The sequence below is a fragment of the Brevundimonas sp. AVps23W genome (genome assembly GCF_058681395.1).
In genome coordinates this window covers 57,672-171,287 of record NZ_CM178738.1, presented here as the reverse complement: position 1 = coordinate 171,287, position 113,616 = coordinate 57,672, and the positions used below count along the sequence as shown (strand labels likewise).

The 113,616-nt window shown below is 66.0% G+C and carries 101 protein-coding genes, 3 tRNA genes, 1 other RNA gene, 1 pseudogene and 1 riboswitch (1 of these 107 cut by a window edge); of the genes and pseudogenes, 72 read left to right on the top strand and 34 right to left on the bottom strand.

What is annotated here, in order from left to right; genetic code table 11:
• The 11 genes from ACW177_RS00810 to ACW177_RS00760 all read left to right on the top strand — a co-directional run.
• A protein-coding gene (locus tag ACW177_RS00810) for a methyl-accepting chemotaxis protein (RefSeq protein WP_492026781.1) crosses the window boundary here: on the top strand, positions 1–1,697 show its 3' portion. 271 nt of this gene lie to the left of the window's left edge; 1,697 of the gene's 1,968 nt are visible here — the last part of the coding sequence; its start codon lies off the left edge, out of view; the stop codon is at positions 1,695–1,697.
• A gap of 223 nt (positions 1,698–1,920) precedes the next feature.
• Positions 1,921–3,912 carry a methyl-accepting chemotaxis protein gene (locus ACW177_RS00805; protein ID WP_492026780.1) on the top strand — a complete coding sequence of 664 codons (1,992 nt, stop codon included), beginning with the start codon at positions 1,921–1,923 and terminating at the stop codon, positions 3,910–3,912.
• 83 nt (positions 3,913–3,995) lie between these two features.
• On the top strand, positions 3,996–4,499 hold the full coding sequence (locus ACW177_RS00800) for a DUF1993 domain-containing protein (RefSeq protein WP_492026779.1): 504 nt from the start codon (positions 3,996–3,998) through the stop codon (positions 4,497–4,499).
• Between the two features lie 100 nt (positions 4,500–4,599).
• Positions 4,600–4,881 (top strand): BrnT family toxin, encoded by a 282-nt coding sequence (locus ACW177_RS00795; protein ID WP_492026778.1) that lies wholly within the window; start codon positions 4,600–4,602, stop codon positions 4,879–4,881.
• The gene (locus ACW177_RS00790; RefSeq protein WP_492026777.1) at positions 4,832–5,110 is read left to right on the top strand and encodes a BrnA antitoxin family protein; all 279 of its coding nucleotides are present in this window, start codon (positions 4,832–4,834) and stop codon (positions 5,108–5,110) included. The genes ACW177_RS00795 and ACW177_RS00790 overlap by 50 nt, the downstream gene beginning before the upstream one ends.
• Before the next feature lie 134 nt (positions 5,111–5,244).
• Positions 5,245–5,844 (top strand): ribosome maturation factor RimP, encoded by a 600-nt coding sequence (gene rimP, locus ACW177_RS00785; RefSeq protein ID WP_492026776.1) that lies wholly within the window; start codon positions 5,245–5,247, stop codon positions 5,842–5,844.
• Positions 5,844–7,610, top strand: coding sequence for a transcription termination factor NusA (gene nusA, locus ACW177_RS00780; RefSeq protein WP_492026775.1), 1,767 nt, complete (start codon positions 5,844–5,846; stop codon positions 7,608–7,610). Before rimP ends, nusA begins: the two co-directional genes overlap by 1 nt.
• An 18-nt stretch (positions 7,611–7,628) precedes the next feature.
• Positions 7,629–8,288, top strand: coding sequence for an RNA-binding protein (locus tag ACW177_RS00775; protein ID WP_492026774.1), 660 nt, complete (start codon positions 7,629–7,631; stop codon positions 8,286–8,288).
• A 108-nt stretch (positions 8,289–8,396) separates the two neighbouring features.
• Entirely contained in the window at positions 8,397–11,477 is a 3,081-nt protein-coding gene (infB, locus tag ACW177_RS00770) for a translation initiation factor IF-2 (RefSeq protein ID WP_492026773.1), read from the top strand.
• 121 nt (positions 11,478–11,598) lie between these two features.
• Positions 11,599–12,408 carry a helix-turn-helix domain-containing protein gene (locus ACW177_RS00765; protein ID WP_492026772.1) on the top strand — a complete coding sequence of 270 codons (810 nt, stop codon included), beginning with the start codon at positions 11,599–11,601 and terminating at the stop codon, positions 12,406–12,408.
• A gap of 74 nt (positions 12,409–12,482) precedes the next feature.
• Complete coding sequence (locus tag ACW177_RS00760; protein ID WP_492026771.1) at positions 12,483–13,574, top strand: serine hydrolase domain-containing protein; 1,092 nt, start codon at positions 12,483–12,485, stop codon at positions 13,572–13,574.
• 56 nt (positions 13,575–13,630) lie between these two features.
• Here the strand turns inward: ACW177_RS00760 and ACW177_RS00755 are convergent, their stop codons facing one another.
• The 5 genes from ACW177_RS00755 to ACW177_RS00735 all read right to left on the bottom strand — a co-directional run bounded on the left by ACW177_RS00755 (position 13,631) and on the right by ACW177_RS00735 (position 16,963).
• Positions 13,631–14,152: a hypothetical protein gene (locus ACW177_RS00755; protein WP_492026770.1), complete on the bottom strand. Its 522-nt coding sequence runs from the start codon at positions 14,150–14,152 to the stop codon at positions 13,631–13,633.
• 205 nt (positions 14,153–14,357) lie between these two features.
• Positions 14,358–14,927, bottom strand: a complete 570-nt coding sequence (locus ACW177_RS00750) for a CC0125/CC1285 family lipoprotein (protein ID WP_492026769.1) — start codon at positions 14,925–14,927, stop codon at positions 14,358–14,360.
• A 98-nt stretch (positions 14,928–15,025) separates the two neighbouring features.
• On the bottom strand, positions 15,026–15,676 hold the full coding sequence (locus ACW177_RS00745) for a LysE family translocator (protein ID WP_492026768.1): 651 nt from the start codon (positions 15,674–15,676) through the stop codon (positions 15,026–15,028).
• A 238-nt stretch (positions 15,677–15,914) separates the two neighbouring features.
• Positions 15,915–16,493 (bottom strand): hypothetical protein, encoded by a 579-nt coding sequence (locus tag ACW177_RS00740; RefSeq protein WP_492026767.1) that lies wholly within the window; start codon positions 16,491–16,493, stop codon positions 15,915–15,917.
• A gap of 74 nt (positions 16,494–16,567) precedes the next feature.
• Positions 16,568–16,963 (bottom strand): hypothetical protein, encoded by a 396-nt coding sequence (locus tag ACW177_RS00735; RefSeq protein ID WP_492026766.1) that lies wholly within the window; start codon positions 16,961–16,963, stop codon positions 16,568–16,570.
• 149 nt (positions 16,964–17,112) lie between these two features.
• On the opposite strand from ACW177_RS00735, the gene ACW177_RS00730 reads away from it, so the two are divergent.
• Entirely contained in the window at positions 17,113–19,251 is a 2,139-nt protein-coding gene (locus tag ACW177_RS00730; RefSeq protein WP_492026765.1) for a hybrid sensor histidine kinase/response regulator, read from the top strand.
• Between the two features lie 6 nt (positions 19,252–19,257).
• On the opposite strand, the gene ACW177_RS00725 is transcribed toward ACW177_RS00730, so the two are convergent.
• Positions 19,258–21,645 (bottom strand): TonB-dependent receptor plug domain-containing protein, encoded by a 2,388-nt coding sequence (locus ACW177_RS00725; RefSeq protein WP_492026764.1) that lies wholly within the window; start codon positions 21,643–21,645, stop codon positions 19,258–19,260.
• A gap of 158 nt (positions 21,646–21,803) precedes the next feature.
• On the opposite strand from ACW177_RS00725, the gene ACW177_RS00720 reads away from it, so the two are divergent.
• Entirely contained in the window at positions 21,804–21,938 is a 135-nt protein-coding gene (locus tag ACW177_RS00720; protein ID WP_492026763.1) for a hypothetical protein, read from the top strand.
• Positions 21,939–22,358: 420 nt separating this feature from the next.
• On the top strand, positions 22,359–23,408 hold the full coding sequence (locus ACW177_RS00715; RefSeq protein ID WP_492026762.1) for a ribonucleotide-diphosphate reductase subunit beta: 1,050 nt from the start codon (positions 22,359–22,361) through the stop codon (positions 23,406–23,408).
• 10 nt (positions 23,409–23,418) lie between these two features.
• Here the strand turns inward: ACW177_RS00715 and ACW177_RS00710 are convergent, their stop codons facing one another.
• Entirely contained in the window at positions 23,419–23,898 is a 480-nt protein-coding gene (locus tag ACW177_RS00710; protein WP_492026761.1) for a hypothetical protein, read from the bottom strand.
• 144 nt (positions 23,899–24,042) lie between these two features.
• Between ACW177_RS00710 and ACW177_RS00705 the strand changes: the two genes are divergently transcribed.
• A complete protein-coding gene (locus ACW177_RS00705) occupies positions 24,043–24,306 on the top strand; it encodes a hypothetical protein (RefSeq protein ID WP_492026760.1) in 264 nt (87 codons plus the stop codon).
• A gap of 3 nt (positions 24,307–24,309) precedes the next feature.
• On the opposite strand, the gene ACW177_RS00700 is transcribed toward ACW177_RS00705, so the two are convergent.
• The gene (locus ACW177_RS00700) at positions 24,310–25,782 is read right to left on the bottom strand and encodes a sensor histidine kinase (protein ID WP_492026759.1); all 1,473 of its coding nucleotides are present in this window, start codon (positions 25,780–25,782) and stop codon (positions 24,310–24,312) included.
• Positions 25,779–26,528 carry a TVP38/TMEM64 family protein gene (locus tag ACW177_RS00695; RefSeq protein WP_492026758.1) on the bottom strand — a complete coding sequence of 250 codons (750 nt, stop codon included), beginning with the start codon at positions 26,526–26,528 and terminating at the stop codon, positions 25,779–25,781. The genes ACW177_RS00700 and ACW177_RS00695 overlap by 4 nt, the downstream gene beginning before the upstream one ends.
• Positions 26,529–26,654: 126 nt before the next feature.
• Here ACW177_RS00695 and rpmH point away from each other — a divergent pair, with 126 nt between their 5' ends.
• Genes rpmH through yihA form a run of 4 tightly spaced genes read left to right on the top strand, consistent with a single transcriptional unit; the run spans position 26,655 to position 29,669 of the window.
• On the top strand, positions 26,655–26,789 hold the full coding sequence (rpmH, locus tag ACW177_RS00690) for a 50S ribosomal protein L34 (protein WP_003164000.1): 135 nt from the start codon (positions 26,655–26,657) through the stop codon (positions 26,787–26,789).
• Positions 26,790–26,818: 29 nt separating this feature from the next.
• Positions 26,819–27,223 carry a ribonuclease P protein component gene (gene rnpA / locus ACW177_RS00685; RefSeq protein ID WP_492026757.1) on the top strand — a complete coding sequence of 135 codons (405 nt, stop codon included), beginning with the start codon at positions 26,819–26,821 and terminating at the stop codon, positions 27,221–27,223.
• A complete protein-coding gene (gene yidC / locus ACW177_RS00680) occupies positions 27,220–29,019 on the top strand; it encodes a membrane protein insertase YidC (RefSeq protein WP_492026756.1) in 1,800 nt (599 codons plus the stop codon). Before rnpA ends, yidC begins: the two co-directional genes overlap by 4 nt.
• Positions 29,016–29,669 carry a ribosome biogenesis GTP-binding protein YihA/YsxC gene (yihA, locus tag ACW177_RS00675; RefSeq protein ID WP_271165477.1) on the top strand — a complete coding sequence of 218 codons (654 nt, stop codon included), beginning with the start codon at positions 29,016–29,018 and terminating at the stop codon, positions 29,667–29,669. The genes yidC and yihA overlap by 4 nt, the downstream gene beginning before the upstream one ends.
• 81 nt (positions 29,670–29,750) lie before the next feature.
• Here the strand turns inward: yihA and ACW177_RS00670 are convergent, their stop codons facing one another.
• Entirely contained in the window at positions 29,751–32,600 is a 2,850-nt protein-coding gene (locus ACW177_RS00670; protein WP_492026755.1) for a M16 family metallopeptidase, read from the bottom strand.
• Positions 32,601–32,794: 194 nt separating this feature from the next.
• Between ACW177_RS00670 and ACW177_RS00665 the strand changes: the two genes are divergently transcribed.
• Entirely contained in the window at positions 32,795–34,033 is a 1,239-nt protein-coding gene (locus ACW177_RS00665; RefSeq protein ID WP_271165479.1) for an argininosuccinate synthase, read from the top strand.
• Positions 34,034–34,057: 24 nt separating this feature from the next.
• A complete protein-coding gene (locus ACW177_RS00660; protein WP_492026754.1) occupies positions 34,058–34,639 on the top strand; it encodes a GDP-mannose pyrophosphatase in 582 nt (193 codons plus the stop codon).
• A gap of 3 nt (positions 34,640–34,642) precedes the next feature.
• Here the strand turns inward: ACW177_RS00660 and ACW177_RS00655 are convergent, their stop codons facing one another.
• From ACW177_RS00655 to ACW177_RS00645, 3 genes are all read right to left on the bottom strand, one after another.
• Complete coding sequence (locus ACW177_RS00655) at positions 34,643–35,206, bottom strand: TMEM165/GDT1 family protein (RefSeq protein ID WP_492026753.1); 564 nt, start codon at positions 35,204–35,206, stop codon at positions 34,643–34,645.
• Positions 35,207–35,236: 30 nt separating this feature from the next.
• A riboswitch (yybP-ykoY riboswitch) is annotated at positions 35,237–35,419 on the bottom strand.
• Positions 35,420–35,474: 55 nt separating this feature from the next.
• Positions 35,475–36,806, bottom strand: a complete 1,332-nt coding sequence (locus ACW177_RS00650; protein WP_492026752.1) for an acetyl-CoA hydrolase/transferase family protein — start codon at positions 36,804–36,806, stop codon at positions 35,475–35,477.
• Positions 36,807–36,892: 86 nt separating this feature from the next.
• Positions 36,893–37,630, bottom strand: coding sequence for a phosphatase PAP2 family protein (locus ACW177_RS00645; RefSeq protein WP_492026751.1), 738 nt, complete (start codon positions 37,628–37,630; stop codon positions 36,893–36,895).
• Between the two features lie 333 nt (positions 37,631–37,963).
• On the opposite strand from ACW177_RS00645, the gene ACW177_RS00640 reads away from it, so the two are divergent.
• Both ACW177_RS00640 and ACW177_RS00635 read left to right on the top strand, forming a co-directional pair.
• Positions 37,964–39,853 (top strand): ribonucleoside-diphosphate reductase subunit alpha, encoded by a 1,890-nt coding sequence (locus ACW177_RS00640; RefSeq protein ID WP_492026750.1) that lies wholly within the window; start codon positions 37,964–37,966, stop codon positions 39,851–39,853.
• A 172-nt stretch (positions 39,854–40,025) separates the two neighbouring features.
• Positions 40,026–40,889, top strand: a complete 864-nt coding sequence (locus tag ACW177_RS00635; RefSeq protein ID WP_492026749.1) for a lipid A-modifier LpxR family protein — start codon at positions 40,026–40,028, stop codon at positions 40,887–40,889.
• A gap of 25 nt (positions 40,890–40,914) precedes the next feature.
• Here the strand turns inward: ACW177_RS00635 and ACW177_RS00630 are convergent, their stop codons facing one another.
• Positions 40,915–42,672, bottom strand: coding sequence for a gamma-glutamyltransferase family protein (locus tag ACW177_RS00630; RefSeq protein ID WP_492026748.1), 1,758 nt, complete (start codon positions 42,670–42,672; stop codon positions 40,915–40,917).
• A gap of 148 nt (positions 42,673–42,820) precedes the next feature.
• Here ACW177_RS00630 and ACW177_RS00625 point away from each other — a divergent pair.
• Positions 42,821–42,897, top strand: a tRNA-Arg gene (locus ACW177_RS00625).
• Positions 42,898–42,916: 19 nt separating this feature from the next.
• Here the strand turns inward: ACW177_RS00625 and ACW177_RS00620 are convergent.
• Positions 42,917–44,032 carry a tyrosine-type recombinase/integrase gene (locus ACW177_RS00620; RefSeq protein ID WP_492026747.1) on the bottom strand — a complete coding sequence of 372 codons (1,116 nt, stop codon included), beginning with the start codon at positions 44,030–44,032 and terminating at the stop codon, positions 42,917–42,919.
• Between the two features lie 760 nt (positions 44,033–44,792).
• On the opposite strand from ACW177_RS00620, the gene rfbC reads away from it, so the two are divergent.
• The 15 genes from rfbC (at position 44,793) to ACW177_RS00545 (ending at position 64,063) form a co-directional block, all read left to right on the top strand.
• Positions 44,793–45,383 carry a dTDP-4-dehydrorhamnose 3,5-epimerase gene (rfbC, locus tag ACW177_RS00615; RefSeq protein WP_492026746.1) on the top strand — a complete coding sequence of 197 codons (591 nt, stop codon included), beginning with the start codon at positions 44,793–44,795 and terminating at the stop codon, positions 45,381–45,383.
• Positions 45,384–45,409: 26 nt separating this feature from the next.
• A complete protein-coding gene (rfbB, locus tag ACW177_RS00610; RefSeq protein WP_492026745.1) occupies positions 45,410–46,465 on the top strand; it encodes a dTDP-glucose 4,6-dehydratase in 1,056 nt (351 codons plus the stop codon).
• Positions 46,458–47,360 carry a dTDP-4-dehydrorhamnose reductase gene (gene rfbD, locus ACW177_RS00605; protein WP_492026744.1) on the top strand — a complete coding sequence of 301 codons (903 nt, stop codon included), beginning with the start codon at positions 46,458–46,460 and terminating at the stop codon, positions 47,358–47,360. Before rfbB ends, rfbD begins: the two co-directional genes overlap by 8 nt.
• Entirely contained in the window at positions 47,357–48,232 is an 876-nt protein-coding gene (gene rfbA / locus ACW177_RS00600; RefSeq protein ID WP_492026743.1) for a glucose-1-phosphate thymidylyltransferase RfbA, read from the top strand. Before rfbD ends, rfbA begins: the two co-directional genes overlap by 4 nt.
• A 3-nt stretch (positions 48,233–48,235) precedes the next feature.
• Positions 48,236–49,369 (top strand): DUF1972 domain-containing protein, encoded by a 1,134-nt coding sequence (locus tag ACW177_RS00595; RefSeq protein WP_492026742.1) that lies wholly within the window; start codon positions 48,236–48,238, stop codon positions 49,367–49,369.
• Positions 49,366–50,499: a glycosyltransferase family 4 protein gene (locus tag ACW177_RS00590; RefSeq protein ID WP_492026741.1), complete on the top strand. Its 1,134-nt coding sequence runs from the start codon at positions 49,366–49,368 to the stop codon at positions 50,497–50,499. The genes ACW177_RS00595 and ACW177_RS00590 overlap by 4 nt, the downstream gene beginning before the upstream one ends.
• A 1-nt stretch (position 50,500) precedes the next feature.
• Positions 50,501–51,742 carry a glycosyltransferase gene (locus ACW177_RS00585; RefSeq protein ID WP_492026740.1) on the top strand — a complete coding sequence of 414 codons (1,242 nt, stop codon included), beginning with the start codon at positions 50,501–50,503 and terminating at the stop codon, positions 51,740–51,742.
• 106 nt (positions 51,743–51,848) lie between these two features.
• Positions 51,849–53,153, top strand: a complete 1,305-nt coding sequence (locus tag ACW177_RS00580; protein ID WP_492026739.1) for a polysaccharide pyruvyl transferase family protein — start codon at positions 51,849–51,851, stop codon at positions 53,151–53,153.
• Positions 53,150–54,541, top strand: a complete 1,392-nt coding sequence (locus tag ACW177_RS00575; protein ID WP_492026738.1) for a hypothetical protein — start codon at positions 53,150–53,152, stop codon at positions 54,539–54,541. Before ACW177_RS00580 ends, ACW177_RS00575 begins: the two co-directional genes overlap by 4 nt.
• Before the next feature lie 110 nt (positions 54,542–54,651).
• Positions 54,652–55,023 (top strand): hypothetical protein, encoded by a 372-nt coding sequence (locus ACW177_RS00570; protein WP_492026737.1) that lies wholly within the window; start codon positions 54,652–54,654, stop codon positions 55,021–55,023.
• Positions 55,020–57,296, top strand: coding sequence for a hypothetical protein (locus ACW177_RS00565; protein WP_492026736.1), 2,277 nt, complete (start codon positions 55,020–55,022; stop codon positions 57,294–57,296). The genes ACW177_RS00570 and ACW177_RS00565 overlap by 4 nt, the downstream gene beginning before the upstream one ends.
• A gap of 77 nt (positions 57,297–57,373) precedes the next feature.
• Positions 57,374–58,366 carry a nitroreductase family protein gene (locus tag ACW177_RS00560; protein ID WP_492026735.1) on the top strand — a complete coding sequence of 331 codons (993 nt, stop codon included), beginning with the start codon at positions 57,374–57,376 and terminating at the stop codon, positions 58,364–58,366.
• A gap of 30 nt (positions 58,367–58,396) precedes the next feature.
• Positions 58,397–59,875, top strand: coding sequence for a lipopolysaccharide biosynthesis protein (locus ACW177_RS00555; RefSeq protein ID WP_492026734.1), 1,479 nt, complete (start codon positions 58,397–58,399; stop codon positions 59,873–59,875).
• Positions 59,876–60,266: 391 nt separating this feature from the next.
• Positions 60,267–61,766, top strand: a complete 1,500-nt coding sequence (locus ACW177_RS00550) for a phosphomannomutase/phosphoglucomutase (protein WP_492026733.1) — start codon at positions 60,267–60,269, stop codon at positions 61,764–61,766.
• Between the two features lie 80 nt (positions 61,767–61,846).
• Positions 61,847–64,063, top strand: coding sequence for an AGE family epimerase/isomerase (locus ACW177_RS00545; protein WP_492026732.1), 2,217 nt, complete (start codon positions 61,847–61,849; stop codon positions 64,061–64,063).
• Positions 64,064–64,088: 25 nt separating this feature from the next.
• Here the strand turns inward: ACW177_RS00545 and ACW177_RS00540 are convergent, their stop codons facing one another.
• A complete protein-coding gene (locus ACW177_RS00540; RefSeq protein WP_492026731.1) occupies positions 64,089–65,411 on the bottom strand; it encodes a UDP-glucose dehydrogenase family protein in 1,323 nt (440 codons plus the stop codon).
• A gap of 225 nt (positions 65,412–65,636) precedes the next feature.
• Here ACW177_RS00540 and galE point away from each other — a divergent pair, with 225 nt between their 5' ends.
• The 11 genes and pseudogenes from galE (at position 65,637) to ACW177_RS00485 (ending at position 77,909) form a co-directional block, all read left to right on the top strand.
• Complete coding sequence (galE, locus tag ACW177_RS00535) at positions 65,637–66,626, top strand: UDP-glucose 4-epimerase GalE (protein WP_492026730.1); 990 nt, start codon at positions 65,637–65,639, stop codon at positions 66,624–66,626.
• Positions 66,627–67,114: 488 nt separating this feature from the next.
• Positions 67,115–68,230 (top strand): hypothetical protein, encoded by a 1,116-nt coding sequence (locus tag ACW177_RS00530; RefSeq protein ID WP_492026729.1) that lies wholly within the window; start codon positions 67,115–67,117, stop codon positions 68,228–68,230.
• A complete protein-coding gene (locus ACW177_RS00525) occupies positions 68,227–69,204 on the top strand; it encodes a methyltransferase domain-containing protein (protein ID WP_492026728.1) in 978 nt (325 codons plus the stop codon). Before ACW177_RS00530 ends, ACW177_RS00525 begins: the two co-directional genes overlap by 4 nt.
• On the top strand, positions 69,201–69,722 hold the full coding sequence (locus ACW177_RS00520) for a class I SAM-dependent methyltransferase (RefSeq protein WP_492026727.1): 522 nt from the start codon (positions 69,201–69,203) through the stop codon (positions 69,720–69,722). The genes ACW177_RS00525 and ACW177_RS00520 overlap by 4 nt, the downstream gene beginning before the upstream one ends.
• Positions 69,723–69,786: 64 nt before the next feature.
• Positions 69,787–72,228: an HAD family hydrolase gene (locus tag ACW177_RS00515; RefSeq protein WP_492026726.1), complete on the top strand. Its 2,442-nt coding sequence runs from the start codon at positions 69,787–69,789 to the stop codon at positions 72,226–72,228.
• A 51-nt stretch (positions 72,229–72,279) separates the two neighbouring features.
• Positions 72,280–72,384 (top strand): annotated as a pseudogene (locus ACW177_RS00510) (UDP-glucose 4-epimerase GalE); the annotation flags it as partial.
• 549 nt (positions 72,385–72,933) lie between these two features.
• Complete coding sequence (locus tag ACW177_RS00505) at positions 72,934–74,610, top strand: methyl-accepting chemotaxis protein (RefSeq protein WP_492026725.1); 1,677 nt, start codon at positions 72,934–72,936, stop codon at positions 74,608–74,610.
• Entirely contained in the window at positions 74,610–75,119 is a 510-nt protein-coding gene (locus tag ACW177_RS00500; RefSeq protein WP_492026724.1) for a chemotaxis protein CheW, read from the top strand. The genes ACW177_RS00505 and ACW177_RS00500 overlap by 1 nt, the downstream gene beginning before the upstream one ends.
• 135 nt (positions 75,120–75,254) lie before the next feature.
• Positions 75,255–75,851, top strand: a complete 597-nt coding sequence (gene folE / locus ACW177_RS00495; protein ID WP_492026723.1) for a GTP cyclohydrolase I FolE — start codon at positions 75,255–75,257, stop codon at positions 75,849–75,851.
• Positions 75,852–75,902: 51 nt separating this feature from the next.
• Positions 75,903–77,060 carry an acyltransferase family protein gene (locus ACW177_RS00490; RefSeq protein ID WP_492026722.1) on the top strand — a complete coding sequence of 386 codons (1,158 nt, stop codon included), beginning with the start codon at positions 75,903–75,905 and terminating at the stop codon, positions 77,058–77,060.
• A gap of 153 nt (positions 77,061–77,213) precedes the next feature.
• The gene (locus ACW177_RS00485; protein WP_492026721.1) at positions 77,214–77,909 is read left to right on the top strand and encodes a sugar transferase; all 696 of its coding nucleotides are present in this window, start codon (positions 77,214–77,216) and stop codon (positions 77,907–77,909) included.
• A 47-nt stretch (positions 77,910–77,956) separates the two neighbouring features.
• Here ACW177_RS00485 and ACW177_RS00480 read toward each other — a convergent pair whose 3' ends face one another.
• The 4 genes from ACW177_RS00480 to ACW177_RS00465 form a co-directional block, all read right to left on the bottom strand.
• Entirely contained in the window at positions 77,957–79,813 is a 1,857-nt protein-coding gene (locus tag ACW177_RS00480; RefSeq protein WP_492026720.1) for a DNA polymerase III subunit gamma/tau, read from the bottom strand.
• A gap of 87 nt (positions 79,814–79,900) precedes the next feature.
• Entirely contained in the window at positions 79,901–80,278 is a 378-nt protein-coding gene (locus ACW177_RS00475; protein ID WP_492026719.1) for a hypothetical protein, read from the bottom strand.
• Positions 80,279–80,424: 146 nt separating this feature from the next.
• An RNA gene (ffs, locus tag ACW177_RS00470) (signal recognition particle sRNA small type) lies at positions 80,425–80,520 on the bottom strand.
• Positions 80,521–80,550: 30 nt separating this feature from the next.
• Positions 80,551–80,907: a hypothetical protein gene (locus tag ACW177_RS00465; protein ID WP_492026718.1), complete on the bottom strand. Its 357-nt coding sequence runs from the start codon at positions 80,905–80,907 to the stop codon at positions 80,551–80,553.
• Between the two features lie 37 nt (positions 80,908–80,944).
• On the opposite strand from ACW177_RS00465, the gene nudC reads away from it, so the two are divergent.
• The gene (gene nudC, locus ACW177_RS00460) at positions 80,945–81,871 is read left to right on the top strand and encodes an NAD(+) diphosphatase (RefSeq protein WP_492026717.1); all 927 of its coding nucleotides are present in this window, start codon (positions 80,945–80,947) and stop codon (positions 81,869–81,871) included.
• Between the two features lie 137 nt (positions 81,872–82,008).
• Here nudC and ACW177_RS00455 read toward each other — a convergent pair whose 3' ends face one another.
• Positions 82,009–82,746, bottom strand: a complete 738-nt coding sequence (locus ACW177_RS00455; protein ID WP_492026716.1) for a 3-deoxy-manno-octulosonate cytidylyltransferase — start codon at positions 82,744–82,746, stop codon at positions 82,009–82,011.
• 150 nt (positions 82,747–82,896) lie between these two features.
• Here ACW177_RS00455 and ACW177_RS00450 point away from each other — a divergent pair, with 150 nt between their 5' ends.
• Positions 82,897–83,616 carry a c-type cytochrome gene (locus ACW177_RS00450; RefSeq protein WP_492026715.1) on the top strand — a complete coding sequence of 240 codons (720 nt, stop codon included), beginning with the start codon at positions 82,897–82,899 and terminating at the stop codon, positions 83,614–83,616.
• A 188-nt stretch (positions 83,617–83,804) separates the two neighbouring features.
• Here the strand turns inward: ACW177_RS00450 and ACW177_RS00445 are convergent, their stop codons facing one another.
• Entirely contained in the window at positions 83,805–84,419 is a 615-nt protein-coding gene (locus tag ACW177_RS00445; RefSeq protein ID WP_492026714.1) for a malonic semialdehyde reductase, read from the bottom strand.
• Positions 84,420–84,600: 181 nt separating this feature from the next.
• Between ACW177_RS00445 and ACW177_RS00440 the strand changes: the two genes are divergently transcribed.
• The 9 genes from ACW177_RS00440 to ACW177_RS00400 all read left to right on the top strand — a co-directional run bounded on the left by ACW177_RS00440 (position 84,601) and on the right by ACW177_RS00400 (position 90,515).
• Positions 84,601–84,930 (top strand): YbaB/EbfC family nucleoid-associated protein, encoded by a 330-nt coding sequence (locus ACW177_RS00440; protein ID WP_492026713.1) that lies wholly within the window; start codon positions 84,601–84,603, stop codon positions 84,928–84,930.
• Positions 84,930–85,547, top strand: coding sequence for a recombination mediator RecR (recR, locus tag ACW177_RS00435; RefSeq protein WP_299172704.1), 618 nt, complete (start codon positions 84,930–84,932; stop codon positions 85,545–85,547). Before ACW177_RS00440 ends, recR begins: the two co-directional genes overlap by 1 nt.
• Positions 85,548–85,616: 69 nt before the next feature.
• On the top strand, positions 85,617–85,853 hold the full coding sequence (locus tag ACW177_RS00430) for a hypothetical protein (protein ID WP_271165106.1): 237 nt from the start codon (positions 85,617–85,619) through the stop codon (positions 85,851–85,853).
• Positions 85,850–86,899, top strand: a complete 1,050-nt coding sequence (locus tag ACW177_RS00425; RefSeq protein ID WP_492026712.1) for an SPFH domain-containing protein — start codon at positions 85,850–85,852, stop codon at positions 86,897–86,899. Before ACW177_RS00430 ends, ACW177_RS00425 begins: the two co-directional genes overlap by 4 nt.
• A gap of 67 nt (positions 86,900–86,966) precedes the next feature.
• Positions 86,967–88,181, top strand: coding sequence for a DNA recombination protein RmuC (locus tag ACW177_RS00420; RefSeq protein WP_492026711.1), 1,215 nt, complete (start codon positions 86,967–86,969; stop codon positions 88,179–88,181).
• An 81-nt stretch (positions 88,182–88,262) separates the two neighbouring features.
• Positions 88,263–88,733 carry a hypothetical protein gene (locus ACW177_RS00415; RefSeq protein WP_492026710.1) on the top strand — a complete coding sequence of 157 codons (471 nt, stop codon included), beginning with the start codon at positions 88,263–88,265 and terminating at the stop codon, positions 88,731–88,733.
• 10 nt (positions 88,734–88,743) lie between these two features.
• Positions 88,744–88,935, top strand: coding sequence for a helix-turn-helix transcriptional regulator (locus ACW177_RS00410; RefSeq protein WP_271165110.1), 192 nt, complete (start codon positions 88,744–88,746; stop codon positions 88,933–88,935).
• 25 nt (positions 88,936–88,960) lie between these two features.
• Positions 88,961–89,521 (top strand): hypothetical protein, encoded by a 561-nt coding sequence (locus tag ACW177_RS00405; protein WP_492026709.1) that lies wholly within the window; start codon positions 88,961–88,963, stop codon positions 89,519–89,521.
• A 25-nt stretch (positions 89,522–89,546) separates the two neighbouring features.
• Positions 89,547–90,515: a TraB/GumN family protein gene (locus tag ACW177_RS00400; RefSeq protein WP_492026708.1), complete on the top strand. Its 969-nt coding sequence runs from the start codon at positions 89,547–89,549 to the stop codon at positions 90,513–90,515.
• Between the two features lie 18 nt (positions 90,516–90,533).
• On the opposite strand, the gene ACW177_RS00395 is transcribed toward ACW177_RS00400, so the two are convergent.
• The gene (locus ACW177_RS00395; RefSeq protein ID WP_492026707.1) at positions 90,534–90,662 is read right to left on the bottom strand and encodes a hypothetical protein; all 129 of its coding nucleotides are present in this window, start codon (positions 90,660–90,662) and stop codon (positions 90,534–90,536) included.
• A 75-nt stretch (positions 90,663–90,737) separates the two neighbouring features.
• Here ACW177_RS00395 and ACW177_RS00390 point away from each other — a divergent pair.
• Positions 90,738–90,812, top strand: a tRNA-Gly gene (locus tag ACW177_RS00390).
• A gap of 223 nt (positions 90,813–91,035) precedes the next feature.
• Here ACW177_RS00390 and ACW177_RS00385 read toward each other — a convergent pair.
• On the bottom strand, positions 91,036–91,320 hold the full coding sequence (locus ACW177_RS00385) for a DUF2218 domain-containing protein (RefSeq protein ID WP_492026706.1): 285 nt from the start codon (positions 91,318–91,320) through the stop codon (positions 91,036–91,038).
• 170 nt (positions 91,321–91,490) lie between these two features.
• On the opposite strand from ACW177_RS00385, the gene ACW177_RS00380 reads away from it, so the two are divergent.
• Positions 91,491–93,740, top strand: coding sequence for a TonB-dependent siderophore receptor (locus ACW177_RS00380; RefSeq protein WP_492026705.1), 2,250 nt, complete (start codon positions 91,491–91,493; stop codon positions 93,738–93,740).
• A gap of 6 nt (positions 93,741–93,746) precedes the next feature.
• Here the strand turns inward: ACW177_RS00380 and ACW177_RS00375 are convergent, their stop codons facing one another.
• Positions 93,747–94,727 (bottom strand): helix-turn-helix transcriptional regulator, encoded by a 981-nt coding sequence (locus ACW177_RS00375; RefSeq protein ID WP_492026704.1) that lies wholly within the window; start codon positions 94,725–94,727, stop codon positions 93,747–93,749.
• 187 nt (positions 94,728–94,914) lie between these two features.
• Here ACW177_RS00375 and fepB point away from each other — a divergent pair, with 187 nt between their 5' ends.
• The 6 genes from fepB (at position 94,915) to ACW177_RS00345 (ending at position 101,591) form a co-directional block, all read left to right on the top strand.
• On the top strand, positions 94,915–95,901 hold the full coding sequence (gene fepB, locus ACW177_RS00370; RefSeq protein WP_492026703.1) for a Fe2+-enterobactin ABC transporter substrate-binding protein: 987 nt from the start codon (positions 94,915–94,917) through the stop codon (positions 95,899–95,901).
• An 89-nt stretch (positions 95,902–95,990) separates the two neighbouring features.
• Positions 95,991–96,962 (top strand): FecCD family ABC transporter permease, encoded by a 972-nt coding sequence (locus ACW177_RS00365; protein ID WP_492026702.1) that lies wholly within the window; start codon positions 95,991–95,993, stop codon positions 96,960–96,962.
• Positions 96,955–98,019, top strand: coding sequence for a FecCD family ABC transporter permease (locus ACW177_RS00360; protein WP_492026701.1), 1,065 nt, complete (start codon positions 96,955–96,957; stop codon positions 98,017–98,019). Before ACW177_RS00365 ends, ACW177_RS00360 begins: the two co-directional genes overlap by 8 nt.
• A 67-nt stretch (positions 98,020–98,086) precedes the next feature.
• Positions 98,087–98,881 carry an ABC transporter ATP-binding protein gene (locus ACW177_RS00355; RefSeq protein WP_492026700.1) on the top strand — a complete coding sequence of 265 codons (795 nt, stop codon included), beginning with the start codon at positions 98,087–98,089 and terminating at the stop codon, positions 98,879–98,881.
• Positions 98,878–100,188: an NtaA/DmoA family FMN-dependent monooxygenase gene (locus ACW177_RS00350; protein WP_492026699.1), complete on the top strand. Its 1,311-nt coding sequence runs from the start codon at positions 98,878–98,880 to the stop codon at positions 100,186–100,188. Before ACW177_RS00355 ends, ACW177_RS00350 begins: the two co-directional genes overlap by 4 nt.
• A gap of 191 nt (positions 100,189–100,379) precedes the next feature.
• Positions 100,380–101,591, top strand: coding sequence for a cation:proton antiporter (locus ACW177_RS00345; RefSeq protein ID WP_492026698.1), 1,212 nt, complete (start codon positions 100,380–100,382; stop codon positions 101,589–101,591).
• A gap of 2 nt (positions 101,592–101,593) precedes the next feature.
• Here the strand turns inward: ACW177_RS00345 and ACW177_RS00340 are convergent, their stop codons facing one another.
• Positions 101,594–102,151, bottom strand: a complete 558-nt coding sequence (locus ACW177_RS00340) for an ActR/PrrA/RegA family redox response regulator transcription factor (protein ID WP_492026697.1) — start codon at positions 102,149–102,151, stop codon at positions 101,594–101,596.
• Positions 102,152–102,260: 109 nt separating this feature from the next.
• Positions 102,261–103,736 carry an ActS/PrrB/RegB family redox-sensitive histidine kinase gene (locus ACW177_RS00335; RefSeq protein WP_492026696.1) on the bottom strand — a complete coding sequence of 492 codons (1,476 nt, stop codon included), beginning with the start codon at positions 103,734–103,736 and terminating at the stop codon, positions 102,261–102,263.
• A gap of 44 nt (positions 103,737–103,780) precedes the next feature.
• Between ACW177_RS00335 and ACW177_RS00330 the strand changes: the two genes are divergently transcribed.
• Entirely contained in the window at positions 103,781–104,398 is a 618-nt protein-coding gene (locus tag ACW177_RS00330; protein WP_492026695.1) for an SCO family protein, read from the top strand.
• Here the strand turns inward: ACW177_RS00330 and ACW177_RS00325 are convergent.
• Complete coding sequence (locus ACW177_RS00325) at positions 104,395–106,035, bottom strand: peptide chain release factor 3 (protein WP_492026694.1); 1,641 nt, start codon at positions 106,033–106,035, stop codon at positions 104,395–104,397. The two genes, ACW177_RS00330 and ACW177_RS00325, sit on opposite strands and share 4 nt — an antisense overlap.
• A 31-nt stretch (positions 106,036–106,066) precedes the next feature.
• Entirely contained in the window at positions 106,067–107,641 is a 1,575-nt protein-coding gene (locus tag ACW177_RS00320; RefSeq protein WP_492026693.1) for a tetratricopeptide repeat protein, read from the bottom strand.
• Between the two features lie 269 nt (positions 107,642–107,910).
• On the opposite strand from ACW177_RS00320, the gene ACW177_RS00315 reads away from it, so the two are divergent.
• Positions 107,911–108,066 (top strand): hypothetical protein, encoded by a 156-nt coding sequence (locus tag ACW177_RS00315; RefSeq protein ID WP_492026692.1) that lies wholly within the window; start codon positions 107,911–107,913, stop codon positions 108,064–108,066.
• Positions 108,067–108,087: 21 nt separating this feature from the next.
• On the opposite strand, the gene ACW177_RS00310 is transcribed toward ACW177_RS00315, so the two are convergent.
• Both ACW177_RS00310 and ACW177_RS00305 read right to left on the bottom strand, forming a co-directional pair.
• The gene (locus ACW177_RS00310; RefSeq protein ID WP_492026691.1) at positions 108,088–108,462 is read right to left on the bottom strand and encodes a hypothetical protein; all 375 of its coding nucleotides are present in this window, start codon (positions 108,460–108,462) and stop codon (positions 108,088–108,090) included.
• Positions 108,463–108,586: 124 nt separating this feature from the next.
• Positions 108,587–109,237 carry a DUF1345 domain-containing protein gene (locus ACW177_RS00305; RefSeq protein ID WP_492026690.1) on the bottom strand — a complete coding sequence of 217 codons (651 nt, stop codon included), beginning with the start codon at positions 109,235–109,237 and terminating at the stop codon, positions 108,587–108,589.
• A gap of 155 nt (positions 109,238–109,392) precedes the next feature.
• Between ACW177_RS00305 and ACW177_RS00300 the strand changes: the two genes are divergently transcribed.
• Positions 109,393–111,531: a malate synthase G gene (locus ACW177_RS00300; protein ID WP_492026689.1), complete on the top strand. Its 2,139-nt coding sequence runs from the start codon at positions 109,393–109,395 to the stop codon at positions 111,529–111,531.
• A 150-nt stretch (positions 111,532–111,681) separates the two neighbouring features.
• Here ACW177_RS00300 and ACW177_RS00295 read toward each other — a convergent pair whose 3' ends face one another.
• The 3 genes from ACW177_RS00295 to ACW177_RS00285 all read right to left on the bottom strand — a co-directional run bounded on the left by ACW177_RS00295 (position 111,682) and on the right by ACW177_RS00285 (position 113,592).
• The gene (locus ACW177_RS00295; RefSeq protein ID WP_492026688.1) at positions 111,682–112,752 is read right to left on the bottom strand and encodes a mechanosensitive ion channel family protein; all 1,071 of its coding nucleotides are present in this window, start codon (positions 112,750–112,752) and stop codon (positions 111,682–111,684) included.
• 80 nt (positions 112,753–112,832) lie between these two features.
• A tRNA-Ala gene (locus ACW177_RS00290) sits at positions 112,833–112,908 on the bottom strand.
• Between the two features lie 225 nt (positions 112,909–113,133).
• Entirely contained in the window at positions 113,134–113,592 is a 459-nt protein-coding gene (locus tag ACW177_RS00285; protein WP_492026687.1) for a TIGR02300 family protein, read from the bottom strand.
• Positions 113,593–113,616 lie beyond the last annotated feature (24 nt).

The window sequence follows — 113,616 nt, the reverse complement described above, 5'->3', positions numbered from 1 at the left end:
CGAAAGAAAAGATCCAGACGATCGAGACCTTGCTCGGCGAGGCGGAATCCATCGCCCCGCACTGGAAAGACGAGATCGAGGGCTTCCGCGGCCCCTTGAACGAAATCCGCGCCCAGGCCGCGCGGTCCATCGAGTTTGGCCTCGTCAATGACAAGGCTGCGGAACGGGCTCTCCTGGTTCAGATCGACGCCAAGATGAAGGATCTGGTCCCGAAATTGACCGCCTTCACCAACGCCAAGGTCAAGCTGACCGCTGAGGAGTCGGTCCAGCTGTCGCAAGACGTCAATGCGGCGGCGCTGAAGACCTTGATCGCCACCGCCCTGGCGACCGTCGCCGCCCTGGCGGCCGGTCTGGTCGTGGCCCGGTCCATCGTCGGGGGCCTGACCGGCATCGGTGATCGCATGGGGCGGCTGTCCGCCGGCGACACATCGATCGACGTGCCCCATGCCCAGCGCAAGGACGAGCTGGGCAAGATGGGGGTCGCCCTGATCGCCTTCCGCGACGCCGCCATCGAGAAGGTCCAGCTGGAAGCCGAGGGCGCCGCCCTGCGCAACCAGTCGGACGAGGAGCGGGCTCGCAACCAGCGCGCGGCCGACGCCCTGGCCCGCGAACAGGCGACCGTGGTCACGGCTCTGGGCGAAGGTCTGGAGCACCTGACGCGCGGCGACCTGACCTACAGCATCACTCATGACTTCCCCGGCGACTACGCCAAGCTGAAGAGCGACTTCAACAGCGCCATCGTCCAGCTGCGGCAGGCCATGGGCGTGGTCCTGGGCAATGTGGCCGGTATTCGCTCCGGCGCCGGCGAGATTTCCCAGGCGGCCGACGACCTGTCGCGCCGCACCGAACAACAGGCGGCCTCTCTGGAGGAAACCGCCGCCGCCCTGGACGAGATCACCGCCACGGTCAACAAGACCGCCTCGGGCGCCCGCCAGGCCTCGGACGTGGTCCAGTCGGCCAAGGGCGACGCGGAGACGTCCGGCGTCATCGTCCGCGATGCGGTCGAGGCCATGCACGCCATCGAGGGATCCTCGGCCAAGATCAACCAGATCATCGGGGTGATCGACGAAATCGCCTTCCAGACCAATCTGCTGGCGCTGAACGCCGGCGTCGAGGCGGCCCGTGCGGGCGAGGCCGGCCGCGGCTTTGCGGTGGTGGCTTCCGAAGTCCGGGCCCTGGCCCAGCGTTCGGCGGAAGCCGCGAAAGAGATCAAGACCCTGATCTCGGCCTCCACCACCCAGGTCGGTTCGGGCGTGAAACTGGTCGGCCAGACCGGCGAGGCCCTGCAAAGGATCGTGGACCGGGTGGCGGAGATCGACGGCCTGGTGTCTGAGATCGCCGCCTCGGCCCAGGAACAGGCCATCGGCCTGGCCGAGGTCAATACGGCTGTGAACCAGATGGATCAGGTCACCCAGCAGAACGCGGCCATGGTCGAGCAGTCGACCGCCGCCAGCCATTCGCTGGCTCAGGAGGCCGAGGCGCTTCAGACCTCGGTGGCCCAGTTCAAGGTCGGAGACGCCGCCCGAGCCTCAGCGCCCGTCGCTGCGCCCCGTTCGACGCGCAAGGCCGCCCCGTCGGCCCCCGCGCGCTCGACCCATATGGCCGCCGCCCTGAAAACCGTGGGCCGTGGAGGCGCGGCCCCCGCGCTTCAGGCCGAATCCCAGGCTGCTTCGGCGGACGGGTGGGAAGAGTTTTGACTGGAATGCGCCGTTAAAGAACGCTGGTATGTAATTTGCCGTAACGCGTGGTTTACGCTTCGTCGCGACTTGGAAACCATTAATGGCCCCAGCTTCAGGCGTCGCCTGTTCGCGCAGTGAAATCCCCATCCCCTCTCGAGTGTGATGTCCGGGGTGGGGCGTGTGTTCGCATCGCGCAGACGGGTCGTAACGCCTGAGGCTCCTGAAAACCTGGGGCCGCCGAATGAAGATCACAGTCAAAACCCGTCTGCTGGCCGGCCTTGCCGCGATGGGCGTGGCGCTCGGCCTTATTGCAGCGGTCAGCTGGCTGTCCGCCGCCGCCGCCGGGGGGCGTATCCAGACCATCATCGTCGACCGTGTCGCGCCCATGCAGGCGCTGAAGGTGGTCAGCGACATGTACGCCGTGAACATCGTCGATACGGTGCACAAGGCGCGCTCGGGCGCCTTCACCCAGCAACAGGCCATCGACAGCGTTCATCAGGCCAAGGGGCTGATTCACACCAACTGGGCCGACTTCAACTCCCGTGGCGCCGTGTCGCCGGAGGAGCAGGCTCTGATCGACACCGCCAACGCCCATCTGCCCGGCGCCGAGGCCGCGACAGCTCAGCTCGAGGCCATACTGGCCTCCGGCGACAGGGTCGCCCTGGCGCATTTCGCCGACCACACGCTTTACCCGGCCATCGATCCCCTGACCGCCGCCATCGGCGCACTGGTCGATCTGGAGGCCAGGGTCGCGCGCGAGGAGGCGGTCGTGGCCCAGCACGCCTTCCGCCTGTCGCTGATCGCCATGGGCGTCATCAGTCTGCTGGCCATCATCACCCTGGTCTCGGCGACCCGTTTCGTTCTGACAGGCGTGACGGCGCCTTTGGACGCGATGACGCGCACGATGCGCCGCCTGGCCGCCGGCGAGCAGCAGATCGATATTCCCGGCGTGGGCCGACGCGACGAACTGGGCGAGATGGCCGCCGCCCTGGTCGTCTTCCGTGACGCGGCCGAGGCCAAGCGCAAGGCCGACGCCGATCTGATCGACGCGCGGACCGCAGCGGAGCGGGAACGTCAGCAGGCCGGCGAAGTGGTCGAGCGGGAGCAGCAGGCGCTGGTGGTTCGGTCCTTCGGCGTGGGTCTGGCCCGGCTGGCGGACGGGGAGCTGACCTATCGCATCAGCTGTGACCTGCCGCCCGAATACGCCCAGCTGCGCGACGACTTCAACCGGGCCATGGACCAGTTGCAGCAGGCCATCGGCGTGGTCCTGGGCAATGTGGCCGGCCTCCGCTCGGGCGCGGGGGAAATCACCCAGGCCTCGGACGATCTGGCGCGACGCACCGAACAACAGGCGGCGTCCCTGGAAGAGACGGCGGCGGCGCTGGACGAGATTACGATCAACGTCAACAAGACCGCCTCGGGCGCGCGTCAGGCCTCGGACGTGGTCCAGGCGGCCAAGGGCGACGCCCAGACCTCGGGCGTCATCGTCCGCGATGCGGTCGAGGCCATGCAGGCGATCGAGGGCTCGTCCAGCGAGATCAGTCAGATCATCGGCGTCATCGACGAGATCGCCTTCCAGACCAATCTTCTGGCCTTGAACGCGGGGGTTGAAGCGGCCCGCGCGGGCGAGGCCGGTCGCGGCTTCGCCGTGGTGGCGTCGGAAGTGCGGGCCCTGGCGCAACGTTCGGCCGATGCGGCCAAGGAGATCAAGACGCTGATCTCGACCTCGACGTCCCAGGTCGGATCCGGCGTGAAACTGGTCGGTCAGACCGGCGAGGCGCTGCAACGGATCGTGGACCGGGTCGCCGAGATCGACGGCCTGGTCGCCGACATCGCCGCCTCGGCCCAGGACCAGGCCATCGGCCTGGCACAGGTCAATACCGCCGTCAGCCAGATGGACCAGGTCACCCAGCAGAATGCGGCCATGGTCGAACAATCGACCGCCGCCAGCCACGCCCTGGCCCAGGACGCCCAGTCGCTTCAGGCCTCGGTCGCCCAGTTCAAGGTCGGCGACACGGTCCCCGTTCAGGCTCCCTCCCAGTCTTCAACAGAGTCTTCCGCCGGAGCCCCCCGCGTCGCGTCCAGGTCGGCGGCTACGGCGCCCGCGCGCTCGACCCATATGGCCGCCACCCTGAAGACCATAGGTCGCGGCGGCGTCGCGCCTGTGTCCCAGGCTGCGCCTCAGACGGCCGTTCAGTCGGGGCCGGCGGCCGACGGATGGGAAGAATTCTAGATTCGACGGGGGTGGGGGTGGCGCGGCGGCCATCAACCGCCCAGCTATGGCCTCCTCACCAAAGCCCTGGCCGGAACCCTGGAATGACCCTTTCGATCTACGACGTCGCCGCCCCCGTCCTCGTGCGCGGCCTGACCAACCTGTCCGGCTTTCTGGACAAGGCGTCGGCGGAAGGCTTTGACGAGGCCGTCCTGATCCAGGCCCGGCTCCATGAGGACATGCGACCTCTACCCGCCCAGGTTCAGCTGGCGTCGGACACGGCCAAGGGCGCCGTGGCGCGGCTGGCCGGCGTCGATAATCCGGCCATGGCCGACGACGAGACGAGTTTCGCGGAATTGAAGGACCGGATCGCCCGCACCATCGCCTTCATCGAGAGCGTGGACCCCGCCGCCTTCGCCGGAGCCGAGACCCGGCCGGTGACGCTGAAGACGCCCAGCCGCGAGATGAATTTCGACGGCCTGGGCTATCTGACCAGCTTCGTCCTGCCCAATTTCCATTTCCACGTGACGACCGCCTACGCCATCCTGCGCAAAGAAGGCGTGCCGCTGAGCAAGATGGATTATCTGGGGCGGTTGGCCTTGATCTGAGGGCTTCGCAGTCAAAATTGACGCCCTGATTTTTTGTGCTACATTAAATCAATCAAGGCGGCAGCCGCTCGATCATACGGGATAGGATAAGTCGGCTGTCGTGAAGATCAGCTACGACGAGGCCAAGCGGTTCCAGACCCTTGAGGCGCGAGGGCTGGACTTCCGCGACGCCGGTCGGATGTTCGCGGGAGACTGTCTCACCGTCGAGGACGACCGCCGCGACTATGGCGAGCGACGGTTGCAGACGATGGGCCTGCTCGACGGCGTTGTCGTGATGGTCGTGTGGACGCCCCGAGATACGGGGCGGCGCATCATCTCCATGAGGAAGTGCAATGGCCCGGAAAGAGACTTCTACCTCGCCGAACTGGGACGATCCCGATGAGGCGCCGCCCTGGTCGCCCGAGGTGTTTGCGCGGGCGGAAATCAGCACGGGCGATAAGGTCGTGCGCGCCGCGACGGGCACGCTGACGCGGGGGCGTCCGAAGTCGGAGGTGACCAAGGCCCACGTGTCTCTGAGGCTGGATCGCGACGTGCTGGATCGGTGGCGCGCCTCCGGTCCCGGCTGGCAGGCGCGGATCAATGAGGTGCTGCGAAAGGCCGTTGACGCATGAGGCCCTGCGAAAAGGGCTGACAAGCGAATGTGAAACGCCTATATGGCCCTCCACATCGTTAGACCGGCGTCCAACGGCGTCGTTCCAAGCGGCGGCCCGGACGGACCGCCGCTTTTGTTTTGGATAATCGCCGCTTGCGCGCAAGAACCGCCCAGGACCGCCAACTGCTGGAGCTGATCGACCCCATCGCGGAGTCGCTCGGCCTCGAGATCGTGCGCGTCCGCCTGATGACCGGCTCCAAGCGCCAGCGTCTGCAGATCATGGCCGAGCGCCCGTCCGACCACGACATCTCGGTCGAACAATGCGCCAAGCTGAGCCGCGCTGTGTCGGAGGTGTTCGACGCCGCCGACCCCATCGCCGGCGAATATATGCTGGAAGTCTCGTCGCCCGGCATCGACCGGCCCCTGACCCGTCCGCTCGACTTCGACCTGTTCGAGGGCGAGGAGGCGCGGCTGGAGACGGACCGGATGATTGAGGGGCGCAAGCGGTTCAAGGGCGTGCTGGCCGGCTATGAGGACGGCAATGTCCTGATCGACCTGGACGGCGAGGACGAAACCGCCCTGATCCCCTTCGACTGGTTGAGCGATGCGAAACTGGTCCTGACCGACGCCCTGATGAAACGGGGCGCCGCCATTCGCGCCGCGCGCGGCGAACCTGAAGACGACGGCCTGCCCGAAGGTGAGGCCGCCGATTTGACAACCGACACCACGACCCCTTCTGAGGACAACGCCTGATGGCCGTCACCGGTATTTCCGCCAACCGCCTCGAACTGCTGCAGATCGCCGAGGCCGTGGCCCGCGAGAAGAACATCGAGCGCGAAGTCGTCATCGAGGCGATCGAAGAAGCCATCCAGAAGGGCGCCAAGTCGCGTTACGGCGCCCACCACGACATCCGCGCCAAGATCGACCACAAGACCGGCGAACTGGCCCTGACCCGTCACGTCACCATCGTCGAGGACGACTGGCAGCCGGAAGACGAGCTGGAAGAGTTCAACGACAGCGCCATGGTGCGCCTGAAGGACGCCCTGAAGCGCGATCCCGAGGCCGAGGTCGGCAAGGAATATGTCGAGACCCTGCCGCCGTTCGAGTTCGGCCGCGTCCAGACCCAGATGGCCCGCCAGGTTGTGACCGGCAAGGTCCGCGAGGCCGAGCGCGCCAACCAGTACGAAGAGTTCAAGGATCGCGTCGGCGAGATCGTCAACGGCACGGTCAAGCGCGTCGAATACGGCAACACCATCGTCGATCTGGGCCGGGGCGAGGGCGTCATGCGCCGCGACCAGTCCATCCCGCGCGAAGTGTTCAACATCGGCGACCGGATCCGCACCTACATCTACGACGTCCGGCCCGAGGCCAAGGGCCCGCAGGTCATGCTGTCGCGCGCCCACCCCGGCTTCATGGCCAAGCTGTTCGCCCAGGAAGTGCCGGAAGTCTATGACGGCGTGATCGAGATCCGCGCCGCGGCCCGTGACTCGGGCTCGCGCGCCAAGATGGCCGTCCTGTCGAACGACAGCTCGATCGATCCCGTCGGCGCCTGCGTCGGGATGCGCGGCTCGCGCGTTCAGGCGGTCGTCGCCGAACTGCAAGGCGAGAAGATCGACATCATCCAGTGGAACCCGGATGAGCCGACCTTCATCGTCAACGCCCTGGCCCCGGCCGAAGTCTCCAAGGTCGTGCTCGACGAAGAAGCCGGCCGCGTGGAAGTGGTCGTGCCCGACGAACAGCTGTCGCTGGCCATCGGCCGTCGCGGCCAGAACGTGCGCCTGGCCAGCCAGCTGACCGGCTGGCAGATCGACATCATCACCGAGTCCCAGGACTCTGAGCGTCGCCAGCGCGAGTTCAGCGAGCGCACCGGCCTGTTCCAGGAAGCCCTGGACGTGGACGAGGTCATCGCCCAGCTGCTGGTCACCGAAGGCTTCGCCACGATCGAAGACCTGGCCTATGTCGATCCCTACGAAGTCTCGGAAATCGAAGGCTTCGACGAGGAGACCGCCGAGGAGCTGCAAGCCCGCGCCCGCGACTTCCTGGACCGCAAGGCGGCCGAGCTGGACGCCAAGCGCGTCGAACTGGGCGTCGAGGACGGCGTGTTGCAGGTGCCGGGCGTGACCCTGGCCATGGCCGTCGCCCTGGGCGAAGGCGGGGTCAAGACCGTCGAGGACCTGGCCGACCTGGCCACCGACGAAATCCGCGGCGGCTATGAAGTGAAGAACGGCGAACGGGTGAAGGTCCCCGGCGTGCTGGAAAGCTTCAACCTGGCCCAGGAAGACGCCGAAATGCTGATCCTCCAGGCCCGTGTGGCCGCCGGCTGGATCGACGCCTCGGAACTGCCGCAGCCTGCGCCGGAAGAGGCCGAGGAAGAGTTCGCCGACGGCGAATACGACCCGGATCAGGTGTTCGGCGACGCGACCGCTGAAACCGAAGCCGACGCCGACGGTTCCGAAGACGCAACTTCCGACGATACGGGGGTCCTCGCCGAGGACGCCTCCGAACCGTCGAACGCGTGATGGGAGACCTGGCCACATATGAGCTTGCGCGACGCAACGATTGATCGGGAACGCCGGGACCTCGTCTCTCACGAGGTCATGGACGAATCTCGCCTGATCCGTTTCGTCGCCGGGCCCGATGGCCAGGTGGTTCCCGACCTGGGCAGGAAACTGCCCGGACGCGGCCTGTGGGTCGAAGCCAGCCGCGCCTCGGTCGAGACGGCGGTCAAGAAGAACGGCTTCACCCGGTCGGCCAAAACCAAGCTGACCGCCCCGGCCGACTTAGCCGATGTCGTCGAACGGCTGCTGTTCCGGCGCTGTCTCGACCAGCTGGGTCTTGCCCGGCGCGAAGGCGTGCTTATCTCTGGCTTCGAAAAGTCCGCCGCCAATCTGCGGGCCGGCAAGGTCGCCTGGGTGATCGAGGCCGCCGACGGCTCGGCCGACGGGCGTGGCAAAATCCTCGCCCTGGCCCGTCATCAGACTGCGAAAGTCTGCGGCGCGTTCACTGTGGACGATTTGAGTTTGGCCCTTGGGCTGGAAAATGCGATACACGCCGTCCTGCTTGCGGGCGGACGGGCCGATCGGTGGACCATGGAGGTCGAACGATTGGCTGGATTTCGGCCGCTTCGCCCCCCTCACTGGGAGATTTCCGGTGTCGAAGGCGGATCGGCGGGAGCAACCCCTTCAGGGGCGAGCTAAGGATTTTAGCGGCCGAGGGCCTGTCTCCAAGGGCGGAGACGGGCTCACGGTCGTTCATGTGCATTAGATGAGGATGGCGGGCCTTTCCGCCCCGAGTAAAGCGACCGGATGAGCGACGAAAACGACAAGACCAACCAGGGTTCGGGCCAGGGCAACCAGGGCGGCACGCCGTCCCAGACGGGGCCGCGCGCTCCGCTGAGCCTGAAGCCGCGCGTTGTGGGATCGGTCCCGACCGGGACCGTCAAACAGAGCTTCAGCCACGGGCGGTCCAAGACGGTGGTGGTCGAGACCAAGCGCCGACCGGGCGCCGGCGGGCCGCAACGCCCGCAGGGCTTCGACGTCGCGCGCCCGCAACAGGCCGCCTCGCAGAACCGGCCCCAGGGCCAGCGCTCGTCGCAACCGGCCGGCGGCGCCCTGTCGGCCGAAGAGCAGGAAGCGCGTCGCCGCGCCATCGCCATGGCCACCCAGGCCAACGCCGCCAAGGCTGCGGCCGACGCCGCCGCCAAGGCCGCCGCTGAAGCCGCTGCGCGCGAACAGGCCGCCGCCACCGAACGCGCCGCCCAGGCTGCGCGTGACGAGGCCGCCGCCGCCAAGGCCGCAGCCGAGGCTGCACGCGCCGAGGCCGCCAAGCTGACCGCCGCCGCGCCCGTCGCTCCGGCCAAGCCTGCGCCCAAGCCGGCCGCGCCCGTCGCCGCTGCGCCGACGCCGGCTCCGGCTCCGGTCGCCCCGACTGCTACGACGACGCCGGCCCCGACGCCTGCGGCCCCCGCAGCTCCGACCCGTCCGGCGGCTCCGGCCCGTCCGGTCGTCAACTTCGGCCAGCGCGTGCCCAAGCCCGGCAATCCCCAGCGCGCGGCGCCCGAGCGTCCCGCCTTCGGCGGTCGTTCGGCCCGTGAACAGGCGATGGGCGGCGGCGAGCGGTCCTATACGGATCGTCCGCAGACCGACCGTCCGCAAGGCGACCGCCCCCAGGGTGATCGTCCCCAGGGCGCCCGTCCCGGCGCCGGCGGCGCAGGCCGCCCGCAAGGCGCCAAGCCGGCCGAGCCCGTCCGCTATTCGGCCCTGAACCCGCGTCCGGCTCCCGGCACCGCCCGTCCCGGCGGTCCGCGCACCGGCCCCGGCGGTCGTGCGACCCCCAATGCGCCCCCGGCCCAGGCCGAGGTCGCCCGTCCCAGCCGCGCCCCCGGCGCCGGCTTCGGCCGTCCGGTCGGCCGTGACGACGATCGCGAGAAGCGTTTCTCCGACGCCGGCAAGGCGGTCAGCCGCACGCGCGGCGAGCCCAAGCGCCGCGAAGGCCGGATGACCATCCAGTCCGTGGTCGGCGACGGCGACGCCGCCGAGCGGATGCGCTCGCTGGCCTCGGTCCGCCGCGCCCGCGAACGCGAGAAGGAAAAGCGCAAGGGCGGCTCGACCGACGCGCCCAACCGTCCGCGCGAAGTGGTCATCCCCGACGTCATCACCGTGCAGGAGCTGTCCAACCGGATGGCCGTGCGCGGCGTCGACATCATCAAGTTCCTGATGAAGCAGGGCCTGATGATGAAGATCAACGACGTGATCGATTCCGACACCGCCGAACTGGTGGCCGAGGAGTTCGGCATGGCGGTCAAGCGCGTCTCTGAATCCGACATCGAAACCGGCTTCCTGGGCGAGGCCGACGACGCCGAGGCCTCCGAAGTCCGCGCCCCCGTCGTGGCCATCATGGGCCACGTCGACCACGGCAAGACCTCGCTGCTGGACGCCCTGCGCACCACCGACGTCGCCGGCGGCGAAGCCGGCGGCATCACCCAGCATATCGGCGCCTATCAGGTGCGGCTGGAAGACGACCAGAAGGTCACCTTCCTGGACACCCCGGGCCACGCCGCCTTCTCGGCCATGCGGGCGCGCGGCGCCAATGTGACCGACATCGTGGTGCTGGTCGTGGCCGCCGACGACGGCGTCATGCCCCAGACCATCGAGGCCATCCAGCACGCCAAGGCGGCCAATGCGCCCCTGATCGTCGCGGTCAACAAGATGGACAAGCCGGGGGCCACTTCGCAGAAGGTCGTCAACGAGCTGCTGCAATACGAAGTCATCGCCGAAAGCCTGGGCGGCGAGACCCAGATCATCGAGGTCTCGGCCAAGGAGCGGATGAACCTCGACGGCCTGCTGGAAGCCATCCTGGTCCAGGCCGAGGTCATGGACCTGCGCGCCAACGCCGATCGCTCGGCCGAGGGCGTGGTCATCGAGGCCAAGCTGGACAAGGGGCGCGGCCCGGTCGGCACCGTCCTGGTCAAACGCGGCACGCTGAAGCGCGGCGACATCGTCGTGGCCGGCGGATCGTGGGGCAAGGTTCGCGCCCTGCTGAACGAACGCAACGAGCAGCTGACCGAAGCCGGTCCGTCCGTCCCGGTCGAGATCCTGGGTCTGGACGAGGCCCCGTCTCCGGGCGACGTCTTCGCCGTGGTGGAATCCGAAGCCCGCGCCCGCGAGCTGACCGAATACCGTCAGCGGGTGAAGCGCGAAAAGGCCCAGGTCTCGGGCGGCTCGGTCTCGCTGGTCGACATGATGGCCAAGCTGGGCTCCAAGAAGGCCTCGGAACTGCCGGTCGTCATCAAGGCGGACGTCCAGGGCTCCGCCGAAGCCATCATGGGTTCGCTGGACAAGATGAGCACCGACGAGGTGCGCGCCCGCACGGTCTATTCCGGCGCCGGCGGCATCACCGAGAGCGACGTCAACCTGGCCAAGTCGGCCGGGGCGCCGATCCTCGGCTTCAACGTCCGTGCGTCGAAACAGGCGCGCGATCTGGCCGACCGCGAGGGCGTCGAGATCCGCTACTATTCGATCATCTACGACCTGCTGGATGATATTAAGGGCGTGCTGTCCGGCATGCTGGCGCCGCTGCAACGGGAAACCTTCCTGGGCAACGCCGCCGTCCTGCAGGTGTTCGACATCTCCAAGATCGGCAAGATCGCCGGTTGCCGGGTGTCGGAAGGCGTGGTCCGCAAGGGCGCCCGCGTCCGTATCGTCCGCGACGACGTGGTCGTGCTCGAACTGGGCACGCTCAACACGCTCAAACGCTTCAAGGACGAGGTCAACGAAGTCACGGCCGGCCAGGAATGCGGCATGCAGTTCCAGGGCTTCCAGGACATCAAGGAAGGCGACTACATCGAGTGCTTCACGGTCGAAGAGATCAAGCGCACCCTGGACTAGGTCCGAGTTTCGCCAGCACCGACAGAGACAGGCCCGGAACCCAGGTTCCGGGCCTTTTTCTTTGCGCGAGTCCTGCGCATGATGCCAAGCGTGGCGGGAGACGCCGCGCGGAGATCGGTTCATGGCCAGACCACATCTGTCGTCCGGCGACTTCTTCGGCGCGGCGTCGCGAACGGTCGAGGCCGGGGGTTTCCGCGTCGGCCTGTGGATCGCCGACCGTCCGCCCGAGAGCGTCGTGTTTCACGCCCATGACGACGCCCATTTCATTCTGGCGCTCGACGACGGCTATTGCAGCCTGGCGCACGACCCCCTGACGCCCAAGGGCGCCGCCTTCGGCCCCGGCGCCCTGGTGTGGAATCCACCGGGCGTCGAACACCGCGACTGTTTTACCGACGCCGGCGGCCGCTTCCTGTCCATCAGTTTCGATCCGCCGAAGAGCGCCGGGCGCGGCGACCCTGTGCGGTTGCGCGGCGCCCTGGCTGAAGGCGCGGCGCGACGTCTGATCGGGGTGGCCGGCCGGTTCGCGGCGGGCGACGCCGTGGCGATGGAAGGGCTGACCTTGGATCTGGCGGCGGCGGTGCTGACCCCCGGCGACCTGAACGAGGACCCGGCGCCCGAGTGGCTGCTGCGGGCCCATGAGGTTCTGCACGACCTGGCCGATCAGCCGGGGCTGGAGGTGGCGACCGTGGCGCGCATCGTCGGCGTCCACGCCGTCTCGCTGGCGCGCCGCTATCGTCGCCATTTCGGCCGTTCGCCGGCGGCCGCCATTCGCCAGGCGCGGGCCGATCGCGCCGCCGGGCGTCTGGCCAAGGGCGTGGACCTGGCCGAGCTGGCCGCACTCGGCGGCTATGCCGATCAAAGCCATCTGACCCGCGAGTTCGGGCATATCTACGGCCTGACGCCCGGCCGCTATCGCGCCCTGTTCGCCTGAGCCGGTTTCACCTGTTCAAGACCCGGCGCGCGCGGTCTGCGACACGTCGGGTCTCGCCTCTCTCAAGGATTGTCATGCGTTCTCTGCTTGTCGCGGCCCTCGGGCTCGCTCTTGTCTCGTCCCCCGTCGCGGCCGAACCGGCCTGGCCCGTCGCCGCGCCTGAAAGCCAGGGGGTCTCGGCCGAGGGGCTGGCGGCCATGGACGCCGCCGTCCGCGCCGGGACCTTCCAGAAGATCACCAGCGTCCTGATCGCCCGCCACGGCAGGCTGGTCCATGAGGTCTATTTCGATGAAGCGGGCCGCGAGAGCCGGCGCAACACCCGCTCCGTGACCAAGACCGTCACCGCCATGCTGGTCGGCGCTGCCGTCGCGCGCGGCGACATCGCCAGCGTCGATGCCCCGATCCTGCCCTTCGTCGCCGACCACGGGCCGTTCGACAATCCGGACCCGCGCAAGGCCGCGATCACGGTCGAGGATCTGCTGACCATGAGTTCACTGCTGGAATGCGACGACGACAATTCCTTCTCGCGCGGCAACGAGGAGCGGATGTATCTGATCGAGGACTGGGTCAAGTTCGCCATGGACCTGCCGATCCGGGGCTTTCCGGCCTGGATCCCCAAACCGGCGGACCAGCCCTATGGCCGGGCCTTCAGCTACTGCACCGCAGGCGTGACCACCCTGGGCGCGGTGGTCCAGGCGGCGACGGGCGAACCGCTTCAGGCCTTTGCGCGCGACGCCCTGTTCGGCCCGTTGGGGATCGAGGGCGAGCAGTGGCAGACCTCGCCGACGGGTCTGGCCCAGGGCGGCGGCGGCCTGGGCCTGCGCAGCCGCGACCTGCTGACCCTGGGCCAGTTATTGCTGAACCAGGGCCGCTGGGACGGGCGCCAAGTCCTGCCGGAGGCCTTTGCGAAGGCCATGACCGCCCCGCATTCCACGGTCGATCCCGAACGGGGCGACTACGGCTATCTGGTCTGGCTGCCGACCTATCAGGTCAACGGCGTGGCCCATCCCGCCTGGGCGATGGCGGGGACCGGCGGCAATAAGGTGGTGATCGTTCCGGACCTGGACACGGTCGTGGTGGTGACGACCGAGAACTACAATGTCCGCAATCCGCACGGTCTGGCCGACGCCCTGATCGCCGGCCACGCCCTGGCGGCCATGAAATAGAATGAGTAGAGAGCGGCGGTAGTGCGTAACATTGAGGCCGAGAATTGCAAAATGATCTAGATGGAGCGTTTTGTGTGCTGTGCTTTAGTTGTTTTCTTTTCTTGCTTCAATGCGCGGCGCCTTGCTGCCCGGTTCTGACCTAACACTTCGTTGGGTGGGTTCCGGGTAGTCTCTGGCTTTGGTGCCGAATACGGCTGCGGCGGTGGCGTACTTTGCGTTGCGACAAGCTTCCGCATCTCATCAATTAGTTGCTCCTGCTGAGCGTTCGAAGCTCGCAGTTCACTGAGAACCGCCTCCTGATCTGCATCATCGTCTCGACCGGTGGCGTACTGAAGCCACAACGCCAACAGCGCAACGAGGAGAGGGATACCTCCGACAGCCTGTAGAGTGGCGACAAGTTTGCCGAGCGCAGGATTTATTGCGACGGCCTCTGAAATAACCTCGTCTGGCCGTGTCCGCCCTTCCTTGGCTGAGGCAAGAACAGATTGAAATTTTTGAATAGACGCAGCGTCTAGTCGTCGGAACGATGAAATTGTGTCGCCAACAAAATCGTACACACCGTCCTGCACGTTCGCCATGCCACCACATCGAGGACATGACTCGCGGTTGCCGGACAGGGTTACATTGCGCGAGTCCCTGATTGAAAACCCCCGCGAAACGAAACGCAGGCCGCAAGACGGACAGTGGACCGGGACTGACATACTTCTCGAATATCACCGTTCCCCATTTCGGGGAAAGTGTTCTTCAACTACAATGATACGCTATCCATTGCGCCTGCGCGGCTTAAGGTGCCGGGCGGATGACGCGCGAAGACAGGTTCTGGACCACTTCGCGGGCGTCGAAGGCGTTGGCGTCGTCGGCGGGTTTGGGACCACGACCCATGATGATTTCGGCGTTGGCTTCGTAGCGGTCGATCTGGCGGGTGTCGAAGTCGTCGCCGCCCCAGTTGTTCCACGGGCTCCAGAAACCGCCGCGGTAATAGCGCCACGACGGACCCCAGTAGGGGCCGTAGAAGCTGTTGTAGAAGGGGTCCGGCGTCGTGACGTAGCGGGTGTCGCGGTCGGTGGCGCGGTTGACGGTGGCGAACCAGTCATAGCCGTTCTCGACCGTCAGTTCGGCCGAACGCAGCAGCAGGGACATCTCGACCTGTTCGCGCGAGGTTACCGAATTGCCGGCGAAGCTGACGCGGTAGCGGTTGGACTCGACCCGCTGTTCGGCATAGCCGCCGCGCTGGCCGTTGAGGCCGGCGGGCTGATAGGGGGTGGCGGTGGCGCAGGCGGCCAGGGCCAGGGCCGCGACCGTCGTCAGGGCCAGGGCCCTGAGCGCCGACCTGTTTCTGGGAAGGGCTTTCATGAAATCAACTCCTTGATCGCCCATTCGGGCGCGCTGGCGGCTGAACGGCGCATGAACGACCACGTTCCCCTTCAATCTAGGACGAAGCCTGCCTGCGTCTAGAGCCTTAATACAATCAGTACGGCCGCCGTCAGCAACAGGATGCCGACGAACAGGCCGAAGCCGCGCCGGAACCGGGGCTGCTGCATGCGCTGCGACAGGGCGGCGCCGGACAGGGCGTAGGCGCTCATCGACATCATATCCATGCCGATGACGGCCAGGGCGAACAGGGCCAGTTGCGGCGCCACGGGCCGTTGGATGTCCAGAAAGGGCGGCAGGACGGCGGTGAAGAACAGTATGGCCTTGGGATTGGCGATCTGGACCGCGAAACCGTCGATGAAGGCGCTGCGGCCCTTGCGCACCGCGACGGCGTGATCGGGCTGCTGGGGGTCGGCGGGGTCGGTGTTCTGCACGGCGCCGCGCAGGGCCTTGATCCCCAGCCAGGCGACATAGAGGGCGCCCCCTATGGCGATCAGGTGAAAGGCGTCAGGAAAGGCCTTGACCAGGGCGCCCAGGCCCAGGGCGGCGGCGGCGAACCAGACCAGGGTGGCGCAGTTCATGCCCACCACCCCGACCAGGGCCGAGGCCCGGCCCTTCTCCACCCCGGTCGCGACCGCGAACAGATTGGCGGGCCCCGGCGTGATGGCCATCACCACCATGACCCCCAGGAAGGTCGAATAGAGGTGCGGATCGACGGGGAGGGCGTTCATGCGGCGTCGTGTCGCTGTGATCGCGGGCGCGGTCAAGAAGAGGTCTCTCACCGCCCCGTTCGCGAAGGCGAACGGGGAGGACAGGCGGGAGCGTCAGCGAGCGCCAGGTGGGGGCGAGCCGGTTTCAGACGCTGGCGTGGTCATCACGGCTGTCTGAGTCGCCCCCTCCTGGTCGCAAGCGCGACCTGTCCTCCCCCCGCGCCTTCGCGCGCGGAGAGGTGACTTCCAGGAAGTAGCGTCAGGCGGTCGGCGTCTCGGGCGGTTCAGGGGCTTCGGGCGCCTCGGGCGCTTCGACCGCCTCGTCCTCCAGGGTGTCGCTGGCCTGGTCCAGGGCGTACTGGGCGATCAGGCCGTAGGTCTCGAGCTGTTCGGGGTCGGGATTGGTCCAGGCGCTGTTGCGGGCGATGCCGGTTCCGGCGGCTATGCCCTGTTCCATCGCCTGCTGAACCTCGGGGTCGTTCAAGGCCTGTTCGACCAGGGCGTCCACGTCGATGTCCTTCAGGGCTTCGGCGGCCAGTTCCGAGGCGTGTTTCGTGGCCTCGGCGGTGAAGGCGGCGACGTCGGGGGCATAGTCGGACCACAGGGCGGCGATCTGCTGGCCGCGCTCGCTCTCGCTCAGGGTCTCGTCTTCGGAAATGGCCTCGGCCCGTTTGCCGAAGGCCTCCATCCGCTTCTCGAAGGCGTCGGCGGCGGATTCCAGCCGGGCCTCGGCGGAATCGGGGTTGGCGGCCACGGACGAGGTTTTGCCGTCCTGCGCCAGGGCGGAGGACAGGGGCAGGAGCGCCAGGGCGGCGGTCAGGCTGAGAGCGCGGATCATGGGAGACTTCCCCGTTGACGACCCGATCAAACTCCGCCCAAGGCCGCCCGGCCTCAAGTGAAATCGCGGTAAGGCTATTGGGGGGTGGCGGCCGCCGCCTCGATTTCGGCGCGCGCCTTGGCCGGAATGGTCTTCATCTGTTCCGCGATCATGACGACCTGATCCGCCGGCGCGCCCTGGGAGGCCGCAAAGGCCTGAACATCGGCGGCGAAGGCGTCGACCTGGGGCTGATAGCGGGCCTGCAGGGCGTCGAGGTCCGCCTTGGCCTTGGCCTTGTCCGTCTGGGCTGCGGCGGCCTGCATCTCGGCCGACATGGTCTCCATCGTCTTGCCGAAGGCCTCGGCGCGCGCCTCGAAATCTTCTTCGTCGAGGGGTTCGGCAGCGGGGGCGGCGGGCGCGGTCTGGGCGGAGACGAAACTGGGTGCGGCGACCAGGATCAGGGCGGCGGCGACGCAGGACAGGAGACGCATGGGGGACACTCCGAAAGGGCGGCCGACGCCGCATGCACCGCCCTGAATACGGCCCATTCGACCGCTTCCGCAACAGCGCACCGGCCATGCGGGATTCTACTTAACCGGGGGGCAACGGGATTCTTAAGCAATCCCCGTCATCTAAGACCATGGACGGGAGCACACAGACATTGGGGCGCGGGCGGTGGCGGTTCTTCCGCCACGACGCCGGACGCGAGGCCGGGCCGCCGCCCTGGTTCTATGTCCTGCTGTTCGTCGCCGCTCTGGGCCTGGGGCAGTGGAGCATGGCCACCCTGCACGCCACAGTGTTATGGCCCGCCAATCCCGTCCTGCTGGCCGCCGTGCTTCAGCTCCCCCGGCGCAAGGCCCGGGGCGTGTTGGTCGGCTGTGTCCTGCTTAATCTGGCCAGCAATATCGTCAGGGGGGATCCGCTGCTGTTCGTGGTGGCGAATGTCGCCCTGAACCTGTTGCAAGTCGTGGTCGCGACCCTGCTGGCCCGACGCCTGTGCGGGGCGGCCCTGGACATGACGCGACCCAAACGCCTGCTGCGTTTCGCGGTCGGCGTGGCCCTTCCCGCCGTCGCCCTGTCGACGATCCTGGCGGGGTTGATCGTCATCCTGGCCCGCGGGATGCCGCTCGAGGTTCTTCAGTTCCGCCTGCACCATCTGTTCGACATGGAGCTGCTGGCGATGATGATCGTCACGCCGGCCCTGCTGCTGGTGGCGCGCAAGCACCGGTTCCGGAATGTCGCCCAGACCTCGCGGGTCGAGGTCTTCGCCCTGGCGGGTCTGATGATCGCGGCGGTTCTGTGGGCCTTCAGTCAGACGACGGCGCCGATCCTGTTCATCATCTTCCCGCCCCTGATCCTGCTGGCTTTCCGGCTGTCGCCGCCGTGGACGGCCGGCGCCGTCATCGTCGTCTCGGCGATCGGCGCGGGGGCGACCCTGTCCGGCCACGGTCCCGTAGTGCTGACCCGGCTGAGCCAGGATCCCGCCCTGGCCGCCGTGCCCGCAGTGATGCGCCAGATGAACGTGCTTCACCTGTTCCTGCTGAGCGTCGTGGCCACGGCCCTGCCGATCACCACCCTGTCGACCGAGCGCCGGCGTCTGTTTGAACGCCTGCGCGCCCGCACCGATACGGCTGTGGCGGCCTTGCAGCGGGCTGAGGAAGCCGATGCGGCCAAGTCCCGCTTCCTGGCCATGATGAGCCATGAGATGCGCACCCCCCTGACCGGGATCACCGGCTATGCCGACCTGCTGTCGCGCCATCCCGAACTGGACGCCGAGGGCCGGCGTCAGGTGGAGGCCGTCCACCAGTGCGGCGAGGCCATGCTGCGCCTTATCGAGGATCTGCTGGAGATTTCGAGCGGCGGCGGCGAGGTGGCGTCCAAGCCGGTGGACATGCGCGCCCTGCTGAATGAAGCCATGGGCCCGGCGCGCGAATGGGCCGCCGTGCGGGACCTGGACTTTGTCGTGACCTTCGCGCCCGGCGCCGACGGCGCGGCCCTGACCGACGGCCGGCGTCTGCGTCAGATCCTGCACCATCTGGGTATGAATGCGGTCAAGTTCACCGGCCGGGGCGGGGTGCGTGTCCTGGTCGATCGGCGGGACGACCGGCTGCGGGTCGAGGTTCATGACACGGGGTGCGGCATGACCGAGGACGTCCTGGCCGGCATCTTCAGCCTGTTCGAACAGGGCGACGCCAGCACCGCTCGCGCCCATGAAGGCGCCGGCGTGGGACTGGCCCTGGTCAAGACCCACATCAACCGGCTGGGCGGCGCCGTCTCGGTCGAAAGCGCGCCCTTCGAGGGCACGACCTTCACCGTCGAGATCCCGGCCCCCGCCGTCGAGGTCGCCGCCGCCGAGACCCTGCCGGTTCAGGACCGACGGATGCGGGTCCTGATCGTCGACGACCATCCGTCCAACCGCGACCTGATGCGGCTCATGCTGGAGGCCGCCGACTGCGAGACGGCCGAGGCCTGCGACGGCCGCGAGGCGGTTCAGGCGGTGCGGAGCGGCGATTTCGACCTGGTGCTGATGGATGTGCGTATGCCGGTGATGGACGGGGTCTCCGCCACCCGCGCCATCCGCGCCCTGGACGGTCCGGCGGCCGAGATCGCGGTCCTGGCCGTCACCGCCGAGGCCATGCCCGAGGATGTGGCCCGCTGCCTGACCGCCGGCATGGACGCCCATCTGGCCAAGCCGATCACCCAGGCTCGGCTCTACGCCGCCATGGACCAGGCCATGGACGCCGCCGAACACAGGATCGACGACGTCCAGGCGGCTTAAGCTTGCCTACCAGGTCAGGTTGACCCGCGCATAGACGAACCGGCCGTTGAAGCCGAACGGCGAGTTGTAGGGATAGCCCAGCACCCCGTTCGAGTTCAGCGACGCCGGCGTCGCGTCCGGATATTCGTCGAACAGATTGTCCGCCCCGACCGCCAGCCCGACCCGGTCGGTCAGCTGATACCGGCCCTCCAGATCGATCACCGTCTTCTCGCCGGTATGATAGTCGTTGGCCTCGATCGAACCCGGTTGCAGCACGTCGCCGTAATAGGTGGCCCGCAGGGTGGCGCCCCACTTCTGCAGCCGCCAGTCGGCGCCGGCCGAGACCTTCACGTCCGGCGTGCCCTCTTCGATGGTCAGGATGCGCTGGCGGCCGAACAGGCTGGGCGCCAGGTCGGTGTCCAGCGACACGTCGTTGAAGTTGGCGGCCACGGTGAAGTCGAAATCGCCCACGCTGTCGGTCGGCAGGCGATAGCGACCCACCACGTCCACCCCCTCGGTCGTGGTCGAGACCCCGTTCAGGAAGAAGCGCGCCGCCTGGACCCCCAGCGGGGTCAGCAGGGTCGGGTTGCGGATCAGCTCGGACAGGACGATCTGGTCCTCGATGTCGATCTTATAGGCGTCCACCGTCAGGTCGAAGGCCCCCAGCCGGACCACGGTGCCCAGCGAATAGTTGGTTGAGGTCTCGGGCTTCAGCGGTTTGCCGCCCAGGGCCATGCCCACCGCGCTGGTCGAGGGGAAGGTGCCGGTCTCCACCACCGCCCCATCCTGGATCACCGACGAGGTCGAGGTGAAATAGGATTGTTGCAGCGACGGGGCGCGGAAGCCGGTCGAGACCGAGCCGCGCAGGGCGAAGTTGCGCGTGAAGTCATACCGGCCCGACAGCTTGCCCGTCTGGGTGTCGCCGAAGTCGGAATAGTCTTCGAACCGCACCGCCCCGGCGACCGTCAGTTTCTCGGTGATCGGCAGTTCGATGTCGGCGTAGGCGGCGAAATTGTCGCGATCCACGTCCACCTCGTTCGAGGGTTGGAAGCCGGGGAAGCCCTGGGCCCCGCCCGACAGGGCCGTATTCGACCCCAGCGGCCCGCGATTGTAGCTCTCGGGCTGGCCCGCCTCGATCTGATAATTCTCCCAGCGCTGCTCCAGACCCCAGGCCAGGTTCAGCGGCCCGCCCGCCAGGCCGGCCTCGAACGGCCGGCTGAAGTCGGCGCCCAGCACCAGCTGGTCATAGATCAGGCTGCCGGAATCGAAACTGGTCAGGGAGGCGGCGCCATAGGTGGAGTTCAGCGAATCCTCGGTGCGGAAATCCAGCGCGTTGCGGCCATAGACCAGGCTGACGTCGGCGTCCCATCCGGCGATGACGCCGCGCAGGCCGCCGGCCAGCGACACGTCCTGCGAATTGACCGCCACCTTGGGCAGGAAGCCGTTCGGATAGACGGCCGTGACGTTGTTGACGTTGTCGCGCAGGCGCGGGAAGGCGGCGCCGGAGCTGTCGCGGTCCTGATAACCGGCCCAGCCATAGGCCTCCCAGCCATTGCCCAGTCCCTTGCCGGCGTTGGCGAAGACGGTCCACTGCTCCACGTCCGGATCGCCGAACCGGGCGGTCACGGCGCCGTTGGCGGCCGCGCGGGGATCATAGTCGGAGCGGTTGGTCGACTCGCGGTTCAGATATTCGGCCGACAGGGTCAGGAAGCCGTCGTCGCCCAGGGCGAAGCCTTGCCAAGCCGAGGCGGTCGTCGTGGCGCCGTCCTCCTCGTCGCGCTCGCCGCGCGCGGTCTTCACCGTGGTCAGATACTGGCCATAGGTGACGCTGGCGCCGCCGCCGCTCGAGGCCTGCTTCAGTCGTAGATTGACCACCCCGGCGATGGCGTCCGAGCCGTACTGGGCCGAGGCCCCGTCGCGCAGCACCTCGACCCGGTCCAGGGCCGCGGTCGGGATGGCGTTCAGGTCCACGGCGGCCGAGCCGCGTCCGACGACGCCGTTGGTGTTGACCAGGGCCGAGGCGTGGCGGCGCGTGCCGTTGACCAGGACCAGGGTCTGGTCGGGCGACAGGCCGCGCAGGGTCGCCGGACGGATCGAGTCGCTGCCGTCGTTGGCCGAGGGGCGCGGGAAGGTCAGGGACGGCACCGACTGGGCCAGGGCCGTCGCGAACTCGGTCGTGCCCCGGTTTTGCAGGCTCTGGGCCGTGACCACGTCGACCGGCGCCAGGGTGTCGAGACGCGAGCGATTGGGCACGCGGGTGCCGGTGACGACGATCTCGTCCACGGTCGCGGCTTCATTCTGGGCGGCGTCCTGGGCGAAGGCGGGCGCGGCGCTCAGCAGGGCGACGGCGGAGACGGTTGCGAGAAGAGCGGGGGCGAGAAGCGCCGGCGAGGCGGCTCGGAAGGCGGTGCGCATTGAGAGATTTCCTGATGATTGTTTCTTGGCGCGCACGGGCGCGCGGAACCGGCGTCTTCGACGTCCGGCCTATGGAATGGATCTGACGGATCGGGCGGCTTCAGCCGCTACATCGTCCGCCGCGCCGATAAAGGCCGGCCTTTGTCAGGACTTTGGACATGATCGTCTCCGACCGCGCGGTCAGGGGGAGCGCCTCGCGGTCATGGCCATATCAGGGCGAAGATGCGGCGGGTCAATGCGCGGGCGGCGCCATGTTTGCTGGCGGCATGGTGCAGAAAATCTACAAACGGTAACGTCCTGCTAAAGGGACAGGCTGGCGTCACCTCTCCGCGCGCGAAGGCGCGTGGGGAGGACAGGTCGCGCTTGCGACCAGGCGGGGGCGACTCCGACGGTGGTGAGACCACGCCAGCGTCAGACACCGAGTCGCCCCCTCCTGGCGTTCGCTGACGCTCCCGCCTGTCCTCCCCGTCCGCCTTCGCGGACGGGGAGGTGAGCGAGAGCGCGACGGTTTTTACGACACGCCGCTGCGTTCGCCGGCATGGACGGTCGGCGGACCATCCCCAGGCCCGTCCCCAGTTTCCTCAAGCGGAACCACAAGATGTAGCGGGTAGGACAATTTTGATCACCACATAGATGATTTCCGGCTTGGCGCCGGGCGTGCGGCGTCGCATGGTGAACCCCTCTCCGGAATCGCAGTTTTCAGGTCCAGTTCGATGAACGCCATCACCCCGATCATCCGCCCCGACCGCGCCGGTCTTCTGACGCCCTCCGCCGCCTACAAGCCGTTCCGCTATCCGTGGGCGTTCGACATGTGGAAGAAGCAGCAGCAGGTCCACTGGATGCCGGAAGAGGTGCCGCTGGGCGAGGACGTCAAGGACTGGGCCTCGACCCTGAACGACAACGAACGCAACCTGCTGACCCAGATCTTCCGCTTCTTCACCCAGGCGGACATCGAGGTTCAGGACAACTACATGGAACGCTACGGTCGGGTGTTCAAACCGACCGAGGTCAAGATGATGCTGGCCGCCTTCGGCAACATGGAGACCATCCATATCGCGGCCTACGCCCTGCTGCTCGAGACCATCGGCATGCCCGAGAGCGAGTTCGGCGCCTTCATGGAATACGAGGCCATGCGGGACAAGCACGACTATATGGGCCAGTTCGGGGTCGATTCCGACGCCGACATCTGCCGGACGCTCGCTATGTTCGGCGGCTTCTCGGAAGGGGTTCAGCTGTTCGCCTCGTTCGCGATGCTGATGAACTTCCCGCGCATGAACAAGATGAAGGGCATGGGCCAGATCGTGTCCTGGTCGGTGCGTGACGAAAGCCTGCACTGCGAGGGCATCATCAAGCTATACCACGCCTTCAACCAGGAGACGGGGGCCGTCACCAAGTCGGTCGCCGACGACATCGTCGACTGCTGCAAGACGGTGGTGAAGATGGAGGACAAGTTCATCGACCTGGCCTTCGAAATGGGCGCGGTCGACGGCATGACCCCCGAGGACATCAAGCAATATATCCGCTTCATCGCCGACTGGCGTCTGCGCCAGCTGAAGCTGCCGGAAGTCTATGGGGTGACGGAGAACCCGCTGCCCTGGCTGCAATCCCTGCTGTCGGGCGTCGAACACGCCAACTTCTTCGAGGCGCGCGCCACCGAATATTCGAAGGCTGCGACCCAAGGCAACTGGCACGGCGCCGACGGCGTCTGGACCGAGTTCGACCGCATGATGGCCCGCCGCGACATGAGTCTGGTTGCGGGCTGAGCCTGACGGCCTATTGCGGCGTGGGGCTCGCGCAGGCGCTTCTCACGCCCAATGCGCACAGCCGCACCCGCTCGCGCCAGGCCGCATAGTCGCGGTCGTACTGGTCCTGGGCCGCGCGGGTCGCCTCAGCCGCCGCACGGGCCTGGTCCTCGATCCGGCGGACCTCGATCTGATGCCGGGCCAGGGCCGCATCATACTCCAGCCGGGCCGCCTCGTCGGCCCGGTCGGCCAGGGCGTTCTGGGCCGCGATCTCGTCGTTCAGGGCACGGGTCAGCCGCAGCTCTTCCTCGGTCTGTTTGGAGTCGTCGGCCCGGTGATAGGCCTCGCCCCGCGCCCGCTCCATCGCCTCGCGCGCCGCCGGGTCATTGGGATCGGGCAGGGCGCGCTGGTCGCGGTAGGGGTCAGTAGCCTCCTGCGGGGCGGCCTGGGGCCCGGCCTGGGCCGACGTCGCCGCCAGCAGGGCGCAGATCAGGGACGCGCGGATGATCATGGACATCTCCAGGGTTCGGACCCAGCTTGGCCTTTGCGAAGCTCCGCCGCAACAACGCCCGCGTGACGAAAAGGTGGCGCCCGACGCGGCTTCGCGTCATGGTCGAGGTTCTCTCTGACGCCAACCCCGCCACCGAGCCCGTCCATGATCCTCAGCACCTCGTCCGGAGACTTCCCCATCCCCGCCGAAGTGGCGCGTCAGTTGCCCAACGTTCCGCCTCTGCCCGATCCGGCTGCGCCCAACGCCAAGTTGCAGATCGAGGACTTCCGCCACTGGCTGGACGCCTCGCCCGAACACGCCATCGACTACGAACGCCTGCGCCGCTGGCATCTGGTGCAGGACGAACTGGCCGCCCAGGCCAAGGCGTCGAACCGCGCCTTCGTCGTCTCCGACGACGGGCTGGAATAGGGATCAGGCGGGCAGCCTAAGCTCGAACACCGCCCCGTCACCGTTGCTGGGGACCAGCCTCAGCTCGCCGCCGTGCAGGGCCGCCAGCTCGCGCGATATGGTCAGGCCCAGACCCGATCCGTCGGAACTCTTGGAACTGACGAAGGGCTCGAACAGCCGTTCGGCCAGGCGCGGCGGAATGCCGGGGCCGTCGTCGGCGATGCGGATGACGCACAGCCGGTCCTCGCCGAAGGCGCTGACCGTGATCGCCCCCTTGCCCCGCCGCTCGGCCGGACGCCCCCCATCGGCCTCGATGGCCTGCCGCGCGTTGCGCATCAGATTGACCAGGATGCGATACAGCTGATCCGGATCGGCCTCGACCGCGAACCGGGCGGGCAACTGCTTGACCAGCCGCACTCCGTCCGGCTCCAGCCCCGCATCCTCGGCCGCCAGGGTCAGGGCCTTGGTCAGGACCACGCGGGTCTTCTGGGGCGCCGGCTCCTCGCTGCGACCATACTCCAGCACATTGCGCGACAGGCTTGCGGCCCGGCTCAGCGCCCGCTCCAGTCGAGGCAGGGCCTTGGCCACCTGCGGATCCGCCGAGGTCGCCAGCCGCTCGGACGCCATCTGGGCCGAGGTCAGCATGTTGCGCAGATCATGGTTGATCTTGGCCACCGCCTCGCCCAGCGCCACCAGCCGGGCGCGCGAACGCAACGATTGACGGACCTCCTCCTGCATCCGCGACAGTTCGCGCTCGACCCGGCCGATTTCGTCATGCCGGTCGGAGGGGGGCTCGGCCTCGCTCTCGGGATCGGCGGCGAACCGCTCCATCGACCGGGTGACCCGCCGCAGGGGGCGCAGCACCAGCAGGGCCAGACCGCCGTAGAGCAACGCCCCCGCCGTCAGGGACACCAGCAGGGACACCAGGAGGCTGTTCAGCAGGAAGGCTTTCAGCTCCAGTTTCAGCGGCTGGGCCGAGGTGACGATCTCGATGAAGTCGCCCGAGCGATAGCGGGGCTTGGCCTGGACCCGCAGCGACCGGTCCGGATGGCCGAACAGGGTGCGCCAGGGGTCGGTCAGCCGCGCCCAGCTGTTCTGCTGACGCAGGTCGATCAGCTCGGGCGCGCGCGGCAGATTGGGGGCCTGGAGCAGCAACCGTCGCACGCCCTGTTCCGTCAGGGCCACGGCCTGGACGCCGCCGATCCGCATCAGCTCGGCCGCCGTATCGTCCTCGACCGCGCTGTAGGGCAGGGCCTCGACGCCGACGGAGGCCAGTTCCGCCGCCTGGAGCCGGTCGCGCAGCCAGCGCTCGTGGAAGGCGGCCAGGTTCGGCCCCATGATCAGGGCCTCGACCGCCAGGGTGAAGGCTACGGTCAGCAGCAGCAGCCGCGCCGACAGGCCGTCGGGCGCGCGAGGGCGCAGCCGCTCGCGCCAGGTCTCCACCGCCTCGGGCGACAGTTTCAGCGCCGCCGCCGCCTTGTCGAACAGGGGGCTCATGCCGGCGCGGTCTCCGTCTGCCGGGCGCGGATCATCTGGACCAGTTTGATGCCGATGGGCAGCAGCAGGGACAGGAAGGCCACCCCCATCAACGGCCAGAAGAACTGGCGCAGCAGCATCGGTAGGTCCGGCCGCACCCCGGCCCGCAACAGGTCGCCCAACTGCGATCCGATCCAGGTGTAGATGAAGGTGGACGGCAGCAGGCCGATGAAGGTGGCGATCACATAGGGCCGCAGCGGCACGGCCATCATGCCCGCCGTGGCGTTGACCAGGACGAAGGGCACGCTGGGGATGACGCGCAGGGTGAACAGGGTGGTGAAGGCGTTGCGGTCGATCCCCTTGGCCAGCCGATCCATGAAGCCGGCGTCGGCCTCGAACTTGGCGCGCAGCCAGGTGCCGATCGAGGTGCGATAGACGGAATAGATGACGACCGAGCCGATTGTGGCTCCGCTGGCCTGGGCCAGGGCGCCGACATAGGGACCGAACATCATCCCGCCGAGCAGGGTCAGGAAGACCGGCCCCGGAATGGTGGAGGCGGTGGCGAGGGCGTAGACGGCGATGAAGGCGACCAAGGCGATCCACCAATGGGTCTGGGCGTAGGCCTGGAGATTCAGCCCGTGCTCGCGGATAAGATCCATCGACAGATAGCGGTTCCAGCCCAGGGCGAAGAAGGCGACCACCAGGCCGGCGATGACCGCCAGCGGCAGCAGTCGCAGGGCCCATTCCTTCGCCGTTCGTTTCGCCATACGCTCTTCATTCCCGAATTGCCGTCCGAGCGTTGACTCACGCGGACATGCGACTTATACGCCCGCCCTTCCTGCGACGGACGCCTCTTGCCCCGCCGCCCAACCTTTTAACGTCAGGAGCCGACCGTGAAGCGGACCTATCAGCCGTCGCGACTCGTGCGCAAGCGCCGTCACGGCTTCCGCAGCCGGATGGCCACCAAGAACGGCCAGAAGATTGTTGCGCGCCGTCGCGCCAAGGGCCGCAAGCGCCTGACGGCGTAAGCGGCTCTCGCGTCCGGAGCCAAGGACGCATGAGCGACCCTTTACAGATCAAACGTCTGTTGCGGCGGCCCCAGTTCCTGGCGGCCGCCAAAGGCGTTTCCGAAGCGCGCGGCGGCGTGGTGATCCAGAGGCTGGAGCGCGGCGACGGATCGCCGCATATCGGCCTGGGTTTCACCGCCACCCGCAAGATCGGCGGCGCGGTGGTCAGGAACCGCGCCAAACGCCGTCTGCGCGAGGCGGCGCGGGCCATGTTGCCTGTCCATGGCGTGCCCGGCAGCGACTATGTCTTCATCGCCCGCATGGGCACGACCGAGCGTGCGTGGGACCGTCTGCTTGACGACGTGAAATCGACGCTTACAAGGCTGGCGACACCGAAGGCCGCCCGGCCTTCGCCCGCCCGCGCCCCATCCGGCCAGGACCGCCCGAATCCATGAAAAACGAGAACTCGCGCAACACGATCATCTTCATCGTGTGCTCGGCCCTGATCCTGGGGGTCTACTGGTTCGCCGTGCTGCGGCCGCAGGCCGAGCGCCGCGCCGTGCAGCAGCAGGCCCAGGCCGAACAGTCGCAAACGGCCGAGAACGCCGCCCGCACGGCCTTGAGCCCCCAGGGAGCGACCTTCGTCACCGACCGCAGCCAGGCGCTGAGCACCGCCGCGCGCGTGCCGATCCAGTCGGGCACCCTGAAGGGGTCGCTGTCCTTGCAGGGCGGCCGCATCGATGACCTGTTCCTGACCGATTACAAAGAGACGCAGGACAAGCCCGAGCCGGTCGAGCTGTTCCGCCCGCAGGGGATGCAGAACGCCTATTTCGCCCAGTTCGGCTGGACCGGCCCCAATGTGGTCGGCGGCGTGCCGGGACCGAACACCGTCTGGCGCCTGACCGCCGGTTCGACCCTGACCCCGACCAGCCCGATCACCCTGACCTGGGACAACGGCCAGGGCCTGCGCTTCACCCGCCTGGTGTCGGTCGATGATCGCTATGTCTTCTCGGTCAAGGACACGGTCCAGAACCTGGGAACCCAGGCCATCACCATCGCCCCCTACGGCAGCGTCCAGCGCCAGGGCGTGCCGCCGCTGGCCGGTTCGTCCCACATCGTCCACGAGGGCGCCATCGGCACCTTCGGCAAGCCGGGCGCCTATCGCACCGAGCAGAAGAAGTACAAGGACTGGCTGAAGGAGCCGCGGATCAAGAACGCCTCGACCGGCGGCTGGCTGGGCATCACCGACAAATACTGGCTGGCGGCCCTGCTGCCGCAGCAGGACGAGGCGGTCGAAACCGAATTCCGCGTCCGTGACGTCAACGGCGGTCAGCAGCTGGAAGCCAATATCCTGGGCGCCACCCGCACCATCCAGCCGGGCGCGACCGCGACCGAGACCCAGCGCCTGTTCGCCGGCGTCAAGCGGGCCGAGGTGCTGAAGACCTATGAAGAGAACCTGGGCCTGCCGCGCTTCGTCTATGCGATCGACTGGGGCATGTTCTGGTTCCTGACGCGCCCGATCTTCTGGATCCTGGAGAACGTCTACGGCCTGGTCGGCAGCTTCGGCGTCGCCATCCTGGCCCTGACCGTCATCGTCAAACTGGTCATGTTCCCGCTGGCCAACAACGCCTACGCCAGCATGTCCAAGATGCGGAACCTCCAGCCCAAGATGGAGGAGATCAAGACCAAGTTCAAAGACGACCCGCAGAAGCAGCAGCAGGAGACGATGGCCCTGTACCAGAAGGAGAAGATCAATCCGGTCGCCGGCTGTCTTCCGCTTCTGCTGCAAATCCCGGTGTTCTACGCCCTGTACAAGGTGCTGACGGTCACCATCGAAATGCGTCACCAGCCCTTCCTGGGCTTCATCAACGACCTGTCGGCGCGCGACCCGTCGGTGGTGTGGAACCTGTTCGGCCTGATCCCCTGGGATCCGGCGACCCTGCCTCTGCTGGGCGCCCTGCTGGTCGGGCCGCTGGGCATCGGCCTGCTGGCGATGGCCTATGGGCTGACCATGTGGTTGCAGACGGCGATGAACCCGCCGGCGGCCGATCCGGTCCAGCGTCAGATCTTCCAGTTCATGCCGCTGGTCTTCACCTTCATCATGGCCCCGTTCGCGGCGGGTCTGCTGGTCTACTGGGCCTGGTCGAACATCCTGACCATCCTGCAGCAGTATTACATCATGCACCGCTACAAGGCGGAGAACCCGATCGACGACTTCATCGCCCGTATCCGGAAGACGAAGGCCGCGTGATCGACGAAACCGAGTTCACCCCTGAGGACATCGAGGCCGCGCGGATCCTGTTCGCGCGGCCGGCGACCTTCATCATGGGCGCCGCCAAGATCGAGCAACTGCCCGATCCCGACCTGCCCGAGATCGCCTTCGCCGGTCGGTCGAATGTCGGCAAGTCCAGCCTGATCAACGGCCTGGTCGGGATGCACAAGCTGGCCCGCGCCTCGAACGAGCCGGGCCGGACGCGCGAGGTCAACTTCTTCGACCTGGACGGCCGTATGCGTCTGGTCGACCTGCCCGGCTACGGCTGGGCCAAGGCGTCCAAGACCACGGTCAAGAAGTTCCAGGACCTGGGCCGCGACTATCTGCGCGGCCGAGTGACGCTGAAACGGGTCTATCTGCTGATCGACAGCCGCCATGGGCTGAAGAGCGTGGACAAGGAGGCGCTGGATGCGCTGGACCTGGCGGCCGTCAGCTATCAGATCGTCCTGACCAAGGCCGACAAGCTGAAGAAGGGCGAGGGCGAGGCCGTGCAAGAGGCCACGTTGAAGGCCATCTCCAAACGCCCCGCCGCCTTCCCGGTGGTGGCCCTGACCTCTTCCGAGAAAGGCCTGGGGCTGCCCGAACTGCGCGCCGAGATCATGCGCACGACCGGGGCGACGCTGGACTGATCCAACCACGACGGAACGAACAATGAGAAAAGGCCCGGAGATCGCTCTCCGGGCCTTCTTCGTTTCAGGCTGTGGCCCGTCCTACTGGGCGGCCGGCGCCGCCGAGCGGACCTCGACCGGCAGGCCCAGGGCGTCGAGTTGCGGCTTGACCACCGAGGCGTCGCCGACGACGACCCAGACGAAGCGCGACGGGTCGAGGGCGGCTCTGACCGCCGCATCCATCTGCGCCGCCGTCAGGGCGTTGGTGCGAGCGGCGACCGTCTCGGGATAGTCGTCCGGGCGGCCCAGCATGTCGTTGCCGCGCATGGCGCCCAGAACCGCCCACGAGGTCTCGTAGCTGCCGGCCAGGCGACGGGTGTTGCCGTTGACGGTGCGCTCCAGCTCGGCCGGGGTCACGCCCTTGCCGCCCTTCAGGAAGTCGTTGAACTGGGCGTTCAGCGCGGCGATGGCCGGACCGGTCTGGTCGGCCTGAACCGGGGCGGTGACCAGATAGGGGACGCGACCGACGAAGCCGGCGGCAGAGGCGTTGACCCCATAGGACCAGCCCTTGGTTTCACGCAGATCCGAGTTGATGCGCGACAGGAAGTCGTTGCCCAGCACATTGTTGGCCGCGTTGAACACCAGCAGATCGTCCGTGCCCTGAGCCGCCAGAACCTCGCCGCCCAGGATGTAGGACTGCGGCGACTGCGGCCGGTCGATCAGCACGATCCGGGACGTGGTGGCCGGGATGGAGCCCGAGAAGTCCTTCGTGCCCTTGGCGACGGCGGGGGCGGTCCAGCGGCCGAACTCGGCCTCCAGAACCGGGGTGATTTCCGACAGGGGCTTGTCCGAGACCACGAAGATCTTGGCGTTGTCGGGCCGGATCCATTCGGCGTAGTCGGCGCGGATGTCGGCCTCGGTGATCGCCTTGACGCTGGCCTCGTCGCCATTGCCGCTGAAGGGCCGGCCATAGGGGCTGGATGCGCCGTAGATCAGTTCCGGCAGGGCGCGGTTGGCCAGGGCGGCCGGCTGGGTCCGTTCGGCGGCGATGCGCGACAGGCGGGTGGCGCGTAGACGCTCCAGCTCCGGCGCGGCGAAGGCCGGGTTCTTGACCACATCGGCCAGCAGGGCCACCGACGGCTTGAGGTTCGGCGTCACGGCCGACAGCTGGACAACCGAGCGGTCCATCGAGGCGCCGGTCGAGATGGTGGCGCCCAGGGCTTCCTGGGCCTCGGCCAACTGGGTCGCATTCAGGGTGCGCGTACCCTCGTCCATCAGGTCCAGCATCAGGCTTTGCAGACCCAGTTTCGACGCGTCGTCGGCGGCCAGGCCGGCGTCGAAATCGATGGCGATCTTGGTCGCGGGCACCGCGTCACGCTGGGCGTAGACTACCTCGACGCCGTTCGACAGGCGGGTGCGCTGGACCGACGGGAAATCGACGTTGGCGACTGCGGCGATCTCGGGCTTGGGCATACGGGCCACACGCTCGATCGGCGGGGCGGGGGTGTGGTTGGCCCCCGACGGCGCCTCGGCCGCCTCTTCATAGGCTTCGCGGTCGCCCGGAAGGGTCGTCAGCGTATAGGCCGGACGGGTCAGCCATTTCTGCATCGCCGCCTGGACCTGGGCCGGGGTGGTCGCTGCATAGGCCTGGAGCTCCTTCTTGTAGTGTTCCGGATCGCCGGCGTAGAGCTGGCCTTCGGCCAGGGCGACGGCCTTGCCGCCGAAGCCGCCGACCTGTTCCAGCCCCTGGACGGTGCGCGAGACATACTGGGTCTTGACCCGCTCCACCTCAGCTGCGGTCGGGCCGTCGGCGATCAGGCCGTTCAGGATCTCGCGGGCGCGGGCCTCGACAGCCGCCGGGTCCTGGCCCGGCTTCACGTCGATGGTGATCTCGAACATGCCGACGCGATGATAGGCGCCGTTCGAGGCGCTGACCGAGACGGCGCTCTGCTCGCCGCGCACCAGGGCGTTGTCCAGGCGCGAGCTGGCCAGGCCGCCCAGTACCGATGCGCCGATGTTGAGAGGCACGGTGTCCGCATCCAGCATGCCGGGCACGGCCCAGCTGATCTGGACGCGGGCGTTGGAGACGCGGTCGCGCGTGGTCTCGCTGATCGGCGCGGATAAGGTCGGGACAGGCGCCTGGGCGGGATTGTTGACCGGACCGCGCGGGATGGGGCCGAAATATTTCTGGGTCAGTTCACGCGCCTTGGCGGGCGTGATGTCGCCGGCCAGGACCAGCACGGAATTGTTGGGACCATAGTTGGAGCGGAACCAGTCGCGCACCGTCTCCATCGAGGCCGCGTCCAGGTCGGCCATCGAGCCGATGGTCGAGTGGCGATAGGGGTGGCCTTCGGGGAACAGGGCTTCGAGTTGCTTGTACTCATTCAGGCCATAGGGCTGGTTGTCGCCCTGGCGCTTCTCGTTCTGGACGACGCCGCGTTGCAGATCGAGCGTCTCCTGGGTGATGGCGCCCAGCATATAGCCCATGCGGTCGCTTTCCATGAACAGGGCCTGTTCCAGCGCCGGGGTCGGGACGGTCTCGAAATAGTTGGTGCGGTCGAACCAGGTGGTGCCGTTCATGTCCGTCGCGCCCATGTTGCGCATCGGGGTGAAATAGCTGCCGGGCGCATTCTCGGACCCGCCGAACATCAGGTGTTCGAACAGGTGGGCGAAACCGGTCTTGCCGGCCGGTTCGTCCTTGGAGCCGACGTTGTACCAGACCGACACGGCCACGACCGGGGCCTTGTGGTCCTCGTGCACCAGGACGGTGAGGCCGTTGTCGAGGGTGAACTTGGTGTAGGGAATATCGACTTCAGCGACCAGTTCGGACACAGGCGCGGCCTGGATCGCGGGGGCGGCGGCTTGAGCCGGCGCCGCGGGCGCCGAGGCCCAGACCGGAGTGGTGACCGCCAGAAGGGCGGCCGCAGCGACGAGGGAACCTGTGCGGCGCATGGAAGACATCCTTGGGTTACAGTTGGACCGGACCATAACGATGGTCGGTGCACTGGCAACGCGGCCCATCGAACATGAACAAAGCTTCATCTTCGCGCACCCGAGCCCCGGAAAAGGTTGCATCGCCGGACCCCCGGTCTTATGCGCGCGTCAACTCCCCGATCCCTGCTGCTGAGTTTACTGAAAGAGCCGCCATGTCCGCCCCCGCCGACAAGCCCGTGAAGAAAGTCGTCCTCGCCTATTCGGGCGGGCTGGACACCTCGATCATCCTGAAGTGGCTTCAGACCGAATATAACGCCGAGGTCGTGACCTTCACCGCCGACCTGGGCCAGGGCGAAGAATTGGGCCCGGCGCGCGAGAAGGCGCTGAAGCTGGGCATCAAGCCCGAGAACATCTTCATCGACGATCTGCGCGAAGAGTTCGTGCGCGACTTCGTCTTCCCGATGTTCCGCGCCAACGCCCAATATGAAGGCGACTATCTGCTGGGCACCTCCATCGCCCGTCCGCTGATCTCCAAGCGCCAGATCGAGATCGCCCGTCAGGTCGGCGCCGACGCCGTCTGTCACGGCGCGACCGGCAAGGGCAATGACCAGGTCCGGTTCGAGCTGGGCTATTATGCGCTTGAGCCCGACATCCGCGTCATCGCTCCCTGGCGCGAGTGGGAGTTCCGCAGCCGCGAGGCCCTGCTGGACTTCGCCGAGAAGAACCAGATCCCGATCGCCAAGGACAAGCGCGGCGAGGCGCCCTTCTCGGTCGACGCCAACCTTCTGCACTCCTCCTCCGAGGGCAAGGTGCTGGAAGACCCGGCGGTCGAAGCGCCCGAGTTTGTCCACCAGCGTACCATCTCGCCCGAGGACGCGCCGGATGTGGCGACCGTCATCGAAATCGGTTTTGAGAAGGGCGACGCCGTCTCGATCAACGGCGAGGCCATGAGCCCGGCCACGATCCTGACCGCCCTGAACCAGTACGGCCACGACAACGGCATCGGCCGTCTGGACCTGGTCGAGAACCGCTTCGTCGGCATGAAGTCGCGCGGCGTCTATGAGACCCCCGGCGGGACCATCCTGATCGCGGCCCACCGCGGCATCGAAAGCATCACCCTGGACGGCGGCTCCATGCACCTGAAGGACCAGCTGATGCCGAAATACGCCGAGCTGATCTACAACGGCTTCTGGTTCTCGCCCGAGCGCGAGATGCTTCAGGCCGCCATCGACAAGAGCCAGGAAAACGTCTCCGGCACGGTCAAGGTCAAGCTGTACAAGGGCAATGTCTCGGTCATCGGCCGCGAGAGCCCCAACAGCCTGTACGACCAGGATCTGGTGACCTTCGAGGAAGGCGTCCAGGCCTATGACCACAAGGACGCCGCCGGCTTCATCAAGCTGAATGCGCTGCGCCTGCGCGTCCTTGCCAAGCGCGACGCCCGCAAGGCTTAGCGCCAGACCGCCCGAGGGAAGCCGATGACCGTCAAGGACCGTCTCAGGATCCACGAGACCCGGCTTCTCTCGGACAACTGGTATGTGCTGAAGACCACCCGGTTCGACTGGAAACGGCGCGACGGCGTCTGGCAGACCCAGAATCGGGAACATTACGACCGGGGCAATGGGGCGGTGCTGCTGCCCTACAATCCGGCGGCGCGCACCGTGCTGCTGGTGCGGCAGTTCCGGTTGCCGGCCTATCTGAACGGTTATGACGACCTACTGATCGAGGCGGCGGCCGGCCTGTTGGACGACGCCGAGCCCGAGGTGCGGATCCGCGCCGAGGTCGAGGAAGAGCTGGGCTATCGTCTCGGCGCGGTGCGCAAGGTGTTCGAGGCCTTCATGAGCCCCGGCTCCGTCACCGAAATCCTGCACTTCTTCGTCGCCGAATATGACGCGTCCATGCGGATCGGCGACGGCGGCGGCCACCCGGACGAGGGCGAGGACATCGAGGTGCTGGAGCCTACGCTGGACGAGGCCCTGGCCATGATCGCCGACGGCCGCATCCGCGACGCCAAGACCATCATGCTGTTGCAGCATCTGGCCCTGACCGTCCTGCGCTGAGGATCAGGACGCCAGCAGAATCCACAGGCCCGTGGCGGCGAAGCCCGCCGCGGCGGCGAGCCGGATCCATTTCAGCGGCAGTTTCTTCGCCGCCGTCTCGCCCAGCAGGACGGCGGGGCCGTTGACCAGCATCATGCCCAGGGTCGATCCGGCCACGACGAGGGGCAGGTTCTCGAACCGGGCGGCCAGCATGGCGGTGGCGACCTGGGTCTTGTCGCCCATCTCGATCAGGAAGAAGGCCGAGGCGGTGGTCCAGAAGATGGCCCAGAAGCCGCGCTGAACCTCGCCCCTTTGCTCCTCCAGCGTGTCGGGGATCAGGGCCCAGGCGGCGAAGCCCAGGAAGGCGACGCCGACGATCCAGCGCATCCAGTCGCCGGTGATGAAATGGGCCAGAACCGTGCCGGCCAGGGCGGCGAAGGCGTGGTTCAGCAGGGTGGCGGCGAGAACGCCCAGAATGATGGGGGTCGGCCGTCGCCAGGTCGCCGCCATGACGATGGACAACAGCATGGTCTTGTCCCCGATCTCCGCGATGGAGACCAGGCCGGTCGAGATCAGAAAGGCTTCCAAAAGGAACCTGTGTGCGCGGGAGCCTCGGCGGACGGACCTGTGGCGTTCGCAGCCGGGCCCCGCGTGGACATCCCTGCGAAAGCCGCCGGTCTTGCCGTGATCCGGACCTAAAAAGGTCTGGACCGTTCCCGCACCATCCTCTCCGGGAGAGGAAGTATGTTGATGCGAGCCCCGCTGATGGTTGCGGGCGGCTACTCCCCGATGACGCGGCGGGGTTTAGGCCGCGAGGTTGGAAATGAAAAGGCGATAACGACTCGCAAGATTGGGCTCAGATCAGCCCCTGGCGCCCGGCCTCCGCCATCAGGTCGTCGCGGAACTGGGGCGCGGCCAGGGCGATCAGGGCGCGGGCCCTTTCGCTGGTCGATTTGCCCTTCAGGTTGGTCCAGCCGTGTTCGGTGACGATGATATGGACGTCGTTGCGGGGCGTGGTGACGGGGCCGTCCAGCTGGGCGACGATGCGCGAACAGGTCCCCTTGGCCGCCGTCGCATGACAGGCGATGATCGACTTGCCGCCGTCGGACCCATAGGCGCCGCGCACGAAGTCCAGCTGTCCGCCCGAGGCGGTGAACTGGCGGCCGTTCAGGAATTCCGAACAGCAGGCGCCGCTCAGGTCGATCTGAAGCGTGGCGTTGACCGAGACCATCTTGGCATTGCGCGCGATCACGGCCGGGTCGTTGACGTAGGAGACGGGACGGGCCTCCAGGCCGCGATTGCCGTCCAGGAAGTCATAGGTGTTCTGGTCGCCCATCGAGAAGGCGAAGACCCCGACGCCGGGGTGCAGGGTCTTGCGCGCGTGGTTGGCGACGCCGGCCTGCATCAGCTCAACCAGGCCCGGCGTCAGCATCTCGGTATGGACCCCCAGGTCGCGGTGGTCCTTCAGAGCGTCGCAGACGGCGTTGGGCAGGGCGCCGATCCCCATTTGCAGCGTCGCCCCGTCCTCGACCAGACCGGCGATGATGCGGCCGATAACCAGATCCGCCGGCTGGGGCTCGGCCCTGGGCACGACCAGCAGGGGGGCGGCGTGTTCGACGATGCCTGACACCCTGGAGACATGGACGGTGCAGTCGCCGAATACGCGCGGCATGTGCGGATTGACCTCGACCACGATGGTCCGCGCCGTCTCCGACACCGGCTTGGCGTAGTCGGTATTGGTCCCGAAAGAAAAGAATCCGTCCGCATCCATCGGCGAGACGGTGCAGACCAGGGCGTCCACCCCGACCTCGTCGCACAGCAGCCGGGGCGACTGCTGGAAGCCGGTCGGGATGAACTGGACCGGATTGGGCCGCCCCTCCTCGAAGGCGCGCTGCTCCAGCCGGCGTTCGACGGCGCTGTGGAACAGGCTCCACGGCCGGATCCGGTCCATCAGCTCGTAGCGCAGCACCGTGTCGCCGGCGATGGCGGTTGAGAGCAGATAATAGAGGTTCACATCCTCGACCTCGCCCCGCTCGGCCCGTTCGGCCAGGGCCTTCAGCAGGGCGGGGGGCTGGGACACGCCCAGGCCCATGGCGACCTTGGCGCCCGACCGGATCAGGGCGGCGGCCTGGTCCGGGGTCTTCAGCCGTTCGGCATAGAGGGCGGCATAGGGGGCGGCAGGGTCCATGGCGTGTCTCCCGTTTGCGCGCCGCTCTGTTCAGGTCGAGGCGGCGTCGTGGGGCAGACTATCCTGCGTCTGACGGCAAAGCGGGTCTAGACTTTGGTCGGATCGCCCAAGGTTTCCGACTCTGGCGTTTCGGCTTCCATCGGCGACGGCTCGTCCTGCAGGGACGCCTGATGGCCCTTCTGCCAGCGCGCGACCCCATAGGCGACCAGCCATAGAACCATGGCCCAGGCCGAGCCCACCGCCCAGCCGGCGAAGACGTCCGTGGCCCAATGGGCGCCCAGATAGATGCGGGTCAGGCCCACCAGCAGGGCCATCAGAATGCCGACGCCCAGGACGAAGATCTTGAACCTCTGGCGCGGAAAGGCGCGGGTCAGCATGACGGCGACGCTGAGATAGAAGACGGTCGACAGCAGGGCGTGGCCGGAGGGGAAGCTGGCGTTCAGCGTCTCGACCGCCTGCATGGCCGCCGGCGGGCGCTCGCGTTCGAACACCGCCTTCAGCCCCTCGCTCAATACCACGCCGCCGATCAGGCCCAGGGCCAGCAGCAGGGACGACAGCCATTTCCTCTGGCTCAGCAGGAAGACAATGACGATCAGGGCGAACAGGCCCAGCACCGATAGGCCGCCCAGCGAGGTAATGTCGGCCGCCGCCTCCTTTAGCCACCACGGACCCCACGGGCGGCCGGGGTCGTCGGCATAGGGGCGCATTAGGGCCAGCACCTGCTGATCAAGGGCCTGGCCGTCGGCCTCGGTCATGTCGTCGGCGATCTCGATGAAGCTCATGACGCCCAGGGCGGCGACGAGCAGGGCCGTCAAAGCCGCCATCTCCGTGCGCGCAACCGTCAGGGCGCGTATCAAAAAGGGACGGAAATCGAAAACGGCCATGGCGCGCAAAACGGCCAAGCTCGCCCTATGTTCCGATCACGCGTTCGTGATCTCGCGCCTGCGAAGGCCGCCAACGGGTTTGCTGGCTTGCTCGCTGGATTTTCCCCAGGCGTGGACGACTTGTCCGACCGATTCGCCGACAAAGCGAGCGTCAAGACGTTGACGGGTTATTAGGCATGTGCGCCCTATATGTGGGCTCGGGGAGCGACGAAGCCACTAGATGATGTGGTTACGGCGCAGGTGGCTCTAGGCTGTTTATTGTTCAGGACGCAGATGACCATGGCTGGCGGCGAGGCTTTGAAGACGACGGAATTCCAAGGTGTTGTGACGAATACGACCCCTGAGAAGCCGCATCTGACTGTCGTGAAATCGGTCCAGGTGGATCGTTCGCGCGACGCCCTGCTGACCGACTTCGGCAAGAAGACCCTGGAAGATCGCTACCTGCTGGCGGGCGAAAGCTACCAGGACATGTTCGCCCGCGTCTCGACCGCCTTCTCGGACGACGCCGAGCACGCCCAGCGCCTGTACGACTATATGAGCCGCCTGTGGTTCATGCCGGCGACCCCGGTCCTGTCGAACGGCGGCGCGGATCGCGGCCTGCCGATCTCCTGCTTCCTCAACGCCGTCGGCGACAGCCTGGATGGCATCCAGAGCGTCTGGAACGAGAACGTCGCCCTGGCCTCGAACGGCGGCGGCATCGGCACCTACTGGGGCGGCGTCCGCTCCATCGGCGAGAAGGTCAAGGGCGCCGGCAAGACCTCGGGCATCATCCCCTTCATCCGCGTGATGGATTCGCTGACCCTGGCGATCAGCCAGGGCTCGCTGCGCCGCGGCTCGGCCGCCGTCTATCTGGACATCCACCATCCCGAGATCGAGGAGTTCCTCGAGATCCGCAAACCCTCGGGCGACTTCAATCGCAAGTCCCTGAACCTGCACCACGGCGTCAACGTCACCGACGAATTCATGGAGGCGGTGAAGGCCGGCGCCACGTTCGACCTGAAGTCGCCCAAGGACGGCGCGGTCATCAAGACCGTGGACGCCCGCTCGCTGTGGACCAAGCTGCTCGACATCCGGATGCAGACCGGCGAGCCCTATATGATCTTCTCGGACACGGTGAACCGCCAGATGGCGCCGCACCAGCGCGACCTGGGCCTGAAGGTCAAGCAGTCGAACCTGTGCGCCGAAATCATGCTGCACACCGGCCGCGATCACCTGGGCGTGGACCGGACCGCCGTCTGCTGCCTGTCGTCGGTCAATGCCGAGACCTTCCTGGAATGGCGCGAAGAGCCCAAGTTCATCGAAGACATCATGCGCTTCCTGGACAATGTGCTGGAGGACTTCATCCGCCGCGCCCCGGAGGAAATGAAGGCCGCCGTCTATTCGGCCAAGCGCGAGCGTTCGGTCGGCCTGGGCCTGATGGGCTTCCATTCCTTCCTGCAAGGCCAGGGCGTCGCCTTCGAAAGCGCCATGGCCAAGTCGTGGAACATGCGCCTGTTCAAGCACCTGCGTCGCGAGGCCGACAAGGCCAGTCGCGTCCTGGCTGAAGAAAAGGGCCCGTGCCTCGACGCCGAGGAGCGCGGTGTGATGGAGCGGTTCAGCCACAAGCTGGCCATCGCCCCGACCGCCTCGATCTCGATCATCTGCGGCGGTACGTCCGCCGGCATCGAGCCGATCCCGGCCAATATCTACACCCACAAGACCCTGTCAGGCTCGTTCGCGGTCAAGAACCCCTATCTGGAGCGTCTGCTGGACGAGAAGGGGATCAACACTGAGTCGGTCTGGAACTCGATCCTCGAACACGAGGGCTCGGTCCAGCACCTGGACGCCCTGAACGAGGACGAGAAGGGCGTCTACAAGACCGCCTTTGAACTGGACCAGCGCTGGGTGGTGGAACTGGCCGCCGACCGCGCGCCGGAAATCTGCCAGGCGCAGTCGCTGAACCTGTTCATCCCCGGCGACGTCAACAAATGGGACCTGCACATGCTGCACTGGTCCGCCTGGGAACGCGGCGTGAAGTCGCTGTATTATCTGCGCTCCAAGTCGGTGCAGCGCGCCGCCTTCGCCGGCGCCGAGGACAAGGCCGAGGCGGTCATCGACCCGAACCAGCCCGACCTCTTTTCCATGCCCAAGACCGACTACGACGAGTGCCTGGCCTGCCAGTAAGTCTGTCAGATCCAAGACCGAAAGGGCTCCGCGACGCGGGGCCCTTTTTCACGTCTGGAACCCCTGCGTGGCGCCGTCGTTTCAAAAGGGACCAAAGAGTGTCGTGAAAATGTCTGTTGGAGTCTGGTTGTACCTGGTGCAAGCTGGAGAACAGCGGACGGTGGGAGACCGAATGCGTGTTGTGGTGTGGAGCGTTGGAGTAGGGATCGTCCTGGCGACAGCCGGCGTCGCCGACGCGCGCGCCCAGGCGACGGTGCCGAACGCCTTCGACGAAGCCCCTGAAACACCTCAGACTTTGACCGCGCGCCTCAATGAGCCGGGTGGTTTCCGCGTCGCTCCCGACGCCCGGTTTGGATCCGAAATCGAAATCAGCGCGCCCCTGCGGCCGGCTGAGACCCAGGGTTTGGCCGCCACCAGCCGCAACGACATCTGGATCGACCGCAACGCCTTTACCGATCGTGTCACTCTGGAAACCGCCGGGCGCCTGCGTCGGGCCGACGGCTCGCCCCTGCCGGTCACGCCGGTCGACCGGGCCGAGCTGGAGGCCGAGGGCTATGATTTCCGCTATGTTCGCGGCTTCCGCGGAGCGGTGAGGCATACCGCGTCCGGCCTGGAAGTCAGCCTGACCCCGCACGCCGGCTTCGGCGTCGGCAGCGACGGTGGATCGGCCGAGGCCGGCGCCACCTTGAAGATCGGCGAAGGCCTGGATCGTCTCGCCCCCGACGGAACCGCGCGCTTCGGCGAACGTCCCCGGTGGTATCTGTACGCCGCCGGGTCCGGCCGCGCGGTCGGCTATAATTTCGCCCGCACCCGCGACGGCGACTACGCCCGTTCCGGCTATACCCAGGATCGCGGCGGTTTCCTGGGCGACGCCTCGGTCGGCGTGGCCTATCGCCGGGGCGACGTCCAGACCTCGGTCGGTCTGGTCTATCGCGAGATCGACGCCGGCAAGGGCCTGCGCGGCATGAACGGGCTGGACACCGACGTGGATGAAGGCCTGATCGCCTTCCAGCTGTCGATCAAGCCGCGCCGCTGATCCGCACCTTCGGGTCGCCGATCCGTCAGCGAACCTCCGACACCGCCACGCCCTCTCGCCTCGGATCCGCACCGCCGTCCCACCGGCCGTCGCGCCACATCGCCCCGTGCAGGCCTGAGGTCTCGGTCGCATTGGGCCGCAGGCTTATCCCCGCCTCCGCCAGGGCGTCGCGGATGTCCGGCGCGATCAGGGCGGTGTCGGCGCCGACCATCTCGCCCCGCACCACCAGATTGGGCAGATTGATCGCCTCCTGCACCGGCAGGTCCCAGTCAATGATCCCAACCAGGGCCTTGGCCACATAGGCCAGGATGCTGGACCCGCCCGGCGAGCCGATGGCCCCGACCAGACGGCCCTGGCGATCCAGGATCAGCACCGGCGTCATCGACGACCGCGGCCGCTTGCCCGCCGCCACCGCATTGGCCGCCGGATGGCCGTCCTCCATCGGCGTGAAGGAGAAGTCGGTCAGCTGGTTGTTCAGGAAGAAGCCTTCGACCATCCTGCCGTTGCCGAAGATGCTCTCGACCGTGGTCGTCATACTGACCGCATTCCCCTCGGCGTCGACGATGACCATGTGCGAGGTGCCGCCCGGCTCGGCCGTCCGGTCTTCGCCGCGCGGGGGCGATCCCGTGGGGGCGCCGGCCGTCGCCGGACCGTTCAGGCTGGGAGCCAGGGCCGCGCGCGACGCGACATAGTCCGGATCCAGCAGGCCGGCGATCGGCACGCCGACGAAGTCCGCATCCCCGATATAGCGGTCGCGGTCGGCGTACATTAGGCGCTGCAACTGCCCGAACGCGACCCAGGCGGCCGGGCTGTCGGCGCCCTTCTGAAGGTCGGGCGTCTGTTCGGCCATTTCCAGGAACTGCAACAGCGCCACGCCGCTGGACGGCGGCGGGGGAACGCAGACGACATAGATCCGATAGGGCCGGCACAGGGCGTCGCGCCGCAAGGGCCGATAGGCGGCGATGTCCGCCTCGGTCAGGCCGCCGGGGCGCGGCCCTTCCGCCACTGTCCGCGCGATCTCCTGACCGATGCGGCCGCCATAGAACAGCTGGGGCCCTTCCTCAGCCAGGGCCGCCACCGTCCGGGCGTAGGCGGGGTTCTTCAGGACGTCGCCGGCCTGATACCGCTCGCCGTCCGCCTTGGTGAAATAGGCTTGCGCCCACCGGCTGCGCGCCTGGGGCACGGGGCCGTTGATCATGCCGGCCAGGCGCGGGCTGACCTCGAAACCGTCGCGCGCCAGCCGTTCGGCCTCGCCGAACAGATCGCGCCACGCCAGCTTGCCGTGATCCTTCTGCGCCATCGCCAGCATGGCCACGGCGCCCGGCGCGCCGGTCGAACGGCCCGACAGCAGGGCGTCGACGAAGCTCAGCGGCTTGCCGTTCTCGTAGAACAGCTCGGGCGTGGCCGAGGCCGGCGCCGTCTCGCGCCCGTCATAGGCCGTCACCCGCCCGGTGGCCGCCTCATAGCTCATCAGGAAGGCCCCGCCGCCCAGACCCGACGACTGCGGCTCCACCAGGCCCAGGACCGCCTGCACGGCCACCGCCGCATCCACCGCCGACCCGCCCCGCCGCAGCACCTCCATCCCCGCCTCGACCGCCAGCGGATTAGCCGCCGCCACGAAGGGCCCGCGCGCGGGCGTTTCAGTCTGGGTTTGGGCTTGGGTCCGGACCTGAACCGGCGCGCCCGGCTCGGCCCTGCTTTCTGTGGGCCGCCCACCGGTCTGACACCCGGCGACCAGAACAGGAATGAGCAAGGCGACGAGGCGACGGCTGAACAGAGACATGGGCGTGGTCCGGACGAGGGAGGGCGTCGCCTCCCGACCTAGGCCGTCCCGGACCCCACGCCAACCGCCCGTCGCGCATAAACTGCATTCCGCCGCTTGCGCCCGCCGATTTCTACCGCTAAAGACCCGCCCTCGCCGCAAGGCAGCCGCACCCGTAGCTCAGCTGGATAGAGCACCAGACTACGAATCTGGGGGTCGGGCGTTCGAATCGCTCCGGGTGCGCCATCTCTTTTCATTGAAATCATTATATTGTCATCCTTGGGGTGAGCGATCGTTCACGCGTTTCGGCGCGGCGGTTTGCAGAATTGGTTGCCGAGGCGTTCTCGAACTGGGCGATGGCCTGGTTCGCGAGGTGGCGCGTCCGGGACATGTAGACGTCGAGGATCCGGGTTGCGGTCGCCAGCGAGTGTTGGGTGATGGACACGATCTGGGGGATGCTGCACCCGGCCTCGGCCAGCATGGTGATCGCCGTGCCGCGCAGGTCGTGGAAGTGCAGCGGCGAACCCTCCATCCCCGCCGCCTTCATCGCCTGCCGCCACTGGCTCCCGAAATGGCGCTTGGTGAAAGGGCGACCCGTCGTCGTGGTCAGGATCACGGCCTGGGTGCGCGCCATCCCGTCCAGCATGGTCCGCAGGGACTGGGTGCAGGGAATGGCGACCGGGCGCGCCTTTAGGCCGCCGCGTCCGTTCTTGCCGATGCTGAGCGTCAGGCTCTCGCCGTCGTAGTTGGTCCAGCACAGTTTCAGGATATCGCCCTGCCGGAGCCCGGTATGGAGGGCCAGGATCAGGGCGCGTTGCATCTCCAGCGGCGCGTTCGCCATGAAGGCCTCGATGTCGGCGGCCTGCCAGATCACATCCGCCCGGTCCGAGCGGTAGAGGCGTTTGAAGCCCTTGATATAGTTGACGTCGATCTGGCCGTTCTGAACGGCCCAGCTCAACATCGCGGACGTGACGGACAGGCGGTAATCGGCCTCGCGCAGGCCCGACTCCTCGGCGACCCTGTTGCGCCATTCCATGAAGGGCGCGCGGACGCGGGGATTGTTCAGCGTCGCGACCGGCATGTCGCCGAACTCTTCTTCAATCGCCCAGAGTTTGCGCTTGTATTCCCGCTGCGTGGTCTCGGCGAGCTGGGTGCGAAACTCGGGCGACCGCATGTAGTCGCGCACCAAACCGGCGATGAAACCGCGCGTATTGCCGTCGCGAATCTGCTGTTCGGCCCTTGCGTAAGAGGCGAGGAATTCCGGCGTCCCCGGCTCGCCCTCCAGCTTGGCGCCGGTGGCGCGGAAATAATGATAGCGGGCGACGCTGCCGTCACTGAGCCGCTTCTTGACGGTATTGACGCCCTTAAGCTTGACGCGCATGGCGCTTGCACTCCCAGGCGGCCAGGGGGTCCTCCAGATCGCTCTAGAGCTCTCATGAATCGAGCTATGGTTTGACGTTGCCATCAGACACTCTCTCGTACTCTTAGCGCCCCAGGCGTTCGGGGCGCGGACTTCGCAATCATTGATGAGTGGCGCTGCGCCTGCTTTCGGTGACAATGAATAACTTGAATTGCTCGCGACCCCTCACTTGCCGAACGTCTGCGATTGGGTGTGACCATGGTGGACGTACATGTCCGCCAAACTGTTCGCTCTAGGCACTTTGTCCACACCGCCTAGACCAAGAGTGGCTCGAAAAGGCCCGCTTCTCATCTGAACATCAAGCCCTGAATCAAAGCTCTCTTCAGTCCACCTAATTGAACCTCAGAGTTTGTTACGCTCTTAGCGCGTCGTGGCTAGGATCGGGACAAAATCCGGGCGGGTGGGTGGCGATTAATGAGTGTGGGCGTCTGTTGATGTAGTCGTCCGCCGTCGTTGCAATTGTGGATGCTTTTGAAATCCCTTTTCGGACGCCGTCCAGTTCGATCTTCCCGGAAGGCGCCCAATATGGGGTTGTAGAGTCTAGTATTGATCTTGGGTGACAACCTACGGACAACGCGGGGGAATCAGATTCGCGCTGGTTCATTTGTGCAAAGGCAAGGTAATCCTTGTGCGCCGCAGCAAAATGCTGGAGGTCCATCAGGGATCGGTGCTATGCAGACCTCAGTGTCTCTAGCTCGAAAGACATCATGGGGGATTTGCAATGAGTGGGTCGAATGGGCACGGCGCAGGCGTATGCCTGCTGCGCCCGCGCCGTTTTGGCGACGCGCGCGGCTGGTTTATGGAGACCTATTCGGAGGCTTCTGCGCTGGCGGCAGGCATCGACGCGCGGTTTGTGCAGGACAACCAGTCGTTCTCGGCTTTCGAGGGCACCATCCGTGGATTGCATTATCAGCGCCCGCCGCATGCCCAGGCCAAGCTGGTGCGTTGCGTCCGCGGTTCGATCATGGACTATGCGGTGGATATCCGGCGGGGGTCGCCGACCTATGGACATCATGTGGCGGCCAAGCTGACCGCCGAGGGCGGCGAGCAGCTGTTCGTGCCGGTCGGCTTCGCCCACGCCTTCGTCACCCTCGAGCCCGACGTCGAGGTCGCCTACAAGGTGACGGACGTCTATGCGCCGGATTGTGACGGCGGCATCGTCTGGAACGATCCAACCATCGGCATCGACTGGCCTCTGCCGGCATCAGGCGCGGTCCTGTCCGACAAGGACAAGGTTCTGCCGACCCTGGCCGAGTTCGACAGCCCATTCGACTACGACGGCCGGCCGCTCGAGCCGCTGCCCACGCTCTGACCTGAACTCTGACTGAGAGACAATCGATGCGTATTCTGGTCACCGGCGGCGCCGGTTTCATTGGCTCGGCCCTGGTGCGGCGGCTGATCGAGCATACGGACCATGAGGTCCTGGTCTACGACAAGCTGACCTATGCGGGCGTGCTGAGCTCGCTGGAGCCTGTGGCCTCCAGCAACCGCTATGCCTTCGTCCAGGCCGACATCTGCGACGCCGAGGCCGTGTCCAAGGCCCTGCGGGAATTCAAGCCCGACGTGGTCGCTCACCTGGCGGCCGAGAGCCATGTCGATCGCTCGATCGACGGGCCGGGGGCCTTCATCCAGACCAATATGGTCGGCACCTTCGTCATGCTGAACCAGGCGCTGGGCTACTGGCGCGAGCTGGACGAGGCCGCCAAGGCGGCCTTCCGCTTCCACCATATCTCGACCGACGAGGTGTTCGGCTCGCTGGGCGAAGACGGCTTCTTCACCGAGACCACGCCCTATGATCCCCGCTCGCCCTATTCGGCGTCCAAGGCCGGGTCGGACCATCTGGTGCGCGCCTGGGGCCACACCTACGGCCTGCCGGTGCTGGTGACCAACTGCTCCAACAACTATGGCCCCTATCATTTCCCCGAGAAGCTGATCCCGCTGATCATCATCCGGGCCCTGAACGGCGAGCCCCTGCCGGTCTATGGCGACGGGTCGAACGTGCGCGACTGGCTGTTCGTCGACGACCACGCCCGCGCGCTCCAGGCCGTGTTCGAGACCGGCACGCCGGGCGAGACCTATAATGTCGGCGGCAACGCCGAGCGGAAGAATATCGAGGTGGTCACCGCCATCTGTTCGATCCTGGACCGGCTGCGTCCCAAGGCCGAGGGCCAATACGCCGATCAGATCACCTATGTGACCGACCGGCCGGGTCACGATCATCGCTACGCCATCGACGCCTCCAAGATCCGCTCCGACCTGGACTGGACTCCGTCTGTGACCTTCGAGCAGGGCATTGAACAGACGGTCATCTGGTATCTGGAGAACCAGACCTGGTGGCAGGACATTCTGGACGCCCGCTATTCGACCCAGCGGCTGGGCGTGGCCAATGGCTGATCCCGTCCACATCCTGATCACGGGCGGGGCCGGTCAGGTGGGACTGGAGCTCCAGGCCGCCGCCTGGCCCGAGGGCGTGGTGCTGCACGCCCCGACGCGGGCCGAGCTGGACCTGGGCGACGCCGCCTCGGTTCGGGCCGCCTTCGCCGCCACGCCCTTCGCCGCCGTGATCAACTCCGGCGCCCATACGGCCGTGGACAAGGCCGAGAGCGAGGTCGCCGCCGCCTTCGCCGCCAACGCCATGGGCCCGGCGGTTCTGGCCGACGCCACGCGCGAGGCCGGCATCCCGCTGATCCAGGTCTCGACCGACTATGTGTTCGACGGGGCCAAGGCCGGTCCCTATGTCGAGACCGATCCGGTCGGGCCGCTGGGCGTCTATGGCGCCTCCAAGCTGGCGGGCGAACTGGCGGTCCGCGCCGGCAATCCCCGCTCGGTCGTGCTGAGGACGGCCTGGGTGCTCAGCGTCCACCGCGCCAACTTCCTCAAGACCATGCTGCGGCTCGCCGCCGACCGACCGGCGTTGCGGGTGGTGGGCGACCAGCACGGCTGCCCGACCTCGGCGCGCGACATCGCCCAAACGCTCAAGACCATCGCTCTGAAGATGATCGCCGACGCGGACGCCCCGACCGGCGTCTATCAGTTCGTCAACGCCGGCGAGACCACCTGGGCCGGGCTGGCGAGCGAGATCTTCGCCCTCAGCGCCGCGACTGGCGGTCCGTCCGCTGCGGTCGAGGCCATTCCCGCGTCCGACTACCCGACCCCGGCCAGGCGCCCGTCGAACTCGCGCCTGTCGACCGAGAAACTGACCCGAGACTACGGCATCGCGCCCCTCCCCTGGCAGGCCGCCGTCGCCGAGATCGTCCACGAACTCCACGCCGAAAGGACACTCCCATGAAGGGCATCATCCTGGCCGGAGGATCGGGCACCCGCCTGCATCCGATGACCCTGGTCACCTCCAAGCAGCTGATGCCGGTCTACGACAAGCCGATGATCTATTATCCGCTGTCGACCCTGATGCTGGCGGGCATCCGCGAGGTGCTGATCATCTCCACCCCGCGCGACGTGCCCAGCTTCCAGGCTCTGTTGGGCGACGGTTCGCAGTGGGGCATGGAGATCCAGTACGCGGTCCAGCCCAGCCCCGACGGCCTGGCCCAGGCTTACATCATCGGTGCGGACTTCGTCGGCGACAATCCGTCGGCCCTGATCCTGGGCGACAACATCTACTACGGCCACGGCATCACCGACCTGTTCACCAGCGCCATGAGCCGGCCCGAGGGGGCGACCGTGTTCGCCTATCACGTCAATGATCCGGAACGGTACGGCGTGGTCGCCTTCGACCAGGACATGCGCGCCCTGTCGATCGAGGAGAAGCCGGCCAAGCCCCAGTCGAACTGGGCTGTCACGGGACTCTACTTCTACGACAAGGACGTGGTCGAGATCGCCCGCGACCTGAAGCCGTCGCCGCGCGGCGAGCTGGAGATCACCGACGTCAACCGCATCTATCTGGAGCGCGGCAAGCTGTCGGTCGAGATCATGGGCCGGGGCTACGCCTGGCTGGATACCGGCACCCCCGACAGCCTGATCGAGGCGGCCGAGTTCGTCCGCGTCCTGGAAAAGCGCCAGGGCTTCAAGATCGCCTGCCCCGAAGAGGTCGCCTACCAGAAGGGCTTCATCGACGCCGCCAAGCTCGAAGAACTCGCCGCCAGGCTTGGCAAGAGCACCTATGGCCAGTACCTGCGGGAAAACGTCCTGCGGCGCGGGGCATAGGGGGTGGATAAGCCCGCCCTCTATATCATCGGCACCCGGGGCGTTCCCGCGGCCCATGGCGGGTTCGAGACCTTCGCTCACCATTTCGCCCAGCACATGCGTGACAAGGGCTGGGCCGTGACGGTCTATTGCCAGGTGGACGACGGTCCGGCCGGGCAGGTGATCGATGAGTGGGAGGGCGTGCGTCGCGTCACCTTCGCGGCCGACAGCGGCGCTTTCGGCACGATGAAGTTCGACTGGGCCTGCGTGCGCCACGCCATGAAGGAGCGCGGCGTGATGCTGGTGCTCGGCTATAATACGGCCGTCTTCAGCGCCCTGCTGCGCCTCACCCCTAACCCCGTCCTGACCAATATGGACGGGATCGAGTGGAAGCGGGCCAAATGGCCGTGGCACGGCCGTATCTGGCTGTATCTGAATGAATGGATCGGCGCCCTGACGTCGAACAAGCTGATCGCCGACCACCCCGAGATCGCCAATCACCTGGCCCGTCGCCGCAGCCGGCGCGACATCGTCATGATCCCCTATGGTGCTGATCCCGTGACCGAGGCCTCCGAGGCACCGGTGCGGGCCCTGGGCCTGAATCCCGGCCGCTATCTGATCTCGATCGGTCGGATCGAGCCCGAGAACAACATCCTGCCGATGATCCAGGCCTTCGCCGCCAAGCCGCGCGACCTGCAGTTCGTCTGCCTAGGCAAGCTCGAGCCGGACAAGAACCCCTATCATGCCGAGGTGATGAAAGCGGGCGAAGGCCGCGTCGTCTTCCCCGGCGCCATCTACGACCCCGCTGTGGTTAAGGCTCTGCGCTTCCACGCCGCCGCCTATTGCCACGGCCACAGCGTCGGCGGCACGAATCCTTCGCTGGTCGAGGCCCTGGGTGCCGGCAATGCGGTCATCGGCCACGACAATCCCTACAATCGATGGGTCGCCGGCGAGGATCAGTTCTTCTTTGCGAATGCTAAACAGTGCGACGCGGTATTCGACCGGATCGTCGAGGACCCGCAAGGCCTGAGCGAGGCCCGCAGCAAGGCCCGCGCCCGCTTCCTGAATGCCTTCCAATGGGAGCCGATCCTACGCGAATACGAGAGCCTGTGCGCGGGATCGGACGCCGTCCCCGGAGCCTCTGGGTCCGCACGATGAAAGCGATCCACGCCGCCCACCAGGGTTTCGAACTCTATGGATCGGATCGGGTGTTCATCCGGACCCTGCATGCGTTACGCGCCGAATGGCCCCTGGCCCGGATCACTGCATCGATACCGGCGGAAGGTACTCTGGCGGATGCGCTGAGAGCCGATGGGTTCGAAGTGACGATCGACGACCTGTGGGTGTTGAGACGCAGTCTGGGGGTGAGGCTTCCGCTGCGGCTGCTGAAACTGCCCTTGGCGATGTTTAGGGCGTGGAAGCGAGGCCAGGATGCCGATCTGGTCTATATTAGCACTACGGTGATCATGGACTACATGCTGGTCGCCCCACTGTGGCGGGGCGGCGTGATTGTCCACGCCCACGAGCTGCCGACAGGTGTGACCGCCACCATCCTGAGCGGGCTGTTGCGCTGGTCGCGAGCGGCGTTGGTCTTCATTTCTAAGGCGACCGAAGATGCCTACGCCCTGAGTCAGGGGGCGGTATCGCAGGTCATCCACAATGGTCACGAGGGGCCAAAACGGCCGACCGGCGGGGCGATCCGGAGCGACGGTCCGCTGCGGGTTCTGATGATCGGGCGGATCAACGACTGGAAAGGCCAGGATCTTCTGGTCGAGGCCATCGCCCTCTTGTCACAGGCCGACCGTGAGCGGATCCAGGTCCGGGTTGTGGGCGACACATTTGGCGGACCGGCCAGCAAGGATGCGCTGCTGAAGCTGATCGCGGTCAGAGGACTCGAGGGCCGGATCACAGTGGAGGGGTTTCTGGACGATCCGTCGCCAGCCTATGAGTGGAGCGATATCGTTGCGGCGCCGTCGCGCAATCCCGAGCCTTTCGGCTTGATCGCTATTGAGGCGATGAGTTGGTCCAGGCCAGTTGTCGCCGCCGGTCACGGGGGTCTGATCGAGATCGTTGAAGACGGCAGAACGGGCCGCCTGTTTACGCCCAACGACCCCGCCTCCTTGGCCCAGGCGCTTCGGGCCTATGTCGAAACCCCCCAGTCAGTCGCCGATCATGGGAGGGCGGGGCGCAGCCGCTACGAGCGAGCCTTCACCGGTGAGGCCTACGCGCGCAGCTTCGTCGCTTTTGCTCGTATGGTGGTCGATCGCAAGATGCGTGGAGCGCGCTGAGATGTCCGACGTCGCCCGATCCGGGTCTCGCGCACTGGTGGTGTGTCAGGAGCCGCCATGGCCCACTTCGCACGGCGCCCGGGTCGATATCTGGAACCGATATGATGGACTGACGAGGGAGGGCTGGAAGGTCGGCGTGATCTGCTGGAGAGAAGGGTCCGAAACCAAGGCTGACGCCGATGCAGGCTTCAACGGGGTTTTCGATCCGGTCTGGGTGCTGGACAAGCCCCGGAGCCTGGCGGCTCTGCTGGCCCGACTGTCACGGTTGTCGTATTTGCCGTCCCTGGCCGCCGCCCTCTATCCGTCGCGCGACGAAATGGCGGCGCTGATCACCGGGGTGCGGACCTTCGCACCCGATCTTCTGATCGCCGACAGCATCCACATGGCGGACTTCACGGGTCGGATTGGGCGCGCCTTGAGGATCCCCGTCGTGGTCCGCTCGCACAATATCGAGCACGACTATATGGCGATCCAGTACAGGCTGGCGAAATCCTGGCGGTCGCGGCTGTCGATTGCGGCGGCGCGTTTGCATTTGAAGCGGTTCGAGATAGGGGCGCTGAGGCGGGCCGCCCATGTCCTCGAAATCTCTAAGGACGCCCTACCCTTCTGGAAGGGTCTGGGGGTCGAGCGGATCGACTGGGTCCCGACCTTCGTGCCCCGGCTGGAACGCGCCCGCCGCGAGCCCTTGCCTTGGGCTGAGCGCCGCTATGACGCGGTCTATTTGGGAAATCTATGGTCGCCCAACAATGTCGCCGCCGTACGATGGATGATCGACGAGGTCCTGCCGCACGTCCGCAAGGTTGCGCCGAACTATGTGCTGCTGATCGCCGGCTCTAACCCGACGGGGGAGTTTCAGTCCTACCTGTCTCAGGCCGAGAACGTCGAATGTCTGGCCAATCCGGAAGACGCCGCAGCGGTCAGGCTGCAGGGCCGGGTTCTGGTCAACCCCATATTGGAAGGCAGCGGGCTGAACACCAAGAGCGTGGAGATGCTGTTCTTCGATTCCCCGCTGGTCATGACCCCGTTCGCCGCCGACGGTATGGATGCAGACAGCCAGGCCTGTTTCAATCTGACCGCCGATCCCGAACGGTTCGCCGCCCTAATGACCGATCTGATCAAGACGCCGTTCATCGTCGATCAGGCCCGCGCCGAAGCCCGCGCCCGATTCGGCCAGGGCGGCGCGGCAAAATTAAGCAAAATCCTGCACGGCGTCGTCGCCGGCGATCAACACACATTTCAATAAGAGGTCCGCACGCACACCGTTGTTCAGCTCGCGATTTCATTGACCTAGCCCTGCTATGCGGCTGGACTTCGCAGTTGCGAGATCTATAACCTTTGTGTGTTCGGACATGAATATCGGGGAAGCCGCCATCGCCAGTTCCATGTCCTTCAAGTCCTTGTCTGCGCTCAAGAGCAGTCTCATTGGACGGCTTCGCATATCGCTGTGGCGCTCGGCGGCGCGGGCGATCGACGCCCTGCCGCCGCGCGTTCCCGGACCGGTGGCCAAGGTTCTGGTCGTGGCCAGCGACCCCGGCGCCGTGGTCGGTTCGCGCGGCGACGACGCCATGTTCTCGGCCGTGATCCAGGAAGTGCGTCGGCGCAATCCGGAGGCGGAAATCGGCATCGTCTGCGTGTCCGAGCCTTTGCCCTCGATCCTGGTGTCGATGAACGTCAAGGCCGAGCCGGTCTGGAACGGGCACGGCTACGGCGCCTTCCGCGCGCTGCTTGAACAGTACGACAGCCTGATCATGGTCGGCGCCGACGTCATGGACGGCCACTACTCCGGCCCCAACGCCCTGCGTCAGTGGGCCTTCTCGGATTTAGCGGCGCGGCGGGGCCTGAGGTCATTCGTGCTAGGCTGTTCGTTCGCCGACGAGCTTGCGCCCGAGGTGATCGAGGCCGTAGACATGATCTCTCCCCGGCTCAGGGTCTATGCCCGCGACCGGATGTCCAAGGAGAAGTTCGACCTGGTCGGGGCCCACGCCGCCGAACTGGTCGCTGACAGCGCCTTCCTGCTGCCCCCGTCGCCGACCGCCCCCGATCATCCGGCTGTGGATGCCTGGACGACAGCCCAGCGCGCCGAAGGGCGTTTCGTCTGTGCGCTGAATGTCCATCCGATGATCTTCAAGAACAACGACATGGGTGAGGTGAACAGCCTCAACCAGCGACTTAAGATGATCCTGCCGGCTCTGTCGGAACGCTATCCCGTGTCCTTCCTGCTGGTGCCCCACGACTTCCGCGAGGGCGGCCTGGGCGACAACGCCGCCCTGTCGCCCCTGTACGACCTGCTCAAACCCATCCTGGGCGATCGTGTGGCGTTCGCCCCGACCCCGGCGCGGGCCAGCGAGCTGAAGGCTCTGGTCGCCTGTGCGGACATGCTGGTGACGGGTCGGATGCATCTGGGCGTCGGCGCTCTGTCGATGGGCACGCCGATGTGGGGCCTGTCCTATCAGGACAAGTTCATCGGCTTATTCGAACATTTCGGCCTGCCCGACCAGCGGATCACCCCGGAACAGGCCAAGGACGCCGCAGCCCTGGAAGCCTTCTTCGCCGACGCCTTCGACAACCGCGAGGCGGTACGCGATCAGGTCCGGTCCGCCCTGCCAAGGGTCAAGGCTCTGGCCGCGCTCAATTTCGCGACGCTCGACCAGTGACCGACATCCCGGCCCCCCAGACCGCCGTCGGCCCGTCCGGTAGCCGCTGGCGAAGCCAGCCCCCCGGGGCCGGCGGTCAGCGGCTGGATCGCCCCTCGGCCCCGTCGCGCCGCAGCCTGTCGCTGGGCGCCACCCCGCTCCGCACGGCCTTCATCGCCCTGCTACTCTGCCTGTGGGAAGGCATTCCGTTCACTCTGATCGGAATGACCAACGTGCTGGGAATGCAGCTATGTGCCGTAGCGACACTGGTAGGAGTTCTCGTCTTTTTTGTCAGAGTTTGCCTAGGAACTCTGCGATTCACGAAATGGGACGGATTAGCTATATTCCTTTTCGCCGCATTCGTTTTTTCTTCCGTTGCTTGGAGTGTGTTCATTAGGCCTCAGCCTTTAGAAGCCTGGGCCATCGCTTCTTACACAGTCTCTCCTATCCTAATGATCATGACATTCAGGGCGTTCAACTGCCGCCTGGGTGACGCAGTCGAAGCTTTTTATTGGACTGGTTTTCTAGCTTCATTGCTGCTGGTTTTTACGTTAGCCCTGAAAATTCATCTCCTTGACTTCTACATTCGAGGCTCTGCTTTTGGAAGTGAAGTTCGAATCGTTTTCTTTAAGCTTGAGGCAGCCTTTGGTCTGGTGATAGCTGTGATGAAAATCGTCAATGGTAAAAAGCTACAAGACGTTATTCTGCCCATTCTTGTAGTCATCGTAATATCGTACAATGTATTTTTAGCTTCCGAGAGCCGCCTGGCAATTTTTGCTGTTATGGCGGCACTGGCGCTCTCTTGGGCGATCATATTGAAGGGCAACAGAAAGTTTTTACTTGCTTTAGTCGCGCCTTTCGTTGCCGTACCTTTTATTGGGTATGTTGTCGGTCGCTTTTTATCAAATTTTACTAGCCTAGACGAATACCTTGCTCGTGATGTTAGCGCCTCTTGGCGCGAAACAACTATAGAGCATTATCGGTTCATTTTCGACGAATCTCATGGTCTTGGCTTCGGCTTCATGTCGGCCAACGCGCGATATGACAACCCTGTCTCATTTGGCTTTAATCGTGCTAGCGAGCTTTACGGGGTTTCTGGATATGTTGTCAGTCTCGATGACATCGGTCTTTACGCAGCGCAGTTCCAGTTCGGCTATGCCGGCCTAATTATTGTTATCATTATGACAGTTATGGCCATAACTGCCTTGATAAGGGTGAAAGACTTAGGTCCCTCATTCGCGCCGGTTTCTATTGTGGGAATTTTGATGGGGACTTTTCTAATAAGCCCAATCCCCATGAACTATTTTACTCTGCTTTACACCGCGCACATCGGTGGCGTACTATGGTTTCTAGCTTCGGAAGCTGACCGTGCCAGGAAGGGTTGGGTCGGTAGGAAAAAACAGAAGTAGTCTCTAGATCCGGCCTGCACCTGTTGCACTGAAACGGATGGCTAGGCCATCCGTCAGGCTAAAAGTTTTCTTCTGCAGCGACACGTCAACTGACGAATTGGATATTCGATATGCTTGAGGTGATCGGTCTAGCGGATAGTCAGGCCTCGAGAAATAGAGGTTATCTTGAAGATCCATGTCAGCTTATCGAAACAGGCGCAGCGGCGCTTTTCTACACAGGTTTGGAACGTCAGAAGGCGCTGGCACCCAAAGTCTCGCCGACGCGAGCGGATGGACATCGGGCGCGATGCGCCCATAATGCCCGCCTTTACACTGTTGGTCGATCCGAGATCGGCATATTTCAAATAACGAGTAGTAACATAAGAATGGTGGAGAAGCTGCTGACCTGCGTATCCACTAAAGTGGACAAAGGGCTGAATTTTCTCGCCGCCGGCCCTGAAGGGCAGACGGTGGGACCCGCCGTCAAGGAACCTCAGCCGTGACCTTCTGGCCATTCGTCCGGTTCGCGCCGCTTCTGGCCATTACCCTGTCGATCGCCCCGATGGCGCAGCCGGCGACTCCGGCCGAATGGTTGCCGCTGCCGGCGCAATCGCTGGAGATCACGCCCGGCAGTGCGCTGGACTTCTCCAGCCTGACGCCGTCCACGCCCGCCGGGTCGGAGGGGCCGCTGCGCCTTACGCCCCAAGGCGAGCTGAGGTTCACAGGCGGGGCCGGCCCGGCGCGGTTCAACTGCGCCGTCGTCAGCAACGGCCCGACCATGACCTCGGCCTTTCCGACCCATGCCGAAGCCGACCGGATGGCGCAGCAATTGCGTCTCCACGGCTATACTCTGGCGCGGTTCCATTTCGCCGACACCCGTCTGGCCTTGCACGGGCGACGGGCCGATTTCCAGGTCGATCCCGAACAGTTGGACCGGTTCTACTATCAGCTGGCCGCGCTGAAGCGGAACGGCGTCTACTGGATGATCGACGGGCTGACGAACCCCGAGGGCTCGAAAGCCAACGCAGGCTGGGACAGCCCCCGCTCGATCGACAGTCTGAAGATCCGGGTGAATTTCGATCCGGCCGCCCAGGCCGACTGGCTGAAGATGGTCGACATCCTCTATGGCCGGACCAATCCCTATACGGAGATGACGACCCTGGCTGATCCGGCCCTGGCCTTCGTGGTGGGCGCCAACGAGAACAGTATCGCCTTCTGGTCGTCCATCTATGGCAGGCCGGGCGCGCTTTATCCCACGGGGATCGAAGAACGTTTCGACCGGTGGGTGCGCGCCCGCGCCGCGACCGGCGGGGGCCTGGCCCGGCTGATCCCCGAGGCCTCGGCCGCCGAGATCGCGGGCGGCGCGCCGGTCGCCGCGCCGGCGTCATGGGACGACGACGGCCCGCGAATGCGCCAGTTCCTGGCCTTCATCGCCGAGTTGGAGGTCGGATCCCAACGCTGGATGACCGACCGGCTCAAGGAAAGGGGCTTCCAGGGGCCCGTGCTGGGCTTTTCGGAATGGTTCAAGCAGCAAGACAACTCCAGCCGAGCACAGATGCCGGTGACCGACCTGCATTCCTATGTCGGCGAGGTCACCAGCTATGCCACGGGATCGCGGCTGGTCATGCCCAGCACGGCGGCGACGGGCATGGGGGCATGGCTGAACCACGCGGCGGGCCGGTGGCTGGACCGGCCGCTGGTGTCATCGGAATACGGCCAGGCCTATCCCAATCCGTACCGCTATGAGGCCGGGCTGATCTTCCCCGCCCTGTCGGCCTTCCAGGGCTATTCGGCCATCTGTCGCCACGCCCATCTGTCGGTCGAACCCGCCATCCCCGAGGCGACGAGCGACACACGGGCGATGATGGCCTATTCCATCGGACTGGACCCGGTGGCGCGGGCGGGCGAGACCCTGGCTACCCTCCTGTTCTACCGCGGCGACGTGGCGCCGGCGAAGGGGATGGTCGCCGTGCCGTTTGGGGCGGATCAGTTCGGGCGACCGGGCTCTGCCTTCCTGCCGTTATCCATCCGCCAGGCGGCCCTACTGACTCGGTTCGGACTGATCGCGCCGGACAAGGTCGACACACTGCCCGCTTCGACCCGGATCGTCGGCTCTACGGCTGAGCCCTACAGATTCTCTGACAAGGTCATGAAGCGTCTGATCGACATGGCGACCGGAGCGGCCCTGGCTCAGCAGGAAAGGCTGGTCGCCGATCTTCGCCGCGTCGGGGTGCTGGCGCCCAACAACCGGACAGATCCGGCAAAGGGCATATTCCAGAGCTCCACAGGCGAAATGACGTTGGAAGTTCAGCGCGGCCTGTTCCAGGTCGTGACGCCCCGAACCGAGGCCATCAGCGTCGTCGGACCGGCAAATGATCTGGCCCTGGGTGTCATGACCGTGCGGCGGGTCGATCGCGGCGCCTTGGTCGCGGCCTCGACTCTGGATGGCCAGTCGTTGGCCCACAGCCGCAAGGTGTTGCTGATCCTAACCGGCGACGCCGAAAATAGCGGCATGGTCCTGGAGGGGACTGGTGAGACCCGGTCCGTGAAGCGGTGGGGCACCTGGCCGATCTTGATGGAACGGGTCGTCGCAGACATCGAATTGCGCGCGCCGGCGGCGGGGCGGGGCCGACTGTCGGTGCTGAACCTGCGCGGCGAAGTGATTCGGCAGGGAGAGGTTTCAGCCGGCGCCGATGGCCGAGCCAGGTTGCGGCTCGACATCGGCGCCGTTCCCCGAAACCCGACGACGTTTTTTCTTTGGGAGCGACTAGATTGAGCCCGCGCGAAACGCCATTATTGCACTGCACAACCCGGCCAGCCTTCGCGCTGGAGCCGGTGTCCCCGAGATAGATCATGTCCAAGCTTCGCAAACTTATCCCGGTCGGCATCAAGCGCGCCGGTCGCTCGGTCCTGAACGAGCTGAGGTTGATCGCCGCCTACGGCTATGACTACCGCCGCTTCTCGAGCCTGTCGGGCATGTCGAAGAAGTACAGGGACGACGTCAGCCGTGGCGCCCTGATCACCAAATACTACCACATGATCGAAAAGGGCATGGCCCTGCCCGAACCCCGCTACGGCTTTGGTCGCCAGGCCTTCCACGACCTGTGCCTGATGCTGAAAAGCGCGATCCGGGACGACGTCTGCCACCACGAGGTGCAACTGGCCGTCGACGCCCTGGCCGGATACCGCGACTTTAACATCGCCGGCGGGGTCGAGAACCCGCCTTGGATCGACGAGACCATCGCGCTCGCACAGACTCGCGGCGTCGCCGTTGCCGGCCATCCGACGATGGCCCGGGGACGCGGCGCTATCGACCCGACCGACCACCTGGGCTTCATCATCTCGCGGGGCTCTGTTCGCGACTTCGCCGAGACGCCGGTCCCGACCGAGGTTCTAGAACGCGCGGTTCAGGCGGCCCAGGCGGCGCCCTGCGTCTGCAACCGGCAGGCCTCGAAGGTCTATTTCGTCACAGAGCCCGAGATGAAGCGAAAGGTTCTGGCCTGCCAGAACGGCAACCGGGGTTTCGGCGAGACCGCGCCGGTCGTCGCCATCGTCACCGTGGACCAAGCCCAGTTCGTGGAGGCGTCTGAACGCTATCAAGGCTGGATCGACGGCGGGATGTTCGCGATGAACCTGCTGCTCGGCGTCCACGCCCAGGGCTATGGCGCCTGCGCGCTAAACTGGTCGGCATTGCCCGCCCAGGATCGCTCGCTGAGGCAGCTTGGCCTGTATCCCCGCTCCGAGAATGTCGTGATGCTGGTCGCTATCGGCCCGCTCAAGGACAGCTACAAGGTCGCTCGGTCGGCACGACGGAAGCTGACCGACGTCTATTCGATTGTGCAATAAGAAGAGGGTGTCACAGGCGGCGGCGTTTTCATGATCGGCAACAGTGTCTCGCGCAGCGCCGCCGTGATGGCGGGCGTGCAATTGCTGGTCAAATCCTTCGACATGATCGCCGTGGTGGTGATCGCCCGGGTGCTGGCCCCGGCCGAGTTCGGCCTAGTTACCCTAGCCTCGTCGGTCCTCTTGGTGGCGAACTCCCTGACGGAGTTGCCGGTCATCGACGTCCTGGTCCAGCGCTCGAAACTTGAGGCGCGGGACGTTGATTCCGCCTTCACCCTAACGGTGCTGCGCGGCCTGCTGATCGCGATGATGCTGGTGCTGATCTCGGGCCCGCTGGCGGTCGCGCTCAATGATCCTCGCCTTGAGCTGATCATCAAGTTTCTGGCCATAGCGCCGTTCGCTCAAGGCTTGGCCAGTCCGGCGATGGTCCATCACCTGCGCGCGGTCAACTATGCGCCGGTGGCCCAGACCCAGTTGTTTGGCAAGGTGGTCAGCTTCGTGGCTATGGTCGGCCTCGCTTGGATCACCCGGTCCTACTGGGCCCTCGTGGCGGGCCTAGTCGCAGCGCCCGTGATCGCGGCGATCTCGACGCATTTCCTGGCCCCCTATCGGCCCCGGTTCGACACCTCCGGCTTCAAGGACATTCTGCATTTCGCGAGCTGGGTGACACTGTCTCGGATCATTTTCACCCTGAACCAGCAGGCCGACCGCTTTTTCGTCGGCTCGATCCTCGGCAAGGCGCCGTTGGGCCAGTATGCGATGGGCGGCGATATCGCTGCGCTCGCCACCTATACGGTCGCCTCTGCAGTGATGCAGCCGTTGTTCGCCGGGTTCGCCCGAATGAAGGACGACCGACCGCGCCTGATAGGCGCCTATCTAAAGGGCCAGCAGATCCTCGTGACCCTGATCGCGCCGATCGGGTTTGGCCTCGCCGCCGTGGCCCTGCCTCTGATCACCCTTCTGCTGGGTGAAGCCTGGCGTCCTGCGGTCGCCGTCATCTGGTGGCTGGCGCCCGCGATCGCCCTGCAGATGATGGTCGTACCTGTCCAGTCTCTAGCCATGGCGACGGGCCAGCCGCGCATCTTGGTGTTTAGGGAGATGACTGCACTTGTCATTCGTTTGCCACTGACGCTTCTCGCCGCTTGGCTTTTTGGACTCGCCGCAGCCGCCGCAACTCGCAGCTTGACCGGGGTAATTATCGTCTTGATCAACCTGGGTATGGCCGGCAAGCTCCTGAATTTGTCGGTGGCTCGTCAGTTGCTAAACTGCCATCGCACCCTGATCGCAGCCGTCATTATGGTGGGCGCCGTTCTACTGGCCCAGTTACTGACTCCACCAATCTACAATTACTGGTTCCGCTGGGCCGAACTGGGCGGTCTTGTTCTACTTGGGGCTGCCATCTACTTATTCACGATCTTCGGCCTATGGATTATTGAAAAACGACCCGCCGGCGCGGAGAAATGGGTGATAGAAACAATCGCTTTCCGAATTCGACATTATGCCATCAAGTGACCTGCCCCTGAGTTTTAATCCGGCGGCGACCTGAGTCCCGGCGTTTGTGATCCGCCGTCATTCTGTGGATCACTCGAAGCTGGATTCTCTCGGCCCGAGTCAGGGTGACAGGCTTGCTGTGTCACCTGGAATCATCAACGTGGTCGGCGTCGCGTCGGTGGCCGAGTCCGCCTGTGAATCCGAACACACGCATCGATTATCCAGACGGGCCAAAATGTTTTGTTGCTGATTGCTCCAAGATTGACGCGCCCTGCCCAATCCACCAGCCTGACGTTGTATGTTGCATCGCAGCATATCAATGTGTTTCAAAGCAACCGCAGTTGTGTGTTTTCGCCCAGATTGGGCAGCGCTAGGCCTTGATTGCGGACGTCATCATCCTGAAGGAACGTGCATGCTGCTCCCACGCCAAGACCTGAAGCCGAACACGGCCGCCTATGAGACCGAGGCTCTGGTCAAGCCGACGGGGTTTCGGGAGTATGATGCGCGCTGGATCCTGGAGAAGGAGATCAACCTCCTCGGCATCCAGGCCCTGGGGCTGGGCCTGGCGACCTATGTCCACGAGATCGGCGTGGCGCCGAAGATCGTCACCGGCCATGATTTCCGCGGCTACAGCCTCAGCGTCAAACAGGCCCTGATCCTGGGCCTGCTGGAAGGCGGGATGGAGGTTCTGGACGTCGGCCTGGCCTTGTCGCCCATGGCCTATTTCGGCCAGTTCGAGCTGGATGCGCCCTGCGTCGCCATGGTCACCGCCAGCCATAACGAGAACGGCTGGACCGGGGTGAAGATGGGGGCGAACAAGCCCCTGACCTTTGGCCCCGAGGAGATGGGCCGGCTGAAACAGATCGTGCTGAACGGCGAGGGCGTGGCCCGGCCGGGCGGGAAACTGGTCCGGGTCGAGGACTTCCGCGAGACCTACGTCGCCGACGTCGCCTCCAAGGTGCAGATCAAGCGCCCGCTGAAGGTGGTCTGCGCCTGCGGCAACGGCACGGCCGGCGCCTTCGCCCCCGACGCCCTGCGCCGGATGGGCGTCGAGGTGATCGAGATGGACACCGACCTCGACTATACCTTCCCCAAATACAATCCGAACCCGGAAGATCACGCCATGCTGGTGCAGATGGCCCAGCGGGTGCGCGAGACGGGCGCCGACCTGGCCCTGGGCTTCGACGGCGACGGCGACCGCTGCGGCGTGGTGGACGACACGGGCGAGGAGATCTTCGCCGACAAGATCGGCCTGATGCTGGCCCGCGACCTGTCCAAGGTCTATCCCGACAGCACCTTCGTGGTCGATGTGAAATCGACCGGCCTCTACAAGACCGACGAGATCCTTAAGGCCAACGGCGCAGAGGTGGTCTATTGGAAGACCGGCCACTCCTACATCAAGCGCAAAACCGCCGAACTGGGCGCCCTGGCCGGGTTCGAGAAGTCGGGCCACTTCTTCATGGCCGGGGACCTGGGCCACGGCTATGACGACGGCCTGGTCGCGGCCGGGGCGGTCCTGGCCATGCTGGACCGCAATCCGGGCAAGAAACTCAGCGAACTGAAGGCGGCCCTGCCGGACGCCTGGACCAGCCTGACCATGTCGCCCCACTGCGACGACGAGCTGAAGTACGGTGTGCTGGAGCGGATCGTGAAGGAATACTCCGACCTGGCCGAGGCCGGCGGCGAGATCCTGGGCCGAAAAATCCTCGAAGCCATCACCGTCAACGGGGTGCGGGTGCACCTGGAGGACGGCTCCTGGGTCCTGGTCCGCGCCTCGTCGAACAAGCCTGAACTGGTGGTGGTGGTCGAGAGCATGCGCTCCGAGGACGACATGCGCGACCTGTTCCGCAAGGAGATCAAGCCGCGCCTGGCCACCTATCCCGAGATCGGCGCCTTCAATCAGGAAATCTGATAGCGGCGAGTGACGTCCCGTCATCTTGGTGTGGTTGATCTGAAGACGGCCTGTGCCTGCGGAATGCCCTGGGAGGAACGATGAATCTTTATCCGGTGATCATGTGCGGCGGCGCCGGCACCCGGCTTTGGCCGGCGTCACGCCCGTCGAGACCCAAGCAGTTCATTCCGCTGTCGGGCAACCGGTCGCTGTTTCAGGAAACAGTGCTGCGGGTTGCGCCGCTGGCGGATGCTGGCGGACGTCTGATCGTCGTCGGGGGCGTGGCGCACCGCGAGGCCATCCTCGCGCAGCTGGCCGAACTGGGCGTAACGGCCCAAATTCTGCTGGAGCCTGAAGCGCGGGATTCGGCCGCCGCCATGGCTGTCGCTGCGGCCTGGACCGCGCGGCGTGATCCGAACGGCGTCAATGTCTTCGTCGCCTCGGATCACCATATCCCGGATTATCCAGCCTTCCGCACGGCCGCCGAGCGGGCCGCCGAGGCGGCGCAGAACGGCTTGATCGTGACCCTGGGCGTCACGCCGACCGAACCGTCGTCCGCCTACGGCTATATCGCGGCGGAGGGCCAGGGCCTGTCCGCCGTCAAGGCCTTCGTCGAAAAGCCGGACCGGGAGACCGCCGAACGCTACATCGCCGACGGCTATCTGTGGAACAGCGGCAACTTCATCGTCTCGGCCGCCACCATGCTGGGTGAACTGCAGTCTGCGGCCCCCGCTGTGGAGGCCGCCGCGCGGGCGGCCCTGCCGGACGAAGGCGACGGTGACTTGGCGGTTCTCGGCGCGGCGTTCCGGAGCGCCCCCAAGATCTCGATCGACTATGCGGTAATGGAGAAGACCAGACGCGCGTCGGTTCTGGCCGTGGATTTCGAATGGTCTGACCTGGGCGCCTGGGACTCTGTCGCCGCGACGGGGGAAGGCGACCTCGGCAGTTTCGTCTTTGAGGACGCCGAAGGCTGTATGGCGCGAGCGGCGGAAGGTATGGTGGTCGCCGCGATCGGCGTGCGCAACCTGGCCATCATCGCCGAACGCGACGCCGTGCTGGTGTGCGACCTCAGCCGTAGCCAGGATGTGAAGAAGGTGGTGGAGCGGCTCAAGCTGTCGTCGCCGCAGCATCTCGACTTTGCCCGACCGGTACCGGAATCCTTGCTGGACGGCGGCGCGCGTTTCACCCGCTGGCTCAACATGCGCGCCCTGCCGATCTGGAGCTCGCTTGGCCAATCGGCGGATGGTTCCTTTGCCGAGTTGCTCGGCCTCGACGGGCGGCAAGTCGAAAGCCAGCGGCGCGCCCGTGTTCAGGCGCGGCAGGTTCAGGTGTTCGCCGATGCAGGCCGGATGGGCTGGCGGGGGCCGTGGCGTGAGGTCGTGCAATGCGGCCTGGCGCGGATCGAGGCGGCCTATCTCCGACCCGACGGATTGATGCGGACCGTGCTGGCCGCCGATGGATCGCCGCTCGACGAGACGCCGATGCTGTATGATCAGGCCTTCCATCTCTTCGCGCTCGCTGCAGCCGTTCAGGCGGGCTTGGAGGGGGGGCATGAGGCGCGGGCCAAGGCGATCCGAGGCCGTCTCCTCGCCGATGCTCCGCCCGCAGGCGGGTTGATCGAGAACGGCGCCTATCCCTTCCAGTCCAACTGCCACATGCACCTGCTTGAAGCCGCCCTGGCCTGGGAGGCGGTCAGCGAAGACGCCGGCTGGAGCGCCCTTAGCGACCGGATCGTCGCTCTGGCGCGTCAGCACTTCATCGACGCCGAGGGCGGCTTCCTGCGCGAGTTCTTCGCTGAAGACTGGTCGCCGGCCGCAGGCGATGACGGTCGGCTGGTCGAACCGGGGCATCAGTTCGAGTGGGCCTGGTTGCTGGCCCGCTACGGCCGCGCGCGTGGCGATGCGTCCGCCATCGAAGCGGCGCGCAAACTCTACGCCTTCGGCCTGCGCGGCGTCGGCCCGCGTCGTCAGGTCGCCGTCGACGCCATGGACCAGGACGGCGCCATCCTCAGCCGCCGCGCCCGCCTGTGGCCGCAGACGGAATGGATGAAAGCCTCTCTGATCCTCGCGGAACTCTCCGATGACGGCGACCGGGCGGGGTTGCTCGAACAGGCCGCCATGGCGCAACGGGCCCTGTGGCGCTACCTGACCGACGACGGCCTGTGGCGGGACAAGCTGCTGGAGAACGACCAGTTCATCGACGAGCCCGCACCCGCCAGCTCCTTCTACCACATCATGGCGGCCTGGGTTCAGTTGAGAACTAGCTCGGAAGCAATCGGGCTTACGAACAAGGTCGGCCTAAGATTGAATCCAATGTGACGTTGGTAGCGCTCCAAATATTAAGTCAGTTGCGTCCGATACTGGAGTATTTGAACCCGCGCCTGATCATGTCTTCGGCACGGTAGACGTTCCGCAGATCGACCAGCACCGGCTGGTTCATCAGATCCTTGACCCGATCCAGGTCCAGCGCCCGGAACTGGTCCCATTCGGTGATGATGACCACGGCGTCGGCGCCTTCGACGGCGTCATAGGCGTTGGCCTTCATCTCGACGCCTGGCAGCAGCTTGCCGGCCTCGTGCATGCCCTCGGGGTCGAAGGCCTGGACCTTGGCACCGGCGGCGATCAGGGCCGGGGCGATGTCCAGCGACGGGGCGTCGCGCATGTCGTCGGTGTTGGGCTTGAAGGTCAGGCCCAGCAGGGCGACCGTCTTGCCGGAGACGCTCTCGCCCAGGGTGGTCTCGACGCGGCCGGCCATGGCCTTCTTGCGGGCGTCGTTGACCTCGACCGTGGTCTCGATCAGGCGGACGGGCGACTTGTACTGCTGGGCCGTGCGGACTAGGGCGATGGTGTCCTTGGGGAAGCAGGAGCCGCCGTAGCCGGGGCCAGCGTGAAGGAACTTCGACCCGATCCGCTTGTCGAGGCCGATGCCGCGCGCCACCTGCTGCACGTCGGCGCCGACGGCTTCGCACAGGTCCGCCATCTCGTTGATGAAGGTGATCTTCATCGCCAGGAAGGCGTTGGCGGCGTATTTGATCAGTTCCGAGGTGCGCCGGCCGACGAATTGCAGCGGGCTCTCGTTCAGGTTCAGCGGCCGGTACAGCTCGCTCATCACGGCCTTCGCGCGCGCGCCGGTGTCGCTGTCGATGTTGTTGACGCCGATCACGACGCGGTCAGGACGTTTGAAGTCGCCGATGGCGGCGCCTTCGCGCAGGAACTCGGGGTTGGAGACCACGGCGAAGTCGGCGTTCGGATTGGCCTTGCGAATGATGGCCTCGACCTCGTCACCGGTGCCGACCGGGACGGTGGATTTGGTCACCACCACGGTGAAGCCGTCGATCAGACCGGCGATCTCCTCGGCGGCAGCATAGACGTAGGAGAGGTCCGCATGGCCGTCGCCGCGACGGGTAGGGGTGCCGACGGCAATGAAGACGGCGTCAGCGTTGCGGATGGCCTCGGCGCCGTCGAGCGTGAAGAACAGGCGGCCTTCCTTGACGTTGGTGGCGACCAGGTCGTCCAGACCCGGCTCGAAGATCGGGATCTCACCCTTCTCCAGCCGTTCGATCTTCGACGAATCCTTGTCGATGCAGGTCACCACATGACCGAAATCGGCGAAACAGGCCCCAGACACCAGGCCGACATAGCCGGTTCCGATCATCGCGACGCGCATTCAGCTTTCCTCAAGTTAGTCTTCGAACTCGTACCTTTTTGCTCCACCACATAGCAATGAAGGTTGGCGGCGCAGAGGCGATGGCGCCGTATGCACCAGCCTTGCTGAACCTGCACCTAACAATCGCATCGCGGTCTGTGCGTTCCCCGTTTTGGGGGTGGTGTTCGCTGATGCATCTATGGTTTGAGGATGAGGCGGTGCGCCGCCCTTATTTCGGGGGATACGATGAACAACACGGTCCTGGTCGCCGGCGGAGCCGGCTACGTCGGCTCGCATGTCTGTCTGGCCTTGTCGCAGGCGGGGTTCCGGCCGGTCGTCTATGACAATCTGTCGAACGGCCACGCCGCCTTCGTGCAGTGGGGCGAGCTGGAGACCGGCGACATCCGCGACGGCGCGCGCCTGGACGCGGTGATCGCCAAACACAACCCTGTCGCCGTCCTGCATTTCGCCGCCCTGATCGAGGTCGGTGAATCGGTTAAAGAGCCCGGCCGCTTCTATGAGAACAATGTCGCCGGGGCGATCACCCTGATCGAGGCGGCGCGGCGCGGCGGGATCGAGGTCATGGTCTTCTCCTCGACCTGCGCCACCTATGGCGACCCGGTGCGGCTGCCGATGGACGAGACCCATCCCCAGGCGCCGCTGAATCCCTATGGCCGGACCAAGCTGATGGTCGAACAGGCCCTTGCTGACTATTCGACCTATGCCGGATTCCGCTCGGTCTGCCTACGCTACTTCAACGCCGCCGGCGCCGACGAAGAGGGCCGGATCGGCGAGCGCCACCACCCGGAAACCCACGCCATCCCCCTGGCCTTGCAGACGGCCCTGGGCCAGCGTCAGGGCTTCAAGTTGTTCGGCGACGACTACGATACCCGCGACGGCACGGCGGTGCGCGACTACATCCACGTCATGGATCTGGCTGACGCCCATGTGCGGGCGCTGAAGTACCTTTTGGACGGCGGCGAGACGACGGTCTTCAACCTGGGCACCGGCACGGGCACGACGGTCAAGGAACTGATCGACACCATCCGCCGCACCACCAACCAGCCCTTCCCGGTCGAGACCGCGCCCCGCCGCCCCGGCGACGCCCCCTGCCTGGTGGCGAACAACAGCCGGGCGCGCGAGGTGCTGGGCTGGGCCCCGACCCGGACGCTGGACGACATCGTCCGCACCGCCTGGCGCTGGCATGCGGCCGAGCGGGACCGTACTCAGACCTGATCCCGTTTGCGCCTCACGCCGCATGGAGGGCGCCCCGGTAGGTAGGGGGCAGGTGGCAGACGCCGAGCTTGGCGAGCTGAGGGGCGAGGCGTTGGTGGAGTCGGCAGCGAACCGCAGGCTGTAGATTACGCTCCGGTTAGAGGGCGCCAGCCGCGGGGTCGAGGTAGCTTCGCGCTCCGGCGTCGCTGATCGAGTTCACCACGGCGGCTTCCCGGAAGGCGGGCAGGGTGATGGGGCGGATGGTGCGCACATCACGCCATCGCCCGCCTCATACAGACCTACTCCCCATGTGATGCGCCGACGACTTCGACGCCGCAGGGTATGATGCAGACTGATCGGAAAATGCCCTAACAGATCGCTGTTGGGTCATTGCATCGCGCGTTCGGCAGTTTTCTGCCGAACGCGAACCGCCCCATTTGCTTCGGCGGCCGCGTTTAACATTTGGGTCCTGAATTAACCCGTGAATCTCCCTTTTACTGACAGCGTTCATGGCTCCCTTTAAGCATATTGTCATTACCGGCGATCTCTTGCGCCCTTTGGCGGATGGGCATGGCGGATGGTCGAGTGCGACCTGGCGTAATATCCGCTGGCTATGGTCGATGATCGCGCCCTCGCTTGAGCAATGCGGTTATCCTGTCGCCATGATGGCGTGGGATGAGCGCCTGCTGCCGCCGAAAGGCGTCGCTTTCGATACGCCGTTATTTTACCGCCGCTGCGGGGTGGAGTTGTCCCTCGCCGGTTGGGGCGAGCTTGCCGTATCGCGTGACTGGCCGGAAGGCGCGCGCCGCATGCTGACGGATCCGCTGCAGGATGCGTTGGTAATTGGCTATGAATTGCCCGAATCGACCACGCATGTTCTCTCTCAGGCGAATATTCCCTTTATCGATTTTGCTTTGCATCCAGTACGTTTTCTGGACGATCTTGTTTTTGCGCTTAGAACGAATGTAACAGAAGTGCACGATGTACTTCTACAACATCGTTTGCCGGATGATGTTATTCACCAGCAAGCCGCCTGGATTAAAGCCAAGTCCGCGTGGATGCGCCAGCCCCTGGCCTTATCCCCCGGCACGGTCCTGATACTCGGACAGGTGGAACATGATCGGGCGATGCTGCGCGAGGACGGCGGGTTTCACAGCCTGCAGGATCACGCCGGCCGCATTCACCAGCTGTGCTGCGATTACCCGCTGGTGCTGTTCAAGGCCCATCCGTACGACGCCGCGGGCAGCGCCTCGCAACAGGCGATCCGTCGCTTCGGCTCCATCCAATGGGTCAATTCTAATCTCTATCATCTGTTATGCCAGCCGGAGCTGGAGCGTGTCGTGGCGTTGAATTCCAGCGGGCTGACGGAAGCGGCGTATTTTGGAGTCGAGGCCGAAGCCTTGCTGCCGCCACTCTACACGTTCGGCGATACGCCCCCGATCGGCGATGGGTCTTCAGGCGCGTTGGTGGCGCAAAACCATGACTGGCTGGGTGTTCATTTCTGGCGCCAGCTATTTGGCCTGTCGTTCGATCATCGCGCAGCCATGCAACAAGCGCCCAACCGCATCCGTCGCAGCATGAATGCGGATTGGGGATACAGCGCTATCGAAAAGGTCGTCGCATGAGCCAAGCCGCAATGCGGGAACTTCCCCAGGATGCGATTAATTCCGCCATTGCACTGCTTGGCGACGAGAAAATCGATGAGGCGCAACAGCTTCTGAGCCGAGTCGCTGCGGATTTTCCGGCCGAGCCGACTCTACATATCGTGCAGGGTGTAGCAGCGCAGGCGGGTGGAAACCTGCGCGAGGGGATGGAGCATTTCTGGCGGGCGCTTGCCATTGCCCCGCAGGAGCCAGGGGCCCGCCTGGCGATCGCCGAAGCCACCGTCTCCCAACCCACGGCGCCGACGTCCAAGGACTTCTCGCTGGCCAGCGGCGAGCGGCAAATCGCCGGTAAGATCGCCGATATCCGCGCCGATCACCGCGCACGCTATGCCGCGGTGGCGCGCTGGTTGCGTGAACATATGCCGCCCGCGCGGCTGCGCCTGGGGCTCGATGTGTTCTGCGGCAATGGTTACGGCAGCCGGATGATTGCCGACATGGCGGGCGGGCGCATGGTCGGCATTGACGGCTCGCCCGAAGCCGTCGCCATGGCCGAAAGACATTTCGGCAATCACCGCACGCTCTTCACCCAGGCGATCTTTCCTTTCACGCTCTCGGAGCGGCTGTTCGATTTTGCCGTGAGCCTGGAGTCGGTGGAACACGTCGATGATCCGGTGGGTTTTCTACGGCAGATCGGGCAGGCAACCGATGGACCGCTCTTTATCTCGGTGCCGCGTGAAGAAACCCTACCCTATCAGACCAACAGCGATCTATTCGCGCACCACACCCGCCACTTTAGCCGCGATGAAATTTACGCCCTCCTGGCCGAAATAGGCAGGCCGGTCATTGCCGCCGAATGGGGCCAAACCGTCTATCGACTGAAAAAGCAACGATTGGACGGCCTGCTGCCAGCGGAAATGATGGGGCTGACTCCACTGGAGCCCGACAGCCAGTTTCTCATCGCCGTTGCCTGCCCCGCAGAATGGAAGTCGCTATGAGCCCGATCCAGGTCAATTTCGGCTGCGGCAATACCAAAAAGCCCGGCTTTGTGAATGTGGATATTCGACCGTCCTCTGCGGCAGATGTGGTCGCAGAGGCCTGGGATGTTTCTGCGTTCGCCACCGGCAGTGTCGATCTGGTCTATTCGCGCCATATGCTGGAGCATCTCGATCCCATGGACGCGCGCCGCACGCTCCGTGCCTGGCATGACATTCTAAAACCGGATGGGATCCTCAACGTCATTGTGCCGGACATAGTATTTCACGCCAAGCAGCTCCTTGGTGTGGCGCAAGGGCCGTTCCCCGATCAAGAGGCGCATGCCTTTGCGGGGTTTTGGGGGTGGCGCGACGAGGCTCGCGGCGGCGACCGGGAGGATGTGCATCGCTGGGGATATACGGTGGACACGCTGAAGGACGAACTCGTTCAGGCAGGGTTTTCGGGGGTCGTCCGGCAACTAACCGGTACGGATAGCGAAGAGTGGCATCTCAATATCATAGCCATAAAGCCATCGTTTTGAGATGAGTGGCGCCATGGATCTGTGGCGTGCTGCGCGTAGCTGATGAACAGAAGAAAGACTGACCATGCATCCGCAAAGCTTGGAACAGGCCAGACATATTATTCAAACACAGCAGATCGAATACTTTTCGTTCGATATTTTCGACACCTTCCTGCTGCGCCGCGCCAGCGGCCCGGATGGGGTGTTCGAGCAAGCTTTCAAGAATGCTCCCATACCGGACTCGCACCGTCATATGATGGAAAGCTTCGTCCAGCATCGCACGATGGCGGAGCATAAGGCGCGCAGGAAACGGATGGAGAATAAGCAGTCTCCGGAAGTGACGATTGCGGAGATATACGCGCATTTTCCGCTTCAGGCTTACGGCATGCAGGAAGCGCAGCGGCTGGCGCTTGCTGAAGCGGAATTTCAGGCCGAGCTGGATCTGTGCTTCTGCAATTCCGACATCTATGCATTGCTTCAGGAAGCGAAAGCGAAGGGCCTGAAGGTTGGTTTTCTTTCCGATACCTATTGGTCGCCCGACCAGTTGCGCCGCCTGCTAAACCATGCATGCCCGACACTTGAATTCGATTTCCTCTATGCCTCCTGCGATCACGGCCACTCCAAGGCCGATCGTTTATTCGACTTCTACCTGAAGGGCGAACATATCGAGCCCGCGCGTGCGGCGCATATCGGCGATAATGAGGTGGCGGACGTCACCAAGCCTAAATCACTCGGTTTGCATACTGTATATTATCCGCAGGCGCCCAAAGCTTTCAGCCCCATATTCACGCGCGAATCCAGCCTACTCCAGCTTATTCAGGGCCAGTCTGAGGGCATCGAGAAGCGGCTGGACGGCGGCTTGCGTGTATTGCGCCGCCAGGCCGCCTCTGCCTTGAGTGAAGACGCCGGCCTGCCGGAGTTGGTCGGCACGACTGTGGTTGGGCCGGTGCTGGCCGCCTTCCACCGGCTCATCGAGCAGCGCGTGGCGGAGCTGAGCGGGCCGGGCAGGAAGGTGAAGCTCTTTTTCCTCGCCCGCGACGGCTATCTTCCCAAACAATTCTGGGATCAGGCAGGCTTGGGCGATGGCGCCTATCTCGAAATCAACCGCCGCATCGTGCTGATCGGCAATACCGGTGATCTGGAACCGGTGCAGGAGATGTTCCGCCGCTTTGATAAGGTTGATGAAGCTGGCATCTGTGAATTCTTCAACACCACGGTTCCTTCCATTAGCAAGTTTTTCGGGAACCAGCCGGGCGGCGTCGTGAGCGGTGAGGTCTTCGCCGAAGAACTGCCCAAGCTCATCGGCCGCGACGATTTAAGTCGCGCCGCCGGCGCCCTGCGCAAACGGCTGCTGGAGTATATTCGCCACCATGTGCCGGATTTCGATAGCTGTACGGATATCGTGCTGGCGGATCTCGGTTATAGCGGCACGATTCAGCGCACCTTGCGGGGGCTTTTGGATCAGGAAGGCTTTAGCCATGTCCGCCTGCATGGTGTCTATGTTGGGATTTTCGACCATGCCTTCGTCAATCTGCCGGAGGGCGACAGCGGCGTCGGCCTGATCGACAGCAGTGTGGCGACGCCGTTGGCCATGCAACATATTCTGCGGAATATCTCGCTGCTGGAGCAGTTCTGCTCCGCCCCCACCGGCCCGGTGAAGGACTATCAGGGTAGCGAGCCGGTACGCGAAGAAGATCACAGACCGCCGGAACAACTGGCGGTTTGCGGCGAAGTGCGTCGCGCCGCTTTGCGCTTTTTCGACCATTACTGCGAGGCGAAAACCGCGCAAGGCCTGGACCCGTTTGAAAATCCTCTGCTGTCGCGGCTATGGACAACGGCGATACTGGCGCGGCTGCTTTTATTGCCGACCCAGGAAGAAGTCGCACTGTTCGGCGGGTTCAAACACCATATGCTCGGCAGTAAAATACATGAGGACATGGTGAACATGGACGCCATATCCCCCTTTGTTGGCGCGCTCCCTTTCGGGCAGCTCTGCTCGCTGGGCAGTTCCCTCATGTGGTTCGCCGGGAATATGCACAGCCTCTCTCCCATGGCGGGCAATATGTACGCCATTGCGGGTTTTGGATTGATGCAAGGGGACTTGCTTGGCGACAATACGCAGAGCCAGCTGACGCTGACGCTGATCAAGGACAATGTGCCTAAGCTCATTCCCGCCAGCCTCTCGCTGACCACATTCGGTGATTTGCGGCTTCGCGTACCGGTGCAGAAACAGGACACGGGATCGGTGATCGCCATACCGCTGGGGCAGCTTGCCGAGCACGGCATGATCCGCTCGGTCGTTTTGCATAGCGGCGGAAACAGTAGAAAAGCCATGTTCGCGCAACAGGTCGAGCCGCTCCCGGCATCCGCAATCCGCAGCCTGCAGGCGTATTGCGACGGCTATAGCTTCTATAAAACCGGCGAAGATCCGTATTTGCTGCTCGATATTCCGCCTGCCGGGGAAGCGGTGTCGGTCCTTGCACTGACGATCGTCCCTTTGCCGCCCTTGACGGCTCTGGCAGGTTGATCCGCTCTTCGGAAACTGGATCATTCTGATTTAGAGCGCGGCGGGATCGAGGTCATGGCCTTCTCCTCGACCTGCGCCACCTATGGCGACCCGGTGCGCCTGCCGATGGACGAGGCCCATGCTCAGGCGCCGCTGAACCCCTATGGCCGGACGCGATCTCAAGCGGTGACGCCTAGTTCGTGAATGACCGAAAGCTGCCGAGCGCCGCGTGATCAGGGCGATCAGGTCGGGGACGGTCGTCGTAATCAGCCCCTCCTCGGACAGTCGACGCGTCGCCTTTGGTCGCGCTCAGACGCGAGACAATTCAATCCGAACGCCGCCTTGCCGGCTGTAAAGCCTCCGTTTGAAGGCGGCGGGGCAACGGCCTCTTTTATCGCTTCTCGGGTGTGCCGGAAGGGATGCGGCTTGTAGGCTTTGGTCTCGGTAAGGGCCGTAGAATATAAGGGTTTTTCTTAAGTACACTTCCTTAACTGGCGCTTGAGACCGGCTTAACCGTCTCCGGTAATGATAATTCTCGGTTGTGGGGCGATCCGCCCTGCGGTTGGGGCTGAAGCTATGCGGTCAGCGAATGAAGAAGCCGGCGGTTCAGACCGTCCCGCGCCACGCCCCGGCCGGTCGATTTGTATATTTTGCATCCGCGCCAGGACGTCTGTCGTCCGTCGCTTCCGTTCTTCGTCATCGATCATCTGTTCGGGAAGATAGGCCATGCGTTTCACCATTAAGGCCAAGTTGATCGTGACCTTCGGGTTGCTGATCGTGGCGATCGGCGTCCTGGTGGGCGTCTCCCTCAGTCACCTGTCGTCGTTGCACGCCGCGATCCATGAGGTGGTCGCTGGTCCGGCCGCCCAGTTGAGCCGGGCCCAGAGTATCCAGACCGAATTCAGCAGCTATGTGAGACGTGAGCGCGGCATGTTGCTGACGACGGATCCCGAAGCGGTGCGAGAGCTTTCCGAAGAGGTCCGCCAGGGCCGCGTCGCGTTGGAGGAACTGCTGGCGCAGGGCCAGGCCGCTGCGTCGGAAGACGCCAAGTCCGAGTGGGTTTCGCTGGCGAACGCCTGGTCGGAGTACAAGCCCATCAGCGAAGAAATTCACAAGCTGGCGCTGGGCGGCGACAACCTCGGCGCCAAGGCGCTGATGATGACGGAAGCGCGCGCCAGTCTTTCCGCGATTGAGGCCGCCACGAAGAACATTGTCGAGACCGACAAGGCGTTGATGGCCCAGGCCGAAGAAGGCGCGAAGGCGGTGTTCAACGAGGCGCGCATCGGCCTGATCGTGGCCGCCGCCCTCGCCCTGTTCTGCGCGGTTCTCGGCTGTGTCTGCATCACCCTGGTCGTTCGCAAAGGGCTGATCCGAGCCACTGAGGCCGTCCGCGCCGTCGCGGAGGGCGACCTGACCCGGACAGTCGTCATCACCAACCGGGACGAAATCGGCGACATGTTGGGCGATCTCAATCTGATGATCGAACGCCTGCGGGGCGTCGTCAGCGACGCCTTGTCGGCCGCCGACAATGTCTCAGGGGGCAGCCAGGAGCTGTCATCCTCTTCAGAGGAGATGAGCCAGGGCGCGACCGAACAGGCCGCCGCCGCCGAACAGGCCTCGGCCTCGATGGAGCAGATGGCCGCCAACATCAAACAGAACGCCGACAACGCCGCCCAGACCGAGAAGATCTCGCGCCAGTCGTCCAAGGACGCCGAGGCCAGCGGCGAGGCCGTGCATCGGGCCGTCGAGGCCATGCGCACCATCGCCGACAAGATCGGCATCGTGCAGGAGATCGCGCGTCAGACCGATTTGCTGGCCCTGAACGCGGCGGTCGAGGCCGCCCGCGCCGGGGAGCACGGCAAGGGTTTCGCCGTCGTCGCCTCGGAAGTGCGCAAACTGGCCGAACGCAGCCAGACGGCCGCCGCCGAAATCGGCGCGGTGTCGGGGCACACGGTCAAGGCGGCCCAGGAAGCGGGCGAAATGCTGCAACGCCTGGTTCCGGACATCCGCAAGACCGCCGAACTGGTGTCCGAGATCAGCGCCGCCTGCCGTGAACAAGACATAGGCGCCGCCCAGATCAACGACGCCATCCAGCAACTGGACAAGGTAATTCAGCAGAACGCCGGCGCGGCGGAGGAAATGTCGGCCACCTCGGAAGAACTGGCGGCCCAGGCCGAGGAGTTGCAGACCTCGATCGCCTTCTTCCGCACCGATGCGGCGGGAACGCCCCCTCGGGCCCCGGCTCCGGTCCGGGTTCTGGCGTTCAAGGCGGCTAGACCGGCGCCGCCTTCCGTTTCTAGGCCGAACGTCCACGCTCAGCAGGCCCGCGCCAACGGCTTCGCCCTGGACCTGGCCACGGGCGGCGCGGACGCCGAGGATATGGAATTTCGGGAGAGCGCCTGATGGCTGAAGCCGTCAAGGGTCAGGGTGCAGTCGAGGGCCAGTATGTCGCATTCGGCCTGGGCGACGAGGTCTTCGCCGCCCCGGTCGGACTGGTGCGGGAGATCCTGACCTATCAGCCGCCCTCGCGCATTCCCAATAGCCCTGACTATCTACTGGGCCTGACGGATGTGCGGGGGCAGGGGATCCCCACGGCGGATCTGCGGATCCGTCTGGGCATGGCGCCGACCGAGCCGACGCTGAACACTCGGATCCTGGTCTTGGACATCCCGCTGGAGGACCGGACCCTGAGCCTGGGTCTGGTCGCCGACCGGGTGTTCGAGGTCACGGCCTTCACCGCCGACCAGATCGAGCCCTCGCCCGACATCGGCATCAAATGGCGCTCGGACTACATCTCCGGCGTCGTGCGACGCGACGACGGCTTCGTCGTCCTGATCGATCTGGTGCGACTGCTGTCTACTGCGGACTCGGCCGTTCTGGACCTTGCGCCTCTCGACGCCCACGCAGCCTGAAGACGGCCCGGCGGGAGGCGTTGGAGCCTTGCGCGGGCAATTTCCTGGCCGGCTGCGTCCGAAACGGTCGCCGTAACGTAAATGAGGGGCGGAAGGCTTTCCCTTCTTCGCCTCGCTTCGCTATTAGGCCCCGCAATGACCGACGCCCCTCCACCAGCCGCCCGCTCCCGCTTGACCCAGGCCGACGCCGAGGCCGCCGTCCGCACCTTGATTGAATGGGCTGGAGATGATCCAGCCCGGGAGGGTCTGCTTGAGACGCCGGCGCGGGTGGCGCGCAGCTATCGCGAGCTGTTCTCCGGCTATGAAACCGATCCCCTGTCCTATCTGGAGAAGACCTTCGAGGAGACGGGCGGCTACGACCAGCTGGTGGTGCTGAAGGACATCCGTTTCGTCAGCTTCTGCGAACATCACATGTTGCCGGTCGTGGGTCGGGCGCATGTGGCCTATCTGCCGACCGACCGCGTCGTCGGCATCTCCAAGCTGGCGCGGGTGGTGCGCGGCTTCGCCCGGCGCTTGCAGATCCAGGAGAAGATGACGGCCGAGATCGCCGAGGCCATCCAGACCGTGCTGAAGCCCCAGGGCGTTGGCGTGGTGATCGAGGCCGAGCACAGCTGCATGACCCTGCGCGGGGTCAACGCCCCCGGCGCCAGCCTGACGACCAGCCACCTGATCGGCGTCGTTCGCGACGATCCGCGCACGCGCGAGGAGTTTCTGCGCCTCGTGCGCGGCTGAGACTCTTCCGGCCCGGCTCTTGCGAGGTCGGGGTCTTAGGAGGCGTTTTCCGTGCCCTGGACCCTGATTTCGACCCGAAACGAAACAACCCCGATCGCCCGTGGCGGCTGGCTGGATGCTTTGCGTTTCATCGTGGCCTTCCTGATCATCCTGCACCACTATCAGGCGGCCGGGCCGGTTCCTCTGGCTGAAGCCGTGCATCCGGTGTTCGAGCGGGGCGGCTTTCTGCTGACCAACTTCTTCCTGATCGACTCCGGCTATGTGCTGATGCGGGTCTATGGCGCGGCGGTGGAACAGGGGCGGATGTCGCCGGGCGACTTCTTCCTGAAGCGGTTCCTGCGCGTGGTTCCGGCCCATCTGATCCTGGGGCTGTCGCTGGTCGTCCTGGTTCTGCTGGGCGCGGCGGCCGGCGCCCTGCCGCGGAATCCGGAGTGGTTCCGCTGGGATCAACTGCCGGCCCAACTGCTTCTGCTTCAGGCCTACGGCGTCCATGGCGGCCTGGGCTGGAACGCGCCCACCTGGTCGATCTCAGCCCTGATCGGCTGCTATCTGTGTTTCCCCTGGATCCTGCGCGGCTTGACGCGGCTGGGGCCGTGGGGCGCCCTGGCTCTGGGAATCGGCGCCTATCTGGCCGCCAACCAGTTGTGCTGGAGCCTGTTGGGCTATCCGGTCTATCAGATGCCCATGGGCTACGGCTTTGTTCGCGCCCTGCCGCTGTTCTTCCTGGGCATGAGCCTGGCCTGGTTCGCCCAGAACGTCTGGATCGCGCCCCGCTTCGCCGGCTGGGCCGGCGTCGCCGCCTTCTGTGGCCTGGTCGTCGCCCAGGCCTTCGACAAGAACGCCCTGATCTCTCTGGCCCTGATCTCGATCATCATTCTGGCCGCCGGGGCGGCGCCGGTGCGTCGTCCCTCCAAAATGATCGAGACCGCCGCCATGGTCTCGTTTTCCATGTTCATTTCCAACGAGGTGGTCCGCATCGCCTGGTTCGGCGTGGCGAATATCGCGGTCGCGCGCTTCGCCTTGTCGGAGCCGGTTCAGTGGGTTCTGTGGGGCGGTGGCGTGCTGGCCGCAGTGGCCTTCGCCTTCGCCTTCCACTTCGCCGTCGATGACCGGATCCAGTCGCGGGTCCGGACCTGGCTCAAGCGGCGCCAGGCGCCGTCTTCGGAACCGGCGCCCAAAGTGGGGCCTATCGTGCCGCTCCAAGGCTAGGCGGCAGGGGGGGAGTTCATTAAAGCTTGGGGTTGATGTTGCCCTTGGGTAACAAGAACGACGTCCAATTAGTTGTCACGGCATTTTATCTTGCGTTGCAACATTACTCGCCGCTTAACTATCCTCGGGCGTGTGGCGAGGGAGGGGAAAAGGATGTTTGACAGCTTGTCTAATCCGTCGCTGGCTGCGGTCCAGGTGATCTCGCCAAAGGCGACGCCGGTCGAAAAAGTCTGGGCCCCGACGTTCCGTCGCGGCTCCGGCTCCGCCGCCTGCAAGCGCGCCATGGACCTGATTGTGGCTGGCGGCGCCCTGCTTGTTCTTCTGCCTGCTCTCTTGATGATCGCCCTGGCGGTCGTCGTCGAAAGTCGAGGCCCGGTTCTGTTCCGTCAGCGCCGCACAGGCCGCGACGGCAAGGTTTTCACCATCCTCAAGTTCCGCAGCATGACGGTGACGGAGGATGGCGACAGGATCGCCCACGCCTCCAAGAACGACAAACGGGTCACCCGCGTCGGCGCCTTCATTCGCGCCACCAGCCTGGATGAGCTGCCGCAACTGTTGAACGTGGTCATGGGCGACATGTCCCTGGTCGGGCCGCGTCCGCACGCCCTGGCGCACGATAATCATTACGGCGCCCTGCTGCCGCGCTACGCCGAGCGTTTCGCCGTGCGTCCCGGTTTGACGGGGCTGGCCCAGATCCTGGGGCTGCGCGGCGAGATCCATCAGCTCAGCTGCATGGCCCGCCGGGTCGAGGCCGATGTGGAATACGCCGCCGGCTGGACCTTCCGCGACGACCTGTTGATCATCTGGCGCACGGTTCCGATGATCCTGAAGCGCGTCAACGCCTACTGATCGCGGCGGGCGGGCTGAGGCCGCCCGCCTTCCGGACAGGCCCCCGTTCAGTCCTCGTCGTCATCCTCGGACGGCTCGGGGATTTCGGGCGTGACCACGGTCGGGGCGGTCTTGATCTCGCCCAGCTTGGCGCCGGGGAAGGCCAGAAGCACCGCCTTGATGAAGGGATCGGCCTCGACCTTCGCACGTTCGGCCGCTCGTTCCTTCTTCTGGCGCTCGATCAGGGTCTCGCCGCCGCCCTGGCCGTTGGCGGCGATCAGCCAGGTGCGGCCGGTCCATTCCTTCAGCCGCCCGGCCAAGCGCCGCGCCAGTTCGATCGGTGCGCCTTCGACGCTTTCATAGACGATGGCGCCGGGCTTGAACGAGACGGGTTTGACGAACCGTTCGACGTCCATCTGCAGCCCGACTTCGCGTTTCTGGCCGATCAGGGCGACGACCTGTTCGAAGCTTTGCGGATCGGGCAGGGCGGGGGCCATGACGGGACGGGCGGCGAGTTGCGCGGACGTTCCGCCGCCTCCACCGCCACCACCGCCGCCGCGCGGGGTCGAACCGCCGCCGAAGGGTTCGCCCGACTGGAGCCGCTTAAGCGCCTCTTCGGGACCGGGCAGGTCGGCGGCGTAGGCCAGGCGGACGATGGCCATTTCCACGGCGTCGGCGGGATTGGGCGCGCGCCGCACCTCGTCCAGCGCCTTCAGCAGCATCTGCCAGGTGCGCGACAGGGTGGCGGCGGGAATGGCGGCGCCCAGGGCGGCCAGCTTCTGCGCCTGGTCATTGGGCAGGCGGGTGGCGTTCGGACCCAGCATCTTGGCCACCGAGGCGGCGTGGCAGTGTTCCAGCAGGTCGTTGGTCACCTGCACCGGATCGGCGCCGAAGCCGTACAGGGTGCGGAAGTTCTCGAGCGCCTCGGGCGTGCGGCCGGCCATGACGGACTCGAACAGGGCGATGGTCTGGCTGCGGTCGGCCAGGCCCAGCATGTCGCGCACGGTCTCGGTCTTGACCATCTGACCGCGCTCGGCCTGAACCAGGGCCTGGTCGAGCAGGGACAGGCCGTCGCGCACTGACCCTTCGGCCGCGCGCGAGATCAGGGCCAGGGCGTCCTGCTCGATCTTCATCCCCTCGCGCTCGGCGATCCGGCCCAGGTGATCGACCAGGATCTCGGGTTCGACCCGGCGCAGGTCGAACCTCTGGCAGCGGCTCAGGATCGTCACCGGCACCTTGCGGATCTCGGTGGTGGCGAAGATGAATTTCGCGTGGGGCGGCGGCTCTTCCAGCGTCTTCAGCAGGGCGTTGAACGCCTGGGTCGACAGCATGTGGACCTCGTCCAGCACATAGACCTTGTAGCGGGCCTCTACGGGGGCGTAGCGGACGCTCTCCAGGATGTCGCGGATGTCGTTGACGCCGGTGTGGGAGGCGGCGTCCATCTCCATCACGTCCATATGCTGGCCGGCCATGATGGCGGCGTCGTGCCGGCCGTGGGCGGTCAGGGTCAGGGACGGCCGGTCGATGGTCTCCGTCTCGTTGTTCAGGGCGCGGGCCAGCAGGCGGGCGGTGGTCGTCTTTCCGACCCCCCGCACCCCGGTCAGCATGAAGGCGTGGGCGATCCGGCCGGTCGAGAAGGCGTTGGTCAGTGTGCGGACCATCGCCTCTTGGCCGATCAGATCCTCGAAGGTGCGCGGCCGGTATTTCCGCGCCAGCACCTGATAGGCGGACCCGTCGTCGGCGTGGGCTTCGATTTCGGATGGGGCGGATTTGGCGACCGGAGGGGCCGCGATGGGCGCTGGCGCGGCGGCGGGCTCCGGCGCAGCGGCAGGCGCGCCGAACATGTCGTCGGTGTTCTCGTCGCGCTCGACGACGTCGTCCTCTTCCCAGGGCGGGCCGTCGAGATTCGTGTCGCTGTCCGTCATGGCGACAGTCTTACAGTGGCAAGAGGACGGGGCGAAGCCAGTCGCCTATTAAAAAGATGCGGCTCACCCTTGTCGGTCACTGTGAACCTAGACGTCAACGTTCCTCAATCGTATGCGCGCGTAGCCTCGCATCGACAGATCGCGCAGGATCGTTTCGACTTCTCGATAGCGTGCGGCCTCGTCAGCGCGAACATAGATCGGCTGTTCGAGGCCAATCCCGAACGCATAAAGGGTTCGACCTACCTCTGCTTTCGAGACGAGAAGAATCTGCTCGCCAGACCAGGTGGAAACCTCCACCGTTCCATCAGCGTTTAAAGCAATCTCCGCTGCGTCTGGCGCGGAAACGCCGAAATCGCACATCATCCCGGGAGGCATTCGGATTTCAGTCAACTGAGGGCGTGGATCAGCAGGTGCAGACCCGCAGGCGCACAACGGCAGCATCGCAATGAGCCACAGACACTTCATATGAAGACAGTCTCATAATCGGCGACGGCCGACAACGAGCATAGCGCTGAGCTTAAACGGCAAGCCGCCACGCAGCGAGCGATAACGCAAAAGTTGCGCTCAAGCTGCGAGCGACCGCGTCGCGAGCGTAGCGCACCAAAAAAGAGTGAGTAGAGACCGCGCGACCCGAAGGGGAATTCGTTGTGGCTGCTGCCTTCCGGCCCTGACCAGATTGGCGAAACCTTCGCCCGCGCGATCTCCAAGACGGGATATGACGGGTGCGGCGAACGGAATCAAGCCACACCGTTGCAGTTCACGAAATCCAAGACCTCCTTGACCGGGTCGAAGCTTATGTTGATGACGCTACAGCCTCCGTCCAACACTTGGAATCTAGGCGGGCTTGATTGGCTGCGAACCCCAGGCGCCATTCTGGCGATGTCTGGGGTCAGATAGAGACCGTGCACTCGGCCGTCTTCGAACCAGTACCTTCGCGCATAGGTTCGCAAGGGGGCCGCATCCGACGGCAACTTCACAGATCGCTCGATTCTTTCGACGACCGCACGATCCGGACCGCCGATCTCGTAGGTGTCGGACGGCGGGTTGGCGCAGGCGGAAAGAGCGAGAAATAGGATGGCGGTGCGCACGCGCATGTTTACGTCTCCCAAGAGCCCCATGCTATCAGGAGGGATGCCTCACCGTCATCAGAACATCTTCGCCGGTAATCCGCTCGACCGCGCCGGCGACCTGCGCAACGATCCCGAATGGCTGGCTGCGCAGGAGGCCAACCCCGACGCCCAGGCCCTGGTCCTGTGGGAGGGGCGGCCCCTGGTCGAGGAGACGGCCAACGGGCCGCGGCTGGCGTGGCTGTCGCTGAAACACGCCCGCGACATCGTGCCGGATCGCGACGTCTTCCTGGGGCTCTGGAAGGACGCCCCGGTCTTCGCCATCGAGTTCGAGGGCTCCATCGACCCGACTGACGGCCCGCTGGGCGGCCTGGGTGTGTTTCACGAGATGCGCGGCGCTGCGGCGATTTTGCCGGCGCAGGACGCCGCCATGGCGGGCGGGGCCAAGAGCCTGTTCGACTGGCGACGCAAACACGGATTCTGCGCCAACTGCGGGACGCTGAGCGAAACGGCCTCGGGCGGGTGGAAGCGGCGTTGCCCGGCCTGCGGGACCGAGCATTTCCCGCGCGTCGATCCGGTCACCATCATGCTGCCGGTCTACAAGGGCGGGCCTGAGCCGATGTGCCTGCTGGGTCGCCAGGCGGCCTGGCCGGCGGGGCGGATGTCGGCCCTGGCCGGCTTTCTGGAGCCCGGCGAGTCGATCGAGGAGGCCTGCGCCCGCGAGGTCAAGGAAGAGGCGGGACTGACGGTGGTCGACGCCGTCTATCACTCCAGCCAGCCCTGGCCCTTCCCGTCGCAACTGATGATCGGCCTGATCGCCGAGGTGTCGGACGACCAGGCCCGGCCCGATCAGACCGAGCTGGAATCGGTGGCCTGGCTAACGCGGGCCGAGGTGCGGGCGGTGATCGCCGGCGAGCATCCGACCATCCAGGCCCCGCCGCCCTTCGCCATCGCCCACAGCCTGATCAAGGCCTGGGCGGAGGAGGGGTAATCTCCCTCCCCTTCATGGGGAGGGGCGATCGCGTAGCGATCGGGGTGGGGTTCGAAAAGGCGTGAGCGAGTCCGAACTGCCCCACCCGGGCTCGGCTCCGCCTCGCCGTCCCTCCCCATGAAGGGGAGGGCGATTCGTTACGCCAGAGCCCGCGCGGCCTCCAGGTCGGCGGGATTGTCGACGGACAGGGGGGCTTCGTCGATCGCGGCGGCCCAGATCTGCATCCCCATTTCCAGCGCCCGCAGTTGTTCCAGCTTCTCGCGCTTCTCCAGCGGCGATTGCGGCGCGGCGCAGAAGCGGTTCAGGGCCGCGCGGCGATAGCCATAGACGCCGATATGACGCCAGATCGGCGCGTCGCCGTACAGGGTCGAGCGGGTGAAATAGAGGGCGCGGGCCTGACGCTCGTTCTCGCCCCATTCGTTGCTTTTCAGGGCCAGGACGGCCTTGACCACGTCGGGATTGGTCCGATCCGACAGATCGGCCTCGACGGCGACCAGGGTGGCGATGTCGCAGCTGGGTTCGCCGTGCAGAATGGCGGCGCAGGCCACAGCCAGGCCCGGATCGGCGAAGGGCATGTCGCCCTGGACGTTGATCACGGCGTCGAAATCGCCTTCCGGGTCGATGGCGTCCACGGCGGCGCGGATCCGGTCGGAGCCTGAGGGCAGGTCGGGATCGGTCAGAATGGCGCGGCCGCCGATGGCCTCGATGGCGGCGACGATCTCGGGGTCGCCGGCGGCGACAGCGACCGGCAGGCCCGAGGCTTCGGCCTGCTGATAGGCCCGCACGATCATGGGCTTGCCGCCGATATCGGCCAGCGGCTTGTTCGGCAGACGGGTCGCCGCCATGCGAGCGGGTATCAATATCAATGGATTCATGGCTCTGCCTCGATCTGCCCGCCGCCGCTTAAGATTTCGCGCCGGTTGCGAAGCCCGCGCTACCGTGTAAGACCTGATCAGGCAAGGAAGGCTTCGCTGCGTTAAGATGGCGAAGGTGGGAAACCTCTGGGACGGGATGAGACGACGCGCATGAGCGGCGATCTGAAATGGAACAAGATTTTCGCGGCGGCCCTGGGGACGGCGTTCGTCATCCTGGTCGTGCAACAGGCGTCAGGCCTGATCTATCATTCCGAGCCGCCGGAAAAGATGGGCTATTTCGTCGATGCGCCGGACGAGGCCGCCGGCGCTGAGCAGGCCGAGCTGCCGCCGGACTGGGGCACGGTCCTGCCGGCCGCCGACCTGGCCGCCGGCGAGGCCGCCTTCGCGCGCTGCCAGGCCTGCCACAATGCGGCGCAGGGCGGGGCCGACGGCATAGGCCCGAACCTGTATGGCGTGGTCGGCGGGCCGGTCATGCACCGGGCGGGCTTCGCCTATTCGGACGCCATGAACAAGCACAAGGCCGAGGCGCCGACCTGGGGCTATGACCAGCTGAACAGCTTCATCACCGCCCCGGCCCGCTATGTGCCGGGCACCAAGATGTCCTTCGCCGGCATTCGCGACACCCAGACCCGGATCAATCTGATCGCCTGGCTGCGGAATCAGGGCTCCGGCGGCTTCGCCATTCCAGCGCCCGATCCGGCGCGCCAGCCCGGCGCGGCGGCTCCGGCCGAAGGCGAGGCCCCGGTCGCTGAAGGCGCGCCTGCGACCGACGCGACCGGCGAAACCCCGGCGGTCGGTGCGGCCCCCACGACCCAGCAGACCCCGGCGGCTTCGCCCGCTGCGACCAGTGTGGCGCCGCCGAACAACTGATCGCATCCCCTTGTCGTCATCCTAGGGCTTGTCCCTAGGATCCATACTCTCGGGCTCTGACGTCGGACACCGGGCGTATGGATCCTCGCCACAAGGGCGAGGATGACGAACTTGAGGTGCGGGAATTCGGGAAATCAAAAAGGGGGCGGCCCGCGAAGGCCGCCCCCTTTTCGGTTGCTCGCACGACCTCAGAGAATGGTCGCCGCCTGGTCGAACGACAGGCGCGGCGAGCGCGGGAACAGGTTCTCGTCCGTGCCGTAACCCAGGTTGAGGATATAGTTCGGCTCGACATTGCTGTCGGGGAAGAACTCGGCCTTTACGGCGGCGGCGTCGAAGCCGGACATCGGGCCGACGTCCAGGCCCAGGGCGCGGGCGGCGATGGTCAGATAGCCGCCCTGCAGCGAGGCGTTGCGGAAGGCGGTTTCGCGGCGTCCGGCTTCGTCAGCGAACCAGGCCTTGGTGCCTGGCATGTGCGGGAACAGGGCGTCCAGATGCTCGTGGAAGTCGATGTCCTGGGCGATGATCAGGTTTACCGGCGCCTGCTGGGTCTTGGCGCGGTTGCCCTCGCTCATCAGCGGGATCAGGCGCGCCTTGGCCTCGGGCGAGGTGACGAAAACGAACCGGGCGGGATTGGCGTTGACCGCCGTGGGGCCGAACTTGGTCAGGTCGTACAGTTGGCGCAGCAGCTCCGGCGCGACCGGGCGGTCGCTCCAGGCGTTGCGGGTGCGCGCCTCGGTGAAGAGTTGCGACAGGGCGGCGTCCGACAGCGGGGCGTCGCGTTGGGTGACAGCATCATAGGCCATGGGAGGGCGTCCTGATTACGAAAGCAACAAGTGCAGGGCTGATCTAGTCGCTTCAGCAACTGTTGCAAGTGCAGATATCGCAATCCATCGTTTCTGATCGTGCGCCCATTCGTGCGTCGCGCCGAACGGGATGTGGCGAACACCCCTGTCGCGCCGCCGATCTTCGTCTTATCTAGGGCCTATGAAAGACCTTACACAACTGATGCAGCAGGCCCAGGCGATGCAGCAAAAGCTGCAGGACGCCCAGGCGAAGATGGCCGAAACCTCCGCCGAGGGCTCCTCGGGCGGCGGGCTGGTGAGCGTGGCGCTGAAGGGCGCGGGCGAGATCACGGCGATCAGGATCGACGACAGCCTGCTGACGCCGGGCGAGGGCGAGATCCTGGCCGATCTGATCGTGGCCGCCCACGCCGACGCCAAGCGCAAGCTGGACGAGGTCAACCACGCCCTGATGCGCGAGGCCGCAGGTCCGATGGCCGGGATGAATATTCCCGGAATGCCGAAACTGTTCTGATGGCCGCCTCCGCCGGGCCAGAGATCGAACGGCTCATCTCCCTTCTCGCCAAGCTTCCCGGCCTGGGCCCTCGCTCCGCCCGGCGCGCGGCCCTGGCCCTGCTGAAACGGCGCGAGCAGCTGCTTGTGCCGCTGGCGGCGTCCCTGGCCGAGACGGCGGAGAAGGTGGTGTCCTGCTCGGTCTGCGGCGCGCCCGACACGCGCGACCCCTGCGCCATCTGTTCGGACGGATCGCGCGACAACGGCCTGATCTGCGTGGTCGAGGAGGCCGGCGCCCTGTGGGCCATGGAGCGATCCGGCGCCTTCCGCGGCAAATATCATGTGCTGGGCGGCCTGCTGTCGGCCCTGGACGGGGTCGGCCCCGAACATCTGCGCATCGCCGAACTGGTCGGACGGGTCAGGCACCAGAACGAGGGGGGCGGGGCCGTGCGCGAGGTCGTCCTGGCCCTGCCCGCCACCGTCGACGGCCAGACCACCGCCCACTATGTCGCCGAGCGCATCTCCGGCCCCGAGGTCCAGGTCACCTCCCTGGCGCGCGGCGTGCCGGTGGGCGGCGAACTGGACTGGCTGGACGACGGCACCATCGTCCAGGCCATGCGGGCGCGCCGGCCGGCGTGATGATCCGCCGGGATTGATCCCGCTCCCGAAACGCGCTGTGGTAGTCGCCAAGTGTTCGTGGGGGGCGAAATGGGGCGCGAGGTGAAGGTGGCGCTGGGCGCTGCGGCGGGAATCGCCGCCCTGGTCATCGGGTTCATCTTCCTGGTCCGGTTCGCCGTGCCCCTGATTCTGGAAGCGCATTTCGCCGGCAGTCTGATCACCGCCTCGGTGGTCGGAATCGCCGGCATTCTGGCCCTGTGCTGGGCCGCATGGCGATTGTTTGCCTGGGCGTCTCGCGCCCTGGGAGTCTCGGGGGGAGACCAATGACTTTTGGAACCGGAATGGGCGGGATCAAGCCGCCGTCACTTCGAGGCGGCGGCTCGGTGGGCCGCACCCTGCTGATGATCGGCGGCATACTCGGGTTGATCGTGGTCGCCTCGATCAGCGTCTCGTCGTGCAGCGTCACGGTCGAGAGCGGCTATATGGGGATCAAGACCACCAAGTTCGGGCCGAACCCTGGCGTCCAGAAGGAGGAACTCGGACCGGGTTTCCACTGGGAAGGGATTGGCGAGAAGATCCGCACATATCAGACCCTGCAACGCACCTATTCCTACACGCGTGAGCCGAACGCCGACGGTCGCGAGAACGAGGAGATCATGTTCTCCGACGTTCTGGGTCTGCCGATGACCGCCGACGTGGCCCTGACCTTCAAGGTGCGCGAGGACCGTGCCGCCGACCTCTACGCCACCTGGCGTCAGGAGTTCGACGCCTTCATCGACGGCCCGCTGCGCACCTCGGTGCGGGCAGCTATCGCGCGTGAGACTGAAAAACTGCCCGTAGCCTGCAACGCCCAGCAGTCGAGCGTTCCGGCCGTCGCGCCCGTGGCGGCCCCCGGCGGCCCTATCGCTCCGGTCGGCACCCAGGACGCCGAGGACTGCCCCGGCCAACTGATCGGTCCGGGGCGCCAGATCGTGCTTCAGAGGGCCATGCAAGCCCTGCAACGTGAATGGGCGCCTCAGGGGCTGGACATCATCCGGATGGAGTGGGTCGGGTCGATCCGCTATCCGGAGAGCGTCGTCGCCGCCATCCAGTCGCGCACCACGGCCGAACAGAACACGCGCGCGGCCCTGGAGCGGGTCAATCTGGAACGGGCCAACGCCGAGGCCCGCATCGCCCAGGCGCGCGGCCAGGCGGAGGCGAACCGGCTGCTGGCCGAATCGATCCGGTCCAACCCCGAGGTCGTCCGCCTGCGCGAGGTCGAACGCACCCTGGGCGTCTGCCCGCTGGATGCGGAAACCTGCGTCGTCGGCTCCGGCATCGACGTTTCGGCCCTGATCGCGTCCCGCAACGTGGCTTCGGGCGCGGATCGTTAAAGTCCTTCCCGGAAGGCCGGTCGCGGACCGGCTTTTCCGGGAGGGCGACTCCCGCTAGGAACGGAGCATGAACATGCTCGTGCTGATCCTCGCCGTCCTCGCCGCTGCCTTTGGGGGCGGTTTCCTGTGGGCCTTTATGGGGTGGCAGAGGGCGCAGGGGGCGTTGTCGGCGGCCCTGGCGCGGATCGATCTGGTCGAGGAGAGCCGGGTCACCATGGGCGAACTGCTGAAGGCTCAGGCGGCCCAGTCGGCCCAGGTAGTGGCGGACCAGATGGTCAGTCGCGCGACCGAGACCTTCCGCGCCCAGGACCAGCTGGCGCGCGAGCGGATGGCGGCGCAGCTGAAGCCGGTGGCCGACACCCTGACGAAGTTTCAGGAACATGTGGCGGCGCTGGAGAAGACCCGCGCCGAGGAGACCGGCGGTCTCAAGGAACAGCTGACCCAGCTGATGGCCGCCTCGTCGGCGACGCGGGACGAGGCGCGCAAACTGACCGAGGCCCTGCGAGGCAATACCGGCCGGCGCGGTCGCTGGGGCGAACAGACCTGCCGCAACGTGTTGGAGGCCGCCGGCATGGCCGGGCGGTTCGACTTCACCGAACAGACCTCGAGCGCCGACGACGAGGGGCGGCAGAACCGGCCCGACTTCCTGGTGCGTCTGCCCGGCGGCGGTCTGTTCGTGATCGACGCCAAGGTGCCCCTGGCCTTTGACGACGAGGAAGGCGACGAGGAGGCGCGCGTCCGCTCGGTCGGCCTGCGCATCGCCGCCAGCCTGAAGACCCACGTCCGCCAGCTGTCGTCCAAGGCCTATCAGGACCAGTTCAAGCCCAGCCCGGATTTCGTCGTCCTGTTCGTGCCGGGCGACAGCTTCCTGGCTACCGCCCTGGACCATGCGCCGGACCTGTTGTCGGACGCCATGGAATCGCGGGTCGTCATCGCCACTCCGTCCACCCTGTTCGCCCTGTGCAAGGCCGTGGCCTACGGCTGGCGGGCCGAGGAACAGGCGGCCAACGCCGACAAGGTCGCCGCCCTGGGGCGCGAACTCTACAAGCGGCTGTCGGTCATGGGCGGCCACGCCTCGGCGGTGGGTCGGGCGCTGGATCAGGCGGTCGGGAAATACAACCAGTTCGTCGGCTCGCTGGAGAGCCAGGTCATGGTCTCGGCCCGCCGGTTCGAGGATCTTCAGGTGGACCACGAGGGCAAGGAAATTCCTGCGCTTTCTCAGGTCGAAATCCAGCCGCGGTTGATCACCCGGCCGGAGCTGACGGGACCGGCAGACAACTGACCTTGTCTCTTTGACAAGGGTGCTTGACACCTCCAGGTCGCTAGGTAAAGTTTCCTTGTCATAAAGACAAGGAAGCGTTCCATGCCGCGGACTGTGGTGAAAATCTTGATCGGCTCGGCTGTAGCCATGGTCGCCCTGATCATCCTCTCCGGCGTCGCTGGATACGCGGTCGGCTATTTCTTCGCCGACGACCCTGACGCCATGGCCCGGTTTGCGGCGGCGGTCGCGCCGGTCGTGCTCGGCCTGTTGGGTGTCGGGCTTATGTCCGCCGCCCTATGGACGGCCGTGTTGTGGATGCGTTCGATCGACGAGGCGGCGCGCGAGGCTCACAAGTCGGCCTGGTTCTGGGGCGGCTCGACGGGCATGATGCTGGGCAGCGTCGCGATCATTCTGTCCCTGGTGCCTCAAGCGTCGAGTTGGCGTCCTCCCTTCACATTTTTTGGCCGCGAAGACCCCGCCATCCATGCGGCCATCGGCGCCTATGCGATGATGTTGCTGATGTTGGTTGGCTACGGCGTCGCCTGGATCTGGTGGTGGTGGAAGCGCCGGTGAGGGCTGAACCGTGAACAACCGCCTCAAGGTGCTGCGGGCCGAACGCGACTGGTCCCAGGCCCATCTCGCCGAACTGCTGGGCGTGTCGCGCCAGACGGTCAATGCGCTGGAGACCGGTCGCTACGACCCCTCCCTGCCTCTGGCCTTCAAGATCGCCCGCGTCTTCGACCAACCCATCGAATCCATCTTCTCGGAGGACTGACATGTCGAGCGTTGAAGAGATCAAAATGTCCTGGCCGCTGCGTATCGGCGGCCTGGTGTTCCTCGCCCTGGTCGGCGCCGGCGTCGGCTATCTGGTCGGCGGTCAACTCGCCATCGAAGACCTGAGTTGGGACGACGCCCTGGCCCTGGTCATCGCCGCCCTGTTGCTGGCGACGGGGGTGATGATGGCGGTGATGGTCGTCCTGCGTTCCCCGAAGCTGCCCAGCGGGTGCGGCGTGCTGCAGGCTGTCGTCATGATGATCGCCGGCGTGCTGATGCTGGCCCCGATGTGGGGCCCCGCCGTGATGGCCCCCGACCTCGTCTTCGTCGGCCTGGTGGTGCTGTCCGTCGTCCAGTCCGTCGCCAATCTGCTGCTGTGGCGCCGTGCGGACGAGATGCTGCGACGGGTGATGGTCGAGACCAGCGCCCTGGCCTTTTGGGCCTCGCAGATGGCCCTGTTCCTCTATGCCGCCGCCGAACGCCTGGGCCTGACCGGCGGGGTCTCCGCCTGGGGCATGATGGCCGTGCTGATGACGATCTACCTTCTGGCCTCCACCGTCGCCTCGATGCGGCGCGGCCTCCATTGAAAACTCTCAACCGAAGGAAACAGCCATGACTCTCGCCAAACGTCTGAAATCCTCCGTCTCCAGCCTGGCCCAGGGCGCCGCCGCCGCCGCCGCCGGCCTGGCCCTGGTCTTCGCCATCGCTGGCGCGCCCGCTCAGGCCCTGGCTCAAGCCGCCCCGGCTCCTGCCGCCGCCGCGCCCGCCATTCAGGGCCAGGGCCCGGCCCTGTGGGTGGTCAAGGATGCGGACTCGACCCTGTATTTGTTTGGTACGGTCCATGTGCTGCGCCCGACCGTCGGTTGGCTCAGTCCCAAGGTCGAGGCCGCTTTCGATAGTTCGGACCAGATATGGTTCGAGTTCAGCAATCCCGACGACCAAGCCGCCGTCGTGGCCGTCATCCAACAACATGGCTATTCCTCGAATAAGCGCCTCTCTAGCTACCTCACGGTGGAAGAACGGATCGGGCTCGAGGCCGCTGCTGCCAGCATCGGCGCGACGGCTGAAGCGATGGAGCCGATGCGTCCGTGGTGGGCGGGGATGACCTTGGCCTTGGCGCCCCTGGCTAAGGCCGGTTACGATCCGATGTCGGGCGCCGAGCGGATTCTTAAGGCCCGCGCCGACGCAGCAGGCAAGTCGTCGCATGGTTTCGAGACGATCGAGCAGCAGGTTCGAGTTCCGGCGGACCTGCCCGAGGCGGTACAGGTCGATCTGGTTCGAGAGGGAATCAGGGACTATCAGCGAGGCGCCGAAATGCTGGATAGCTTAGTGGACGCGTGGGCTAAAGGCGATGTGAAGGCGCTGGAGGCCATTACGGTCGCTGAAATGAAGGCCGACTTTCCTGCTCTTTACGGTCCCCTGATCGTCGACCGGAACACCGACTGGGCCGACCAGATCCAGACCCAGCTCCAGGGTTCCGGCACGGCCTTCATCGCCGTGGGCGCCGCCCACCTGACCGGCGACGACAGCGTCCAGTCGATCCTGAAGTCTCGCGGCGTCGCCGTCGAAAGCGTCGAATAAAACCAAAGGCGGCGGCGCTCAGGCCTGATTGACGCCCCAGGCGAAGATCACCCACAGCGCCGCCGCAATCGCCGCCGCCAAGATCGAGGCCGCGAGGCAGCCGAAGCCGAGGCCGTCCAGGCCGCTCCCTTCGTCGTCTTGCCGCATTTCGCATCCTCTCCCCACAAGACCTTGCCCCGCCGCCTTGAGCCGCGCCAGACCTGCGTCTAAGGAAGACCTCGCGCGGGCGTAGTTCAGCGGTAGAACGTCAGCTTCCCAAGCTGAATGTCGTGGGTTCGATTCCCATCGCCCGCTCCAATTTCAATGTCTTAGATGCGTTCGTCGATCAGGCCCTTCGCGAATTTGCGATTGGTTTCGTCAAAGAGCGCGACTTCGTTCGCCGGTCCGGGTGCGGCGAGTTCCGATTCGACTGAACGTCCATGGTCTGATTCCAGACCGGATCCCTGTCTCTGATCTGGCCCGTGACAGCGGCAAAGCCGTGACGCCGAGGCCCGCCCATCGCAAGCCTCGTCCAGCGCCTCTATGGCCGCCAAGCGTACTTTAGCGGCGCTTCTCTGAAGGCGAAGCCGTCCACGTGTGACTGAACGACGTCTCGCATACGCAGGACGCCTTCAAGGCTCTCGCCCTGGAGCAGGATTTCGAGCGCCTCGGGGAAGGCGTTCAGGGTCAGGCGCGCTTCGGGCAGGGCCACCACGGCGTGATCCGGCGTGAAGTCCACCTCGAACCGGTGCGCCCAGTGTTTGCAGAGTTGTTGCAGGTATTTGGCGGCGTGCGGGGTGGGGACGCGAGCGAGGGTCTCGGGCATGTCATCTCCTGTCGTTTGCCCTCGGTTAGCGCCCGGCATCGCCGGTCGCGTGTCGTCCGGGCGCCGATCTGCATCTGGCGACAGCAATCCTTCAGCCTGACATAGCCGCCGCTATTGCCGAGCTTGGCCAATCATCAGTATTGCGAGGCATTCTCAATAAAGGTCAAACCATGCGCCCGCAGCACGCCGTTTCCCCTATCCGCAGCCTGCGCCTGTCCGGGCCGGCCTTGTCTTGTTCCGCGAGCGCCCTCGCCCTGGTTCTCGCCGTGGCGTCGCCGGCTCTCGCCCAGAACGCCTCATCGACGCAGAGCGCGCCAACTGGTGCAGACGCGCAGGAGATCGATGAGATCGTCGTCAACGCCTATCGCACCGCCGAATCCGTCGGCGCTGCGACCAAGACCCAGACGACATTGATCGACACGCCGCAATCGGTCTCGGTGATCACGCGCGACGAACTTGACGCGCGCGGCGTGCAGACCCTCAACGAGGCGACCCGCTATGTCGCCGGGGTCCTGCCGGAAAGCTCGGGCATGGATAACCGGATCGACGACATGTACATTCGCGGCTTCGACGCGGGCGGCTTCGCCAGCAATGTGATGCTGGACGGGCTTCGGATGCCCTCTGACAGCAGTTCGAGCTGGAACCACGCTTCGATCAATACCTGGAACATGCAGCAGGTGGAGGTCGTGAAGGGCCCCTCAAGCGTTCTCTATGGTCAACTCGCCCCCGGCGGCATGGTCAACCAGGTCAGCAAGACGCCGGTCGCGGGCCAGGCGCAGGTGCTGCAACTGTCCGCAGACGCCAACGGCAAGTACCAGATCGCCGGCGATGTTGGCGGCGGCGCCGCTGACGGGCAGATTCAGGGGCGGCTCGTCGCCTTCTTCAAGGACGGGGGAACCCAGCTTGATCATGTCGATCATCAGCAATGGCTGGTGGCGCCCAGCGTCGAGTTCAAGGCCAAGGACGGCGACACCCGGCTGACGCTCCTGGGCCTCTATCAGGAAGACAGCGGCGGCAGCACATTCCAGTTCCTGCCCTACCAGGGCTCTGTCATCCCCGCCGCGAACGGTTATATCGACAACCAGACCTTCCTGGGCGAGCCGAACTGGAACGTCTATGATCGCACCGTCTGGTCGGCGGGTTACCAGTTCGAGCACCGCTTCAGCGACGCCCTGACCCTGAGCCAGAGCGCGCGCGTGATGCACGTGGACTCGCTGTACCGCGCCACGGTGGTCTATGGCGTTCGCGGTCAGACGGTCACCAATCCCAACAGTCTCACAGACGGAAGAATTCTGCCCCGTCGGGCCGTTCAGGGGGAGGGAGACTCCGACGGCTATACGATCGACACCCGGCTGGCCGGGGAATTCTCGACCGGCGCGTTCGAGCACGCCGTCCTGGCCGGCGTCGATTGGCAACAGACCGACTGGACCTTCCTGCGCAAACAGGCCGTCGTGTCGCAGACCGCGATCCAGATCGACGTCTATGACCCGGTCTACACCAACTACGACTTCGCCCCGACCCTCGCGAACCAGGTCGGCACGGACGAAACCGACCGACAGACCGGCGTCTATCTCCAGGATCAGATCAAGTCGGGGAAATGGCGTCTGACCCTGGGCGGCCGTTATGACTGGGCCAATCTGGACTCGCTGAACACCCTGACCAATGTTCGAGTGAAGACCAAGAACGAAGCGTTTTCCGGACGGGCGGGGCTGCTTTACGCCTTCGACAACGGTCTCTCGCCCTATGTGAGCTATTCCCAGTCGTTCCAGCCCACGCCCGGCACGGCGCGTGACGGCAGTGCTTTCGAGGCCATCACCGCCGACCAGTGGGAAGCCGGCTTGAAGTACGAGCCCCAGACCATCGACGGCATGATCACCCTCTCGGCCTACGAATTGCGCCAGGACAACGTCCTGACCGCCGATCCGTTGAACACCGGAGCCGAGGCGTATCAGGTCCAGACCGGCCAGGTCCGCATTCGCGGGCTGGAGCTTGAAGGGCGCGTGACGCCGCTCGAGGGCTTGAGCCTGATCGGGGCGGGCACATTGTTCGACTCAGAAGTCACCCGCGACACCACCAACCAGGGCCACGACATGATCCGGGTGCCCGACTGGATGGGATCGTTCTGGGCGGACTACACGTTCGATCGCGGTCCGGCGCAGGGTCTGAGCGTGGCGGGCGGCGTGCGCTATGTCGACAGCACCTATGGCGATCTGGCCAACACCTTGGCGATCGACTCCTATCAGCTGTTCGATGCGGCCGTGCGCTATGACCTGGGCGAGATCGGCGGCGCCCACGCGGTTCTGGCCCTGAACGGCAGCAACCTGGCCGACAAGCGGTATGTCGCCACCTGCTCGGCGCTGACCTCCTGCTACTACGGCACGGGCAGGACGCTCACCGCTTCGCTGAAGCTCTCCTGGTAACCGCCGTCACTGGCCGGCGCGGTCTTCAGCGGAAGGCGGCCGGCCAAAATGGCGCCGGTACGCCGCGGTGAAGGCCGCCGGGCTGGTGAAGCCGACCCGATAGCCGGCCTCGGCTATGCCCAGGCCCTGTTCGAGGATCAGCTCCCGGCCCATCTCCAGACGCCGGTCGCGCACATAGCCGAACAGGGTCGTGCCGAACGCGCCCTTGAAGCTGGCTTGCAGGGTTGTCAGGTTGATTCCTACGCGCCGGGCGAGCTCAAGCGAACTCGGGGGATGGGCCAGGGAGGCGTCGAGGATTTCGCGGGCCTCGCTGGCGCGTCGGTAGTTCAGGCGTCCGACCCGTCGAACCGTCCGCTCTTCGTCACGGAGCAGGATCGCGGTCTCAAATACAAATTGCAGCGCATGGGTTTCGGCGAAGAGATCGGCCAGCCGTCCGCCATAGGGATTGTCCAGAAGCCGGTGCGCGATCTGCGTCAGCCGATGCGAGGCGGGCAGAGCCGTGCTGTGGAACCCAGGACGCAGATAGTCGTGCAGAACGGCCAGGCCATCCTCGTCCGCCAAATCGCCAAATCGTTCGAGGAACCGGGGCGTCAAGGTGAAGCCGGCGCCCCGGCTTTTCGCGCCGGCCCGCCAGGTGCGGCCGCAGGGGGTCGACTGTCCAAACCCCATGACGAACGGTCGATTCAGCGCCTGTCGGGCGGGGAGATAGCCGTCCAGCGCGATCGGCACCACATCGCCGGTCAGCACCAGGCCGCAACTGAGCGAGCGCTCCTTGTCGGCGTCGAAGGCGCAGTTGGAAAGATAGGTGACGTCGTGGGTGTTGACGATCAGGCCGGTCTGCACCTCGCGAGCCCACAAGGCGCCCGCCACGACTGCGGACGGATGGGCGTGCCCCTCCGCTCGAGGGGCCGGCAGGGACCGTAGATGGGCCTCGCCCAGCACCTGCGAGATCGATAACCGGCTTTCGGCGGTCGTGGTGGAATTCATCGCACTTGGTCTTCCGTCGTCCTAAGGCCTCGCACCGCGCGAGACGCCGGATCCGCCGGTGCGATCTCGCGACAGCATTTCCCGATCTGGCCAAAGCCAAGACGGTTGATCCAGCCGATCTATAATCGCTAATGATAACTACTCGCGAGTTCAAGGCGTCTGTCGGCGCCGGTCGATTGGAACCCACATGCTTGCCGCGTCACGCCCGATCCGAATTGCCGGGCTTATCGTCCTGATGGCGGCGCTGAGCCTGGCGACGCTGGGCTTGGCGGCTTGTGATCGAAAAGCAGTCCCGGCCGAGACGCAGACCGCCGGCGAGTGGCGTCGTCACTTCGCCAATGCCGACGGCACCTTTACGGACATTCCCGCCAAGCCGCGCCGCATCCTGTCGACATCGACCTCGATCACGGGAACCCTGCTGGCGATCAATGCGCCGGTTGTGGCCAGCACCTCGGCGGCCAACGGCGTCTTCTTCGCGCAATGGGCGGACGTCGCCGACGCGCGAGGCGTTGAGAACGTCTGGCCCGCAGGCAGTATCGACCTTGAGGCTGCTCAGTCGGTGAGGCCGGATCTGATCGTGGTGTCCACGGGGGGCGCGGACTCGGCGCTCGAGCATCTCGCCGAGCTTCAGGCCATCGCCCCCACCATCGTCCTCGATTACGGCGGCCAGACCTGGCAAAGCCTTGCCGTCAAACTGGGTCAGGCCACCGGGCTTGAGGCGCAGGCCGCCGCCCGGATCGCCGACTTCGACCGCTATGTCGCCAACGCCAGAAGCCGGATCGCGCCACCCGCCGGGATGGTCAATATCATCAGCTACAACGGGCCGGGCGCGCGTAATCCCATCGCGACCAGCGACGGCGCGCATGGGCAACTGCTGGAAGCCATGGGGTTCAAGGTCGAGAACCCCGACCCTCGCTGGCACAGCACGCCCGAGCCCCGCACGGACTTCGTGTGGTCGCAGTACGAAAACCTGACCAAGCTGAAGGCGGAGACGACGTTTCTGTTGCGGGTCGACGATAGCCGCTCCGCCGCCTTCCTGAACGATCCCGTCCTCGCCAACCTGCCGTCTGTTCGCAAGAAACAGGTCCATGGGCTGGGCGCCAATTCCTTTCGGATCGACTATTACAGCGCGACCGAAATCGTCGATGGTCTGACCAAGGCCTTCGAGCGGTGATCTCGGCCCGAGGAGGGCGTGACGCTCTTGGCTCACCCTGGGCCCGCAGACTTGGAGGACCGGGCGCGGGCCTGATTTGGGGCCTGATTTTGGGCCTGATCCTTTTGGCCCTGTTGGCCGTGGCCAGCCTGTTGCTGGGCGCGCGCGCCATCACTGCCGCGACGGCCTGGCATGGCTTTGTCGCCTTTGATCCCACGAACAGCGATCATTTGCTGATCCGGTATCTGCGCGTTCCCCGGGCCCTGGTCGCCATCGTGGCCGGAGCGGCGCTGGGGGCGGCGGGCGTCGTCATGCAGGCCTTGACCCGTAACCCGCTGGCTGAACCCGGACTGCTCGGCGTCAACGCCGGTGCGGCGGCTGGCGTCGTGGTCGCCATCGCCGGCTTCGGCGGTTCGGGCGTCGCAGGCTCGATCTTCGGCGGTCTTGTCGGCGCGGCGCTCGCCGGGCTCGCCGTCGTCCTGCTGGGCGGGCTTATGGGACGTTTTAGCCCCGTGCGGCTGGTGCTGACGGGATCGGCCCTGTCGGTCGTCCTGCTCGCGCTCACCCAGATCATCACCGTCAACAGCGACGCCGAGGTGTTTGATCGGTTCCGTCACTGGGCTGTCGGATCGTTGGAGGGCCGGGGCTATGAGGTTCTGGCGCCGGTGACGGTTCTCGTCGGGCTCGGTCTGGCCATCGTGGCGGGGTTGGCCCGCGCTCTGGACGCCGTGGTTCTGGGGGATGACCTGGCGCGGGGTCTCGGGGCGAGCCCGGCTGCGGTCTGGTCGCTTGCGTCGCTGGCCGTCATTCTTCTGGCCGGCGCGGCGACCGCCGCCGCAGGGCCCATCAGCTTTCTGGGCCTGGCTGCACCCCATGTCGCTCGCGCGGTCGTGGGGCCGAGCCATCGCTGGCTGATCGCCTATGCGATGTTGATCGGCGCGCTCCTGATGCTCGCGGCCGATTGCGCCGGGCGGCTGATCATTCGGTCCGGCGAGATCGATGTCGGCGTCATGGTCGCCCTGATCGGGGCGCCTTTCTTTATCGCGCTGGTCCGCAAGGGAAGGCTCGCGAGACATGGGTGATCGCGCTTTATTCCGCGTGACCGCCAGCGTCGTGGGGCCGGTGTGGAGGGCGAACCGCATCGCCGTGCGTCTGCACCCGCGGACAATGACGGTCGCCCTGCTTCTGGCGCTGCTGACGGTCGGCCTGACCGCAGGTCTGCTGACCATGGGGCGAATAGAGATCGCGCCGAGCCAGATCGCCGAAATCCTGTTCAGCGGCGGCGGGGAGGAAAGCGATCGCAGGATTATTCTGGGCCTTCGTCTGCCGAGGGCGGCGACGGGCTTTTTCGTCGGGGCGGCCCTGGGCGTTTCCGGCGCCATCTTCCAGTCGGTGTCGCGCAACCCTCTCGGCTCGCCCGATGTGATCGGGTTCATGACCGGATCCGCGACAGGGGCGATCGCCTGGATCGTGCTGGTCGGGCAACAGCCCCTGGGCATTGCGTCTGCGGCGGTTTGCGGCGGTCTGGCCGCAGCCGTGATCGTCTATCTCTTGTCTCTGACGGGCGGCAGGATCGTCGGTGATCGGCTCGTGCTGGTCGGGATCGGCGTCGGCGCAGCCCTGGCCGCGCTCAATGGGCTGCTTCTGTCGCAAGGAAAGCTCGACAGCGCGGTTCTGGCCAACCTCTGGCTCGCCGGTTCGCTCAACGCCCGCACCTGGGATCACGCCGTCCCGGTGATGACGGCCGTGGTCATCCTTACGCCGCTGGCCATGGCGCTGGCCCGTCGGCTCGCGATCATGGAGATGGGGGACGACCTCGGCCGGCAGCTTGGGATCGCGGTCGACCGCACGCGGTTGTTCGCCGTCGCGATCGGCGTGGCCCTGGCCGCCCTGGCGACCGGCGCGGCAGGGCCGATCGCCTTCATCGCGCTCGCCGCGCCACAGCTGGCCAAGCGGTTGAGCCTGTCGCGGGGCGTGCCCATCGCGACGGCGGCCCTGATGGGCGGGGGCCTGGTGCTTCTGGCCGATCTGGTCACCCAGGCTCTGCCGTTTCACGCCACCCTCCCGATCGGCCGCATGACCGGCCTGATCGGCGGCGTCTATTTCCTTTGGCTGCTCAGCCGATCGCGCACTCTGTGACCTGATGCCCTACCCCGCAGACATACTCCTTCGCGGACAAGCCCTTGGGCTCTCCTATGGCCGGCGCGTGGTCTCACGCGATCTGGATGTGGACATCCCGCTGGGCCAGATCAGCGTCATCATCGGCGCCAACGCCTGCGGCAAGTCGACTCTTCTTCGCGCGCTGTCACGGCTCTTGCCCCCCAGCGCCGGCCAGATATTCCTGGGCGGTCGAGACATCCGCGACTATGGCGCCAAGGCCCTGGCGCGCACCCTGGCCTATCTGCCGCAGTCCGCCAGCGCGCCGCATGGGATTACGGCGGCCGATCTGGTCGCCCGCGGGCGTTATCCGCATCAGACCCTGCTGCGCCAGTGGTCGGAGGCGGACGATCAGGCGGTGCGGCGCGCGATGGCCCAGGCCCAGGTGGCGGATCTGGCCGACCGCGTCGTCGATGAGCTGTCCGGCGGTCAGCGTCAACGTGTCTGGCTGGCGCTCGTGCTCGCCCAGGAAACGCCGGTCCTGCTCCTTGACGAGCCGACGACCTATCTGGATGTGGCCCACCAGTTCGAGGTGCTCGAGCTTTGCCGAAGCCTCAATCGCGACCATGGCAAGACCCTGGTGATGGTGTTGCACGACCTGAACCAGGCGGCGCGATACGCCGACCATGTCATCGCCATGCGGGACGGGGCCATCGTCGCCGCCGGCGCCCCGGACGACGTCCTGACGCCAGAGCGGATCGACCAGGTCTTCGGCCTGGCCTGCATGGTCTTGCGCGATCCCGTCACCGGCACGCCGTTGATCGTCCCCACCATCGGGGGGGCGGGCGGCGTCGGCGGGGGCGGGCCGCAAACGGTTTCATATTCACAAGAGGAGGCGTCATGACCCGGTCGGGCAAGCTTTGTATTGGTCTGTCGCTGGCGATAACCTGGCTGAACGGCGAAGGCTGGCGGCGGCCCGACAGCGGCATCGAGAACATTCATTGCGCCGATTTCTACATCGACATCGCCAAGCGGGCGGAGGCGGCCAAGCTGGATTTTCTGTTCCGGCCGGACTCGCTCTTTCTCGATGCGTCGCGACTGTCCAGCGCGCCGGGGTTCAGCAGTCTGGATCCGAGCCTGCTCCTGACGGCGATCGCGCAAGAGACCCAGCGCATCGGCCTTGTCTCCACCGCCTCCACCAGCTTCTACCCGCCCTATGTGGTGGCGCGGCAGATCCAGTCGCTCAACTGGCTGAGCCGGGGCCGCGCCGGCTGGAACATCGTCACCTCGATGGACGGCAGCGACAATTTCGGCGACGAGCCCATGCTTTCGTCGGCGGATCGATACGCCAAGGCGCGTGAGTTCACCGATGTCGTGCAAGCCCTGTGGGCCAGCTATCCGGACGAGGCGCTGGTGCTGGATCGCGCGAACGGCCTCTACGCCAATGCCGACAAGGTGCAGCCGATTCATCATCGCGGCAGCCATTTCTCGGTCGAGGGCCCCCTGACCGTTCCAACCTATCCTGGCGCCAAGATTCCCCTCTTCCAGGCCGGGGCATCGGAATGGGGACGGGATTTCGCGGCGCGTGTCGCCCATGGCGTCTTCGCCGCCGCGCCGGACATCGCCGCGGGCGTCGATCTGCGCGCCGATCTTCGCTCGCGGGCCAGCGCGCACGGCCGCGATCCCGACGATCTGCGCGTCTTGCCGGGGCTAAGCCTGTTTCTGGGCGACACCGAGTCGGAGGCGCGCGACCTGTATGCGCAAACCCATGCCGGACAGAATCTGCAGCGCAAGCACGCCTATATTCTGGAGAACCTGGGCCTGGACGTCGGCGCACTGCCCGCCGACATGCCGATCACGCCGGGCATGTTGCCGAAGTTGAACCGGCCCGTGCGCAGCCGCACCCATGCCGACCTGTTGCGCAGATTGATCGAACGGGAAACGCCGACGGTGAGCGAGCTTCTGGATCGGCCGGAAGTCTCCGGGTCAGCGCATTGGCTGTTTGTCGGCACGCCCCAGGACGCCGCCCGCGAGATCGCCCGGTGGTTCGAAGCGGGCGCCGGCGACGGCTTCATCGCCCTTCCGGGCGGGGCGGCGCGATCGATGGACTTGCTGTTCGAGCGCTTGGTGCCGCAACTGATCGAGGACGGCCTGTTTGACGCCGACTATCGCGGTGGGAATTTCGCGGAGCATCTAGGAATCAAGGCCTGATCATCGCCCAGGACGTCGTTCCGGTCAGCGTCGCAGGCCGGAACGAGATCTACTCCCCAGGGTGAACAAGGAGTGCTACCGCTATCGCGTCTCTGACCGATAGCGACCGACCGCTCGAGGCGCCCCCGGCGACGCGACGCCAGGCGAGAGCGGCGGTGCAGGGACAGAAGCGTCGCCTTGGGAGGGGTGTGGTGCATCACGCGATGAACACGACCGAGCTGTATCTGGTCGCCATGCTGATCATCTTCAGCGCGCCCTATCTGATCTGGCGCGGGCTGAAGACCGATCACTATGCGCCCCTGGTGGTGGTGCAGATCATCGGCGGCATCCTGCTGGGACCCGGCGTGCTGGGGGCGGTGTTCCCGGCCTATTACGCCACGGTGTTCAATCCTCAGGTGATCACGGCCCTGAACGGCGTGGCCTGGTGGGCGGTGATGATCTTCGTCTTCATCGCCGGTCTGGAGCTGGACCTGCATCAGGCCTGGGAGAAACGGGGCGAGACGGCGGTCACCTCGGGGCTGGCCCTGCTGGCGCCCCTGGCCCTGGGCGCCCTGGCGGCCATCGGCATGCTGCAATTCCCAGGCTGGACGGGGCCGCAGGGTCAGACCTGGCAGGTGGTGCTGGGCATCGGCATGGCCTGCGCGGTCACCGCCCTGCCGATCCTGATCCTGTTCATGGAGAAGCTGGAGATCCTGCGCCAGCCGATCGGCCAGCGGATCCTGCGCTACGCCAGCCTGGACGATGTGGCGATCTGGGGGGTGCTGGCCCTGATCCTGCTGGACTGGGAACGGGTGGGGCGTCAGGTCGGGTTTCTGGTCGGGTTCGCCGTGGCGGCCTGGGCGGTGCGATGGCTGATGAAGCGTCTGCCGGAATCGGACCGCTGGTATGTGGCCCTGATCTGGCTGGCCGCCTGCGGTTTCGCCGGCGACTGGTCGGGGCTGCACTTCATGGTGGGGGCGTTTTTGGCCGGGGCGGTGCTGGATCACCGCTGGTTCGATCAGGCCAAGATGGACCTGTTCCGCAATCACATCCTGCTGGCGGTGATGCCGGTCTTCTTCCTGAGCACGGGCCTGCGGACCCAGTGGGACGTCGGCGGGGTGGCGGTGTTCGCGGCGGCGGGGGTGCTGCTGGTCGCCTCGGTGGCGGGCAAGCTGGCCGGGGTGCATATGGCCGGCCGTATCCTGAAGTGGGAGAAGGGCGAGGCCTCGATCATCGGCTGGCTGCTTCAGACCAAGGCCTTGATCATGATCATCTTCGCCAACATCCTGTTGGACAAGCAGATCATCACCAACGAGACCTTCACCGCCCTGCTGCTGATGGCTGTGGGCTCCACCATGCTGACCATGCCGATGGTCAAGCCGCAGCTGGCCCGGCTGACCGGGCTGCTGGGCAAGTCCGGCTAGATCTACCGCGGGGCGCGCTTGGCCAGGATCCGTTGCAGGGTGCGGCGGTGCATGCCCAGGCGGCGCGCGGTCTCCGAGACATTGTGGTCGCACAGCTCGTAGACCCGCTGGATATGCTCCCAGCGGACCCGGTCGGCGCTCATCGGATTGTCGGGCGGCTCGGGCGCCTCGTCGGCGGTGGCCAGCAGAGCCTTGACCACGTCGTCGGCGTCGGCGGGCTTGGACAGGTAATCGACCGCCCCGGCCTTGACCGCCGCGACGGCGGTGGCGATGGCGCCATAGCCGGTCAGCATGACGATGCGGGCGTCCTCGCGCTTCTCGCGCACCGCCTCGACCACCTTCAGGCCGTTGCCGTCGTCCAACCGCATGTCCAGAACGGCGAAGGCCGGCGCCTTGTCGCGCAGCAACTGGGTGGCCTCGGCGACGGACCCGGCGGTGGTGACTTCGAAGCCGCGTGATTCCAGAGCCCGCCCCATCCGGGTGCGCAGGGCCTGGTCGTCGTCGAGCAACAGCAGCGACTTGTCGGGCAGGGCGGCGATACGGGTCTCGAGTTCGGACATTCTGTTCTCCTGCTGCTTCAAGTCGGGACCGGTCGCGTCCGGGTCAAGGCCAAGGTTCGCCCCTGCGACTCTTCGACCCAATACGCAGGTCAGGCCGCGCCGGACCTTTTCATGCCGCCACCTCCAGCGCCGGACGCGCCCACCGCACCCCCACGCGGGCGCCGCGCGGGGGGCTGCGGCCCTCGGGCGAGGCTTCCGGGCGGGGCAGACCCTGGCCGACGCTGACAACCCCGCCGGTCCGCTCCAGCAGGGTGCGGGCGATGAAGAAGCCCAGGCCCATGCCGCCCTGGCTGGGGGCGATGGCGGTCTCTGCACGGGCGTCGCGGGACCGGGATGTGGCGGCGGCGATCTGGGCCGCCAGGGCCAGGCGCGCCTTGCCGTGGGGCCGGCTGGTCACATAGGGCTCGCCCAGCCGGGGCAGGATGTCGCTGGGAAAGCCCGGTCCGTCGTCCAGGATGGCGATCTCGATCCAGCCGGCGTCGACCAGGGCCTGGACCCGCACGGTGGAGGCTGCAAAGTCGGCGGCGTTCTCGACCAGGGTGGACAGGCCGTGCACCACCTCCGGCAGGCGGCGCACGCGCGGCGCCGGCTGGCCTGGGGGCGTCTTGACCAGAACCTCGAACACCAGGTCGAAGCCCCGGTGCGGCTCGACCACCTCTTCCAGCAGGGCCTTCAGCGCGACGTCGGCATAGAGGGCGTCGTCGCCCTCGGGCTGTTGCGAGAGTTGGGTCAGTATGCCCCGGCAGCGCTCGGCCTGTTGCAGGATCAGGGCGGCGTCCTCGGCCGCCTCGCTGTCAGGGGCCGAGGCGCGTTGCAGCTCCTTGGCCACGACCTGAATGGTGGCCAGCGGCGTGCCCAGCTCATGCGCCGCCGCCGCCGCCAGTCCGCCCAGGGCCGCCAGCCGCTGCTCGCGTTGCAGCACGTCCTGGGTCGTGGCCAGGGCCAGTTCCAGCTTTTCCGCATCAGCCGCCACCCGCCACGCATAGCCGGCGGTGAAGACCACCCCCGTCACCAGGGCCATGACCATGCCCAGCCGATAGAGCAGGGGCAGGTGGAAATTCTCGCCGGGCCGCCAGGGCAGGGGTTCGGACCAGAAGAACAGCACCCCCACGGCGATCAGGGCCAGCAGGCCCAGGGTCACGGCCTGGCGCGCGGGCAGGGCCGCCGCCGCGATGGTCACCGGCGCCACCAGCAACAGGCAGAAGGGGTTCTCCAGCCCGCCCGTCAGGCCCAGCAACAGACCCAGCTGGAAGATGTCGAAGCCCAGATGAATGGCCGTGGTTCGCCCGTCCGGCAGGCTGGCCTCCAGCCGGCGCACCCGCGCCATGGCTCCGACGTTCACGGCGGCGCTGACGGCGATGACGATCAGACAGGGCCAGAGCGGCAGGGGAAAGTGCAGACCCTGCGACGCCGTCAGTATGGCGGCGCTCTGCCCCAGGATGGTCAACCAGCGCAGGACGATCAGGGTGCGCAGCGAAAAGCCGCGGCCCCGGCGCGGCGCGTCGCGCCAGCCCGCGTCGGACAGCCCCCCCTCGGACGAGAAGGGGGGCGCATGCGGCGCGATGCGGTCTTCTGTCGATGTCACGGGCCTTCTATAGACCGGGTCCGAGGTTTTCGTCAGAGGTCGTCATGCCGCGTCGTTCCATCCTGCTGTTCGCAGGCGCCTGTCTTGCGATTGCTGCGGCTCTCGCCATCGTCACCGTGGTGGTGGTGTCCAGCCGCGCGCCCGCCACCGGCGAGATCGGCTCCACCGGACAGCCGCTGGTCGGCGGCGATTTCCAGCTGGTGAACCAGGACGGACAGCCGGTCGATCAGACGATGCTGAACGGCAAATGGAGCCTGGTCTTCTTCGGCTTCACCTACTGCCCCGAATTCTGCCCCACCACCTTGGCCGAAATGGCCGCCGTGCAGCAACGGCTGGGCGACAAGGCGGACGATCTCCAGATCGTCTTCGTCAGCATCGACCCCGAACGCGACACGCCCCAGCAGCTGAAGGACTATCTGTCATCCGACGGCTTTCCCAAGGGCGCCATCGGCCTGACCGGCGCGCCGGACCAGATCGCCCAGGCGGCCAAGGCCTACCGGGCCTATTACGAGAAGGTCGGCGAAGGCGAGGGTTACACGATGAACCACTCCCTGACCGTCTATCTAATGGGGCCCGACGGCAAATACCGCGCCGCCGTCGCCTATGGCCTGGGCCCGGACAAGGCGACCAGGGTCATCGAGGACGCGATGGCGCGGGGTTAACCCCGCTCCTTGGTCTTGGTGAAGGCCACCTTGGGGAAGCGTTCGCCGACATAGCCTGTCTCCCAGCTGGACTTGGCCAGGAAGACCGGGGCCTGGTCGATGTCGCGGGCCATCTGGGGGCGATATTTGCCCGAGAAATCCTCGATATCTGTATCCGAGCCCCCCGAGGCTGGAGTGACCCAGCGGGCCTCGGCATAGGGGCTGGGTTCGAAGATGACGTCCAGGCCGTATTCCTCGCCCAGACGGTCGGCCATGACCTCGAACTGCAGCTGGCCCACGGCGCCGACAATGAAGTCCGAGCCGATCTCGGGGCGGAACAGCTGGGTCACGCCTTCTTCGGCCAGGCCTTCCAGCGCCTTCTTCAGGTGTTTGGCCTTCAGCGGATCCTTGACCCGCACCCGTTGCAAGATTTCCGGCGCGAAGTTGGGCAGGCCGGCGAACCGCACCACGCCGCTCTCCGACAGGCTGTCGCCGACGCGCAGCACGCCGTGGTTGGGAATGCCGATCACGTCGCCGGCGAAGGCGTCGTCGGCCAGTTCGCGGTCGCTGGCGAAGAACATGATCGGCGCATTGACCGACAGGGCCTTGCCCGTGTTCTGCACCTTCAGCTTCATGCCGCGCTTAAAGGCGCCCGAGGCCATGCGGAACATGGCGATCCGGTCGCGGTGGTTGGGGTCCATATTGGCCTGGACCTTGAAGACGAAGCCGGTGACCTCGTCGGCGCCGGGCTCGACCACCGTATCGACGGGGGCGGGGGCGTTGCGGGTCTCGGGGGGAGATTCCTTCCTCGCCTTCATCACCTTGGGCGCCGGGGCCCAGTCGCCGATGGCCTTCAGCAGTTCGTCGATGCCGAAGTGGCGCAGGGCCGACCCCCACAGCACCGGCGTCATATGGCCTTCCAGGAAGGCCTGACGGTCAAAGGCCGGATAGCCGCCCTCGACCAGTTCGACCGCCTCGGCCAGATTGTCCTGCTCGCCCGCCTCGAAATATTGCGCCGCCTGGTCCAGCGGCAGGGCGGCGGGGTGTTCGGGATCCTCGGCTGAACCGGCGATCTTGCGGGTATAGGGCTGGAACCGGCCGGTGCCGACCTCGACCATGCCGCGCAGACGATTGCCGCTCTCGGCCGGCCACCAGATGGGCGCCGGATCCAACTGAAGGCGGCTGGCTATGTCGTCCAAAAGGGTCATCGGGTCCTGGGCCTCGCGGTCCAGCTTGTTGATGAAGGTGATGATCGGAATGTCGCGCAGCCGGCAGACTTCGAACAGTTTCAGCGTCTGCGGCTCGATCCCCTTGGCGGCGTCCAGCACCATGATGGCGCAGTCGGCGGCGGTCAGGGTGCGATAGGTGTCTTCGGAAAAGTCCTCGTGCCCAGGCGTATCGAGCAGGTTGAACATCTTGCCGTCGTGCTCGAACGTCATGACCGAGGCGCTGACGGAGATGCCCCGCTCCTTCTCGATCTTCATCCAGTCGGACCGCGTCCGCCGGTTCTCACCGCGCGCCCGCACGGCCCCGGCCGCGCGGATTGCGCCGCCGGCCAGCAGGATATGCTCGGTCAGGGTCGTCTTGCCCGCATCCGGGTGGGCGATGATGGCGAAGGTCCGGCGGCGAGCCGCCTCCTCGGGCAGTGTCAGTGTCATGGCGCGCGACTAGCGCGCCCGGCTGAGAAAGTCACTCGCTGGCGGGCGCCGGGGGCGATTGAGGGCTGTCTTCCGATGGAGCCTCGGGCTGGGAGGCTGTTGCGCCGTCAGTCGGCTCTTCGAGCGTGGGCAGCGGCTCCCCGCCCTCGAGCGCGGCGATCATCCGCGCCGCCACATCCGCCGCGCCGCCGCCGTGCGGATTATTCGCCAACGGTTTGAGCACACTGATCGCCTCGTCCTTCTCCTCGGTTTCGATCAAGGCGGCGGCGTAGCTCAGGCGCACCTCGGCCAACTGCGGCGCCCGGTCGAAGGCGAGGCCCAGCGTCAGCATGTCGTTTTCATTGGGATAGCCCGGCTCTCCGCTTCTCATCTCGCCGATCAGCATCAGGGTCCGATAGTCGTTGTTCGCAGCGGCGTAGGCGCGGCCCAGATAGATTCTCGCCTCGCGCTTCAATGCGGTGCTTTCGGCCAGGTCCTCGACATCGCGCGCTTGGCGCAGGCGCTCCTGTGCCAGGAACTGCAAGGCCTCGACATTGTCGGGCTCCAGCTCGATCAACCTTTGCAAGGCGCGCTCTCCGGCTGGGCGGTCGCCAAAATGCATGCCGGCGTGACCGGCGGCCAACAAGGCCAGCGGGTCGTCGCCGTAGCGGGCCGATATCCGCGCCACTTCCTGGCCCAGTTCGGCCCGATCCTCATCCTCCACGCCGATCTTCAGTCTCTGGTTGATTAGCAGCAGATCATTCGCCGACTTGGGCAGGCGGGTGACGACGATGTCGGCCGTCGGAAAGTCACCTTTGATGGTGCGGCCCATCAGCCGTCGGCTCGTCATATACTTCCGAAGTTCCGAGCGCAGCTCGGTCAGGCTCATGCCCGTGGCGGTCTCCATGGCCTCGACCGGATCGCCGCCAGCTGAAACGTCCGCGAGATAGGCGCCCAGTTGCCGCGAACGTTCGGGGTCGCTGAAGAACCAGTGGGTCAACAGCCATGCGAGTGGATAATAGGTCTCTCGGTAACTGCTGCGCGTGACCTCGCCGGGCCGCGTTCGCAGCAGAACCTCGAGCGGAATCCAGGTCCCATTGATGAGCCAATAGGCGCGATTGTCGCTGAAGCCTCCCAGTTTGATCTCGTCGCCCGCTATGTCGGCCGTCATGTAATATTCGGCAAAACCCTCGACGAACCAGCCGGGGTAGGCGGCGGGGGCGCTGCCGAGCATGAAGTGGTGGACGTATTCGTGCAGCAGCACCTCGTCGTTTTCACCGCGGATGGCGACCGCGAATATGTCCTCGGAGGTCGGAAAATAGGTGCCGACGACGTTGGGTGCTGTACCGGGATGGACCCGGAGCAGACCGGATCTAGAGCCGACAAGATAGATGGGCAGTTTGCGCGGGGGCGCCTCGTTCATCGGCAGGCCCGAACGATAGCGCATGACGCGGTCAAAGGTCTCAAGCTTCTGGACATAGTCCCGGAGCGACCGTTCGCTGCCTTCGCTATAGACGATGAAACGTTCGCTTTCTGCCTTCAGCCAATCGGCACGCGCCGCTGTCGCTGTCAGACTCAGCGTCGCTAAGGCGGCCGCCAATACGGCGCCCAGTCCCGATCGTTTCATGGCTTGTTCCCCGTTTCTGCCGAACGGGACTTGAACAATCCCGTCTCCCCCGACCCCTGAGTTGTCGCAAAGGTTGTGCGGGGTCGTAAAGAGCCGCGTGCAGATCACGCGAAGAATCCTGCCGGTCCGCGCACCATTTGCCGCAGATCAAATAACCCCTCGCCACAAGGGGCTATTGGAGTCATTGTCGGGTCGGAGGACGATCAGGCCGTCAGAGCCCGACGCTCCCCTCCCGGGTCAAACCGGGACCATAGGGAAAGGAAATGACGATGGCTGTTATCCATCCTGAAGACCGTGTTTCCGGTCTCGACCGTTCGCGCTTCGAACGCCCCCGCAAGATGCATCCGGCTTTTGGACTGGTGATGGGCTTCGGCTTCATCTTCGCCGTGTCCGCCGTCGTGCACCTGCTGTTCACGGCGTTCTGACGGCGGTTTAAGACGGCCGTCTCAGGCGGCGAGACGGTTCCAGACGGCGCGATCGGCGGCGATCGCGTCGAGGCGACGGCCCTTGTCGTGCAACTGACCCATGACCGCATCGGGCAGGGTGCAGAAGCGCGGCTCGACCAGGTCGGGGTTGCAACCTGCGGCCGGCGCCGCGAACAGGGCCGCGTTGACGTCCGGGCTGCGCTCGGCGATCAGCCAGGCTAGGCGGCGCGCGCGGGCGGGATCGTTGCGGTGAAGCAGCGGATCCTCGGCGAACAGTTCGCAGCCCAGTTCCAGCACATAGTCGAAGCCCAGCTTCTCGAACCGGCGCGCGTCGGCAGGCGTGACCGGGCAGGCCTCGTCCAGGTCGAACACGACATCGTTCAGAAGAAACAGCATGGGCGAAACGCTTCTGGCGAACCGGACGCGATGTCGTCCGTGCTTCCGATGTATGACAGTTCGCTTGAGGTCCGGTTCACGGACGCGGTTAAGCCTTTGTGACCGAACGGGGCGGGCGTAACGGCTAGCCGGCGCCCAGGGCGCTTACCGCCAGATTGACCGCCAGGGCCACGATCACCGTGTTGAAGACGAAGGCGGTCAGGCTGTGAACGCTCGACAGCCGCCGGATGCCCCGGTCGGCGATCTGCACATCGGCCGTCTGGCAGGCCACGCCGATGATCAGGGCGAAATGCAGAAAATCCCAGTAGTCGGGCTGGGTCTCGCCGGGGAAGATCAATCCGCCCCGGTCCTCGGCGTCTTCGCCCTGCTGATAGAAGGCGTGGGCGTAGTGGAGCGCAAACATCAGATGGATGAAGCTCCACGACAGGGCGACCGTGCCCAAGGCCAACAGGCCGTTCCGCAAGGGAAAGCCGCCGCTCTGCGCCTCGCCGACCACGACGACGATGCTGGCCGCCGCCGCCAGCAGGCTGAGCGGGAGGACGGCGACGCCGGTCTGGTCGAGGGCCGCCGCCCGCCTTCTGATGGCGTCAGCGTCTTCCGCCAGGGCCATTCGGACCAGGGTGGCGGCGATGAAGACCGCGACCCCGGCGATCCAGCCATAGGCCATCCGGGTCAATCCGCTCTGTCCCGCCGGGATCAACAGGGCGACCAGGATCACCACCGCCAGGCTGGAAAACAGGACGCCGTACAGGCGAAGGGGGCGAAACAGGGTCATGGCCCGGATCATGACGCCCCTCGCGCGGACCGCAAGCGAGCGCCTTAGACGAAAAGCGAACGGGCTGACGCGACGTGACCCTTGCGAAGCCGGGCGTGGTCGGCTTACGTGATCACGCATTGTTACAGCCCGGCCGTCGCCGGAGAAGGGCCGCCATGACCACCTATGAAGATCGCGCCGGATTGAAGGTTGCGGCCGAGCTCGTGGCCCTGATCGAACAAGACGTCCTTCCGGGACTGGGTCTGGATGCGGCGGGCTTCTGGTCGGGCGCGACGGCCGTCTTTGACCGGTTCGCGCCGGAGAACCGCGCCCTGCTGGCCCGGCGTGACGACCTTCAAGCCCGGATCGACGCCTGGCACGCCGCGCGTCGGGGTCAGCCCTACGATGTGGCGGCGTCCCAGACCTTCCTGCGCGAGATCGGCTATCTGGTCGAAGAACCGGCGCCCTTCTCCATCGGCACTACGGGAGTGGACGCCGAGATCGCCCGCATGGCGGGGTCGCAGCTGGTCGTTCCGGTGCTGAACGCGCGGTTCCTGCTGAACGCCGCCAACGCCCGCTGGGGCAGCCTGTATGACGCCCTGTACGGCACGGATGCGCTCGGCGACCTGCCGACCGGCGGCGGCTATGACGCGGCGCGGGGCGCCCGGGTCGTGGCGCGCGCCAAGGCGTTTCTGGACGAGGCGGCGCCGCTGGCCGAAGGCTCGCACGCCGATGTCGCCGGCTGGTCGGTTGTCGAGGGCGCCCTGGTCCCCGCCCTGAAGGAGCCGGCCCAGTTCGTCGGCTTTGTCGGAGATCCGGCCTCGCCCGCCTCCATCCTGCTGGCGCACCACGGCCTGCACATCGAACTGGTGATCGACCCGTCGCACCCGGTCGGGCGCGCCGATCCGGCGGGCCTGGCCGACGTCGTGCTGGAATCGGCCCTGACCACCATTGTCGATCTGGAGGACTCGGTCGCCGCCGTGGACGCGGCCGACAAGGTCGAGGCCTACCGCAACTGGCTGGGCCTGATGCGCGGCGACCTGGCCGCCACCTTCAAGAAGGGCGGCGAGACCCTGACCCGCGCTCTGGAGCCCGACCGGCGCTGGACCGCGCCCCAGGGCGGCGACGTGACCCTGAAGGGCCGCAGCCTGCTGTTCGTGCGCAACGTCGGCCACCTGATGACCACGCCCGCCATCCGTCTGACCGACGGTTCCGACGCGCCCGAAGGGATCATGGACGCCGTCGTCACCACCCTGATCGCGCTCTACGATATCAAGGGGCTCGGGGCCTTCGGCAACAGCGCGACCGGATCGGTCTATATCGTCAAGCCGAAGATGCACGGGCCGGACGAGGCTGGCTTCACCGACCGGCTGTTCGACGCGGTCGAGGATTTGCTGGCCCTGCCGCGTCACACGATCAAGGTCGGGGTGATGGACGAAGAACGCCGCACCTCGGCCAATCTGGCGGCCTGTATTCATGCGGTGAAGGACCGGATCGTCTTCATCAACACCGGCTTCCTGGACCGCACCGGCGACGAGATCCACACCGCCATGCAGGCTGGGCCGGTGGTGCGAAAGGCCGACATCAAGTCCAGCGCCTGGATCACCGCCTATGAGGCGCGCAACGTCGCCATCGGCCTGAAATGCGGCCTGTCGGGCAAGGCCCAGATCGGCAAGGGCATGTGGGCCGCCCCCGACCGGATGGCCGACATGCTGGAGCAGAAGATCGCCCACCCCAGGACCGGCGCCAACACCGCCTGGACCCCGTCGCCGACCGCCGCCACCCTACACGCGCTCCACTATCATGCAGTGGACGTCTTCGCCGTCCAGGCCGAGGTCGCGAGCCGACCGACGCCGGGTCTCGACGATCTGCTGACCCCGCCGCTGGCGAACGGCGTCAACTGGTCCGAGGACGAGGTGGCGGCCGAGCTGGACAACAACGCCCAGGGCATCCTCGGCTATGTCGTCCGCTGGATCGACCAGGGGGTCGGCTGTTCCAAGGTGCCCGACATCCACGACATCGGCCTGATGGAGGACCGCGCCACCCTGCGGATCAGCTCGCAGCATATCGCCAACTGGCTGTTGCACGGCGTCTGCACCCCCGATCAGGTGGATGCGGCCTTCCTGAGGATGGCGGCCAAGGTCGACGCCCAGAACGCCGGCGACCCCCTCTATCGGCCCATGGCGCCCGATCCGGACGCCAGCCTGGCCTACCAGGCCGCCCGCGCCCTGGTGTTCGAGGGTGTGGATCAGCCGAACGGCTATACTGAGCCGTTGCTCCACGCCTACCGGCTGAGGGCCAAGGCCCAGTATTAGACCCGTCACCCTCGGGCTTGTCCCGAGGGCCTACGGTTGATGCAGACGCGGTCGTTCGAACCCGTGTCGAGACCGGTGGCCCGCACCCTTCGACGTGCGGCGGACAGGTGGGCCCTCGGGACGAGCCCGAGGGTGGCGGGAGGAGGGGCGCTAACCCCCCGTCCGTCCCGGCGGCAGGCCGGGCGCCGGTTCCAGGGGGCCGTCCTCGTCTTCGGCCATCATCAGATCCTCGGCGGCGTCGTTGCCGGCAGCCGGGACTGGGGCAGAGGGCGAGGCCGGGGGCCGGGCGGTCGGCGTCGGACCTGCGCCCCCACCATAGCCCAGCCGCCCCAGGGCGTCGTCGCCCTCCAGGCCGAAAGCGCTGCGGATGCGCAGGTCGGTCTGGGGGAAGGGCACCTCGATCCCGGCCCCGTCCAGGGCGTCGGCGATCAGCCAGGTATAGGCCGCGTGCATGGCCGCAGGCCGCTTGACCGCCTCTCGCGTCGGCCAGACCAGCAGTTCGAACTCCAGCCCCTTGTCGCCGAACCCCACCAGCCAGACCTGGCTCTTGCGCGCCTCGGTCTCGGGCAGGGTGAAGGGGCTGGCCCGCGCGCAGGCCAGAACCGCCTCTCGCACCCTGCCCCGATCCGACCCATAGGCGACGGCGAAGGGGATGTGGATGCGCCGGGTGTCGCCCTTCAGCGTCCAGTTGGTCACCGGCTGCTCGATGAAGCGCGAGTTGGGCACCAGGACATTGACGTTGTCATTGGTCCGCACCCGCGTCGCGCGCGGCCCGATCTCCATGATGGCGCCGCGAATGCCGATGTCCTCGATCTCGATATAGTCCCCGACCGACACCATACGGTCGAAGATCAGGAACAGGCCGGACACGAACTCCTTGACCACGCCTTGCAGGCCCAGACCGACGCCTATGCCCAGGGCGCCGGCGAAGACCGCCAGTGACGACAGGTTCAGCCCCGCCGCCGACAGGGCCGACATGAGGCCCACGATGATGATGGCGTAACCCGCCAGCCGCTCCAGCAGATACAGGGCCTGCCGACTGCGTTCGGACCGTTCGCGGACCCGCCGCAGGGCGCGCGTCACCAGCCGGGCGACGATCAGGGCGACCAGCAGTATGACCAGGCCGCTGACCAGGCCGCCGACGGTGACGCTGGCCCCCGCCACGCGAATGATCTGGGTGTCGTCGAGGGTTTCGAGGCCGGCCTGGAGCGGAGACGTCATCACGCGCAAGCGCGCGGCGAACCGCTCAGGTTCCAGATGCAACGAAGCCCGGCTGTTTTCACAGCCGGGCTTCTGGAAACTGGTGGAGCTTAGCGGAGTCGAACCGCTGACCTCTTGCATGCCATGCAAGCGCTCTACCAACTGAGCTAAAGCCCCGGACCTTGCGGTCTGGTTCGCCCGGTTCATCTTGCGATGGCCCCCGGCGAGGCGGCGGAACCTATGTCAGAGCTTTTTTTCGATCAAGCCCGTTTCGACATTTATTTTCACATCGGTTCCGGATGCGAAAAACAGCAGCGATTTCAATCCCGACACAGGGTTCGAAAGGCTGTTCGCCTGCCGCGTCTCCCCTAAAGGGAAACGCGGCGGACGCAACAAAAAAGATCAGTCGTCGTCGCGCGACGGCTTGGCGATCTCGTCGTCGATGGAGTCATCGTCGTCGTCTTCGATGAACGGCACGGAGTCGTCGTCATCGTCGCCCAGATCGTCGTCGTCGCCGTCGGTGGCGCCCATGCCGGCTTCTTCCGAGGCGTCGGCCGGGGCGTCGTCATCGTCGTCCGGCGTCAGGATCGGCTCATGGCCTTCCTCGTCGATTTCCGGCGCCCGGATCTCTTCTTCCTCGTCCTCGTCGGACTCGGCCTTCTTGTCCTTGACCTGATCGTCCGTGTCCTCGTCGTCGGCGGGATAGCCGGGACGGACGCGACGGCTGCGCAGCTTCAGCGCCTCTTCGGGATCGAAATCCGAGCCGCATTTGGGGCAGTGGGCGGGGCGGCGGTTCAGGTCGTAGAACTTAGCCTGGCAGTTCGGGCAAACCTGTTTGGCGCCCAGTTCGGGATTGGCCACGTTTGGAACCTTCAACGGGTTGAA

What these genes read in the sequence shown, in the direction of transcription:
- ACW177_RS00805 (WP_492026780.1), top strand. Translation starts at nt 1,921, where the DNA reads ATGAAGATCACAGTCAAAACCCGTCTGCTGGCCGGCCTTGCCGCGATG.
- ACW177_RS00800 (WP_492026779.1), top strand. Translation starts at nt 3,996, where the DNA reads ATGACCCTTTCGATCTACGACGTCGCCGCCCCCGTCCTCGTGCGCGGC.
- ACW177_RS00790 (WP_492026777.1), top strand. Translation starts at nt 4,832, where the DNA reads ATGGCCCGGAAAGAGACTTCTACCTCGCCGAACTGGGACGATCCCGAT.
- nusA (WP_492026775.1), top strand. Translation starts at nt 5,844, where the DNA reads ATGGCCGTCACCGGTATTTCCGCCAACCGCCTCGAACTGCTGCAGATC.
- ACW177_RS00775 (WP_492026774.1), top strand. Translation starts at nt 7,629, where the DNA reads ATGAGCTTGCGCGACGCAACGATTGATCGGGAACGCCGGGACCTCGTC.
- infB (WP_492026773.1), top strand. Translation starts at nt 8,397, where the DNA reads ATGAGCGACGAAAACGACAAGACCAACCAGGGTTCGGGCCAGGGCAAC.
- ACW177_RS00765 (WP_492026772.1), top strand. Translation starts at nt 11,599, where the DNA reads ATGGCCAGACCACATCTGTCGTCCGGCGACTTCTTCGGCGCGGCGTCG.
- ACW177_RS00760 (WP_492026771.1), top strand. Translation starts at nt 12,483, where the DNA reads ATGCGTTCTCTGCTTGTCGCGGCCCTCGGGCTCGCTCTTGTCTCGTCC.
- ACW177_RS00755 (WP_492026770.1), bottom strand. Translation starts at nt 14,152, where the DNA reads ATGGCGAACGTGCAGGACGGTGTGTACGATTTTGTTGGCGACACAATT.
- ACW177_RS00750 (WP_492026769.1), bottom strand. Translation starts at nt 14,927, where the DNA reads ATGAAAGCCCTTCCCAGAAACAGGTCGGCGCTCAGGGCCCTGGCCCTG.
- ACW177_RS00745 (WP_492026768.1), bottom strand. Translation starts at nt 15,676, where the DNA reads ATGAACGCCCTCCCCGTCGATCCGCACCTCTATTCGACCTTCCTGGGG.
- ACW177_RS00740 (WP_492026767.1), bottom strand. Translation starts at nt 16,493, where the DNA reads ATGATCCGCGCTCTCAGCCTGACCGCCGCCCTGGCGCTCCTGCCCCTG.
- ACW177_RS00735 (WP_492026766.1), bottom strand. Translation starts at nt 16,963, where the DNA reads ATGCGTCTCCTGTCCTGCGTCGCCGCCGCCCTGATCCTGGTCGCCGCA.
- ACW177_RS00730 (WP_492026765.1), top strand. Translation starts at nt 17,113, where the DNA reads ATGGACGGGAGCACACAGACATTGGGGCGCGGGCGGTGGCGGTTCTTC.
- ACW177_RS00725 (WP_492026764.1), bottom strand. Translation starts at nt 21,645, where the DNA reads ATGCGCACCGCCTTCCGAGCCGCCTCGCCGGCGCTTCTCGCCCCCGCT.
- ACW177_RS00720 (WP_492026763.1), top strand. Translation starts at nt 21,804, where the DNA reads ATGATCGTCTCCGACCGCGCGGTCAGGGGGAGCGCCTCGCGGTCATGG.
- ACW177_RS00715 (WP_492026762.1), top strand. Translation starts at nt 22,359, where the DNA reads ATGAACGCCATCACCCCGATCATCCGCCCCGACCGCGCCGGTCTTCTG.
- ACW177_RS00710 (WP_492026761.1), bottom strand. Translation starts at nt 23,898, where the DNA reads ATGATCATCCGCGCGTCCCTGATCTGCGCCCTGCTGGCGGCGACGTCG.
- ACW177_RS00705 (WP_492026760.1), top strand. Translation starts at nt 24,043, where the DNA reads ATGATCCTCAGCACCTCGTCCGGAGACTTCCCCATCCCCGCCGAAGTG.
- ACW177_RS00700 (WP_492026759.1), bottom strand. Translation starts at nt 25,782, where the DNA reads ATGAGCCCCCTGTTCGACAAGGCGGCGGCGGCGCTGAAACTGTCGCCC.
- ACW177_RS00695 (WP_492026758.1), bottom strand. Translation starts at nt 26,528, where the DNA reads ATGGCGAAACGAACGGCGAAGGAATGGGCCCTGCGACTGCTGCCGCTG.
- rnpA (WP_492026757.1), top strand. Translation starts at nt 26,819, where the DNA reads ATGAGCGACCCTTTACAGATCAAACGTCTGTTGCGGCGGCCCCAGTTC.
- yidC (WP_492026756.1), top strand. Translation starts at nt 27,220, where the DNA reads ATGAAAAACGAGAACTCGCGCAACACGATCATCTTCATCGTGTGCTCG.
- ACW177_RS00670 (WP_492026755.1), bottom strand. Translation starts at nt 32,600, where the DNA reads ATGCGCCGCACAGGTTCCCTCGTCGCTGCGGCCGCCCTTCTGGCGGTC.
- ACW177_RS00665 (WP_271165479.1), top strand. Translation starts at nt 32,795, where the DNA reads ATGTCCGCCCCCGCCGACAAGCCCGTGAAGAAAGTCGTCCTCGCCTAT.
- ACW177_RS00660 (WP_492026754.1), top strand. Translation starts at nt 34,058, where the DNA reads ATGACCGTCAAGGACCGTCTCAGGATCCACGAGACCCGGCTTCTCTCG.
- ACW177_RS00650 (WP_492026752.1), bottom strand. Translation starts at nt 36,806, where the DNA reads ATGGACCCTGCCGCCCCCTATGCCGCCCTCTATGCCGAACGGCTGAAG.
- ACW177_RS00645 (WP_492026751.1), bottom strand. Translation starts at nt 37,630, where the DNA reads ATGGCGGCTTTGACGGCCCTGCTCGTCGCCGCCCTGGGCGTCATGAGC.
- ACW177_RS00640 (WP_492026750.1), top strand. Translation starts at nt 37,964, where the DNA reads ATGACCATGGCTGGCGGCGAGGCTTTGAAGACGACGGAATTCCAAGGT.
- ACW177_RS00635 (WP_492026749.1), top strand. Translation starts at nt 40,026, where the DNA reads ATGCGTGTTGTGGTGTGGAGCGTTGGAGTAGGGATCGTCCTGGCGACA.
- ACW177_RS00630 (WP_492026748.1), bottom strand. Translation starts at nt 42,672, where the DNA reads ATGTCTCTGTTCAGCCGTCGCCTCGTCGCCTTGCTCATTCCTGTTCTG.
- ACW177_RS00620 (WP_492026747.1), bottom strand. Translation starts at nt 44,032, where the DNA reads ATGCGCGTCAAGCTTAAGGGCGTCAATACCGTCAAGAAGCGGCTCAGT.
- rfbC (WP_492026746.1), top strand. Translation starts at nt 44,793, where the DNA reads ATGAGTGGGTCGAATGGGCACGGCGCAGGCGTATGCCTGCTGCGCCCG.
- rfbB (WP_492026745.1), top strand. Translation starts at nt 45,410, where the DNA reads ATGCGTATTCTGGTCACCGGCGGCGCCGGTTTCATTGGCTCGGCCCTG.
- rfbD (WP_492026744.1), top strand. Translation starts at nt 46,458, where the DNA reads ATGGCTGATCCCGTCCACATCCTGATCACGGGCGGGGCCGGTCAGGTG.
- rfbA (WP_492026743.1), top strand. Translation starts at nt 47,357, where the DNA reads ATGAAGGGCATCATCCTGGCCGGAGGATCGGGCACCCGCCTGCATCCG.
- ACW177_RS00590 (WP_492026741.1), top strand. Translation starts at nt 49,366, where the DNA reads ATGAAAGCGATCCACGCCGCCCACCAGGGTTTCGAACTCTATGGATCG.
- ACW177_RS00585 (WP_492026740.1), top strand. Translation starts at nt 50,501, where the DNA reads ATGTCCGACGTCGCCCGATCCGGGTCTCGCGCACTGGTGGTGTGTCAG.
- ACW177_RS00580 (WP_492026739.1), top strand. Translation starts at nt 51,849, where the DNA reads ATGAATATCGGGGAAGCCGCCATCGCCAGTTCCATGTCCTTCAAGTCC.
- ACW177_RS00570 (WP_492026737.1), top strand. Translation starts at nt 54,652, where the DNA reads ATGCTTGAGGTGATCGGTCTAGCGGATAGTCAGGCCTCGAGAAATAGA.
- ACW177_RS00560 (WP_492026735.1), top strand. Translation starts at nt 57,374, where the DNA reads ATGTCCAAGCTTCGCAAACTTATCCCGGTCGGCATCAAGCGCGCCGGT.
- ACW177_RS00555 (WP_492026734.1), top strand. Translation starts at nt 58,397, where the DNA reads ATGATCGGCAACAGTGTCTCGCGCAGCGCCGCCGTGATGGCGGGCGTG.
- ACW177_RS00550 (WP_492026733.1), top strand. Translation starts at nt 60,267, where the DNA reads ATGCTGCTCCCACGCCAAGACCTGAAGCCGAACACGGCCGCCTATGAG.
- ACW177_RS00545 (WP_492026732.1), top strand. Translation starts at nt 61,847, where the DNA reads ATGAATCTTTATCCGGTGATCATGTGCGGCGGCGCCGGCACCCGGCTT.
- ACW177_RS00540 (WP_492026731.1), bottom strand. Translation starts at nt 65,411, where the DNA reads ATGCGCGTCGCGATGATCGGAACCGGCTATGTCGGCCTGGTGTCTGGG.
- galE (WP_492026730.1), top strand. Translation starts at nt 65,637, where the DNA reads ATGAACAACACGGTCCTGGTCGCCGGCGGAGCCGGCTACGTCGGCTCG.
- ACW177_RS00530 (WP_492026729.1), top strand. Translation starts at nt 67,115, where the DNA reads ATGGCTCCCTTTAAGCATATTGTCATTACCGGCGATCTCTTGCGCCCT.
- ACW177_RS00525 (WP_492026728.1), top strand. Translation starts at nt 68,227, where the DNA reads ATGAGCCAAGCCGCAATGCGGGAACTTCCCCAGGATGCGATTAATTCC.
- ACW177_RS00520 (WP_492026727.1), top strand. Translation starts at nt 69,201, where the DNA reads ATGAGCCCGATCCAGGTCAATTTCGGCTGCGGCAATACCAAAAAGCCC.
- ACW177_RS00515 (WP_492026726.1), top strand. Translation starts at nt 69,787, where the DNA reads ATGCATCCGCAAAGCTTGGAACAGGCCAGACATATTATTCAAACACAG.
- ACW177_RS00505 (WP_492026725.1), top strand. Translation starts at nt 72,934, where the DNA reads ATGCGTTTCACCATTAAGGCCAAGTTGATCGTGACCTTCGGGTTGCTG.
- ACW177_RS00500 (WP_492026724.1), top strand. Translation starts at nt 74,610, where the DNA reads ATGGCTGAAGCCGTCAAGGGTCAGGGTGCAGTCGAGGGCCAGTATGTC.
- folE (WP_492026723.1), top strand. Translation starts at nt 75,255, where the DNA reads ATGACCGACGCCCCTCCACCAGCCGCCCGCTCCCGCTTGACCCAGGCC.
- ACW177_RS00485 (WP_492026721.1), top strand. Translation starts at nt 77,214, where the DNA reads ATGTTTGACAGCTTGTCTAATCCGTCGCTGGCTGCGGTCCAGGTGATC.
- ACW177_RS00480 (WP_492026720.1), bottom strand. Translation starts at nt 79,813, where the DNA reads ATGACGGACAGCGACACGAATCTCGACGGCCCGCCCTGGGAAGAGGAC.
- ACW177_RS00475 (WP_492026719.1), bottom strand. Translation starts at nt 80,278, where the DNA reads ATGAAGTGTCTGTGGCTCATTGCGATGCTGCCGTTGTGCGCCTGCGGG.
- ACW177_RS00465 (WP_492026718.1), bottom strand. Translation starts at nt 80,907, where the DNA reads ATGCGCGTGCGCACCGCCATCCTATTTCTCGCTCTTTCCGCCTGCGCC.
- nudC (WP_492026717.1), top strand. Translation starts at nt 80,945, where the DNA reads ATGCCTCACCGTCATCAGAACATCTTCGCCGGTAATCCGCTCGACCGC.
- ACW177_RS00455 (WP_492026716.1), bottom strand. Translation starts at nt 82,746, where the DNA reads ATGAATCCATTGATATTGATACCCGCTCGCATGGCGGCGACCCGTCTG.
- ACW177_RS00450 (WP_492026715.1), top strand. Translation starts at nt 82,897, where the DNA reads ATGAGCGGCGATCTGAAATGGAACAAGATTTTCGCGGCGGCCCTGGGG.
- ACW177_RS00445 (WP_492026714.1), bottom strand. Translation starts at nt 84,419, where the DNA reads ATGGCCTATGATGCTGTCACCCAACGCGACGCCCCGCTGTCGGACGCC.
- ACW177_RS00440 (WP_492026713.1), top strand. Translation starts at nt 84,601, where the DNA reads ATGAAAGACCTTACACAACTGATGCAGCAGGCCCAGGCGATGCAGCAA.
- recR (WP_299172704.1), top strand. Translation starts at nt 84,930, where the DNA reads ATGGCCGCCTCCGCCGGGCCAGAGATCGAACGGCTCATCTCCCTTCTC.
- ACW177_RS00430 (WP_271165106.1), top strand. Translation starts at nt 85,617, where the DNA reads ATGGGGCGCGAGGTGAAGGTGGCGCTGGGCGCTGCGGCGGGAATCGCC.
- ACW177_RS00425 (WP_492026712.1), top strand. Translation starts at nt 85,850, where the DNA reads ATGACTTTTGGAACCGGAATGGGCGGGATCAAGCCGCCGTCACTTCGA.
- ACW177_RS00420 (WP_492026711.1), top strand. Translation starts at nt 86,967, where the DNA reads ATGAACATGCTCGTGCTGATCCTCGCCGTCCTCGCCGCTGCCTTTGGG.
- ACW177_RS00415 (WP_492026710.1), top strand. Translation starts at nt 88,263, where the DNA reads ATGCCGCGGACTGTGGTGAAAATCTTGATCGGCTCGGCTGTAGCCATG.
- ACW177_RS00405 (WP_492026709.1), top strand. Translation starts at nt 88,961, where the DNA reads ATGTCCTGGCCGCTGCGTATCGGCGGCCTGGTGTTCCTCGCCCTGGTC.
- ACW177_RS00400 (WP_492026708.1), top strand. Translation starts at nt 89,547, where the DNA reads ATGACTCTCGCCAAACGTCTGAAATCCTCCGTCTCCAGCCTGGCCCAG.
- ACW177_RS00395 (WP_492026707.1), bottom strand. Translation starts at nt 90,662, where the DNA reads ATGCGGCAAGACGACGAAGGGAGCGGCCTGGACGGCCTCGGCTTCGGC.
- ACW177_RS00385 (WP_492026706.1), bottom strand. Translation starts at nt 91,320, where the DNA reads ATGCCCGAGACCCTCGCTCGCGTCCCCACCCCGCACGCCGCCAAATAC.
- ACW177_RS00380 (WP_492026705.1), top strand. Translation starts at nt 91,491, where the DNA reads ATGCGCCCGCAGCACGCCGTTTCCCCTATCCGCAGCCTGCGCCTGTCC.
- ACW177_RS00375 (WP_492026704.1), bottom strand. Translation starts at nt 94,727, where the DNA reads ATGAATTCCACCACGACCGCCGAAAGCCGGTTATCGATCTCGCAGGTG.
- fepB (WP_492026703.1), top strand. Translation starts at nt 94,915, where the DNA reads ATGCTTGCCGCGTCACGCCCGATCCGAATTGCCGGGCTTATCGTCCTG.
- ACW177_RS00360 (WP_492026701.1), top strand. Translation starts at nt 96,955, where the DNA reads ATGGGTGATCGCGCTTTATTCCGCGTGACCGCCAGCGTCGTGGGGCCG.
- ACW177_RS00350 (WP_492026699.1), top strand. Translation starts at nt 98,878, where the DNA reads ATGACCCGGTCGGGCAAGCTTTGTATTGGTCTGTCGCTGGCGATAACC.
- ACW177_RS00340 (WP_492026697.1), bottom strand. Translation starts at nt 102,151, where the DNA reads ATGTCCGAACTCGAGACCCGTATCGCCGCCCTGCCCGACAAGTCGCTG.
- ACW177_RS00330 (WP_492026695.1), top strand. Translation starts at nt 103,781, where the DNA reads ATGCCGCGTCGTTCCATCCTGCTGTTCGCAGGCGCCTGTCTTGCGATT.
- ACW177_RS00325 (WP_492026694.1), bottom strand. Translation starts at nt 106,035, where the DNA reads ATGACACTGACACTGCCCGAGGAGGCGGCTCGCCGCCGGACCTTCGCC.
- ACW177_RS00320 (WP_492026693.1), bottom strand. Translation starts at nt 107,641, where the DNA reads ATGAAACGATCGGGACTGGGCGCCGTATTGGCGGCCGCCTTAGCGACG.
- ACW177_RS00315 (WP_492026692.1), top strand. Translation starts at nt 107,911, where the DNA reads ATGGCTGTTATCCATCCTGAAGACCGTGTTTCCGGTCTCGACCGTTCG.
- ACW177_RS00310 (WP_492026691.1), bottom strand. Translation starts at nt 108,462, where the DNA reads ATGCTGTTTCTTCTGAACGATGTCGTGTTCGACCTGGACGAGGCCTGC.
- ACW177_RS00305 (WP_492026690.1), bottom strand. Translation starts at nt 109,237, where the DNA reads ATGACCCTGTTTCGCCCCCTTCGCCTGTACGGCGTCCTGTTTTCCAGC.
- ACW177_RS00300 (WP_492026689.1), top strand. Translation starts at nt 109,393, where the DNA reads ATGACCACCTATGAAGATCGCGCCGGATTGAAGGTTGCGGCCGAGCTC.
- ACW177_RS00295 (WP_492026688.1), bottom strand. Translation starts at nt 112,752, where the DNA reads ATGACGTCTCCGCTCCAGGCCGGCCTCGAAACCCTCGACGACACCCAG.